Raw genomic sequence first — 113228 nt, 5'->3', positions numbered from 1 at the left:
CCGGCACGGTTTGAACAGATCCAAGGCCCCGTCATACACCTGGGTCTGCACATCCATGATGCCGAGCATGGAGTGGAACAAATTGTCGTGGGAGAAGCGCTTGCTGGCCGCCTCCTGCTGCAGACAGGTCATATCCAGCTGGCGATCGGCCTGCAACTGGGGGGAAAACCAGGTCATCAGCGGCACCCGGGTCTGATCGTCCGGCGCGAACTTGTAAGGGGTGCCGTGTAGGTAGAGCCCCATGGCCCCGAGGGATTCGCCGTGATCCGACAGATAGACCAGCCCCACGTTGTAATCCTGCTCCAGCGTCTTGAGCTTGTCGATGAGACGGGCCACCACCTTGTCGGTGTAACGGATGGTGTTGTCATAAGTGTTGACCAGCTCTTCATTGGTGCAGTTTTCGATATCGCTGCGCGGGCAGTCCGGCACGAAGGTCCGCTCACTGGCGGGATAGCGGCGATAGTAGGTCGGGCCGTGGCTGCCCATCAGGTGGAAGGCCACCAGCTTGTTGCCCTTCATCTGCGCGATCTGCCGATCCAGCCCCTCCAGCATCACCTCGTCGTAGCAGGAACCCTTCTGGCAATACTGGGGAAAATCCTTGGCCTCGATCTCGATGGTGGGCACGTTCTTGCACACCCCCTTGCAGCCGCCATCGTTCTCCTTCCACAGCACGGAGACGCCGGCGTGCTGCAGCACATCCAGCATGCCGTCACGGGACTGGGCCAGGGTGTCGTCATAGCCGCGCCGCGTCAGATTGGAGAACATGCAGGGCACCGAGACCGCGGTGGCGGTACCGCAGGAGCGCACGTTGCGAAACGAGACCATGCCCGATTCCCGCGCGGTGAAGCTGTTGGTGGCCTTGCCGTAACCGTTGAGGGAGTAGTTCTGGCTGCGCGCCGTCTCCCCCACCACCAGGAACATCAGGGTCGGCTTGCCGCCCTGCCCCACCACCCTGGCATCGGTGCCCAACGGCTGATACGGGATCGGAGTGGCAAACAGGATGTCGGTGGCGTAGCGATAGAGGCCGTGCACGTAGTTGGCGGGCACTATCTCCTTGCCGAGGGACTTGTTGTTGCGCCCGACCGAGGCGTAATCCTGGTAATAGAGCGCCGCCACCCCCACCAGAAACAGCAGGGACAGGGCGATGGAGCCGAGCCGCAGGCCCAGTCCCTTATACCAGGGACGGGGATACTCTATCTTCACCCACAGCAGGGCCAGCGCCGGCAGCAGGCCGGTCAGCACGAACCAGAGCAGGATGGAGGCATTGAAGTAGGAAGTCGCCTCCCCCGTGTTGGTCTCGACGATGTTCTGCACCATGCTCACGTCGAAGATGACGCCGTACTTGAGCATGGCGTAGCTGACCACGGATCCCATCAGGATCAGCAGCACGAAGAAGGGCTTGAGCAGATAGCGAAAGGTAAAAGGCAGGAACACCGCATTGAGCGCGGCCAGCAGCACGAAGGGGATCGAGAGGGCGAAGCCCGTCTTGACGTGTTCCAGCTTGGTGAGAATGGTGTAAAAGTGCAGGAAAATGGGCCAGTTGAATACCAGTGCAAACAACAGCACCAGCAACAGATTCACCTTCATCACACTCAGGGTGATGCGCATAACGATACTCCGACAAACCAGGCAGGACAGGGGCCACACAGGGCACCTCTTGTTGCAGTCTCACTTGCCGATCCCTCCTCCCGAGGTGACGGCGGCAAGGGGCAGCGAGGCCCGGACACGGCAGGCAGCTTAAAAAGCCAAACTTAAGGGAAAATTAAGGCGGGCAATGCCATGTCCGGCACGGCCTTCAGGCGTCAGGTCATCACAAGAAAAACGGCAGCCGAGGCTGCCGTTTCAGCGGAGGCGAACAGAGCGTCGCCACCTGAGTGTTCACGAACCGAGTTACAGGGTCGCGGCGACTTCGTCGGAGATGGAGCCGTTGTGGTACACCTCCTGCACGTCGTCCAGATCTTCCAGCATGTCGATGAGGCGCATCAGCTTGGGCGCAGTCTCGGCATCCAGCTCGGCTTCGGTGGACGGGATCATGGTCACTTCGGCGCTCTGGGGCTTGAAGCCGGCGGCTTCCAGACCATCGAGCACGGTGCCGAAATCGTTCGGGGTGGTATACACCTCGATGGAGCCATCCTCTTCGGTCACCACGTCGTCGGCACCGGCTTCCAGGGCGGCATCCATCAGGGCATCTTCATCGACGCCCACGAAGGTCAGCAGCCCTTTCTTGCTGAACAGATAGGCAACAGAGCCATCGGTGCCCAGGTTGCCACCGCACTTGCTGAAGGCGTGACGCACTTCGGCAACGGTACGGTTGCGGTTGTCGGTCAGGCACTCCACCATGACGGCAGAGCCGGCCGGGCCGTAACCTTCGTACACGATGGTCTCGAGCTGCTCGCCATCGCCACCGCCGGCGCCACGCTGGATGGCACGGTTGATGGTGTCGCGGGTCATGTTGCCGGTCAGGGCTGCCGCCACCGCCGCACGCAGGCGCGGGTTGTTGGCAGGATCGGCATCACCCAGACGCGCGGAGGTGGTGATTTCGCGGATCAGCTTGGTGAAGATCTTGCCGCGCTTGGCGTCTTGCGCCGCCTTGCGGTGTTTGATGTTGGCCCATTTACTGTGACCTGCCATAGGGACTCTCCGTTATTTTTGAATTTCAGTAACACTGGTCATGACTGATGCAAGGGAAAGGCCGCATTGCTGCGGCCTTTGCTGCCGGTAACGGCTTATTCATCACCCTTGACGGTGGTCGCAATCGCCAGCTCGCCCAGTTGGGCGGCGTTGGCAAAGCTGGGGGCGTCTGTCATCAGACAGGCGGCCGCCGTGGTTTTCGGGAAGGCAATCACGTCCCGGATGTTTTCAGTACCGGTCAGCAGCATGCTCAGACGGTCCAGGCCGAAGGCCAGGCCGGCGTGCGGCGGGGTACCGTACTTCAGGGCGTCCAGCAGGAAGCCAAACTTCAGGCGCTGCTCGGCCGGGGTAATCCCCAGGATGTCGAACACGGTGGCCTGCATCTCGCTGTTGTGGATACGGACAGAACCGCCACCCACTTCGTAGCCGTTGATCACCATGTCGTAGGCGTTGGCGTAAGCGCCTACCGGGTTGGCTTTCAGTTGCTCCGGGCTCAGGCCGCTCGGCGCGGTGAACGGGTGGTGCATGGCAGCCAGACCGCCTTCGCCATCTTCTTCGAACATCGGGAAGTCGATGACCCACAGCGGCTTCCAGACGTTCTCCAGCAGACCCAGATCGCGGCCCACTTTCAGACGCAGGGCGCCCATGGCATCGCACACCACCTTCTTGGAGTCGGCACCGAAGAAGATGATGTCGCCGTCGGCTGCGCCGGTGCGGGCCAGGATCTCGCGCACGATGGCGTCGGAGAGGAACTTGGCCACCGGGGACTGTACCCCTTCGATGCCATTGGCCGCTTCGTTGACCTTCATCCAGGCCAGGCCCTTGGCACCGTAGATGCCGACAAACTTGGTGTACTCGTCGATCTGCTTGCGAGAGAGCTCGGCGCCGCCCGGTACTTTCAGGGCAGCCACGCGGCCTTTCGGATCGTTGGCGGGGCCGGCGAACACGGCGAACTCGACGGCGGTCAGCAGATCTGCCACATCGACCAGCTCCATCGGCAGACGCAGGTCCGGCTTGTCGGAGCCGTAGCGACGCATGGCTTCATCGAAGGTCATGATCGGGAAGTCGCCCAGATCCACGTTCAGGATGTGCAGCCACAGTTTGCGGATCATCTCTTCCATGATTTCACGCACTTGCGGCGCGGTCATGAAGGAGGTTTCCACGTCGATCTGGGTGAATTCCGGCTGGCGGTCGGCACGCAGGTCTTCGTCGCGGAAGCACTTGACGATCTGGTAGTAGCGGTCGAAGCCGGACATCATCAGCAACTGCTTGAACAGCTGCGGGGATTGCGGCAGGGCGTAGAACTTGCCCTTGTGCACGCGGCTCGGCACCAGGTAGTCGCGGGCCCCTTCCGGGGTGGCCTTGGTCAGCATCGGGGTCTCGATATCGAGGAAGCCGTGCTCGTCCATGAAGCGGCGCACGAAGGCACTGGCCTTGGCGCGGGTCTTCAGGTACTTGGCCATCTCGGGGCGACGCAGGTCCAGGTAGCGATACTTGAGGCTCACCTCTTCGCTGTTGACCTGGTTGAAGTCCAGCGGCAGCGGCTCGGCACGGTTGATGATGGTCAGCTCGTGGGCAAACACCTCGATGGCACCGGTGGCCATGTCGCTGTTGCGCTGGGAGTCGGGACGGGTGCGTACCACGCCGGAGACCTGAATGCAGAATTCGCCGCGCAGTTCGGAGGCCAGGGCGAAGGCGTCCGGCTTGTCCGGATCGAAGAACACCTGCACGATCCCTTCCCGGTCGCGCATGTCGATAAAGATGAGGCCGCCCAGATCGCGACGACGATGGACCCAACCGCACAATGTAATGGTCTGCCCAGCATGGGCCTCATTGACCTGTCCGCAATAGATAGAGCGCATGGACTTCTTCCTTCGAATTTGTAGAGAGACGGTTAACCTGGGTCGCCGGGCACGACTGGCAAGCACCGTCTGTCTCACAGCTGGCCAGATCCTGTTCTTGCCCGGTTTGAAATCTGTCTCGTACCGTCCGACCGCCGGGATCGGACACCTGCCGCCGATATCGGCTCGACCAGAGGCGGCTGGCAAGCGGCCGGGTTGTCGGGCGGAGGGCATCGGCAAGCGATTGTTGTTTGGCCGCATCATGGCCGCTGCCGTCGTCACAATATGCGTACAGCGGCGTGAGTCACAACAAATTGGCAAACAAAAGGGCTGGCATTATAGAGGAAAACCCCCATTTGGGTAAAATGGCCAGCAGCCTCCTTTGCCCTGTTTTTTACATCCCGGGGCAAAAAAGGGGGATAAAACGAGATAAACCCGCAGACAGGATCCCTCATGAGCCTCTTTTTGGGCCTGCCACAATGGTCGCACCCGGCCTGGCCAGGTCACTTGCTGGGGGTGGGCGCCAAGCCCGCCGAGCACCTCGCCCACTATGCCCGGGTATTCAACACGGTGGAAGGCAATACCACCTTCTACGCCTCGCCGACCCCCGACACGGTCCGGCGCTGGGCCGATGCGGTGCCTGCCCACTTTCGGTTCAGCTTCAAGTTTCCGCAAACCATCAGCCACCAGAGCGATCTGGTAAGTGCCGACAAGCAAGTGAGCGACTTCATCCGCCTGCTGGAACCCTTGCATGACAAGCTGGGACTGCTCAAGCTGCAGCTGCCCGCCCGCTTCGGCCCACAGGGACTACCCCGTCTGGCGTCCTTTTTCGAACGGCTGCCACCGGCGTTTCGCTATGCCCTCGAGGTGCGCCACCCCGATTTCTTCGCCAAGGGCGAGGCGGAGCGGCAGTTGAACCGGCTGCTGATGGAGAGAGACATCAACCGCATCATGCTCGACAGCCGGCCGCTGTTCTCGGTGCCGGCCACCACGGCAGCCATGACCGATGCCCAGGGCAAGAAGCCGAGGCTGCCGGTGCACCTGCTGGCCACCGCCAATGCCCCCGTGGTGCGGCTCATCGGCCTGCCGGATCGGCCGCCAACCACCCCTTCCTGCCAGGCTGGTTGCCGCACTGGCGCCAGTGGCTGGCGGAGGGAAAAGATCTCTACCTCTTTATACATACGGCCGACAACGCCCAGTCCCCCGAGCTGGCCCGTCAGGTTGCCCGCCTGCTGGGGGAGGAGATGGCCCCCTGGCCAGGGGAAAACGATCGCGCGCAGCAGGGCGTGCTGCCCTTTTAGTCAGCCGCCTCACCCCGTCTTCCCCGCCGCGAAAAAAAGCCGTTTTTTTGTGGCTGGACGGGGCTTGGCGTCAAGACAAACGCCGACCTTTCCTCTACACTAGCGCCCCAAGTAAGGACCCGGACCGCCAGCCCAGCACAATCCGATGCAGGCAGGCATCCGGCGCCATAAACAGGGCCCAGACGCCAGTGCGCTGCAACTCGTTGCCGCAGATGGTGCCGCCCTCAGAAAGGACCAGGATGATGGTCCATTGCGAACGGAACCGGCCCGATGGATCTCAAGGCCCGCCACCCCGTTCGTGAACCGGTGACGACCCGGCCCGGACCGGTGTCACCCAACGATTCAATTGAACAAAACAGTCGGTTCGCGCACCGGCTGTCAGGTTGCGCCAGCATGCATACCAAAGATCAGATTTTTGCCGCCCCTATCGCTCGATTGGGGGATTTTTGCTTTGACGAACAGGTCGTTGATGTCTTCCCCGACATGATCCAGCGCTCGGTGCCGGGTTACAGCAACATCATCTCCGCCATCGGCATGATGGCCGCCCGTTACGCCCAGCCCCAGAGCCGGCTCTACGACCTCGGCTGTTCGCTCGGCGCCGCCACCCAGGCGATGCGTCGCCACGTCACCCAGCCCGGTTGCCACATCACGGCGGTGGATCTCTCCCACCCCATGATCGAGCGCGCCCGCGCCCACCTCTCTGGCTTCAAGTCCGAGGTGCCGGTGGAGCTGGTGGAGGCGGACATCTGCGACATCGCCATCGAGAACGCCTCTGTGGTGGTGCTCAACTTCACCCTGCAGTTCGTCGAGCCCGAGAAGCGGGCCGCCCTGATCCAGCGCATCTTTGATGGGCTGCGCCCGGGCGGGATCCTGATCTTGAGCGAAAAATTCCGTTTCGAAGATGCACCGGTCAACGAGCTGCTCATCGACCTGCACCTCGACTTCAAGCGCGCCAACGGTTACAGCGAGCTGGAGATCAGCCAGAAGCGCACCGCCCTTGAGAACGTGATGCGCACCGACAGCCTGCCGGTGCATCAGGCCCGCCTGCGGGATGCCGGCTTCGCCCATCAGGATCTCTGGTTCCAGTGCTTCAACTTCGGCTCCATGATTGCCATCAAATCGAGCGAGCCTGCCCAGCCATGATCGACTTTGCCAACTTCTACCAGCTGATCGCCAAGAATCGGCTGAGCCACTGGCTGCATACCCTGCCCGCCCAGCTGCACGCCTGGCAGCACGACAACCAGCACGGCGATCTGCCGCGCTGGAACCGCGCCCTCAACAAGCTGCCGCAGGTGGCCCCCGGCCACATCGAGCTGCACAGCCGGGTCGAAATCGGCTCGGCCGAGAGCCTCGGCGAAGGGGAACGCAAGAAGGTGGAGAGCCTGCTGCGCCACTTCATGCCCTGGCGCAAGGGGCCGTTCACCGTGCACGGCATCCACATCGACACCGAGTGGCGCTCCGACTGGAAGTGGGATCGAGTGCTGCCCCACATCAGCCCGCTTGCCGGTCGCTACGTGCTGGACGTGGGCTGCGGCAGTGGCTACCACCTCTGGCGCATGGTGGGTGAAGGAGCCAAGCTGGCGGTCGGCATCGACCCGAGCCCGCTGTTCCTCTGCCAGTTCGAGGCCATCCGCCACTTCACGGGCAACGACCAGCGTGCCCACCTGCTGCCGCTCGGCATTCAGGAGCTGCCGGAGCTGCGGGCGTTCGACACCGTCTTCTCCATGGGGGTGCTCTATCACCGCAAGTCCCCCATCGAGCACATCGAGCAACTGCGCAACCAGTTGAAAGATGACGGCGAGCTGGTGCTGGAGACGCTGGTGATCGACGGCGGCGTCAACGACGTGCTGGTGCCCACCGATCGCTACGGCAAGATGCGCAACGTCTGGTTCATCCCCTCCAGCGCGGCCCTCAAGCTGTGGGTCGAGCGCTGCGGATTTACCGATGTGCGGATTGTCGACGAGAATATGACCAGCACCGACGAACAGCGTCGTACCGACTGGATGATTAATGAATCCCTGAGTGATTATCTGGATCCAACCAATCCCGCACTCACGGTAGAAGGACACCCGGCACCGAAACGTGCCGTACTGATTGCCAGAAAGGCCAAAGACTAGCCGATGGCGGCTGTGGAAGTTACACTGACCCAATTCCAGGAAGCACAGTTAAATGAATGACATGAAAAGCAAATTAAAAGGAATGACCCTGCTCTCCCTGCTCAGTCTCGGCGGGTGTGTCAGTATGGAGAAAGCGCCCCCGGTACCTACCTTGACGCTGGCCGAGCTTCGCAACGAGATCAATCTGAGCGAGCAGCGCCTGCAAACATCCATGGAACAGCAACAGAAGCAGTATGTGCAGCAACAGCACCTGCTGGTTCAGCTCAACACTGATGTCAACAACATGAAAGAGTCTGTGAACAAAGTCGGCAGCAAGCTCGAATCCCTGCCGCCCGAGCCGCCCAAGCCCATGGCGATCCCGACCGAGAAGTGCCAGGCCCCGAGCCAGGGTCACACCGTCGACGGCAAGCTGCTGGTCGGCGAGGCGGAGTGGATCTGGGTTGACGCGGCCAACGACGCCTTCCAGGCGCGGGTCGATACCGGTGCCACCACCTCCTCCATCAGCGCCCAGGACATCACCATCTTCGAGCGCAACGGCAAGAACTGGGTGCGCTTCTTCCTGAGCCATCAGGAGATGGACGACAAGATCCAGATTGAAGCGCCGCTGGTGCGCCACGTGCGGGTGCGTCAGGCCTCCGCCGACGATCTCGACCGCCGTCCGGTGGTACGCCTCGCGGTACGCATCGGCGACATGACCGAGAAGGCCGAATTTACCCTGAAGGACCGCAGCGACATGGCCTTCCCCGTGCTGCTCGGCCGTGAGTTTTTGAAAGACATCGCCGTGGTTGATGTGGCCCGCGAATATATCCAACCCAAACCCAAGCTCAAGGATGTGAAATAATCCATGGTTTCCCGTAAGCCGTTCTATTTGCTGGTAGCCCTGCTGTACATTGTCGGCCTGGGGATGACGTTCTATCACCACATCGCGCTGGACGTACCGCTCACGCCGGGTGAAAAACGCCAGATCTGGTCCATCGAAGCCAAGCTGGAATTCGAGGCCACCGGCGAGCCGGTGATCGCCTCTCTGGCCATTCCGGGCACCCAGCCCGGTTTCACCCTGATGAACGAGAACGCCGCGAGCCCGGGCTACGGCCTCTCCTTCGTCGAGAAGGATGGCGATGCCCGCGCCGAGTGGTCCATCCGCAGCGCCTCCGGTCGTCAGGAGCTCTACTACCGCGTCGACATGATGGCCGATGCCCATGCCAAACCGGCCGCCAACCCGCTGCCGCCGGCCATCGAGAAGCAGATTGAGAGCGAGCCCTACGCCACCGCCATGAAGCAGATCCTGGAACGTGCCCAGGAGCGCTCCGCCGACGGCTACACCCTGACTCGCGAGATCATCAAGGAGATCGAGAAGCAGGAGCAGAACGCCGAACTGCTGAAGAAGCACAAGAGCCGCGCCAACCTGATCGCCGAGCTGCTCAACAACGCCGACGTGCCGACCCGTGTCGTTCACGCCCTGAGCCTGGAAGATGGCCGCCGTCGTCAGGAGCTGGTGGATTACCTGCAGGTGTTCAACAGCCCGACCGACTACAAGCTGTTCAACCCGCAGACTGGTGAGCAGGGCCGCCCTGCCAACCTGCTGCTGTGGGAATACAACTCCGGCGCCCTGCTGGACGTGACCGGTGGTCACAACTCCCGCGTCAGCTTCTCGATGATCGAGCAGGAACAGCCGGTCAGCGTGGCCCTGGCCCAGAAGTTTGAAAAATCGGAGATGATGAACTTCTCCATCCACAGCCTGCCGCTGGAAGAGCAGACCCTGTTCAAGGGCTTGCTGCTGATCCCCATCGGCGTGCTGATGGTGGTGTTCCTGCGGGTACTGGTGGGGATCAAGACCTCGGGCACCTTCATGCCGGTGCTGATCGCGGTCGCCTTCATCCAGACCTCCCTGGTCACCGGTCTCATCGGTTTCCTGCTGATCGTCGGCACCGGTCTGGTGATCCGCTCCTACCTGTCGCGGCTCAACCTGCTGCTGGTCGCCCGAATATCGGCCATCATCATCATGGTGATCTCGATGATCGGCATCTTCTCCGCGTTCGCCTTCAAGCTGGGGCTGACCGACGGCATGAAGATCACCTTCTTCCCGATGATCATCCTCTCCTGGACCATCGAGCGGATGTCCATCCTGTGGGAAGAAGAGGGTCCGAAAGAGGTGTTCCGCCAGGGTGGCGGCTCCCTGCTGGTGGCCGTCATCGCCTATCTGGCCATGGATAACGAACTGATCCGTCACCTCACCTTCAACTTCCTCGGCCTGCAGCTGGTGCTGATGGCAACCGTGCTGTTGATGGGTAACTACACCGGCTACAAGCTGAGCGAGCTCAAGCGCTTCAAGCCGCTGGTGGACGAGATCAAATCGGGTGCCACTCCGGGTAAGGACAAGTAACAGATGTGGTTCTGGGAAAAGTACACCACCCCGTGGAGCCTGTCCCAATCAGGCATCCTCGGCATGAACAAGCGCAACCACTCCTACATCAGCCGCTACAATCCGCGCAGCCTCTATCCGCTGGTGGATGACAAGCTGCAGACCAAGCGCATCGCGCTGGATGCCGGCGTCACGGTACCGGAACTGATCGGTACCATTCGTGCCCAGCACGACGTGAGCCGCATCACCGAGCTGGTGAAGGATTGGCCGGGCTTCTGCATCAAGCCGGCACGCGGCTCCGGCGGCAAGGGGATCCTGGTGATCCTGCGCCAGGAAGAGGGCCTGTTCTACAAGCCCAATGGCAGCGCCTCCAACGGGCAGGACCTGGAACGCCATGTCTCCAACATCCTGGCCGGGCTCTATTCGCTGGGCGGCAAGCCCGACGTTGCGCTGGTGGAAGGCCTCATCAACTTCGATGACGTGTTCGACGGCTACTCGTTCGAAGGGGTCCCCGATGCCCGGGTGATCATCTTCAAGGGCTTCCCGGTGATGGCCATGATGCGCCTCTCCACCGCTGCGTCCGACGGCAAGGCGAACCTGCACCAGGGCGCCGTGGGGGTGGGTCTGTGCCTGCGTACCGGCCGTGCGCTGCGGGCGGTACAGTTCGGCAATCCGCTGCGCCACCACCCGGACACCGGCCTCGACCTCTATGAGCTCAAGGTGCCCCACTGGGACACCCTGCTGACCCTGGCTGCCTCCTGCTACGAGATGTCGGGCCTGGGCTACATCGGCACCGATATGGTGCTGGACAAGTTCCGCGGCCCCATGCTGCTGGAGCTCAACGCCCGCCCGGGCCTCGCCATCCAGATCGCCAACGGCCGCGGTCTGGTGCCCAACCTCAAGACCATCGAGAAGCTGGGCCAGGTGAAGATGAACGTGGAGCAGCGGGTCAACTTCGCCAAGGATCACTTCGGTATCTTTGACGAGTAGTCCGGCCATCCATGACAAAAGCGCGCCAAAGGGCGCGCTTTTTTATGCCTGCCGTTTATCGGCAATCTGCCGGCAACTGCAGTCCTGCTGAGCAAGGGTTTCTGGACAAGAGTTGCTGAACAAGGGTTGCTGGACACCGTTGCGAAACGAGAGTGCCGAATAACGGCCATAAAAAAACCGATGCCTGGGCATCGGTTTTTCACTATCCGGTTTGCTGGCCCGATTACAGGGAAGCAGCGTTCTCGGACAGGTACTTGGCAACGCCGTCCGGAGAGGCGGTCATGCCTTTTTTGCCTTTCTCCCACTGAGCCGGGCACACTTCGCCGTGCTCTTCGTGGAACTGCAGGGCGTCGACCATGCGCAGCATCTCGTCGATGTTGCGGCCCAGCGGCAGATCGTTGACAACCTGGTGACGAACGACACCGTTTTTGTCGATCAGGAAGGAGCCACGGAATGCAACACCGGCTTCCGGGTGCTCGACGTCATAGGCTTTGCAGATCTCGTGCTTGATGTCGGCAACCAGCGGGTACTTGACCGGGCCGATGCCGCCGTCTTCGATCTTGGTGTTGCGCCAGGCGTTGTGGGAGAACTCGGAGTCGATGGAGACACCGATCACTTCCACGCCACGCTTGTTGAACTCTTCCAGACGGTGATCGAAGGCAATCAGCTCGGACGGGCAGACGAAGGTGAAATCGAGCGGATAGAAGAACAGGACGGCTGCCTTGCCCTTGATGTGGGATGCCAGGTTGAAGGAGTCAACGATCTGGCCATTGCCCAGAACGGCAGCAGCGGTGAAATCGGGTGCGGGACGGCCTACCAATACCATATTCAATTCCTCTTTATGTGGAGTGAACAATCCTGTCAGGATCAGGCTACCTAGAGCCAAGTCCGTCTAATTAAAGCGACAAACTATAGCCCCGATGGTAGATTAGTTAAATCAAATTAAATAGATAGCATTAATCGGGTTTTCCTATGCAACGTTGGCCCAGCCTGAAACAGCTGCAATATCTGGTTGCTCTCGACGAGCACAAGAACTTCAACCGCGCCGCCAAGGCCTGTCATGTCAGCCAGTCGACCCTGAGTACCGGGATCCAGACGCTGGAGGACATGATGAACCTGCAACTGGTGGAACGGGACCACAAGAGCTTCATTATGACCCCGGTCGGCATGGAAATCGTCGAGCGAGCTCGCAATTTGCTCTCCGATGCACGGGATCTGATGGAACTCGGCCAGCATCAAGGGGGGGTCATGCACGGCACGGTGCGCCTGGGCTGCATTCCCACCATCGCCCCCTTCCTGCTCAGCAAGCTGCTGCAGGTGTGCGGCAAGACCTATCCTGAGCTGGAATTGTTGCTGCGTGAAGACACCACCACCAACCTGCTCAAGCAGCTGGAGCAGGGTCAGCTCGACCTGCTGATCCTGGCGCTGCCGGTGGAGATCGGCGGCTTTCACTGCAAGACGGTCGGCCAGGATCCCTTCCACATGGTGATGCCCGCCAGCATGGCGGCCAGCCTGCACACCCCGTTCGACTACAAGGAGCTGCCCAACCAGAGCATCTTCCTGCTGGAGCGGGAGCACTGCCTCACCGAACACGCTGTGAGCGCCTGCCGGCTGCGGGACAAGAGCAAGATCAACCCGTTTGCCGCCACCAGCCTGCACACTCTGGTGCAGATGGTCGGCGCCGGGCTCGGCACCACCTTCCTGCCGCAGATGGCCATCGATGCCGGCATCCTCGACAACACGGATCTGGTGGCCATTCCGCTGCCGGGAGAGCACCCCTACCGTGAGATAGGGCTGGTGTGGCGCCCCAGCACCACCCGGGTACAGACCTTCTACAAGCTGGCGGAGCTGCTCGCCCCGCTCATCGAGAACAAGGCCTGATCCACCATCCATAAAAAACGCCGGCACTTGCCGGCGTTGTTGTCTTGGGCGCAAGGCCCTGCTCTGTCAGTGGCTGGCCGGTGGCCCGAAGATGCGGGTGTAGGAGGTCAGGGTCCGTACGCTCACATTCTGCGGGTTGCCGTTCTCGTCGTAGAGCCCCAGCGCACCGCTCTGCTTGTCATGACCCAGCAGTTGGTGGGCACTCAGGTTGCTGAGCGCATCGCTGTCCGCTTTCCACTCCCAGCGCTGACCCAGGCTCAGGCTGCAGCTCTGCAACTGGCCAAGGTTGTTGCCGTCCAGGCAGCGGCGGGTATCCTGCGCGCTGACATAGCGGCCGTACTGGTCATAGATGAAGGACTGGGCGGCCGAGGTCTCGTCACAGGTCACCGCGCTCAGACCATGGTTGGCATCCGCGCTCAGGCAACGGTTGTCAAAGCCCCCCAGCTGCAGGTTGACCGGGCGGCCACCGGTAAACACCGGGTGGTTCCAGTCCACCTTGAAGCTGGTGGACGCCGTCACCCGTCTGCGCTTGTCGGTATCTTCAAAGCCCTGGAAGGAGACATGGGCCCCCACCACGTAGTAGTGCTTGTAGATGCCGGTGTAGATGGGGCGGATGTTGACCGAGGAGTCGATCTTGAACTCGGTACTGTCCGTCTCGTCCGGTGCCGCCTTGTAGATGACGTCCAGATTCGGCACGAATCCCTTGTAGCTCAGCGGCTGGATGCGGTTGTGATCCACGTCGTACCCCATGCCCCAGACGGTGGCCGTCTTGGAAGAGAGCAGGGACTCTGCGGTCGCGTATTGATCGCGCACCCAGCTGAAACTCACCTTCTGGGCGCTCGGCGCCGAGCGTTCGACCCGGTAATCCTGGGTGTTGTAGGCGAGCTGACGCTGCTGGCTGAACTTGGCCGACGCCTCCAGCTTGGCCTTGGGCCCATCCTTGTTCACCTCGACCCCGCCGGTAACCCCTACCTCGAAGCCCGAGATCTCGCGATGCTCGTACTTGCTGTTGAGGTTGGTCGGCAGGCTCTTGAGCACCGCCGCCTTGGTGTTGGACGCCTCGATGCTGAAGCGGTAATCCTGGGCGATGGCATCGGTGGCATAGTCGCGGGCCCAGCCATCCAGCAGCAGGTAGTCCGCGATGTTCTCGCTCCAGCTCAGATCCTCGTTGAGCTGGATGCCAGCACCGGCCGACTCTTCGTCCAGCGAGATCCGCACTATCTTGGCATCCGGCGTGGCGGAGCCGGTGTTGCCAAATTGCAGGGAGCGCTCCAGGTTGACCCGGTAGACCAGCGAGATGTTCGGCGAATCGCAGAACAGCCGGTCGCCCCGGCTCCAGGTGCGCGAACGCGGGAAGGTACACTCGGCATCGCTGATCTTGCGGTTGACGTTGAGGTAGAAGGCCACGTGAGGCAGGCCGGCCTCGGCGGCGGGCGGCTGGGTCAGGGAGCGCTTGTGGCGCTTGCCCTGCCCTTCCAGGCTCTCGACCCGCTCCATCACCTGATAGAAGGCCGGGTCATCGACACCCCCCAGCGGGGTGAACAGCAGCTCCCCCTTGTAGCCGGACACCAGCACCCAGTCTGCATCAAAAGAGATGCCGGCCAGCTGCTCCATGGCCTTTCTGGCCTGTTGCCGCTCAATCTTGTCGGTGACGGCGCTGAAATCGATGAACAGACGCTTGCCCCGTGCCAGCACCCGCTCGCGCAGCTGATCCCGGGTCATGAGCGGCGTCGCCCCCTGCCCCTTCAGCCAGACGTCGGCATTGAGGTAAATCAGACCCTGTTCGGATTGCAGGCTGGCCAGCATGGCGGTGCCCTGGTCGGTACGCTCGCCAATATCTTCGGCTTGCACGCTGCCTGCCAACAAGGCCAGCGCGAGCAGACTGAGAGTGGGGGCTTGCGTGATGAATTTGCGTGGTTTTTTGTTTTTCATTGTTATCTCCTTGTCGAATAACGCCAAGCTATTTAAACAATGAACGAATACGGCATAACCATATTATTCACGGTTATATTTCGGGGCGTTATTCTGCTTGCCTGTCATGACATTCATTATTTTCGCCGTGAATTAAAAGCGTGGCGGCGAATGCATTTATTGTTGACAGAACAAGGATCGCGATGCGATCTAAGGTGGATGATTCGGCATGCGCCGATGCTATTACACGGGAGTCGTGCTCTGATGGCAATCTTCCCTCAAGGTCGCCTGACTGCGCCTTGCATCTCGCACAGTGTCCGTTGGCTTGGCGGTAGCGCCCATCGGCCTGAACGATGGTGCGACAGCCTGATACCGCTGGCTCTCTGGTGCGAGGGAACACTCACTGCTATGGACCGGATATCATGGGATGGCCCTCCTCTGTCTGGTGATATTGTCAGCCGACGCCAGTCATTGGCCGAATATTATTATGTGAACCAGTTGCGGGAATATACCCAGAGATATCTTGTGGTGCTGCCATCATATTGGCGGTGAAAATGGCGGGGTCCCTTGCCATTTATTTGATGGCGCCATCATAACGAATTAACCCTGATACAGAACGTGACACAGATCACGGGGCGGCGTCAACAAGGTTAATTATCATTTCATGACAGGGCTGATTGGAATAACTACTTTAATATTGAAATACTCATTCAAGATAATCACCAAATATTATTCAAATGAATACAAACAATATTATAACCCTCTGCATTTTCGCCTCTTTTGAGGTAGCCAGAGGCTGTTTCTTGCAAGCAAGGCTATGTTCGAGCCCCGAACCCCGTTTATGATGGAGACGTTGTCGTCTCGAAGGAGCCCCCATGGATTGCAAATGGCTGCTACCCCTGCTGGCCCTGTTGCTGGCCGCCTGTTCCAGCACACCCGAGCCTGCCCCGCCACGCCAGCAGAGCAGCGCCTTTGAAGGCTTCTATCAGCAGTGGCGCGGCGTGCCCTATCGCATGGGCGGCTCGGATCGGGCCGGCCTCGACTGCTCCGCCTTCACCCAGCTCGCCTACCAGCAGGTGATGGGCTTCAACCTGCCCAGAACCACCGAATCCCAGGCCAACCTGGGCCGGCCGGTCGATCGCTACCGGCTGCAGCACGGCGATCTGGTCTTCTTCAAAACCGGCTGGCAGCAATACCACGTCGGCGTCTACACCGGCGGTGGGGAGTTCATCCACGCCTCCACCAGCAAGGGGGTGATCCGCTCGCGCCTCGACAACGTCTACTGGAACAGCCGCTACTGGCAGGCGCGCCGCCTCACCCAGTGACCACCACAAAACAACAGGGCCCGCGACGGGCCCTGTTGTTGTTGATTCAACGGATGGCTCAGTGCTTGCGATGCCAGCGCGGCGAGGTGGCCCGCTCACCCCAGGGGGTCATGCAGGGCAACAGCGCCCCTTCGATCACCTTGTCACTGCCGGCCAGGGCCTCGGCAATCTTCTCGTGCAGCACCCGCAGCAGGCGCCCCTCCTGTTCGGCCAGGGAGTGACCCGCGGCAAAAAACTCGCGCTGATGCTGCAGCGCCAGCTTCTGGGCAAATTCATAGGTGTTGAAGCAATCCGGCATCCGCTCGACCACATCTTCCAGGCGGGCCAACAAGCTGTTCAGTTCCCTGGTCATCACACTCTCTCCTTGTCGGTTGATAGCCAAAAACTACCCCTTATTGGATAATTCACCAACCCCAAATCCACGAAAGTGTGGAGGCCAGCACAGTCGCCGGGTGAGTCATCCGCGCCCCATCCTAAGCCAACGGGCAAAACTTTACAGCCAGTTAACAAGACGCTAGATTTAGACCGACCAATCAGTCGGTCCCTAACCAGCGGGGTATGCCATGGAAGCGATGCAGTTGCAGGAGGCCATCGACAAGCTGTCGCTCCCGGCCAGACTGGCCAGACTCAGAGAAGCCTGTCAGCAACATCCCATGCCGAGCCTGAGCGAGCGCAGAGCCCACCTCAGCCAGCTCAAGCGGGCCCTGATCGCCCACAAGCAGCCGCTGTGCGATGCCTTGGCCAAAGACTATGGCCAGCGCAGCGACTACGACAGCATGATTGCCGACATCCTCCCCTGCGTCATGCAGATCAACTACACCCAGAAACGGATCAAGCGCTGGATGCGCCCGCACCGCCGCCACACCGGCCTGCTGCTGGCACCGGCCCGGGTGGAGGTGTTCTATCAGCCGCTCGGGGTGGTCGGCATCATAGTGCCATGGAACTTCCCGGTGATGCTGAGCCTGGGCCCCCTCATCAGCGCCATCGCCGCCGGCAACCGCGCCATGCTGAAGCTCTCCGAATTCACCCCGCACACCAACCGGGTGCTGCGCGAACTGCTGGACGGCGTCTTCGACGAGCGCGAGGTGATGGTGATTGAAGGCGACGCCCAGGTGGCGGCCGCCTTCAGCGCCCTGCCCTTCGATCACCTGCTGTTTACCGGCTCCACCGCCGTGGGCCGGCTGGTGATGGCTGCGGCGGCCCCCCAGCTCACCCCGCTCACTCTGGAGCTCGGCGGCAAGAGCCCCTGTCTCATCGCCCCCGACATGCCGCTGGCGCTGGCGGTGGAGCGGATGATCTTCGGCAAGAGCCTCAACGCCGGCCAGATCTGCGTCGCCCCCGACTATGTGCTGCTGCCGCGCGGTCAGGAGCAGGCCTTTGTCGAGGCCTATCGCGATCACTTCGCCCGCCTCTATCCCCAGGGGCTGGCCAGCGCAGATTACGGCTCCATCATCAATGGCCGCCAGTATGAACGGCTCACCAGCTGGCTGGCCGAAGCCGAGCGGGCTGGCGCCCAGATACACCCCTGTGGCAGCCCGGCCCGGGACGATGGCGCCCACCGCCTGCTGCCCCATCTGCTGACCGAGGTACCAAACCACTGCCAGCTGATGCAACAGGAGATTTTCGGCCCGCTGCTGCCGATCGTGCCCTATGACTCGCTGGACGAGGCACTCGCCTACATAGCCGCGCGGCCCCGCCCACTCGCCTTCTACCTGATGAGCCTGGATCCCGCCCTGCAGCACAAGGTGATCCGGGAGACCCACTCCGGCGGCATGGCCATCAACGACAGCTTGTTCCAGGTGGCGGCCGACGATGTGCCCTTTGGCGGCATCGGTGCCTCCGGCATGGGCCACTACCACGGCCACGAGGGGTTTCTCACCTTCTCTAAGGCCAAGACCGTGCTGAGCCGGGGGCGCTTCAGCACCGGCACCATGGTGCACCCTCCCTATCGGCGCTGGCACCAGCGGCTGATGATGGCCCTGTTTTTGCGCTGACGAGACCAGCATGAACACACCCGTGACCGACAAGCGCCGCCAGATCCTGGATGCCGCCCTTGCCCTCTGTGCCGAAGATGGCTTGCAGGGCGCCGCCACCGCCCGCATCGCCAAGGCGGCCGGGGTGGCCAACGGCACCCTGTTTCACCACTTTCCCAGCAAGGAGGTGCTGATCCAGAGCCTCTACCAGGACATCAAGCTGCGCCTTGGCGCCGCCATCACCGAGGCCGACGCCGCCCTGCCCCTCCAGGAGCAGGCGCGCCACTACTGGAGCCAGGCGATGGCCTGGATGCAGGCCCACCCCCACGAGCTCAAGTTCGTGCTGGGCTTCTTTCACTCCCCCCTGCTGGCTCGCCCGCTGCGCAGCCAGATCCTGAGCGACACCCTGCGTTTTCTACCCCGCCTGCTGGCCCAGGGCCAGGCCAGCGGCGAATTGATGCAAGCTCCACCGGCCCTGATGCTGGAGGTGTGCCAGGGCCAGTTCCTGGCCTGCGCCTCGCTGTTTGTCGACCAACCTGAACTGGGACGGGACGGCCACTGGCAAGCCAGCGCCTTCGACCTGTTCTGGTCCGCCATCTCGGAAGTTCACGCTTATGCACAACCGACACCTTGATTCCCTGGCGGCGCTGGGTCGCCGGCTCTGGATCAGCTGCCTGCTCTGGATCATCGGCCGCACCCTGTGCCGCGCCGCCCGCATCGACGAGGCGGTACGCCAGGAGCTCGCCCCCCTGCCGGACGGGCTCACCATCCGGCTGGAGGTGAGCGGCATGACCCACGGCCTGACCATCCACAAGGCGGCCGGCCGCTGGCAGAGCGGCCCCGCGCCCGATACCGGCGGGCTGCATACGCTGCGGGTGCGCTTCAAGCATCCCGCCATCGCCTTTCGCGCCCTCAGCTTTCGGCTCGGGGTCAATCAGGCGTTCAGCGAAAACCGTCTGCTGGTGGAGGGGGATCTCACCGTCGCCATGCACCTGGTGCGGGCGCTGGAACAGCTGCAGGCGCTGATCCTGCCCGCCTTCATCGCGCGGCCACTGCTGCGCCACTATCCTGACCCGCGCCACAAGCTGAGCCGCGCCTGCCACATCTACCTGGGTCTGTTGACCGGCTGAACGAGAGGATGAGCACCATGAGTCGCTATTACGATTTTTTCTGCCCGGTCAAACTGATGGCGGGCGAGCAGGCGCTGGAGCAACTGGCCGGCGAACTGGCGGGATTGGGGGCGCGCAGGCCGCTGCTGCTCACCGACAAGGGGGTCAGCGGCACTGGCCTCGCCACCCTGCTGGCCGGGGTGCTGGCTGAAGGGGAACTGCCGGTGGCCGCCATCTGGGACGAGATCCCGGCCGACTCTTCCACCGCCGTGGTGGAACGGATTGCGGCCCGTCACCGGGAGCTTGGCTGTGACAGCCTGGTGGCGCTGGGCGGCGGCTCCGTCATCGACACCGCCAAGGCGGTCAACATTCTCGCCTCCATGGGGGGGACGCGGTTGCTCGATTACGCCGGCGCCGGCTGCCTGACTCGGCCGCTGCAACCGCTGGCGGTGGTACCCACCACGGCGGGCACCGGCTCGGAGGTAACCCTGGTAGCGGTGATCAAGGACGAGGCGAGCGGGCGCAAGGTGCCCTTTACCTCCCCCTTCCTGCTGCCCCAGCTGGCGGTGCTGGATCCGCGCCTCACCCAGGGGCTGCCGCTCAACATCACGGCGGCCACCGCCATGGATGCCATGACCCACGCCATCGAGGCCTTCATCGGCAATGCCAAGAACCCGGTGAGCGACGCCCTGGCCCTGATGGCGGTGGAGAAGATCGCCAGCGCCTTGCCACAGGTACTGAGCAACCCGCAGGACAAGCGGCTGCGGCTGCAGCTGGCGGAAGGCTCCACCCTGGCGGGCATGGCCTTCTCCAACTCCATGGTGGGGCTGGTGCACGCCCTCGGCCACAGCCTGGGGGCCCGCTGCCACCTGCCTCACGGCCTGTGCATGAACCTCTTCCTGCCCACCGTGCTCGACTACAACCGGCCGGGCATCGATCCCGAGCTGGCCCGCCTGTTGCTGCCGCTGGTGGGGGCCGAGCGCTTTGCCGCGACCCCGGCCGCCGCGCGGGCCCAGGCCGCCATCGAGGCGCTGCAGGCGCTGCGCGATACCCTGTGGCAGGCGGTGAAGCTGCCGCGCACCCTGCGCGAGGCCGGCGTCACCGACAAGGCGCTGCTGCCCGAGATCCGCGATCTCGCCATCAACGACGGCGCCCTGCTCTACAACCGCAAGGATGCCGACCGCACCCAGCTGCTCGGCCTACTCGAGCTGGCCTGGGAATAATCGGACAGAGGCCCCGCATCGCGGGGCCTTCTGTTACCAGCTGATGGTGGCGCCGGCGCCGTAGTTGCCGCGCTCCTCGGGCGCTTTTTCGCGCCAGATGGACTCCTTGTTGCGGCGCACGGCCTCTTCCCGCTCCTGCTTGCGCTCCCAGACGGGCTTCACCTCGTCCAGCGGCCGCTGGTGTTTCTGCCCCTGGTGATCAATCACCGAGCACTGCTTGTCGCCGCACTGATAGGCATAGGGCTCGACGGTACAACCCGCCGTGGCCAGACACAGGCCAAACAGAGAAAAACGAAGAGAGGAAGGCAAGATCATGGGACGCTCCTGTTTGCATCGGTCAACCAAGGGCGCCGAGTGTCAAACAGGAGGCAAATGGAATCAACCCTGCCAACGGTGTTGATTGTTACAAGGGGTACACAGTGCAATGTATCAGCAAGATGTTGATACATATCACGTTAATCATCGCGCTGACGCAAGCACTCAGCCTTGCTCGTCGCTGAACACCCCGGTGGAGAGGTAGCGATCCCCCCGATCGCAGATGATGGCCACCACCACCCCCTGTTTGATCTCTGCCGCCACCCGCAAGGCGCCGGCCACGGCGCCCCCCGAGCTGACCCCGCAGCAGATCCCCTCTTCCCGCGCCAGCCGGCGCATCATGACAAGCGCCTCCTGCTGGGTCACGTCCAGCACCCGATCGACCCGGGCAGGCTCGAAAATGGCCGGCAGATAGGCCGCAGGCCAGCGCCGGATCCCCGGGATCTGGCTCCCCTCGGCCGGTTGCAGGCCGATCACCTGCACCGCCGGATTCTGCTCCTTGAGGTAGCGGGAGACCCCCATGATGGTGCCCGTGGTGCCCATGGCCGAGACGAAGTGAGTGACCGCCCCCTCGCTCTGGCGCCAGATCTCGGGGCCGGTGGAGAGGTAATGGGCATCCGGGTTGGCCGGGTTGTTGAACTGATCGAGCACCAGCCCCTCGCCCCGCGCCTGCATCGCCAGGGCGAGGTCGCGCGCGGCCTCCATGCCGCCCTCCACCAGCACCAGCTCGGCGCCGTAGGCCTGCATGGCATCGCGCCGCTCCTGGCTCATGGTATTTGGCATGATGAGCCGCATCCGGTAGCCCCGCGCCGCCGCCACCATGGCCAGCGCGATGCCGGTGTTGCCGGAGGTGGCCTCGATGAGGCGGGCCCCAGGCGCTAAGTGACCGCTCGCCTCCGCGCACTTGATGAGGTTCAGCGCCGGCCTGTCCTTGACCGAGCCGGCCGGGTTGTTGCCCTCCAGCTTGACCAGCAGGGTGACACCGGGGTGGGGATTGATGCGACGCAGCGCCAGCAGGGGGGTATTGCCGATCAACTCTTCCAGCGTGGCAAAAGCCATAATGGGATCCATCCTTCGTGAACTGTTCTATACCTTGGCTAGCGGGTATGTACCCGGCCGGGCTCGCAGTGTAAGCGACCCCGAACAGTTGGCAAAGGGGCGCCAACATGGTCAGATAACCCCATCCCCCGTACCGAGGAGCAAGCATGAGCGAGATCATTCATCAGGCCAACCAGCAGCAATTCATCTGTGTGGTGGATGGCAAGGAGTCCAGGCTGCGTTACCGGCGGCTCGACGCCAAGACCATCGACGCCTACAGCACCTTCGTCCCGCCCGAGCTCAGGGTACAGGGGATCGCCGATCAGCTGGCGCGCACCTTCTACAGCTGGACCCAGGCGGAAGGGCTCACCATAGTGCCGAGCTGCAGCTACATCGACGTCTGGTTGCGCCGCAATGCCGGCTGACACCCAGACGCGTCACAGCACGCCAGCTTCGCATACTCGCCAGAGCGCCCAGGAAGCCAACCTGCAGGCACAGACCGAAGCCCTGCTGCGGGCAGATGATCAGCGCATGGATTGCCTGCGGGCAGCCCGTGAACTGGCACTGCCCGACTGGGCGCTGGGGGCCGGTTTTATCCGCAACCTCATCTGGGATCACCTGCACCGCAAAGCGGTGCCGACCGCCCTCAACGACATCGACCTTATCTATCTGGATAGCGCCGACCCGGATGGGTTGGCGGAGGCCGAACACGAAGCCTGGCTCGCCACCAGAATGCCGGGCCAGCAGTGGGAGGTGCGCAACCAGGCCCGCATGCATGTGCGCCAGCTGGTGCCCCCCTTCACCAGCTCGCTCTCGGCCCTCAGCCACTGGGTGGAGGTGCCCACCTGCATCGGAGTCCGGCTGCTGGCTGACGATTCATTCGAGTGGCTGGCCCCCTACGGCTTTGCCCCCAACTGGTCCTTGCAGGTGGATCCCAACCCGCGCTGCCGCCAGGAGCGCCAGGTCTTTACCGAGCGGGTCAAGGCCAAGGAGTGGCAACGGCTGTGGCCTGACCTGGTAGTGAACTGGCCATAACCTGATTGCAATGTTTCGATAACCTTGGGCACACTAAGGAAAAGCTGTTTGTAACTCAATGGGTTAAATAATGCGCGACTTCTTCTCACTCGAACGCTGGCTACCGGGCCTCGCCGCCCTGCTGCAATACCAGCGGGCCTGGCTGATGCCGGATATGCGCGCTGGATTGTCGGTGGCCGCCGTGGCCCTGCCCGTGGCCATCGCCTATGCGGAGCTGGCCGGGGTGGGGCCGCTGGTCGGCCTCTACTCCTGTATCCTGCCCATGCTGGTGTACGCCCTGTTCGGCACCTCCCGCCAGCTCATCGTCGGCCCGGACGCCGCCACCTGCGCGGTGATCGCCGCCGTGGTGACCCCCCTCGCCGCCGGGGACGCCACCCGCCACTGGCAGCTGGTGATGACCATGACCGCCATGACCGGCTTCTGGTGCCTCATCGCCAGCCGCTTCAAGCTGGGGGTGCTGGCGGACTTTCTCTCCCGCCCGATCCTGATGGGGCTGCTCAACGGGGTGGCCATCACTATCATGGTGGGCCAGCTCTCCAAGATCTTCGGCTTCACCTTCAGCGAGCGCTACCTCATCGAGCGGATCGCCGGCGGTGCCAGCTACATCACCCAGACCCATCTGCCCACCCTGGCCATGAGCCTGACCGCCCTGCTCACCCTGCTGCTAGCCAAGCGCTTCAAACCGGCCTGGCCCTCCTCCATGGTGGCCATGGTGGTGACGGCGGGACTGGTGTGGGCGCTCGATCTCGGCCAGTTCGGCATCGCCACCCTGGGCGCCATCGGCTCGGGCCTGCCCGCCTTCCAGCTGCCGGAGTTTCCCCCCGGCCTGATGCGGGAACTGGTGCTGCCGGCGCTCAACTTGGCCATGGTGAGCTTCGTCTCCATGATGCTGACCGCCCGCAGCTTCGCCGCCAAGAACGGCTACGAGATCGATGCGGACAAGGAGTTTCGGGCCCTCGGCATGGCCAACCTGGCGGCGGCAGCCTCCCAGGGCTTTGCCATCAGCGGCGCGGATTCGCGCACCGCGGTCAACGACGCCAACGGCGGCAAGAGCCAGCTGGTTTCCATCATAGCCGCCGCCGTCATCGCCCTGGTCACCTTCTACCTGACGGCGCCGCTGCAATACATCCCCACCGCCGCCCTCGGCGTGGTGCTGGTGATGGCGTCTTTGTCCCTCACCGACTTTCGCGGCCTGTGGGCATTGCGCCACTCCGATCGCTCCGCCTTCTGGCTGGCGCTCATCACCTTCATCAGCGTGCTGGCCATGGGGGTTATTCCGGGCATCACCCTCGCGGTGCTGCTGGGGTTGTTCCAGTTCCTGCGCAACGTGATGCGCCCCACCGATCAGTTGCTCGGCATGGACGACGAAGGGGTCGTACGCACCCTGGGTGACAACGAGCAGGCCAAGGCCATTCCCGGCATCCTGGTCTATCGCTTCAACTCGCCGCTCACCTACTTCAACGCCCCCTACTTCAAGCGGCGGGTGCTGGCGCTGCTGGTGCAGGATCCCCACAGCCCCAAATGCCTGGTGGTGGATGCGGTGGCCTGCTTCACCCATCAGGACATCAGCGTGATGAGCATGCTGGGGGAGCTGCACAAGGATCTGAAACGGCGCGGCATCCACATGGTGATGGCCGGCCGCCACGGCCAGATGAGCCTGTGGCTCAAGCAGGCCGGGATCCGGGTCGGCGACGAGGGGATCATCCTCTGCCCCGACATGTATCAGGCACTGCGCATGACCCGCTGCTACCGCGAGCCGGTGTTCAAGGATGACGAGGTGGTGGAAAGCACCACCGAGGCCATCCTCTCGCGCTGGCCCCAGGATGACGCCCTGCCCGATTCGGCGCGCCTCACCCTGCCAAGCGAGCAGGAGGCGGGCGCCACCCCGGCCTGATCCAGTGCAGGCCCTGCCCATGGAGGCAGGGCTCGCGCGCTCTTCCCCTGCTTGGTCACCGCCACGATTGCGCCTCGCCCCCGCTTGGTGTTAAATGCCCGTCCAGATGGCGCTGACGAGGGCCATCCCCAGTATTTGGACACCCCATGCAAACTCAATCCCACGCAGGTCCGGGCACCCTCTTCTCCCTGACCTGGCCACTGTTTATCGATCTCGCCCTGCACTTTCTGACCGGGGCCCTCAACACCTTCATGGTGGGTCACGTCTCCTATCAGGGAGTGGCGGCGCTCGCGGTCGGCAACCAGGTGTTCGATCTCGCCATCACCTTGTTCAGCTTCGTCAGCATCGGCACCAGCGTGGTGATCACCCAGTATCTGGGGGCCGGTGACAAGGAGAAGGCGCGCGTCGTCATCCACACCGCCATCGGTTTCAACCTGCTGGTGGGGCTGGTGGCCGCCGTCGGCGTCATCGCCGGGGCCAGTACCATGCTGGCGCTGATGAATCTGCCCGCCAACCTGATGAGCGATGCCACCCTCTACCTGCAGATCATCGGCCTGTGCCTGCTGCCGGAAGCGGCGGCCCTCTGCCTGGCTGCCACCCTGCGCGCCCACGGCCACACCCGTCAGGCGATGTACGTGACCCTCATCGTCAACCTCATCACCTTCGTCGGCAACCTGCTGCTGCTCTACGGCTGGTTCGGCCTGCCCCAGCTCGGGGTGGCCGGGGTCGCCATCAGCACGGTGGCGGGCCGCATCGTCGGAGTGGTGCTGCTGGTGTGGCTGGTTGCGCGCAAGACCGGCATCCGGCTGCGCCTGCCCGAGATCGTCAAACCCAGCCGATTGATGCTGGGCAAGGTGCTGCACATCGGCCTGCCGGCCGCCGGCGAGAACCTCTCCTGGATGCTGCAGTTCATGGTGGTGACCGCCTTCGTCGGCCTGCTCGGCGACAAGGCACTGGCGACCCAGTCCTACTTCTTCCAGATCTGCCTGTTCATCCTGCTGTTCGGCCTCTCCATCGGCCTTGGCAACGAGATCATCATCGGCCACCTGGCAGGGGCTCGCCGCTTCGAGCAGGCCTACCGCCAATTGCTCAAAAGCCTGAAGCTGGGGCTCATCGTCACCGCCTTCATCGCCTTGCTGGCGGCCCTCAACGGCCGCACCATCATCAGCCTGTTCACCGATGACGCCGACATCATCACCCAGGTGGCGCAGCTGTTCTTGATAAGCCTCATCCTGGAACCCGGCCGTACCTTCAATCTGGTGGTGATCAACGCCCTGCGCGCCACCGGGGACGCCCGTTTCCCGCTCTACATGGCGCTCGTCTCCATGTGGGGGATTGCCGTTCCACTGGCCTATTTCCTTGGTATCATGCAGGGTTATGGACTGGTCGGTATCTGGTTGGCGCTCGCCTGCGACGAGTGGGTGCGCGGTCTGGCCATGTTCTGGCGCTGGCGCAGTCGTCGCTGGCAAAACAAAATTCTTGTTGAAACATAAGCGGAATCACAATGAAGAAGATAGGACTCTTGTTGGCGGCCATCCTGCTCAGCCCGCTCGCCATGGCGCAAACCGCCCCCGCCGCCCCCAAGGCTCAGGCGGCCCAGACCTGGTACGTGGCCCCCATCGCCATCGATGAAACCAGCGAAGCGCAAAAAGCGCTGACCAAGGACTTCATGGCCCAGATGATCAAGACCATCAAGATCAACGAGTATCAGACCGGCAAGGCGGTGGGCAAGACCAAATCGCCCAAGTGGCTGATCCGCACCAAGCTGATGCCCGCCAGCACCGAGCCGCTGGTCGGCAAGAAGCACCCGCAGGGCCTCACCTACGGCAAGGGCATCCCCACCCAGGAGATCGTCGGCGAGCTCATCATGAACGGCACCCTGGTGGCCCATGTGGGTCAAGGCTGGCGCGAGCCCATCGTCCCGGGTACCCCGGTGGCCGAGAAGATCACCATCGCCAACTACCAGTACGCCATCGGCAACGAAGCCAAGGCAGCGGATCTGGAAGAGCTGGCGGCGCAGATCGGCTTCGAGGTGGGCAAGGTGATCGCCCGCGATGGCAAGCCGCTGCCCGAGAAGAAAAAGAAAAAAGAGTAAACGCTGCACCTGTTACCAAGAAGGGGCCCTGCGCCCCTTTTTGCTGCCCGCCTGGCGGCCACAAGCTGTCATCCGGCCGTCACAATTGTGATCCATCCGGCACTTTTCAGACTCTCTGCTTACCGATAAAAGCCTTATCAGCTTGTGATTCAAACAGTTAAAAATCGCCCCTCCCATGCAGCAAATCATTGGTCCCGAATTGGAGCCGGATCACATTTATCTCGCGGGGGACGCGGTAGTTTGGTCTTGCAAGCACAATCAAACGAAACCAAGGAGGCCGCATTACATGTTCCCAGAGTACAGAGAGCTCATCTCGCAACTGAAGAGCAGTGATGTCCATTTCCAAAAGAAGTTTGACTTGCACAACGACCTGGATGTGGAGATTAGAAAGTTGGAAAAGCATCACGCCAGCGACTACAGCTCCGAGGTGAAGGATCTGAAAAAACAGAAACTTAAACTGAAAGAGGAGATCTACGACATCCTCAAACAACATCCACAATAGACGCCTCGACGAATACCTGGATAAGCAACTTATCCTGCCAGCCCGGCCCGACGCCGGGCTTTTTGTTGGCCAACAATACTAGATAGTTGGTCTACACCAATCGTAATTAACATATACGGAACACTCAGGTCACAGTAGTATCCTATGTTGTGCAGCTCTCATATGGAGAACCACATTCATCCTGAAACCTTCTGATATCACCCCAACCAAGCGCCTCACCTAGAGATATCCAAACGAACCACAACCTTAATTGTGGAAGTAATTCATGAGTTCTCTTTTCATTCTATTAAACTTTAACCACTACTCTTAATTTTCTGTTTTTTTGATCAAACTCAGAACCATAATGAGCGATAATAATGTTTCCATCGGTGTCAACCTCATCATATATATCAATACTTCCAATTGTCCCATCAGACATAATAAGGCTTGTATATACCGATGGATAAGTACCCTTTTTATGGGTAGATTTTTTTATGACATGAGTAAAATAATCATCAACTGGCAAAAAATCTTTATCTGTCAAAATAACTTCGAATGGTTTTAATCTCAAAAACTTGAAAATAGCAAATGCAATACTTAAAACTGCAGATAGAATCTTCAAGGCAAGAACAAAGTAGGTAAGTGCCTCAGAACCAATTATTATTTCAATTTGGCCAATAACGGAGCCAATAGCACCACATACTACTGCTACAACAAAAATCCAATCGATTTCATCTAATCGCATCCTTCACTCCGATATTTGGCATTGATTCCAAACTGAAAAAATAAGATAACTGTAGCAGTTTACTCGGTCCCTAGTACGTAGTTCAATGCCAATTTACTCTAAGAATGAAGGGTTATTGTTTTTCAGAAAAAAACCTTTGTAGGTTTCATCCAGAAATATTTCCTAGTTAATATATCAACAGCATTTTCCCATCCCATAAAAAAGCGGGCCAGTGGCCCGCTTCGTTTTATGTAGAGTTAACCCAATCATCACACCGGCGGATGGAAATGGCTGGCCTCGCGGGTGGCCATCTCCTCGTAGGTGGCCCACTTCTGCCACGCCACTTGTTGCGCCACCTGCATCAACCGCTCAGCCTCCTGTGGATGGCTCTGGGCCAGCACCCGATAACGGGTCTCCTCCTGCCGATATTCCGCAAGGGGGATGGAGGGGCGCAGGCTGTCAAGGCTGAAGGGGTTCTGCCCCGCACTGCGCAGTACCGGGTTGTAGCGCATCAGCGGCCAGTGACCGGAGGCCACGGCGCGTTTTTGCTGGGTCAGGCCAAATTCCATGTCGATGCCGTGGGCGATGCAGTGGCTGTAAGCGATGATGAGCGACGGGCCCGGATAGGCCTCCGCCTCCCGCAGGGCCTGCAGCGCCTGCTGCGGATTGGCACCGAAGGCGATACGGGCAACATAGACGTTGCCATAGGAGATGGCCTGCAAAGCTACATCCTTCTTGGCCAGCGTCTTGCCCCCCGCAGCGAACTTGGCGACGGCACCGAGCGGGGTCGATTTCGACATCTGGCCGCCGGTGTTGGAGTAGACCTCGGTATCCATCACCAGCACGTTCACATCGCGCCCGGAAGCGAGCACGTGATCGAGCCCCGCCGAGCCGATGTCATAGGCCCAGCCATCGCCACCGATGATCCAGACCGAGCGGCGCACCAGCTGATCGATGAGTGACAGCAGCTCGCGGGCCTTGCCGGATTTCACCTCCTCCAGCCGCTCGCGCACTTGCGCCACCCGGGTGCGCTGGGCGCGGATCTCCGACTCCAGCCGCTGCGGGGCGCTGACCAGCGTCTCCACCAGCTCGATCCCGATCTCCCCCTTCATCGCCTGCAAGGCTGCCACCGCCTGACCGTGGTGCTGATCGGCGGTGAGGCGAAAACCAAAGCCAAACTCGGCGTTGTCCTCGAACAGGGAATTCGACCAGGCCGGCCCCTTCCCTTCGCCGTTCTTGGCCCAGGGGGTGGTCGGCAGGTTGCCGCCGTAGATGGAGGAGCAACCGGTGGCGTTGGCCACCAGCATGCGGTCACCAAACAGCTGGGTCAGCAGCTTGAGATAGGGGGTCTCGCCACAGCCGGCGCAGGCGCCGGAGAACTCGAACAGGGGTTCGAGGAACTGGGTGCCGCGCACGGTGGAGAAATCCACCCGCTCGCGGGCCGGCCATGGCAGGCTCTCGAACCAGCGCAGCGCCTGTTTCTGGCCGGCGAGGTGCGGCGCCTTGTCCATCATGGCGATGGCCCGCTCGCCCTCACCGTTTTCATCCGCTCCGACCCGCACCGGACAGGCCTGCACGCACTGGCCGCAGCCGGTGCAATCCTCCGGATAGAGCTGCAGGGTGTAGCGACTGTCGGGGAAGCCCTTGGCGGTGACGGGCACCGACTGGGCGGCCTCGGGGGCGCTCGCCAGCCAGTCCTGATGGTAGAACTTGGCTCGCAGCGCCGCATGGGGGCAGACGAAGACGCAGTTGCCGCACTGGATGCAGATATCGGAGTGCCAGGTGGGGATCTCGCGGGCGATATCCCGCTTCTCGAAGCGGCTGGTGGCGGTGGGGTAAGTGCCATCTACCGGCAGCATGGAGACCGGGATGCGATCGCCGCGCCCCGCCAGCATCTCGCCGGTGACGCGCTGGACAAACTCGCTGCCGCCGGGTGCCAGCGGCAGCGGATAGTCGCTGAGCTGCTCCTCACCGGCTGGAATGACCACCCGGTGTAGATGGGCCAGGGTGTCATCCACCGCCGCGAAGTTGCGCGCCACCACCTCGGGCCCCTTGCGGGCATAGCTCTTCTCGATGCTCTCCTTGATAAGGGCGATCGCCTCGTCCCGCGGCAAGATGCCGGCCAGGGCGAAGAAGCAGGTCTGCATGATGGTGTTGATGCGATTGCCCATGCCGTTGCGCTCGGCGACCCGATCGCCGTCGATGCAGTAGAGCTGGATGTCGAGGGCGCGGATGCGGGCGCGCAGCCGCTCGGGCAGCTCGGCCCAGACCCGGTCAGGCTCATGGGGAGCATTGAGCAGCAGGGTCGCCCCTTCGGCGGCGAACTCCAGCAGATCCACAGATTCGACAAAGCCCCACTGGTGGCAACCGATAAAGCTCGCCTGCTCGATAAGCCAGGGGGCGTCGATGGGCTCGGGGCCGAAGCGCAGGTGGGAGACGGTGCGCGAGCCCGACTTCTTGGAGTCGTAGACGAAGTAGCCCTGGGCGTGGAAGCCCTCCAGCTCGCCGATGATCTTGATGCTGTTCTTGTTGGCACCGACTGTGCCGTCGGCGCCGAGGCCGAAGAACAGCGCCCGCACCCGGCTGGCAGGCTCCAGATCGCCGATGGGGTGCCAGGCCAGACTGAGGCCCGACACATCGTCCACTATCCCCACGGTAAAGCGCGGGCGCGGCGCATCGGATGCCAGCTCCTCGAATACCGCCGCACACATGGCGGGGGTGAACTCTTTGGAAGAGAGGCCGTAGCGACCACCACTGAGCCACGGCAACCGCTTGATAAGGCCGCGCTGCAAGCCATCGATGAGGGCGCTCTGCACATCCAGCAGCAGCGGCTCGCCACCGGCGCCCGGCTCCTTGGTGCGATCCAGCACCGCCATGCGCCGCACGCTGGCGGGCAGCGCATCGAGCAGCGCCTGTACCGGGAAGGGGCGATAGAGGCGAATGACCAGCACCCCGGTCTTGCGATCCTGCTGGTTGAGCCAATCCACCGTAGTACGGGCGGTGGCCGCCCCCGAGCCCATCAGCACGATGACATCGGTGGCATCGGGGGCGCCGTGATACTCCACCAACCGGTAGTGGCGGCCGGTCAGCTCGCCGAGGCTCTCCATGCACTGCTGCACCCGCGCCGGTACCGCTTCATAGAAGGGGTTGACGCTCTCGCGGGACTGGAAATAGGTGTCGGGGTTCTGGGCGGTGCCGCGCATCACCGGATGATCGGGGTTGAGCGCCCGCGCACGGTGGGCGCGTACCCAGTCGTTGTCGATAAGGGCGCGGATCTCATCTTTGTGCAGCGCAGTGATCTTGTTCACCTCGTGGGAGGTGCGGAACCCGTCGAAGAAGTGAATGAAAGGCACCCGGCACTGCAGGGTGACGCTGTGGGCGACCAGGGCCAGGTCCTGCGCCTCCTGCACCGAGCCGGAGGCAAGCATGGCAAAACCGGTGCTGCGCGCCGCCATCACGTCCTGATGGTCGCCAAAAATCGACAGCCCCTGCGCCGCCAAGGATCGGGCCGCCACATGGAACACCGCCGAGGTCAATTCGCCGGCGATCTTGTACATGTTGGGCAGCATCAGCATCAGCCCCTGGCTGGCGGTGAAGGTGGTGGCCAGCGCCCCCGCCTGCAGGGCGCCGTGCACCGTGCCGGCCGCTCCCCCTTCACTCTGCATCTCCACCACCGTGGGGATGTTGCCCCACAGGTTGGTCTGCCCCTCCGCCGCCCAGGCGTCGGCCAGTTCGGCCATGGTCGAGCTCGGAGTGATGGGGTAGATGGCACACACTTCGCTCAGCTGATACGCCACCTGGGCCGCGGCTTCGTTGCCGTCGACCATGATCAATTCATGTTTCATTGGGACTCCTCCGGTTGGCGCAACTCGATGGCATGGCAGGGGCACTGGTCATGGCAGGCACCGCAACCGGTGCAGAGTTCGGCATCCACCTGATACCCCAGACCCGGCCCCAGCTTGGCGATGGCCTGCTCGGGGCAGCTGCCATAACAGCCGTCGCACTCGAAGCAGTTGCCACAGGAGTAGCAGCGCGCCGCCTCGTAGCGGGCCGCCGTCTCGTCCAGTCCGCCGATGATCTCGCCAAAGTCGTCCCGCGCCGAGGGCGGTTTGACCGGCTGGCTGCTGGCGGGAGCATGGGTCTGGAACCAGAGCTGCAACTGCTCGGGCCCCACCAGCGGGTAGGAGAGCGGCTTGTGATAGAGGCGACCGCGCAGCCAGGCATCCATGTGGCGCGCCGCCTTCTTGCCATGGCCGGTGGCGATGGTGACGGTGCGTTCGGAGGGCACCATGTCACCGCCGGCAAACAGACCCGGCACGTCCGTCATCAGGTTCTCGCCAACCTGCACCACCCCCTCCTTGTTGACCCGCACGCCAGGGATGCTCTCCAGCACGCTCAAGTCCACCTCCTGACCCAGCGCCAGAATGAGGGAGTCCGCTTCGAGGGTTTCAAACTGGCCGGTGGGCACCGGCTTGCCCTCGGCATCCAGCGCCATCACCTCCACTTCGATATTGGTGCTGTCGAGCTGGCGGATGGTGCGCAGCCAGTTGATCTTGATCCCCTCCTCCTCGGCCTCATCGGCTTCGAAGGCGTGGGCCGGCATATGATCCCGGTCACGGCGGTAGATGATCATCGCCTCCTCGACCCCGAGGCGGCGGGCGGTGCGGGCCGCGTCCATGGCGGTGTTGCCGCCGCCGTAGATGGCTACCCGTCGTCCCAGCTTGGGTGGCGGCAAGCCTTTCTCCTCCGCCAGGCTGGCCTGCTCGAGGAAGCTCACCGCATCGAGGATCTTGCCCGCCTCGCGGGCAGGAATGTCGACCCGCTTGGCCAGATGGGCGCCGATGGCCATGAAGACGGCGTCAAAGCCCCCCTCGTCGCGCGCCTTGAGCACGTCTTCCACCTTGTGGTTGAGGGTCAGGGTCACCCCGGCGGCGACGATGCGGGCCACCTCCCTGTCCAGCATGTCACGGGGCAGGCGGTAGGCGGGAATGCCGAAGCGCAGCATGCCGCCGGCGAGCGGGCCCGCCTCGCGGATCTCTACCTGATGGCCAAGCCGGTTGAGGTGCCAGGCACAAGAAAGGCCGGAGGGACCGGCACCGATCACCAGCACCTTCTTGCCGCTGGCGGGCGCGGGCGGCGCAGGCTGCCAGCCACGGGCCAGCGCCTCGTCGCCGAGGAAGCGCTCGATGGCGTGAATGGAGACGGCATCATCCACCTGAGCGCGGTTGCAGGCCGTTTCGCAGGGGTGATAACAGACCCGCCCGTGGACTGCAGGCAGGGGATTTTCTTCGATCAGTCGTTGCCAGGCCGCCTCAAAGCGGCCCGCTTCGGCCAGGGCAAGCCAGGCCTGGATGTTCTCGCCAGCCGGGCAGGCATGGTTGCAAGGTGGCAGGGCAGGCCGCCAAACGGGTAGCCGGGTACGCACCGGGCCTGTTCCCGTTTTCTGGGAGAGATCCGGCTGTGGGGTCATATCCAGTTGTTTGCTCATACATTGCTTTCTTCTTTTTGTGTGACAGGCCCCATCCGATGGCGCTTGATACCGTTTTGCCTGGGCAGACGGTGGCCGGAGAGGGAAGAAGCGAAAGCGTTAGAAACTGGAAGCTGACTCGATAATGGACTGATTTGTGTACCGAATGACGGATCAGGATCAAAAAATGTTGCACTTTATGAGGTATGGAGTGCACAACGTGACCCGTGTAACATCTTGCCCTTCTGCAGGAGTCACCGCTCGGGCTCGCGCCCCGCAAGCAACGCCACGCCGTTCTCGGGCCCCGTGAGCCGGGCGCATCAGGCCGCCCCGCTGCAACGATTGCTGCACGGAACAGCTCCCGTTATCTTGTCTCCTGCACTGGAACCACCACAGCACAAGGACCCGGCCATGCCCAAGCTCGCCAGCATTCATCTCTATCCCATCAAGTCGACGGCAGGCATGCCACTGACCCGCGCCCTGGTCACCGAAGAGGGGCTGCAGGGGGATCGCCGCTACATGGTGGTCAAACCGGACGGCAGCTTCATCACCGCCCGCACCCATCCCCAGTTGCAGCAGGTGGTCGCCACCCCCATCGAGGGCGGTCTGCAGCTGCGCTATCCGGGCCTTGACCCCCTCATCCTGCAAGAGCGGGAGTTTTCCCGCACTCCTAGGGCTACCGGGGTCTGGAGCGACAGCTTCAGCGCCCTGCAGACCCAGCCCCGGGCCGATCAGTGGCTGAGCCAGGTGGCGGGGGAGCCGGTTCAGCTGCTCTGGCTCGGTGAAGAGTCCGCCCGCTTTCGGGAGAAGACCGGCACCCGGGTCAGTTTTGCCGACGGCTATCCGCTGCTGCTGATAAGCCAAGCCTCTTTGGAGGATCTCAACCTGAGATCCGACGCGCTGCACCAGATGAGCCAGTTTCGTACCAACCTGGTGGCGAGCGGCACCCTCCCCTTCGAGGAGGACGGCTGGAAGCGGATCCGCATCGGCGAGGTGGAGTTTCGGGTCGCCAAGCCCTGCAGCCGCTGCATCATGACCACGGTGGAGCCGGGCACGGATCGCTTCAATGCCCTCAAGGAGCCGCTGGCCACCCTCACCCGCTACCGGCGCGGCGAGGATGGCGAGGTCTACTTCGGCCAGAACCTGGTGGCCCTCAACGAGGGCTGGATTGAGGCGGGCAGCGAGATTGAGGTGCTGGAGCGCGCCCGCGCACCCGTCTACCCCAACGCGGCCCCGAAAAAACGGGAGCTGGTGTGCGTGGCTCGCGAGCCGCTGGCGCGGGATCTGGAGACTTTCTGGTTCGAAACGGCCGATGGCGAGCCCCTGCCCGACTACCTGCCGGGCCAGCATCTGCCCATCAGCCTGGACATTGGCCTCGGTCTGCGGCGCGAGCGTCTGCAGCGCCGCTATACCCTGAGCTCCACACCTGAGCGGCCCGAGCGTTACAGCATCAGCGTCAAGAAGGTGGGGGGCGGTCGCATCTCCCACTGGCTGCACCAGCAGTTGCAACCCGGTGACAAGTTGCTGGCCGCAGCGCCGGCCGGTGAGTTTCACTTAGGCTCCGGGCGCTCCCTGCTGCTGCTCTCGGCAGGCTCGGGGGTGACTCCCATGCTCTCCATTGCCCGCACTCTGGCCTTGCGCGGGGAGCTCGGCGATGTGCACTTTATGCACCTGTGCCGCAGCGAGGCGGACATTCCCGCCGCCAGCGAACTGCACGCCCTGGCGCAGCAGGGGATGACCCTCACCCTGATCCTGAGCCAGCCCGATACGCACTGGCAGGGGCTCACAGGGCGACTCGGCGATGAGCACCTCAAACAGGTCAAGCAGCTCGCCGAACGGGAGGTGTTTATCTGCGGCCCTCACGGCTTTATGGCCGATGCGGCCGCCAGACTGGCCGCCCTGGGCGTGCCTGCCGAGCGGATCCGTCAGGAGAGCTTTGGCGGCGCCATCCTCTCGGTGGCCCGCCCCCACCAGGCGGTGCAACTGCGCATCGGCAAGCAGAGTTTTGCCGGCAACAATCAGGGTACCGTGCTGGATCAGGCCCACAAGCAAGGGGTGGATCTGCCCTGGAGCTGCCGCGCCGGCATCTGCGGCAGCTGCAAGCAGACCCTGCTCGCGGGCGAGGTGGATCACCCCGATGCCCCGGCCATCACCGCCGCCGAACGGGCCGAGGGCAAGATCCTCACCTGCTGCGCCGTGCCGCTCACCGACCTTGTCATCAAATAAGGTGATCGAGCAGCGATAACCCCACCGGCCGGGTGCCCGCTCCCGGCCGTTTTCTCCCTGTTTCGGTACGCTCTCCCTCGCCTCCACCTTTTCTCCAACCCCCCGCAACCTTGCCGGGCCCCGCTCCTATACTCACAGCAACAACAACAAAACCCCTCCGACGTAGCGGCCTTTGCCGTCTGACCAAGGGGGTTATCCGGTGAGAATAAGGACGCTCAAACCATGGAACAGAACAGACCCGCCTTTCAGCTCAACCTGCTGCTCTCCGTCGTCACCCTGATCCTGCTGTCGCTGGTATTTTTTGCCTACAGCTGGTCAGGAACGCAACTCGAGCAGAGCTATCAGCAACGCTATCAATCCTATCTGCTGGCCGATGAACTGCGGCAATCCTCCGACGACCTGACCCGCCTCGGCCGCACCTACGTGATCACCAAGGATCCGGCCTACGAACAGCAGTACATGCGGATCCTGGCCATTCGCAACGGGGAGCAGAACCGGCCGCAGGGCTACAACCGCATCTACTGGGACTTCGTCGCCGCCAACGGCCAGAACCCGCGGCCCGACAGCCAGGTGCGCCGTGGCCTCATCGACCTGATGAAGGACACCGGCTTTACCGAGGAGGAGCTGGCCAAGCTCAACGAGGCCAAGAACAACTCGGATGCCCTGGTCAACACCGAGGTGGCCGCCTTCAAGCTGGTGCAGCAGACAGACGGCGATCTGGTCGCCAACCAGCAAAAGGCCATCGCCATGATGCATGACAAGGCCTATCACCAGAACAAGGGACGCATCATGTCCCCCATCGACGACTTCTACGTCCTGATGGAACACCGCACCCAGCAGGCGGTGGACGATGCCGCCAGCCAGTCCGCCATGCTGCGCTACCTGTTCATCGCGCTGGGTCTGGTGTTGATGTTCTTCCTCTGGCGCACCTACAAGGCGCTGCTCGACCTGGTCGGCACCTCGGTCGACCAGCTCAGAAGCGATCTCAACCACCTGGCCGAGGGGGACTTCTCCCAGCCGATCAAGGTGCCGGCCGGTGCCAAGGAGAGTCTGATCGGCCTGCTCGCCACCATGCAGGGTACCCTCAAGGGGATCATCGCCCAGGTCTCCCACTCCAGCGAGGAGCTCTCCGGTTCGGCCGACAGCATCGCCCAGATAGCGGAGCAGACCGCCCAGTTCGCCACCTCCCAGCAGACCAGCACCCAGACCATGGCAGCCGCCATCGAGGAGCTGGTGGTAAGCATCAGCCATCTCTCTGACAACGCCACCCACGCCGACGAGCTGAGCAAGGTCTCCGCCAACACCCTGGCGGAAGGCTCCGGGGTCATCAAGCAGACCCTCGACAGCATCCAGAGCATCTCGGATACCGTCTCCAATGCCGCCAGCAGCATCGCGGATCTCAACAGCCATACCCAGCAGATCTCGGAGATCATCGAGGTGATCCGTGGCATCGCCGATCAGACCAACCTGCTGGCCCTCAACGCCGCCATCGAGGCGGCCCGGGCCGGCGAGCAGGGGCGCGGCTTTGCGGTGGTGGCCGACGAGGTGCGCAACCTCGCCAGCCGCTCGGCCGCCTCCACCCAGCAGATCACCGGCATGATCGGCAAGATCCAGAGCGGGGCGGATGCCTCCATCCGCAGCATGGAGAACACGGTCAACAATGTCTCCCGCGGGGTGAGCCTGGCCAGCCAGACCGGCGAGGCCATCGCCAGCATCCAGAACCACGCCGCCAACCTGACCGGCCTGATGGGGGAGATCAGCCACACCCTGCGCGAGCAGTCCACCGCAGCCAACGAGGTGGTCTCCACCGTCGGCAACATCACCTCCCTCTCCGAGCAGTCGGGGGACGCAGCCCGCCACGTCTCGCAGGAGGCGGCCAAGCTCAAGCAGCTGTCACGGCTGCTGCGCCAGGAGATGGCCCACTTCAAGCTGTAGCTGCGTGCACAAAGCAAAACGGCTGCCCGAGGGCAGCCGTTTTCATTGGTACGGTACGCTTAACCGCGCAGGGCGGCGATGCGCTGCTCGATGGGCGGGTGGCTCATGAACAGCTCGCTCATGGAGCGTTTGCCGTTGATGCCGAACGCCATCATGGAGCCTTCCAGCTGCGGCTCGGCACCGCGGGAGAGGCGCTGAAGGGCGGCGATCATCTTGTCGCGGCCGGCCAGCTTGGCGGCACCGGCGTCGGCGCGGAATTCACGCTGACGGCTGAACCACATCACGATGATGGAGGCCAGCACGCCGAACAGCATCTCCAGCACGAACACGGTGATCATGTAGGCAAAACCGCCGGTGCTGCTGCTCTCTTCGTCGTTGTTGGAGCTGAAGAAGTTGCTGATGACGCCGGCCACGATGCGGGCGAAGAACATCACGAAGGTGTTCACCACCCCCTGGATCAGGGTCAGGGTCACCATGTCGCCGTTGGCCACGTGGCTCACCTCGTGGGCCAGCACGGCTTCCGCCTCGTCACGGCTCATGCTGTAGAGCAGACCGGACGACACGGCGACCAGCGAGTCGTCACGGCGGGCGCCGGTGGCGAAGGCGTTCATCTCGGGGGAGTCGTAGATCCCCACTTCCGGCATCTTGATGCCCGCTTCACGGGCCTGACGGGCCACGGTACTGACCAGCCAGTGCTCGGTCTCGTTACGGGGTTGCTCGATGACCTGGACGCCATAGCTGCGCTTGGCCATCCACTTGGACATCAGCAAGGAGATAAAGGAACCCCCAAAACCGAACACGGCGCAGAACACCAACAGACCGGAAATGCTGGACTTGTTGATCCCCAGAACCGAGAACAGGATATTGAGTACCACCCCCAGCACCAGCATGACGGCCAGGTTGGTCACCAGGAATAGCATAATTCGCTTCATATTGACTCCTTGTGAGATATGGACGCGTGGCCCGTCACCAGTTCGCTGCCGGTCGGGCCACACCTGTCACGCATAATAGACAGTTTCTATGAATGTTCGCTGAATGTCGGATTCAGAGCAGGGGCGAAATGTCGAGTCGCCCGCGCAGATCAGCCTCGAGCGGATTGTTTACAAAGGGTATTTCACCCAAAAACGGGGCCGGCAGCAAGCTCCGCAGGGTGTCCAGGTTTTCCTGATAGTGGCTCATGGAGCCGTGCAGCCGGTTGATGACCCAGCCCGCGACCGGCAGGTTGTTGTTGCGAATGGCGGCGAAGGTGAGCAGGGCATGGTTGAGACAGCCCAGTTTGGCCCCCACCACCATGATCACCGGCATGTTCTCCTGCTTGACCCAGTCCGACAGCAGATGTTTGCGATCCAGCGGCAGGAACCAGCCCCCCGCCCCCTCCACCACCACCAGCTCGGCCCCCGCCTGTTCAATCTGGCGCAGCCCGTCCGACAGCCCCTTCAGGGTAATGGCATCGCGCGCTTCGCTGGCGGCGATATGGGGCGCGATGGGCGGCTCGTAGGCGTAGGGATTGACCAGATCGTAGGGCAGCGGCAGGCTCGCCGCCTCCTGCAGCAGCACGGCATCAAGATTGCGCAGCCCGTCCGGGGTGCGGGCACAGCCGGCTGAGATGGGCTTGTAACCGGCGCAGCGAATACCGTGTGCGGCGAATTCCAGCAACAGGGTGCGGGCGACCAGCGTCTTGCCCACATCGGTATCGGTGCCGGTGACGAAGAAGGATTTAACCATGATGACTCCTCAATACGGGGCCGCTGCCCAGGCTCGCGATGGCGGGCAGCTGCTTCTCAATTCTCTCGGCCCATGAGACCGGTTAACGGCGGATCAGCTGGCCGAGGCACACCTGATAACTGGCGGCCAGCAGGCCGTCCGGTTGGCGATGGGCTTCATAGGCCTGGCTCAGGCGCTGCAGACGCTGGCGACTGCTCAGTCCGGTATGACGCTCGTCATTGACCTGGCTGGCGCCGATCCCCTTGAGATCGCGCAGCAAGCCGTTGAGTTCGGGGTAGCCGAGCGACCAGGTCAGGCTCTCCAGCACCGGGGCGGCAAAACCACCGGCGGCAATGGCATGCTGCAATTGTGGCAGGCTGAGGAAGCGATTGACATGATCACACTCGTCAACCGTGCGCCAGGCCTCACGCAATTGCCAGAGCGACTCGGCCAGCAGGGTGGAGAACAGCAGCCGGCCGCCGGGTTTGAGCACCCGGTGCAGCTCGGCAAAGGCCTGGACCGGGCGCTCGCACCACTGCAGCGCCAGGCTGGAGAAGACCCAGTCAAATGTCTCGTCGGCAAAGGGGAGCTGCTCGGCATCGCCGCACAGCAGACGGGCGCCGCTGCCGCGAAGGGCGGCCTGCGCCAGCATGCCGGGAGCCAGATCCAGCCCGGTCAGCTCGTTGCAACGCCCGGCCAACGCCGGCAGAAAGAAGCCGGTACCGCAGCCCAGATCGAGCCCGCGACCTTCCAGCCCCTCATGCATACCCGCCGCACTCATCCGTACCAGCAGCGCCTGTCCCACCTCCTGCTGGAAGCGGGCGTGGGCGTCGTAGTGACGGGCGGCGGCGCCGAAACGGCGGGCAAGCTGGGCCTTGTCGACCGCCTGAAAACGCTCATGCAGCATGACTGCCCCCTCTCTCGTCGTCCGCCGGGCAGGGGCCGAGGGCATCGAGCAGCCGATCCACATCCTGTTCGCGGTGAGCGGCGCTCAGAGTGATACGCAGCCGCGCCGTACCGACCGGTACCGTGGGCGGGCGGATGGCGCCAGCCCAGATGCCGCGTTCGCGCAGCCGCTCGGCCAGTTGCAGGGCTGCACCGCTCTCCCCTACCAGCAGCGGCTGGATGGGGGTAGCGCTGGCCCCGAGTTGCCAGCCCAGCGCCTGTGCCCCTTGCCGAAAACGGGCGATCAGCTGGCCAAGCTGGGCACGTTCCTCATCGGCGGCGCGCACCAGTTCGATGCTCTGGCGCACCGCGCAGGCCTGGGCAGCCGGCATATGGGTGCTGTAGACATAGTGGCGGGCGAAGTTGACCAGATACGCCACCAGCTCGCGGCTGCCGCCCACAAAGGCGCCAGCCACCCCGAGCGCCTTGCCGAGGGTGCCCATCTGGATGTGCACGCAGGCCGGGTTCACCCCCTGCGCCGCCAAGGTGCCGCGCCCTTGTGGCCCCAATACACCGAGACCGTGGGCATCGTCGATCATCAGCCAGTTGCCGCTTTGGGCTGCCAATGTCGCAAGTTCAGGCCAGGGGGCCTGATCCCCGTCCATGCTGAACACCCCCTCCGAGACGATCAAGCCTCGACTTGGCTCAAGCTGACGCTCAAGGGCCGCCATGTCGTTGTGGCCGAAGCGCTTCATCTTGCAGGGGAGCTGGCTGCCCATCTCCTGCAGGGAGGCGTGGTTGAGTTTGTCCTGCCACAGCAGGTGATCCTTGCCAAGCAGGGCCTTGAGCACCGCCTGATTGGCGGAAAAACCGCAGTTGAAGAGCAGCACCGCCTCCACCCCGAGCCACTCGGCCAGGGTCTCCTCAAGTTCTTGGTGGGCACAGCTGTAACCGGTCACCAGCGGCGAGGCGCCGGCGCCTGCACCATAGCGATCAATCCCCTCCTGGAAGGCAGTCTTGATGGCGGGGTGACCGGCAAGCCCCAGATAGTCGTTGGCGGAAAAGTTGAGGTAATCGCACCCGGCCACCCTGAGCAGTCCGCCACTCGCCCCGTCGGTCGCGATGCGGCTGCGCAGCAGGCCTGCCTGCTCGCGTTCGGAGAGCGCCGCGCTCAACCCAAAGGGGCCCGTTACTGCAGGGCCGTTCATGACCGCGCGGCCCCTGCACGGGGGCGGGTGGCATCATAAAACATCTCGGCGGGCTCGCTCTGGCGACTCACCTCTGCCAGCAGCTCCTCCTCTTGAACCTGATCCGGCTTCTGGGCCCGCTGGGCGGGGCGAATGCCGAGCCGCTTGAACAGCTGCATGTCGCTGTTCTCGTCCGGGTTGGGGGTGGTCAGCAGCTTGCAGCCGTAGAAGATGGAGTTGGCCCCCGCCATAAAGCACATGGCCTGCATCTGCTCGTTCATCTTCTCCCGCCCGGCGGAGAGGCGCACGTGGGAAGCCGGCATCATGATGCGCGCCACGGCGATGGTGCGGATGAATTCGAATGGATCGAGGTTCTCCTGGTTCTCCAGCGGCGTTCCCTTCACCTTGACCAGCATGTTGATGGGCACGCTCTCCGGGTGGCGCGGCAGGTTGGCGAGCGCCATCAAGAGGCCTGCCCGATCTTTTGCCTGCTCGCCCATGCCGACGATACCGCCGGAGCAGACCTTCATGCCGGCGCCGCGCACATGCTCCAGGGTATCGAGCCGATCCTGATAGGTGCGGGTGGTGATGATGTCGCCGTAAAACTCCGGCGAGGTGTCGAGGTTGTGGTTGTAGTAGTCAAGGCCGGCGGCACCGAGGCGCGCCGCCTGATCGGCGGTGAGCATCCCGAGCGTCATGCAGGTCTCCATGCCGAGCCCGCGTACCTCTTCGATCATCCGCAGGATATAGGGCATGTCCTTCTCTTTGGGGTTGCGCCAGGCGGCCCCCATGCAGAAACGGGACGAGCCGTTGGCCTTGGCTTCGCGGGCCCGCTCCAGCACTTTCTCCACCTCCATCAGCCGCTCGGCCTCAAGGCCAGTGTGATAACGGGCGCTCTGGGGGCAGTACTTGCAATCCTCCGGGCAGGCACCGGTCTTGATGGAGAGCAAGGTGCTCACCTGTACTTCGTTCGGGTCGAAATGGGCGCGGTGGACGGTCTGGGCCCGGAACAGCAGATCGTTGAATGGCAGGGCAAACAGGGCCTGAACCTCGGCGAGGGTCCAGTCGTGACGAAGGGCTTGAGCGCCCGCGGTGACAGCATTCATACATGGCTTCCAATTGTTATAAGTGGGATCCTGCGCCGCCAGCTTGCATGGGCAAACACAGAAGCCGCCACCCGGCCTGCACCCAAGTCGGGTTGCACGCAGCCAAGTGGCTGAAATTGTTGGCTAGTGTAGAGAGCGCGCGTAGACTGTCAACACCGACCAGATCAAACCAATTGACAACAGAACACAAAATGACCAATCAAGAATTCGACCTGCACCACGTCTGGCACCCCTATACCTCCCTCACCCATCCCCTGCCCTGCTATGAAGTGGCCAGTGCCAAGGGAGTGACCCTCACCCTCAGCGACGGCCGCGAGCTGGTGGACGGCATGAGCTCCTGGTGGGCTTGCGTGCACGGCTATCAGGTGCCGGAGCTCGATGCGGCCGCCACTGCCCAGCTTGGCAAGATGTCCCACGTGATGTTTGGCGGCCTCACCCACGCCCCCGCCGTCGATCTGTGCCGCAAGCTGGTGGAGATCACCCCGGCTGGGCTGGATCGGGTGTTTCTGGCGGACTCGGGCTCGGTGGCGGTAGAGGTGGCGCTCAAGATGGCGCAGCAGTACTGGCACGCCAAGGGGACGCCCAGGGCCAAATTTGTCGCCCTGCGCGGCGGCTATCACGGCGATACCTTCGGCGCCATGAGCGTCTGCGATCCGGATGGCGGCATGCACGAGCTCTACAAGGGCTTCCTGCCCGAGCACCATTTTGTCGAAGCGCCCAGCTGCCGCTTCCACGCCGAGTGGGACGAGCAGTGCGTGGTGGAGCTCGCCACCCTGGTGGCGGACCATCATGAGGAAATCGCCGCCATCGTGCTCGAGCCTATCGTGCAGGGCGCCGGCGGTATGCGCTTCTACCATCCCCGCTACCTGCAGTGGGTACGCGCCCTGTGCGACGAGTTCGACCTGCTGCTGATTGCCGACGAGATCGCCACCGGCTTTGGCCGTACCGGCCAGCTGTTTGCCTGCGACTGGGCCGGCATCAGCCCCGACATCATGTGTCTAGGCAAGGCGCTCACCGGCGGCTACCTGACGCTGTCGGCCACGCTCACTACCGAGCATGTGGCTCGCACCGTGTGTGACGGGAAGGCGGGTGTCTTCATGCATGGACCGACCTTCATGGGCAACCCCTTGGCCTGCGCCGTGGCCAACGCCTCCATCGATCTGCTGCTGGCCTCGCCGTGGCAGGAACGGGTCCGCGCCATCGAGCATCAGCTGCGAACAGAACTGGTAGAGCTGACCCTGCACCCGGCGGTGGCGGATGTGCGGGTGCTCGGCGCCATCGGGGTGGTGGAGATGAAGGAGCGGGTGGACGTGGCGCGCATCCAGCGCAAGTTCGTCGAACTGGGCGCCTGGATCCGCCCGTTTGGCAAGCTGGTCTATCTGATGCCCCCCTTCGTCATCAGCCCGGCACAATTAACCGTGCTGACCAACGCCATCACCGCCGCCATCCACAGTGGCGAGTTCTGAGTCAGACGTGGCAGGCCCTGCCCGACCAGGCAGGGTCTTTTGACTCTTTTTCATCAGAATGTGAGCGAGACACCAGACCCGGGCGGCCAAGACGCGTAGACTGCGCGGGTTTTACCCAACAGATGTACCGTTCCCATGCGCCTCTCCATTGCTGCCAAAATCAACTTCTTCCTGCTGTTCATCTTCTCCATGGTGCTGGTGTTCTCCGCCGCCTACCAGGCGGTGCGCGAACGCGACCTGATCCTGACCCTCATCAAGGAGCAGAGCCGCGAGCAGACCGAGGCCTACTTCGACGGCCTCAACATGCTGATGCTGACCGGCAAGATGGATGCCCGCGACACCCTGCGCCGCAAGTTTCTCGAGCACGCCCACGTGGAGGATGCCCGCATCGTGCGCAGCGAGGCGGTGAGCAAGCAGTACGGAGCAGGCCACCAGAGCGAGCAGCCCAAAGACAGGTTCGATGAGCTGGCACTGGCCGGCAAGGGCAGCCTGGAGGTGGTGCACGACGGCATGCACAGCAAGCTGGTGGTGACCCGCCCGCTGCTGGCCAAGAAGGATTTTCGCGGCACCGACTGCACCAGTTGCCACCTGGTGCCGGAGAATACCGTGCTGGGGGCGGTGCGCTTTGACTACTCCCTCGACACCCTGTTTACCCGGGTCGAGCAGAACATCCTCACCTCGGCGCTGAGCCTCACCGTCATCTTCGGTCTGGGGCTGCTGCTGACCCTCTGGGTCATCCGCACCTGGATCGTCCGCCCCCTCAACCAGCTGACCCGCTCCATGGAGGAGGCCACCGACCTGCACGACTTCGGCCACCGGCTGGAAGGGGATGAAGGGGACGAGATTGGCCGGGTGGCGCTGGCCTACAACCAGATGCTCGACAGCGTGGAGCGTCAGCTCGGCAAACGGCCCGCCGCGCCGGTGGAGGGGAGCGAGCAGAAGGCGACAGAGAGAAGAAAAGAGGGCTAGCCCAGGTAGTAGAACAGCAGACTGGCGATCAGGATCAGCAGCAAGATGGTCAGGTGCACCCGCCCCGTGTCCTCCTGCCGCCGGCAGCGTCGGCGCTCCGCCAGCAGCACCGCCAGGGTCAGCAGGCAGCAACCCCAGAGCCCGTGCAGCAGCCAGGGGGTGAGCAGGGGATCCCAGCTCTGGCGTACCCTGATCCCGCCATAGACCAGAAAACCGTAGGCCGTCTGCGGTCTGGCGAAGTGGTAGAGGGAGAGCAGGCCGATGAAGCCGCCCCAGCAGAGCATCACCAGCCCCTGCAACACCCGTGTCAGCCGGTCCGGCCCCCGTCGCCGCTCTTTCACGTCCATCCCCCGTCCAACTGGCCCGCCAATCCGCCGATAGGCGCCGAAATCCCCCCCAGAGTCCGACATTTTTGCTTGTTTATCAAACCTGCGCGGGTAAGATTGACGGCTTAGTCTGCCATGATGGGCCAAGATTGCCCGGGCCAGACCCCAAGTGTTGCAAATAGCGCTGCAAGAACAAGCTGGAGACAATATTTCGATGACGCACGCATCCGTAGTAGATGTGCTGACCGGTAAGTATGCGGTCGGCACCACCCAGACAGTGAAAGGGTGGATCCGGACCCGCCGCGATTCCAAGGCGGGGATCTCATTTTTGGCCATCTCCGATGGCTCCTGTTTCCATCCGGTACAGGCAGTCGTCCCCAATACCCTGGCCAATTACGAGAATGAAGTGCTGCGTCTGACCACGGCTTGCTCGGTGGAAGTGACCGGCCTGGTGGTCGAGTCCCAGGGCAGCGGCCAGGCGTTCGAACTGCAGGCCACCGACGTCAAGGTAGTGGGCTGGGTCGAAGATCCGGACACCTACCCCATGTCTGCCAAGCGTCACAGCATCGAATACCTGCGCGAGCAGGGCCACCTGCGCGCTCGCACCAACGTGGTCGGCGCCGTGACCCGGGTACGCAACTGCCTCTCCCAGGCCATCCACCGCTTCTTCCACGAGCAGGGCTATCTGTGGATCGCCGCGCCGCTCATCACCGCCTCCGACACCGAAGGCGCCGGCGAGATGTTCCGCGTCTCCACCCTGGACATGGAAAACCTGCCGCGCACCCCGCAAGGCAAGGTGGACTATGACAAGGACTTCTTCGGCAAAGAGACCTTCCTGACCGTATCCGGCCAGCTCAACGTCGAAACCTACGCCTGTGCGCTGTCCAAGGTCTACACCTTCGGGCCCACCTTCCGCGCCGAAAACTCCAACACCAGCCGCCACCTGGCGGAGTTCTGGATGGTTGAGCCGGAAGTGGCCTTCGCCGATCTGGAAGACAACGCAGCCCTGGCCGAAGCCATGCTGAAGTATGTCTTCAACGCCGTGCTGGCCGAGCGCCGCGACGATCTGGAGTTCTTCGCCCAGCACGTGGACAAGGACGCCATCGGTCGTCTGGAGCGCTTCGTCGCCTCCGACTTCGCCCAGATTGACTACACCGACGCCATCGAAGTGCTGAAAAACTGCGGCAAGAAGTTCGAGTTCCCGGTCTCCTGGGGTATCGACCTCTCCTCCGAGCACGAGCGCTACCTGGCCGAAGAGCACTTCAAGTCCCCGGTGGTGGTGAAGAACTACCCGAAAGACATCAAGGCCTTCTACATGCGCCTCAACGACGACGGCAAGACCGTCGCCGCCATGGACGTACTGGCCCCGGGCATCGGCGAGATCATCGGCGGCTCCCAGCGTGAAGAGCGTCTGGACGTGCTGGATGCCCGTCTGGCCGAAATGGGTCTGAACAAGGAAGACTACTGGTGGTATCGCGACCTGCGCCGCTACGGTACCGTGCCGCACTCCGGCTTCGGTCTGGGCTTCGAGCGCCTGGTGGTTTACGTGACCGGCATGGGCAACGTCCGCGACGTGATCCCCTTCCCGCGCACCCCCCGCACCGCCGAGTTCTGATTACAGGACTTTGCCTTAAAAGCCGACCTCAGGGTCGGCTTTTTGTTGCCCGTCCGGCGGCCGGACGGCCTTGCCAGCACCACAATTAATCACTCTTGCCGCCCTCCGTCATGCCCCCTTGCTGACACACCCGCCCCACGCCAGCCGTTGAGCCCCATACGCTGCCACTTATTGCCCACAAAATAACAAAAACGTTAATACGTGGTTTTTATGACGTTAAATCAAAAAGCGATGAGTTATTGAAGTACCTCAAATTTTTGCCCTTTTTTGGCAGGCACAATAACCACTAACCCTTTAGGGCTAAATAAAAAACAGACAATCCCGGTCCATGAGCCCAACACAGCACAGACATGGATTAAATAACGCGAGGTAATGGAATGATCTTGATGGAATTTTTGGTGGTACTCGGCTGCTTGCTGCTGGGTACCCGGTTTGGGGGCATGGGGCTGGGTCTCATCAGCGGCATCGGTCTGTTCCTGCTGACCTTCGTGTTCGGTCTCACCCCGGGTGAACCGCCGGTGCAGGTGATGCTGACCATACTGGCGGTGATCGGCTGCGCCGCCACCCTGCAGACCGCCGGCGGTCTCAACCTGATGATGCAGGTGGCCGAGCGCCTGCTGCGCCGCCACCCCCAGTACATCACCCTGCTGGCGCCACTCACCACCTGGACCCTCACCTTCCTGTGCGGTACCGGCCACGTGGTCTACACCATGTTCCCCATCATCGCCGACATCGCGCTGCAGAAGAACATCCGCCCGGAACGTCCGATGGCGGTGGCTTCCGTCGCCTCCCAGATGGCGATCTGCGCCTCGCCGGTGTCGGTGGCCGTGGTCTCCATGGTCTCCATCCTGGCGGCCGGTCACGGCATCGGTCAGGCCTACAGCCTGCTCGACATTCTGATGGTAGCCATCCCCTCCTCGCTGACCGGGGTCATAGTCGCGGCCCTCTGGAGCCTGCGTCGCGGCAAGGATCTGGACAAGGACGAAGAGTTCCAGGCCAAGATCAAGGATCCTGAGCAGCGTGCCTTCGTCTACGGCGGCGGTGAGACCCTGCTCAACACCAAGTTCCCGAAAGAGGCCTACTGGTCGACCTGGATCTTCTTCGCCGCCATCGCCGCCGTGGTGGTGCTGGGGGCCGACGCCTCCCTGCGCCCGGTGTTCGAGATGGGTGGCAAGACAGGCCCGCTCTCCATGAACCTGGTGATCCAGATGATGATGCTGATCGCCGGCGCCATCATCCTGATGCGCTGCAAGGTCAAGCCGGGTGACATCTCCAACGGTGCCGTGTTCAAGGCCGGCATGGTGGCGATCTTCTCGGTATTCGGGGTCGCCTGGATGAGCGAAACCTTCTTCCAGGCCCACATGCCGCTGCTGAAAGAAACCCTGGCCCACGTGGTGCAGGCCCAACCCTGGACCTACGCCCTGGTGCTGTTCCTCATCTCCAAGCTGGTGAACAGCCAGGCTGCAGCCCTGACCGCCATCGCCCCCATGGGGCTGGCTCTGGGTGTGGAGCCGAAACTGCTGATCGCCTTCCTGCCGGCGAGCTACGGCTACTTCGTGCTGCCGACCTACCCGAGCGATCTGGCCTGTATCGGCTTCGACCGCTCCGGCACCACCCGCATCGGCAAGTTCATCATCAACCACAGCTTCATCATTCCGGGTCTGATCGGGGTCGCCACCTCCTGTACCCTGGGTTATCTGCTGACCAGCATACTGCTCTAAGCAACAGGCACCATTCAGCCAGTCCAGCAGGCCCCCCCGGGGGCCTGCTGTTTTGTGCCCTGCCCCATCCCGCTTTGCCAACCACCCGCACTCTGGGTAGCATGACCCCTCTTTTCTTTGCGGAATCTCCCCCATGTCTCGCGTCATCGTGCTCTGGAGCGGCGGCAAGGATGCCATGCAGGCCCTCTGCCATGCCCGCGAGGCGGGTCATCAGGTGGTGGCACTGACCACCTTTGCCCCGCCCGAACCCCGCTTTCTGGCCCATCCCCTGTCGCAGGTGCGTCGGCAGGCGGCGACCCTCGGTTTGCCCCATCTGCTGATCACCATCGAAGCGCCGTTCGATCTCGGTTATGAACGGGCGCTGGCACGGCTAAAAGATGAGTGGCGCCTGGATGGGGTGGTCACCGGCGACATCGACAGCGTGGGGGGCGCGCCGAACTGGATCCGCGAGCGCTGCCGCCCGCTCGATCTGGCCGTTCACACCCCGCTCTGGCAGCAACCCCGCGAGGCGCTGCTGGCGGATCTGCTGACCCGCGGCATCGTCGCCCACCTCTCCTGCGTCGACACCCGGGTGCTGGCCCCCGAGTGGGTGGGACGCACGCTCGATGCGACCACCCTGGCCGAGTTGCAGCAGCTGGCGGCAAGCCAGGGCTTCGATGCCTGCGGCGAGCAGGGGGAGTACCACACCATGGTGACCGACGGTCCGGGCTTTGCGGCGCCGCTGGTGCTCGGTCACTGGCAGGTTGCCCATCAGGAACAGCTTGCCTATCTGCTGGAGGATGAGGGGTAGCGACGCAGCACCGTTCGATGTCTCTGCACCGGCACGGCTGATAAAAAACGGGAGGCGATGGCCTCCCGTTTTGCTTGTCCTTAACGCCGACCTATTTGGCCAGCTTGCCCAGCACCCGCTGCAGCAGGCGGATGCGTGGCGCTATGCTGCCCAGCAGCAGGAATTCCGCCTCCGAGTGGAAACCGCCGCCCATGGGGCCGAAGCCATCCAGCGACGGCACTCCCGCGGCGGCGGTAAAGTTGGCATCCGAGCCGCCACCGGCCTCCAGCCAGTTGAAGGTGATCCCCTCCTCTTTCGCTGCCCCCTCCACCAGTGCCATCAATGCCTCGGTGTCGCCACTCGGGCGCATCGCCGGCTTGAAGCTCTGGCGATCCACCTCGACCCGGCAACCGGCGAGGAAGGGGTTGTTGGCCATGAAGGTGAGTCGCTCGTGCACCGCTGCCGCTTCGTCATTGCTCCAGAAGCGCAAGTCGACGATCGCCTCGGCAAAATCCGGAACCACGTTGACGCCGGTCCCCCCCTGCACTACCCCCACGTTCATGGTGGTACCGGTATCGAGGTTGACCTGCTCGTTGATGGCGAGCACCCAGTGGGCCAGCTCCGTGATGGCTGAAACCCCTTCGGTGAGGGCCGAGCCGGCGTGGGAGGCCTTGCCGTGGAAGGTGATGCGGTACTTGGCATTGCCCTTGCGAGCGCTGATGAGATCGCCGTTGGGGCGCGCCGCCTCGGCCACCAGCACACAACCGCTCTGTTTGGCCTTCTCCACCAGCCAATCTTTGGACCAGGGGGAGCCAATCTCCTCGTCGCAGTTGCAGCAGACCAGCACCTTGAGCTTGGCCAGCACGGCCGGGTCCATCTCTTTGAGGGCATACCAGGTGGAGAGCAGACCGCTCTTCATGTCCGACACACCGGGGCCAAAGGCCTGATTGCCTTCGATTTTCAATGGGCGCTTGGCGGCTGTTCCCTCCGGGAAGACGGTGTCCATGTGGCCCACCAGCATCACGTCGTAGTGGCTGGCGCCGGGGACATTGGTTGCCTCGAGGCAGGGGCCGCACTCGGCGGCAAACTGGTGGCGGGTCACCTGCCAGCCGATGGCCTCATATTTCTCGGTCATGATGTCGGCCACTTTGGCCACCCCGGCCGGGGTGCGGGTGCCGCAATCGAGATTGATGAGCGGGGCCAGATCCGCCAGGTAGGCGTCCAGAGAAAAAGCGTTGCGAGATTCTGTCATTGTCATCTCCTGGGACGGAAGGACACACCTCCCTCCCGACGGCCGAATGAAAGGGGCAGACAGCTCGTGCCGTCCGCCGCCCGGTTACATAAACAGCAGATAGTTGAGGGTGAGCGCGGTCACCAGGGCGCCGGCCATGGGCACGCAGGTGCGCTTGACCACCACGAAGGGGGAGACCTTGGCGATGCCCGCGCAGGCGATCAGCACCGCCGCGATGGGGGAGACGGTGCGACCGATGCTGGAGGCGAGCTGCATCGGCAGCAGCATGGTCACCGCCGGTACGCCGAACTTGGCCGCCACGGCGGGCGCCAGGGTGGAGAAGCTCAAGAATGCCGCGTTGCCCGAGCCCATGATGACCGCCGCCACCATGATGAGACCTACCATCACCAGGGTCATCAGACCGCTGCCGATACCGGCATTGCTGGCCGAGTGCAGCAGGGTATCGATGGCGCCGATGGCTTTGAGGGATTCGGCAAACAGCTCGGCACAGACGATGAGCGCCACCACAGGGCCGAACACCTTGCCCATGCCGTCGAGGAAGCTGGAGAGCCCGGCGAAGGCGGTGCGCACCGAGCGGGTGCGCAGCAGCTCGCACAGCATGCCGATAAAGACCGACAGCAGCATGGCCACCTCCACGCTGACGCTGATGGTGGTCACCAGCAGCTTGGAGAAGGTCATCATCAGCACAAAGGGGATGATGGGCAACAGGGCGTACCAGGTGGGCGCCGCGACCGCCTCGGTGCCCTGCTCGTCCAGCTCGGCGTGCTCGCCGCGATGCAGGGCCGGATCCCAGCCATCCTGACGGTCACAGTACCGCTGCCAGAAGAAATGCAGCACCATGGTCACCAGCAGCATGGGGGCCACCAGCCAGATCTGGTAGTCGACGAAATAGCTGGTGGGATCCATGCCGGACTGGCCGGCGGAGAAGATGGCGTTGGTCTGGGTCGGGCCGATTTCGAACGCCTGGGAGGTGGCGATGACGCCGCAGGCGGAAGCCGGGCTGATGCCGAGGTTGCGCATCACCGGGTACATGGTGACCATCAACAGCAGGCCAAGGCCGGTGGCGGAGGTGACGAACAGGGAGACGAAGACCGCCACCAGGTAGCAGATGGCCAGCATCAGGTAGCTGGACTGGATGCCCGCCACCGGTTTGACCGCCACCCGCACCAGCGCCTGGGAGGCACCGATATGGGACATGTAGGTGGCAAAGCCGGCCACCGCCATGATGGTGAGGCCGAGGCCCGCCGCACGGTAGGAGAAGATCCCCTTGAACACCTCGAACAGATCGAACAGGGCGAAGCCGGTGCTCTTGTCGGCGGGCAGAATGGGGTGCAATCCCAGCCAGTAGGCGACGGTGAAGATGGCCATGCCGGCCAGTGCCAGCACCGCCTGCGGGTTGTAATCCTTGACGATGCCGTAGACCACGGCCAGCAGTACGAGCAAGACGAAGACGAGTTCCAAATATTCACTCCTGATAAAGTTATCGAGGAGCGAAATCTAGTGGTCTGACCGCGCTTTCCCATTGATCCCCGTCAAGAAAGATGGCTTGACCGCATCCCAATGAAATAAAATGCTACACACTTAACAAAAAACAGCAATTTAAACTAAAGGCAAACCTTTAGAATCCCTTTGCCACGCGTTCTGGCGAATAACCTCAGGCTTTTTTGCTTTGGATCAACGTCAGGGGCCAGTGAACTGGCCAAGATGCGCATCGACACACAGCGACCATTCGCGCCGGAGAGAGTTATGACAGACCGAGCCAACGCAGGCATGACGACCTGCGACTACAAGCTATGGGACATCCTCGTCGAGTCTGCAAAGGAACGCACCACCATTCGTTACTCCAAGCTGGCCAGGCAGGCCGGACTGGAGAATTGCCAGGATGAGCTGCGCACGCTGCTGCAACGCATCCGCATGTACTGCACCGAGCACCAGTTGCCGATCCTCTCCGCCATCGTGGTGGACGATGTGGGCAAATATACCGGCCTCTCCTCCAGTCTGCCGGACGCCCCCTGGGAACGTGCCAAGGTGTTTGACTACCAGTGGCCGGTTGCGCCCTGAGTCATCCACCCCTCACAATAACGCGCCCGCCGGCGCGTTTTGTACTTCTTTGGGCCCCCTTTTCCTGAACCGCAGGCAAAAAAAACCCGCCGAGACGGCGGGTACTAAGCAAGCAACGCTCTGGATGACCAGAGTAAAGAGTTCAGGCTGTCGAATCTTGCCACCTCCGGCACCACGCGAAAGAGGTAACAGGACAACATGGGTTTGCATAAATCGCTGATTTATCCAAGCTTCATGCTGACCATCGACGGGAAATGAGACTAAAGTGAAGGCCCTGCTTAAGGAAATGATTTATTAGTATTCCATTATGCACAGAATGAATTTACGAGGCGTCGACCTCAACCTGCTGGTGGTGCTCAAGGCACTGCTGGAGGAGCGCAACACCACCAAGGCCGCCGAACGGCTCGCCATGAGCCAGCCGGCCGTCAGCCGGGCACTGGCCCGCTTGCGTCTGCTCTATGACGATCCCCTGCTGATCCGCACTCCCCAGGGCATGGAACCCACCGCCCGGGCGGAGGCCTTGCTGCTGCCGCTGCGGGAGATCCTGCACGACATCGAGCAGACCTTCAGCCCCCCCGAGCAGCTCGACCCCGCCCAGTTCGAGGGAGTGCTGCGCATCGGGGCCCACACCTATGTGGAGTATGTGATGATGCCGAGCCTGCTGGCCCGGCTGCAACAGCAGGCGCCCAACCTGCGCATCCACATGGTGCCGCTCAATGCGGACTACGAGAGCCAGCTCGACGAAGGGGTCATCAGCATGGTGATCAGCAAACAGGACGAGGTACCCGGCCGTTTTCGCCGCATCCCGCTGTTCGAAGACAAGCTGATCTGCGCCGCCCACCGCAGCCACCCGCTGCAGGGCCAGGTGCTGTGCATCGAATCCTTCGCCCAAGCCCAGCACCTGCTGGTCGCTCCCCGCGGCAGCGAAGGGGGCATCGTCGATGATCTGCTGGCCGCCCACGGCATGACCCGGCACACCCCCTTGATCGTGCAAAGCTTTCTGGCTGCCCCCTTCATCCTGCCGTGCGCGCCTCTGCTGCTCACCTCCCCGGCTCGGGTGCTGCGCCCGCTGATGCCGCTGCTGGATCTGGTGGAGTACGAGACCCGCTTCGCCCTGCCCACCTTTGAAGTGAGCCTCATTCGCCATCGTCGCGACGACAACAACGCCATGCTCAACTGGTTCGAATCCGAACTGCACCTCTGGTGTCGCACCCAGAGCGAACTCTGATGCCCGCCGGCGCGTCCCGCGCCGGGCACTTTTCCCCTCCCCCCAGGCCCGACCAGCGCCTCGCCCCACCTCCCCCATGCGCATCGGCGTTGCCTTGAGATCGCCACAATGCCAGAATCGGGCCTCTTCTTGATTTCCCGTTTCAGGACTCAAGTTTCGGCTTTCCGGGCCCATGCCCGCAGACAAGGACTCCCCATGGCCACCACCCTCTATGGCATCAAGAACTGTGAGAGGTTAATTATGGAAGAACCACAAAAAAGCCTGAGGTAACCACAGGCTTACTGATTTACTTAAAGCTTGGAAAATCAATTAGAAAGCACCATTCTGGCGTAACGCAGTTGTGAACCCGCTAAACGCTTTTGCATGTGTAGATGAGTTGGATACATCTTTGCTACCTACAGGTGAGAAGCTAGCTACCATGTACTTCGTGTAGGTTGAGACTTTCATCTTCACAAGCTTAGACTGAGCGATCTTTTCGTATTCCTTCGTAGAAATACAGAACCGACGGAGTGAAAAGCTAGGGACAGATACATACATCAAACCAGAGTAGACGGTTGCTCCGAAGTCTGTATGTGCACTACAAACCCGCCCATCAATCATCTGACCATCAGCATTGATTTTCAGTGCTACCACATTCTCTATCTGAGGGTAAATCGCGTCCAGATACACATCCTTACTACCCGAATGCCACTCCAGATTGATAAACAAATTGTACTGTTCACCCATTCCCAGAATGCTATCTACGGATACTATTGTCTTTTCCGCCTCGAAAGAGTCTTTTTTAACAACCACATCTCCGGATGGTTGCTCACTCAGTGACGCACACCCACTTATTAATCCAACTGCCAGCATGGCAGCCCCAAAAACAGCTTTCATCTTCATCCCTAAATTATTGTTTTGATTAGCTAAAAGTGAGGTTTCCCTCACCAAATAATAGCAGTATGGTTATGTATGCAGTATCCGGTGAACACTTGACACACTGATACCCAACCGCTTTGCCACTGATGCCTTAGCGATGCCCTGCGATAGAAGACGCAGCACCTCGTCCCGCTTTTCCATCGCGGTCGGCTTTCGGCCCTTGTAGACCCCTTTTGCCTTAGCCAAGGCAATCCCTTCCGCCTGACGCTCCAGCATGATTTCCCGCTCGAACGTGGCGATAGCTCCGATCATGGTCAACATCAGCTTACCTGTCGGGGTAGCCGTATCGATGCCCAAATTCTGGATCTGCAATGTTACCCCTTTGGCGTGTAGCTGGTCTGTGATCTCCAGCAAGTGCCTAGTGTTTCGAGCGAGTCGATCTAACTTGGTGACTTTTAGCACGTCCCCAGACCGGGCGAACTCGAGCATCGCCTGTAGTTGCGGCCTATCCGTCTTGCTACCGCTGACCTGCTCATGAAAAACTTTTTCACACTCCGCCAGAGCTATCAGTTGCTGCTCCAGCGATTGCCCCGTGGTCGAGACACGGGCATACCCGATGATTGCCATGATGGCCTCCCAATAGGCTCAAGACCCTGCAAGAAAAACGTGTCAAAACTCGAAAACCAACCCGTGTGACAGGGGTTGCCGGGGGTGCTTCCGGTCTGTCACACGGGCATGGTCTATTGAGCGTCCGGCTCCTTCGGCGGGGGCGGCGGTGTCTGCATCGAGTTGACGGCCTCCTTAATGAGGACGCCCAAGGCTGCCAGCAGTGCCGCCTCCAACGCTTTCAGTAACGGGTTTCCTTGCTGCTCATTCATACGCCTTCTCCTTGCTGGATGGCTCCCGACAAGGGGCCAGATGTGATGTATTCCATGGGATTCTCCTATGGTGTTGGTCTCATCTGGCTTATACCGGCGTTTGGTCTGAATGTTGCCTGCTCGTTTTCCTTGTGCTGGTGGGGTTTGGGATTGTTTTTGCCGGGCAATCAACCGGGCAAGATCGTTGCAATCTTCTCGGAATCTCTCCTTCGGGTGGCTGGTAAGCTCCCCCCTCGGTGCAGTAAATAGATAAGAGTCAGTGTAACTAAACGGGTATATATATCGGGCTGGAACAGCTGGAACACCAGACACATACCGCCGAAAAGCCCATGAACACGCTGTCGGATGTGTCGATGAGACTCAAATCGACCAGACACATCACCCCGAAATGTGTCGATTGGCAGTCACTCGCGGCGGGGTCAGACGGTGATAGGCCAGATTACCGCTATGCCTCTGACTCAACCGCCAGCCAAGCCGCTCTGCTATCGCTTTAAGGTCTCGTCCCGGCTGAGCTGGATATCGTAGATACCCGGCTGGATCGCAGGTATAAGCACTCTGGGCAGAATCTCGCGTGATATCAAGATGTCGGCCATCACCCGGCTCTGCCATAGCCATCAACAGCCCTTGCAGGTACTCCTCCACGCTTAGGATGCGTCCCTGAGCACGACAGATGGTGGCCCACAGCTCTTGTTCCTCGTGCCGTATCCTGAGCGGTCTGAGGCCCGTCTGCTGCTCGATGTAGGCATCACGCTGGTGGTCTGCTTGGCGGTTCGCTGGCTCCAGATGATAGGCTTCATCAAACTCCAGCAAGTACACCTCCTGCCGGATCGGTTTGTCAAAATACTTCCCGTTTGGGTCGAACCACTGCAAATCTACCCGAAAATCCACCCGGTAAGGGTCGCAATCGAACTGCGGGATCACCTCCATTCGCAAACCCGGTTGCTGCATTTGAAAGTAAGTAACCAGCGGGGCCAAGTATTCCACATAAAATGCAGCCTCATGGCGGCTTTGCCTTTCATCATGTGGTAACTCCAGCCCGGTAAGCTGCTCGATCTCCGCTATTAGCCTCAGGTTTAAGTGAGAGCTGGGGCCATAGGTCAACACAGCCAAGGCTTGTAAGGGAGTCCACGTCCCCAATCCATTATCCGGTTCGGGAACCTCCGGAAGGTCGAGTCCCTGCACCTGCTGGATGTTGGCGATTGCCCGCTTGACGTACTGACTGAATCGTCGAGTGCTTCGCTGACTGAATCCAGGAATCTGCGAGAGCAATGCTTTTGGGTCGATGCCCCTCTGTGAGTGGTGCCCAACAAAGATGCCTACCACGTCCAACTCCCCTTGTAATGCCTTCACTTTGACTCTTGTAAACTCAAGTCCTCAAACTCATCATCCAGACCGCTGGACGCATCTTTCCGATGTGACTCATACTCATCGGTCTCACCCTTCACCCACGCAGCATCAATATAGGGAGCCTCTGAGGTTGTCCTTAACAACTCCTCACCACTGAGATCTCTAACGCTACTACCTGCCAGCTTGGGTTTGAAAGCTTGCTCTAGCATGAATTTATCATCTAGCCCCTTAAATACTGCGGCCAGATCATAACCATCGTAGCTAAATTTGATCTCTTTCAGCACTGCTTTCAATTGGCTATTAAATAGTTGACGCTGCTCAGTGCTGATCAGTTCTTCTGGTTTCAGTAGATTGAGAATAGTTTTTTCTGACAGCTCTAGGCTCATGAGCTCGCTCTCAATTTCGTGTATTTTTTCCTCTAAGGCTTCGCAGTTAGCTTTAATCTTTACAAATTCTTTTCGAAAAGTAGCATCATCATCAAAATCTAATATGGATTGAGCTGCTTTACTCTTCTTTCTACTCTCAACATCGAGCTGAGCAGTCAATGTGGCCAACTGTTCTTTTAGAGATAAAACCTTCTCATTCTCCCCCACCCGTCTTTGCATTACTTCTGATAGAATGCAGACTGCTTGTAATAACTGAGGCTCAACTTTGTTATAGAGCATGTTTGGCAGATTGCACCCTGTGATATTCTGCTTAGGACAAACAAGATAGTTGCGAGGGCTCCCTACTCGTCCTTTATTTTGGTAGCGTAACGCCTCCCCACACTGACAACGAAGTATACCGCTAAAGAGGTTGTTATAAGTGCCTTTCCGATAGGAACCACTATGATTACTTCTCTGGCTGATAATATGCTGCACTTCGTTGAATAATATTGGCTCGACTATTGCCGGATAATATCCCCAGATAGGGCTACCCTCCGGAATTCGCTTGCCATCCTTTATTTGATGTGGCTGAAATACCCCAATCACAGATTCGCTCTTAATAACCGCTTGAATGCCTGCTGGACGCCAGTCAGTTTCTTTTCCAAAAGTCTTATAACCCTTATCCAGAAAGATCTTGGCTATTTGCTCATAGCCACAGCCGGATTTGGCCAACTCAAACATCTCGTTCACAACGGCTGTTCGTTCGGGGATTGGCATGATCTTACCCTCCTCCCATTTCAGCCATGAGGGAAGACGAGAGTTTTTCATTACTTGATTGTTGTCTCTGGCCTGTTTGCGGCCTTTGTCCCAAGCTTTGCGACTACGGTCACTCTTAGTTTCTGACTCGTTATTAGCACGCACCATGAACATAATAGAAAGCAATAGATTTTGAGTCTCAACCTGCCCTGAGCGATACACCGCATTATCATCAAGGGTAACGATCACTATGCCTGCACTAATGATGGCAAGGAATTGACTTAGAGCTGCCTCAACAGCTTGTCGACTTAGGCGGTCTACTGACTCGACCAATAAATAAGAACCTTGCTCAATTTTTCCACTCTTCACTGCATCAAAGAAGCGACCCAAGGCTCCTTCCGTCATGTTAGCCCCACGAAATGCACTCGTACCAAGGTCATCAATCGTCTTCTCTACAAGCTGGAGATTGTGCTTGGCACAGTAGTCGGTAGCCTTCTGAAGCTGACGGTGATAACTGTCTCCCTGTGCCTGCTTTGGGGTACTGAATCGAATGTAGGAATACGCCTTCGGGGGACGGCTCATGACAACTCCTTTTACATTGGCCCACATTCAGGAAGTAGTGAACAAGGCTGAGAACTAAGATGAGGTGAGCCTACCAGAATGACGGCACTTCTAACAATATTCATTGTGTTTTTTTTTGCCAAACATCGATCATATCGACCAATGCAAGCCTTCTACCATGGTGGCTAACCCAAAGCGGCCTCGTTTCCATGCGTGGAGATCGTCTGTATGCTACAGCCCATCAAACGGAACACGGTGAACCCCATGGAAAACAAGAGCGAATGTAAAGTCGTACTTTACGGCATTTCCCCCAAGAACTGCGACACCATCAAGAAAGCCCGCAAGTGGCTGGAGCAGGCCGGCATCGACTACCGCTTTCACGACCACCGTGCCGACGGCTTGAACCCGGACGATCTCGACCGCTGGCTGAACCAGCTCGGCTGGGAAGCGCTGCTCAACAGCCGAGGCACCACCTTCCGCGCCCTGCCGGACGAGGCCAAACAGGGGCTCGACACCGCCAAGGCGCGCGCCCTGTTGCTGGAGCACCCGGCCATGATCAAGCGCCCGCTGCTGGATCGTGACGGCGAGCTGACCCTGGGCTTCAAGGCCGATCACTACCAATCCCTCTTCTCTCGTTAAACTTTTTTGCTAAGGAACGCTGATGTCGGATGTCATCGCACTGGCCAAGGATCTGATCCGCCGCCCCTCCGTTACCCCGCTGGATGAAGGGTGCCAGACCCTGATGGCGGAGCGCCTCGCCAAGCTCGGCTTCGTCATCGAGCCCATGGTGTTCGAAGACACCACCAACCTCTGGGCCCGCCGCGGCAGCGAGGGGCCGCTGTTCTGCTTCGCCGGTCACACCGACGTGGTGCCCGCCGGCCCGCTGGACAAATGGCACACCCCGCCGTTCGAGCCGACCATCCAGGATGGCGTGCTCTATGGCCGTGGCGCCGCTGACATGAAGGGCTCGCTGGCCGCCATGGTAGTGGCGGTCGAGCGCTTCGTCGCCGAGCATCCGGATCACTCCGGTTCCATCGCCTTCCTGATCACCTCCGATGAAGAGGGGCCCTTCATCAACGGCACCACCCGGGTGATCGACACCCTGGAAGCGCGCCACGAGAAGATCACCTGGTGCATCGTTGGCGAGCCCTCCTCCACCGCCGTGGTGGGGGATGTGGTGAAGAATGGCCGACGCGGCTCCATCACCGGCGATCTGCTGGTGCGCGGGGTGCAGGGCCACGTCGCCTACCCCCATCTGGCGGACAATCCCATTCACAAAGCCGCGCCGGCGCTGGCCGAGCTCGCCGCCACCGTGTGGGATGAGGGCAACGCCTACTTCCCCCCCACCAGCTTCCAGATCGCCAACATCTCGGCGGGCACCGGTGCCTCCAACGTCATTCCCGGCGAATTGCACGTCCAGTTCAACTTCCGCTTTAGCACCGAACTGACCGACCAGGATATCCGCGAGCGGGTCGAAGCCCTGCTGGACAGGCATGGTCTGGATTACCAGATCGACTGGACCCTCTCCGGCCAGCCCTTTCTCACCGACACCGGCAAGCTGCTGGCGGCGGCGGTCTCTGCCATCGAGGCGGTGAACGGCCAGCAGCCGGCCCTGCTCACCACAGGCGGCACCTCGGACGGGCGCTTTATCGCCCCCACCGGCGCCGAAGTGATCGAGCTGGGCCCGGTCAACGCCACCATCCACAAGGTGAACGAGTGCGTGAAGGCGGACGACCTGGATCTGCTGGCCGACATGTACCAAGGGGTGCTCGCGAGGTTGCTGGCATGACCCAGGAGCAACTGCTGGGGTTGGATGAAGGTCACCTCATTCTGATGGGGCAAGGCCCGCACCGGCTGACAGCCGCCACCGCGGCGGCCTTCAACGACATGCAGGTGGCCGCCGCCCACGCCGGTTTCAACCTGCAGCCCGCCTCCAGCTGGCGGGGCTTTGATCGCCAGCTCGCCATCTGGAACGGCAAGTGGCGCGGCGAGCGGCCGCTGCTCGATGCCCACAGCCAGCCCATCGACGCCCTGCCACTGAGCGACGAGGAGCGCCTCCACGCCATCCTGCGCTGGAGCGCCCTGCCTGGCACCAGTCGCCACCACTGGGGCACCGACCTCGACATCTACGACCCGGACTGCCTGCCCGCTGGCACCAGGCTGGCGCTGGAGCCCTGGGAGTATGAAGCCGGGGGCTGGTTCGCCGACCTGAGCGAGTGGCTTGAGGATCGCATGAACGACTTTGGCTTCTTCCTGCCTTACGCCAAACCGGTCGGTGCCGGTAGCGGTGTCGCCTACGAGCCCTGGCACATCAGCTTTGCGCCTGAGTCCCGTGAGCAGCGGCTCGACCCGGCGGCGCTGGCACTTTGCCTGCAACAGGCGGATATTGAAGGCAAGGCGACCATACTGGCCAACCTCGACGAGATCCTGGCCCGCTATGTCACCCTGGCCACCGACGAAAGGAGTAGCACATGAACCTCTGGCTCTGGATAGGCTTGCCACTGCTCTTCCTGCTCGGCCTGTTTCTCAACGCCATCAAGGACATGAAGCGACTGGAGAAAGAGCTGCCCCGCTACAAGGACAAGATCCGGGAAGTGAAGGACGACGAGGACGACTGACTCGAGTCCGCCAGACAGGGGCACCCACGGGTGCCCCTGTCGCTATCTGTCCACTTTGTGAACATGGTCACGTTGCTCATCGCGCTGGCGACGCCGGCGCCCCCCTTTTGATGGCCAGAACCCTTCGCAGCAATGACACCAAAAATGTAAAAAACTGCAAATAAATGCACAATTAAGCCACACCGAGCCTAACAAACTGCATATAATGTGCCTGATTTGCATTTTGACAGAAGGAGTTCGCCATTGGATGCCGTCACCATCAACAGTTTTTTCCTCGTCGCGGCCTTGTTGGTGGGCGCCAGTGTCCTGTTGAGCGCGCTCTCCTCCCGTCTCGGTATCCCCATCCTGGTGATCTTCCTCGCCGTCGGCATGCTGGCCGGTGAAGATGGCCCCGGCGGCATCCACTTCGCCGACTACTCCATCGCCTATCTGGTGGGCAACCTGGCGCTCGCCATCATCCTGCTCGACGGCGGCATGCGCACCCGGGTCTCCTCGTTTCGGGTGGCGCTCTGGCCCGCACTGTCGCTGGCCACGGTCGGGGTGGCCATCACCACCGGCCTCACGGGCCTGGCCGCCGCCTGGCTGTTTGATCTCAACCTGATGCAGGGGATGCTGATCGGCGCCATCGTCGGCTCCACCGATGCGGCGGCGGTGTTCTCCCTGCTCGGCGGGCGCAGCCTCAACGAGCGGGTCAGCGCCACCCTGGAGATAGAGTCGGGCAGCAACGACCCCATGGCGGTGTTTCTCACCGTCACCCTGATCGAGGTGCTGGCCAGCGCCCAGCAGGACCTCAACGCCGGCTTTCTGCTGCTGCAGCTGCTCAAGCAGTTCGGGCTGGGCGCCGGCATCGGCCTTGGCGGCGGCTGGCTGCTGTGGAAACTCATCAATAGCGCCAAGCTGGCCCCCGGCCTCTACCCGCTGCTCACCGTCAGCGGCGGCCTGCTCATCTTCGCCCTCACCACGGCGGTGGGCGGCAGCGGCATCCTCGCCATCTATCTCACCGGCCTCTTGCTCGGCAACCTCTCCCTGCGCAGCCGCAGCACCACCTTGTCGGTGCTGGACGGCCTGACCTGGCTCAGCCAGATCGGCATGTTTCTGGTGCTGGGACTGCTCGCCTCCCCCCACAAGCTGCTGCCCATCGCCCTGCCGGCGCTGGCGCTGGCGATGTGGATGATCCTGTTCGCCCGCCCCATCTCAGTCTGGATCGGGCTGCTGCCGTTCAAGAACTTCGCCCCCCGCGAGCGCTGGTTCATCTCCTGGGTCGGCCTGCGCGGCGCGGTCCCGATCATCTTGGCGGTGTTCCCCATGATGGCGGGGCTGCCCAACGCCCAGCTCTACTTCAATGTCGCCTTCTTCGTGGTGCTGGTCTCGCTCATCTTGCAGGGCAGCTCGCTGCCGCTGGCCTCCAGGCTGGCGCGGGTGGAAGTGCCGGCGCCTCCCTCGCCCATCAACCGCTCCGGGCTCGAGATCGATCTCGACAGCCAGTGGGAGACCTTCGTCTATCGCCTGAGCGACGAGAAGTGGTGCATCGGCTCGCCGCTGCGGGATCTTCGCATGCCCAAGGGCACCCGCATCTGCGCCCTGTTCCGGGATCAGGAGCTGCTGCACCCCTCGGGCAGTACCTGTCTGCAATCCGATGACATCCTCTGCGTCATCGGCCACGAGCGCGACCTGCCCGCCCTCGGCCAGCTGTTCAGCCAGGCGCCAGAGCAGGATCTGGGCCCGCGCTTCTTCGGCGACTTCCTGCTGGAGGCGGCCGCCAACCTGGTGGATCTCGCCCCCCTGTACGGGCTGGATGTGAGCGAGGTGGCGGATCAGACCCTCGGCCATTTCATTGCCCACCAGTTGGGCGATAATCTGGTGGTCGGCGACCACGTCGAATGGCAGGGACTGATCTGGACCGTGGCCGAAATGGACGAGGGTGAACCCCGCAAGATCGGGGTGCGCTTTCTGGAAGAAGATCCGGTCTGATCGTCGTTGTCTGCCTCGTCCTCTGCGAGAAGGGAGTTACCTATGCCTTACCAAACCCTGTTGTCCGGCTTGCAACCCCCTTCGCCCCAGCTGGGGGTGATCGAGGGCTTCTTTGGCAAGGGCTGGAGCTGGGAAGCCCGCGCCCGCTACGCCCAGTGGCTGCCCCGCCACGGTTACGGCTTCTATCTCTATGCCCCCAAGGAAGATGGCTACCTGCGCAAGCACTGGGCCAAGCCTTGGCCTGCCGCCCAGCTCGAGGCGCTGCGCCAGCTCGCCCGCCAGTCCCGCGACAACGGCCTCGCCTTCGGGGTGGGCCTGAGCCCCATGGGCGCGCACCACGACTATGCCCGCCAGCGGCCGGCCCTGCTGGAAAAGGTGCGGCTCATCGAGGAGGAGCTCAAACCCGACATCCTGGCCGTGCTGTTTGACGACATGAAGGGGGATACCCCGGATCTCGCCCACTGGCAGCTCACCATCGCCCACGACATCGCGGCCCACACCCGCGCAGGCCGCTTGCTCTTCTGCCCCAGCTACTACAGCACGGATCCCGTGCTGGAGAAGGTGTTCGGCGCCATGCCGCCCCACTATCTACAGGATCTGGGGCAGGGGCTGGACAAGCGCTTCGAGATCTTCTGGACCGGCCCCAAAGTCTGCTCCAGCGACTATCCGGCAGCCCACCTCAAGCAGGTGGCCGAGTGGCTGCATCGCAAGCCGTTCCTGTGGGACAACTACCCGGTCAACGACGGCAGCAAGGCCAGCAGCTTCCTGCACCTGCGCGCCTTCGAGAACCGTCCGGCGGAACTCGCCGAGCTGACCTCGGGCCACGCGGTCAACCCCATGAAGCAGGCGGCGCTGTCGGTGCTGCCGCTGGCCACCCTGCCCATGAGCTACAAGCTCGGCAAGCAGTACGATCCGGACAAGGCGCTGCACGCCTCCCTCAATGCCACCTGCGGCCCGCAGATCTCCGCCATGATCCAGGCCGATCTGCCGCTGTTTCAGGACATAGGGCTGGCCCAGCTGACCCCTGAGCAGGTGGCCCACCTCAAGGCCCGCTACCTGCCGTTTCGCGACCAAGCCTGCGTCGGCGAGATCCTGCGCTGGCTGGATGGCGAATACGTGTTCGACCCGGACTGTTTGACCGACTGACCCCACCACAGAGACCCTGCCACAGGAGGCTGCATGGATGCGTCCCTGATTTACCAGAACCTGGCGGTGATCGCCGCCTTTCTGCTGGTCTACAGCCTGATCGCCGGGCGCTTTGAATCGCGCCTCGTCAACGGCCCCCTGCTGTTTCTGCTGATGGGCTGGCTGCTGGGACCGGGCGGCATCGAGCTGCTCTCCCTCTCCATCGACAGCGACGGCATCAAGCTGTTGGCGGAGCTGACCCTGGTCATCGTGCTGTTCAGCGACGCGGCCAACACCAACTGGCAGGTGCTGCTGGCCAACCGTGCCCTGCCCATCCGGCTGCTGCTGATCGGCCTGCCGCTTACCCTGGCGGCCGGCGCCCTGTTCGGTCACTGGCTCTTCCCCGACTTGCCGCTGCTGGAGATGGCGATCCTCTCCACCATACTCGCCCCCACCGATGCGGCGCTCGGCAAGGCAGTGGTGAGCAACCCGGCGGTGCCCGCCCCCATCCGGGAGGGGCTCAACCAGGAGAGCGGCCTCAACGACGGCATCTGCGTGCCTGTGCTGCTCCTGCTGCTGGCCCTCATCGCCCCTACCGAACAGCACAGCGGCACCGGCCTGCTGGCACTCACCTTGCTGCTGGAGGAGATCGGTATCGGCCTGCTGGTGGCCTGGGGGCTGACCAGCCTCACTCTGCGCCTGCTCAAGACCTCCTACCTCAACGGCTGGCAGTTGCCGCTCTGGCGCCAGCTCACCATGCCGGGGCTGGCCCTGCTCTGCTTCGCGCTGGCCCAGACCCTGGGCGGCAGCGGCTTCATCGCCGCCTTCGTCGGCGGCCTGCTGATGGGCCGCAAACTGGGGGAGCACAAGCACGCCTATCTGGACAGCTGCGAGGGGTACGGCGATCTGCTCTCGGTGGTGATCTGGATGGTGTTCGGCGCCACCCTGATGCCCATGCTGACGGAGCTGCTGCACTGGCAATACTGGCTCTATGCCGCCGCCAGCCTCACCCTGCTGCGCATGCTGCCGGTCTGGCTGAGCCTGCTCGGCACCGGCCTCAAGCCAGAGCTCAAGCTCTTTATCGGCTGGTTCGGCCCACGGGGGCTGGCCAGCATCGTCTTTGCGGTGATGGTGTTGCAGCACGAGCCGGCCCTTCTCGGCCAGCGCCCCATCATCGCCACCGTGCTCTGCACCATCATCCTGAGCGTCATCCTGCATGGCCTGACCGCCAACCCCTGGGTCGCCCGCTTCAAGCCCCAGTGACCCATTGAAGGGATGTGCCGCCAATGAAAAAGCCCCGGGATCACCTCGGGGCTTTTCTTTATGAGGCTATCAGGCACCAGGCGCGCCCGTGCCGGCCATAGCCAAGCCTGCCCTAGGAGCTCTCCCCCTTTGCCTCGGCCCGGTAGACCAGGATCCCCGGCTTGTTCTGCACGTACTCCAGGAAGGGGGAGTCCACCACCTGCATGTTGCTCGAGAGAGAAGAAGCATTGCGCAGCACGGGGCCGTTCTCGCCACGGATGAAGATGCCGGTGTGGGTGACGTCTAGCCCGGCAAGATCGGTATAGATGCCGATGTAGTCGCCCTCTTCCAGCAGGCTCAGGGTGTTCTCGTCGATGCTGGCGGAGGGAATGTAGGTGATGTCCCGCGCCGTCACCCCCAGCCCCGGAATGTAGTGGCCGCCGTCCGCCTTCTGGTTGAGCTGCTTGGCCGTGGTCACCACGGCGCCGCCCACCAGATGGGTCACGTCGCTCACCCGGTTGTCGCCATGCACCCAGTCAGAGAAGAAGTGCTTTCTGGTCAGGTAGTTGACCTCGCCGTTCACGTAACGAGTGTGTATCAGGTTCTCGATGAAGTGATGCACACTCGTTGCGCGACGCAGTGACTCGACGTAATCCAGATAGGTGAAGCAATCGAGCCCGCCAAAATCCACCACCAGCTGCTCCTGGGTATCGCTCGAGCCGACCAGCCGGTTGGCGACGTAGGGATTGCCAAGAAAAAGCCCGGAGAAATCCCTGATCGACTGACCCGGCGAGCCCTGCGGCCGGGCAAACAACTCGATAAGCTGCGGCTCCTCGATGTTGTAAAAATCGAGGTTCCTCTCTTTGTCGGCGACTGCCGCGCCGGCAAACAGCAGCAATGCGATGCTGGTTAGCCTCATCATCCTTAATTCTCCTTGCTCAGAATGTTAAAAACGGACCGTTCGCACCCTCTTGCGGCCGCAAGCGAATGCCATTCGAGACTGACGATATTGCGACCATTTGCAAACCGGATAAATGTAAGCAAATGTGGCCAGCCTTCCCCATCCCGTCCCGGCGACCGCATCCATGGTCGCTCCTTGTAGCCGCAGGCATCACGAAAAAGCCCCGCAGGGCGGGGCTTTTTGGCAGGTTCAAGTCGGCTGACAAGCGAATCAACCCAGCGCCAGCCAGACCCCTACGCCAAACATCAGGGAGCCGGCGATCCGGTTCATCAGGGTGACGTTGCCGCTCTTGGCGAGGAAGTGGCGCAAGGTGCGGCCACCACTGGCGTAGAGCAGCAGGCAGGAGAACTCGATGACCAGGATCAGGGCCACCAGGGCGCTGATCTGCGGCGCCATCGGCTTGGCCGCGTTGATGAAAGGGGGCAGCAGGGAGACCATGAAAGCCCACCCCTTGGGGTTGGCGATGGCGGTGACGAAACCCTGCATGGCCAGCGCCAGGGGACGGGTCTCCTGGGCCGCCGACAGATCCGCCGGGATAGCCAGCTTGCCTTTGGCCTGCCACATCTGGATGCCGAGCCAGATGAGATAGGCGCCGCCCACGTATTTGAAGGCGGCAAACAGCGCCGGGTAGTTGAGCATGACGGCCGCCACCCCGATCACCGACAGTACCGACACCAGGCCGACCCCGATGAGCTCGCCCCACATCATGTGCAGGGTGCGGCGCACCCCCAGACTCATGCCGAGGGTCATCGCCAGGGTCATGCACATGCCGGGGGTCACGGAGACAAAAAAGAACGTGGGAATAAACAGCGCCAGAATGGCGGGATCGATCCAGTCGGACACACTACACCTCCATGGTAACAGACCGACGATCTTGCCTATCACATTCATTTAACACAAGAAAAAACCTTTTCGTTCAGCATGATTTCAGCCATAAAAACCTGTGACAAGGTTTGTCGCGCCTGTGTAAGATGCCGCCTTGTTCCTCTTCTGGGTCAGGATCTTTCATGTCATTGAATAATCTCTCTATCCGTCTGCAAGTACTCATTCCTCTCCTGCTCGCCAGCCTGCTGATGATCCTGATGATCGGGATCGGCAAGCAGGACATCGACAGCGCCATCGGCGACATGAACGACACCACCGTCAGCGTGACCCGTCACAAGGACGACATCGCCACCCTGATCCACGCCACCTACCGGCTGCGCACCACCGCCATCTATGGCCTCTACGACCCCGAACGCTTTGCCACGCTGCCCGGTGACCTAACCGCCGCCGAGCAGGAAATCGGTACCATCCTGGCCAGACTGGTCATCACCGGCGCCGAGCAGGACAACAGCCGGGTGGCGGCTGCCCTGCAGGCCTACCTCGGCCATACCCGCAACAACATGCTGCCGCTGCTGGCCGCCAAGCACCAGGGCAGCGGCGATCCCGCCGCCTATGAGCAGGCCCGCCTGCGCTTTCGCGAGCTGGGGGAAGATCTCATCAAGCAGATCGATGCCATGTCCGCCCACATCAACCAGCTGATCCAGGATGAGATCGCCCAGGAGCAGGCCCACTACCACGCCACCCTGCTGCGCACCCTGCTGCTGATGGGGGCAGCCCTGCTGGCCGCCCTGTTTGGCGGCTGGTGGCTCTCCGGCCGGATAGTGCGCCCCATCGGCCAGCTGCAGCAGGTGATGCACGCCGTGGCCGAGGGCCGCTTCAACGTGCGCGCCGCCGCCGACGGCGACAACGAGCTGAGCCAGCTGGCCGCCGACATCAACCAGACCCTGACCCAGCTTGGCAATACCATCCAGACCCTGACCGGCATCAGCGGCAACGTGGCCTCCGCCGCCACCGAGCTCGCCGCCGTGATGACCCAGTCCGAAGCCAACGCCCAGCAGCAGCGCAGCGAGACCGAGCAGGTCGCCTCCGCCGTCACCGAGCTGGCCAGCACCGCCGACAACGTCAACCACAACGCCGCTCTGGCCGATGAACTGGCGCGCGATGCCAACGACAGGGTCGAGCAGGGGCTGACGCTGTTTGCCGAGAGCATCCAGGCCAACAGCCGCATGGCGGGCAGCCTCGAGAGCGCCGCCGCGCAGGTGGCCCAACTCAAGTCCCAGTCCGAGCAGATCGGCAAGGTGATCGAGGTCATTCAGGGGATTTCGGAGCAGACCAACCTGCTGGCGCTCAACGCCGCCATCGAGGCCGCCCGCGCCGGCGAAACCGGCCGCGGCTTTGCGGTGGTGGCCGACGAGGTACGCATGCTGGCGGCCCGCACCCAGGACTCCACCAAGGAGATCCAGGCCATCATCGAGCAGTTGCAGAGCCAGTCCCAGTCGGCCAACAGCGGTGTGCAGGAGACCCTCGCCATTCTGGCCCACAACCAGCAGCTCTCCGGCGAGGTGCAGGCGCTGCTGGGTGGCATCACCGAAGCGGTCAACCAGATCAACGGCGCCAACGCCCAGGTGGCTACCGCCGCCGAGGAGCAGTCCTGCGTCACCGCCGACATCAACCGCAACATCACCAACATCCACGAGATCGTCAACCAGAACGCGGCCGGCATCAGCCAGAGTGCTGCCGCCAGTCACGAACTGTCACAGCTCGCCGAGCAGCAGCGCAAGCAGCTGGCCCAGTTCCAGCTGTAACCACGTCCTCATGAGCGCAGCAAGGCCCCGGATCCGGGGCCTTGCTGTTAATGAAGCTGACGGCTTGTTGTTGTTTTAAACGCTCTTTTTTATAACATGGCTTCATTGGGGGCTGGGCTACCTCACCAAATATGGGTATGGTAGAGGCACGTCACTCCCCCCTCATGCGAGATCATCATGAAGCTGTCCTTCAAGAAACCGGCCTTCATCGGCCTCGGGCTCATCGCCCTCGTCTCCGCCATCTGGCTCGATTTCTATCTGCCGGAGCACACCATCGCCACCATCACCGGGGTCGAGGTGAAACGCACCGACAAGGATGGCCCCATCAGCCAGAAGAACCCGGCCGACGGCCCCACCACCGACGTCTACTACATCTACACCGAGCGGCCCGGCGAGAAGATTCGCGTGTTCCGCAACGAAGATACCGAGTGGGGCTGGCCCTTCTACTTCAAGTTCAACGCCGCCGACGTGCAGGCCAAGGCCAAGTCGATGGAGTTCGAAAAACGGCTGGCCATCATTACCTCCTACGGCTGGCGCATCAACATGTTCTCCATGTTCCCCAACGTCACCAAGATTGAGAGCACCGAGCCCGACGCCTCCACCTGGAGCTTCTTCCGCTGGTTCTGGTTCGGCATCTGGGCCCTGGTGATGGGCAAGGCTGCCATCGCCACCTGGCGCTACTTCGATCGGCTCGAGGATGAGATATGAGCGACGCCGCTTGCCGGAGGAACGGACAATGAGTGAGCCGAGCAAGACGCGCACCAGCTTCTATCGCCGGCTCTACGTGGCCTGGCTCATCAGCCAGGGCACGGATACGGTGCCGGCCATCATGGAGGCGACCGGCATGCCGCGCCGCACCGCGCAGGATACGCTCAGCGCCCTGGCCGAGCTGGACATCAGCTGTGGCTTCGAGCAGACCGAGGGGGCTCGTCATCTGCAGGGGCACTATCGCATCAGTGACTGGGGGCCCATCAATCCGGCGTGGATCGCGGCGCAGCTGCCTGCCATCAAGGAGACATTGGGTTATCCCTAAGGTCGTCTGTGACTGGGGGACAATCCGAGCAATCCTGTCAGGATAAAGGCCCAGCTGCCGACCATCAAGGAAACGCTGGGGTATCCCTAATCAGGTCTCTGCCCACCAAAATAAAAGAGGGTCAGCCTTGTAGGCTGGCCCTCTTTTATTTATCTGTGCCAAGGCTTCGGCCTTGCACCTATTCGGGGAAAGGCTCCTCCGGCAGCGGATCCTGGGTCTCCCCCTTGGTGCAGTCGATGATGGAGCGCTTGGGGTTGTTGGGATCGCGCAATAGCAGGGGAGCCAGCCCGGCGTCGTGCTGCTGCTCGTCAGAAAACTCGCTGCCATAGGCGTTGTGGGTCAGACGCCGCGCATTGGCGATGGGGGTATCCACGAACAGGGCGTGCACCTCGAAGGTAGACGAGGGGATGAGAAAGCCGCTGATGGGCAGACCGTGCAGATCCTGGCGGGTCTTGTACCAGGCAAAGCCGTCCATCACCTTGTAGGGGGTGAAATGTTTGAGCTGCGGGTGCACCGGCTGGCCGGTCTCGCTGTCGAGATAGAGATCGTCCAGTTCGCAGGTCGCCAGCCCCTGCCACATCGATTCGAACGGCGTGGCACACCCCGTCAGTTGCAACCCGGCCAGCAGTGCCAGCCCTGTCTTCCACATCGCTTCGCCCCTTCTTGCAAGAGTGGAACTGCGTTCAGTCAAAGGCCCGCAGCCGCGTGACCAGCAGATCGATAAAACCGGCCCGATCCAGCCCCAGCAACACCAGCGCATTGGCCGCTTTGCCGGTCAGACCGTAACGATCCACCACCGTCATGCCGCTAGTATGGGTGCCGCCGGTCTCGATATCGACCCGGCACTCGACCCCGTGAAACAGCGCGGGGGCCAGCAACCAGGCAATGGTACAGGGGTCGTGCAGCGGTGCGCCAGCAAATCCCCACTTGGGATCCCGGTGGTAGATCATGAAAAAGTCGAGCAGGCCGGCCACGCACTGGGCCACCGGATTGGTGATGGCGCGTACCCGTTCGATATCCTCGTCCATCACCTGCGCCTCATGGGTCACGTCCAGCCCGCACATGGTGATGGGGAGCCCCGACTTGAACACCATATCGGCCGCTTCCGGGTCCACATAAATGTTGAATTCCGCCGCCGGGGTCCAGTTGCCTGCTCCCGCCGCGCCGCCCATCAGCACGATGCGGGCGATCTTGGATTTCAGCTCGCGGTGAGCCGCCAGCAGCAGGGCGATGTTGGTGAGCGGGCCGGTCGGCACCAGGGTCACGGGCTCCGGGCTCTCGCGCAGGCACTTGGCCATCAGCTCAAGGGCAGTCATGGCCACGGGGGCAAAGCCCGGATCCGGCAGTTTGGGGCCATCGAGACCCGATTCGCCGTGGACGTTGTCGGCAATGATAAGCTCCCGGGCCAGCGGCTTGTTGGCCCCTGCCGCCACCGGGATGTCGTCACGCCCCAGCAGGGTCAGGATGCGCAGGGCATTGTTGAGGGTCTTGTCCGGCGTCTGGTTGCCGGCGCTGGTGGTGACCGCCAGCACCTTGAGTTCGGGGCTGGCCAGCGCCAGGATGAGGGCGATGGCATCATCGTGGCCGGGATCGCAATCGAGAATAACGGGCAACGCCATGGACGGACTCCTTACAACATGACAGGGAGCCATACCTTAGCAAGCGGCGGCAGGATTAACTCTGGAGGGAGTCACAAAACGCCTTGGCCAAACAGATCAATCACTTGCCAACTAGACTCAAGTCAGTTCGCCGCGCTTCGCCGGTTCGGGTATGATCCCCCTCCCTTTTCTAACCGTGCGCCCCATGTCCGTCATCGTCGACACCTTCATCGCCCCGCCCTGTGCGGCCACCATCGAGATCCTGTTCGAGGATGAGCACCTGCTGCTGATCAACAAGCCGAGCGGCCTGCTGAGCCTGTCGGGCAAGAACCCGCAGAACCTCGACTCGGTGCACCATCGGCTGGTGCAGGCTTACCCCGGCTGCGCCCTGGTCCATCGCCTCGATTTTGGCACCTCAGGCATCATGCTGGTGGCCAGGAACAAGGCCATCAACGCCCTGCTCTGCCGCCAGTTCAGCCAGCGGGCGGTGAGCAAGGCCTACAGCGCCCTGCTGTGCGGCCACCTGGCCGAAGACGAAGGGGTGATCGATGCCCCTATCGCCAAGGATCCGGCGCTGTTTCCGCTGATGAGCATCTGCACCGTCAACGGCAAACCCGCCCGCTCCCGCTATCAAGTGATTGAGCGGCTAGAGCAGCAGATTCAGAGGCAAACAGTGCAGCTGACCCGGGTGCGACTGGTGCCGGAGACCGGCCGCACCCATCAGCTGCGCATCCACAGCCAGCAGCTGGGCCACCCCATCCTCGGCTGCGATCTCTATGGCGGCCTGCTGCCACCCGGCTGCGAGCAGGCGCCGCGGCTGATGCTGCACGCCAGTGAACTCGATTTTATCCACCCGGTCGGCGGCGAGTCGATGCAGATCCGCTGTGAGGCGCCCTTTGCGCAGGCGCTGGCCGCCATGACGGGGCAACCGGGGTAACCCGAAGCAGGGAAACAAGGGGCAGACAAACAGAAGAGGGACAAAGCGGTAAACGGCGGATAAAGATAGGGGCCGTGCTTTCGCAACGGCCCCCACCCCCCACTCGGTACTCTTTGTTACAAAGAGGGCTATCAGATCAGCTTGCGGGCGGCGCCCAGTACGATCTTGATGGCATCAGATTCGGTTTTCGCCATGGTTTCGGCGTTCGGGATTTCCTGCTGGGTACGGTTGACGATGACGCCAGCCACCATACCGGCGCGCAGGCCCTGGCTGGTGCACATGGTCAGCAGGGTGGCAGATTCCATCTCGTAGTTCAGCACGCCCATGGCTTGCCACTCTTTCATGGAACCCTGGAAACGGCTCACGACGCGGCCGGATACGGTGTCGTAACGCTCCTGACCCGGGTAGAAGGTATCGGAGGAGGCAGTCACACCGATGTGCAGCTTGGAACCCAGCTCTTTGGCGGTGTTGACCAGCGCGGTGGTGCAGTCGAAGTCGGCCACGGCCGGGAACTCCATAGGCGCGAAGTGCAGGCTGGCACCGTCGAGGCGCACGGAACCGGTAGTGACGATCACGTCGCCCACGTTCAGGTGCGGCTGGATGGCGCCGGTGGTGCCGATGCGCAGGAAGGTACGGATGCCCAGCTGAGCCAGCTCTTCCACCGCGATGGAAGTGGACGGGCCGCCGATACCGGTGGAGCAGATGATCACGGCCTTGCCGTCCATCTCGCCGCGCCAGGTAGTGAACTCACGATGGCTGGCCAGGTGCACCGGGTTATCCAACAGCTCTGCGATGCGCTTCACGCGCTCGGGATCACCAGGGACGATCGCCAGGGTGGCGCCTTGCAGATCCGCTTTCTTCAAACCCAAGTGAAATACATCAGACATAGTGGACTCCTGGTTGCTCCCCACCAGCATGGTCAGGGCGCAAGTTAAGATGATTCTTTATGGTACTTTCAAGCCTTCACTCCCCTCGTCGGGGAGGCGCCAACTATGGTCGAAAGCGCTTTCCAATTCCTTGAAGCATCTCACACTTCCTTGCATTGACAGTGACAAATTCGGCGCAAAACGTTTGCTAACCTGATGAATTAATTGAAAAACGTTTTTCTGCCCGCGAACGGGCAAGGGCCCTTGTCAATCCCTGTCGCGCCCCATGTTTCCGGTACGTGATCGAGTCCATAAAGTTGCAAAGCAGATACCATTGACCCCTTTTCATCCCCTCTGACGATGTTATGTTGGCGCCCGCATACCACTTAATGGCTAATAAAACGGAGTCCATCATGGCGACATTCAAGTTCTACATTCCCGCAATCAACCTGATGGGAGCAGGCTGTCTGCAAGAGGCGGCAGCTGATATCAAGGGTTATGGCCATCGCAAGGCGCTGATCGTCACCGACAAGATCCTCAACCAGATCGGCGTGGTCGCCAAGGTCGCCGGCCTGCTGGCAGAACATGGCATTGAAAGCGCAGTTTTCGACGAGACCAAGCCCAACCCGACCATGACCAACGTGGAAGCGGGCCTGGCCATGCTCAAGGCCAATGGCTGCGACTGCGTCATCTCATTGGGCGGCGGCTCCCCCCACGACTGCGCCAAGGGCATCGCCCTGGTGGCCGCCAACGGTGGCAGCATCAAGGATTACGAAGGGGTGGATCGCTCCGCCAAGCCGCAGCTGCCGCTCATCGCCATCAACACTACCGCCGGCACCGCCTCCGAGATGACCCGCTTTTGCATCATCACCGACGAGGCCCGCCACGTGAAGATGGCCATCGTCGACAAGCACGTCACCCCGCTGATGTCGGTCAACGACCCCGAGCTGATGCTGGCCAAGCCGGCCGGCCTCACCGCCGCCACCGGCATGGATGCGCTGACCCACGCCATCGAGGCCTATGTCTCCATCATCGCCACCCCGGTGACCGATGCCAGCGCCATCATGGCCATCCAGCTCATCGCCAAGCACCTGCGCACCGCCGTCAACCATGGCGATGACTTGCACGCCCGCGAGCAGATGGCCTACGCCCAGTTCCTGGCCGGCATGGCTTTCAACAACGCAAGCCTTGGCTACGTGCACGCCATGGCCCACCAGCTGGGCGGCTTCTACGACCTGCCGCACGGGGTGTGCAACGCCGTGCTGCTGCCCCACGTGCAGGCCTATAACGCCCAGGTGTGCGCCGGCCGGCTCAAGGATGTAGCCCGTCATATGGGGGTGGACGTGAGCGCCATGAACGATGAGCAAGGGGCCGCCGCCGCCATTGCCGCCATCCAGCAGCTGGCTCGCGACGTCAAGATCCCGGCCGGGCTGGAGCAGCTCGGCGTCAAGGCCGACGACTTCAACCTGCTGGCCGAGAACGCCCTGAAAGACGCCTGTGGCTTCACCAACCCGAAACAGGCGAGCCACGAAGAGATCGTCGCCATCTTCCGCGCCGCCATGTAAGGGGGCAATCGGCAGAAAGGGTCGCATGGCGGCCCTTTTTATTGGCTGATGGATCAATGGCTTTTTACTTCCGTAGAGGGAGCCGGTATGATTTGCCGAGCTTAAAAAGACTTGAATGGATGATCTGAACTCGATATGCGGATGAAACACCTGATTGCCGCGGCCCTGACCGCCCTCACCCTGTCTGGTTGCAGCCTGGTCTATCGCATCGATATTCCTCAGGGCAACTATGTGGAACAAAAACAGGTCGACAAACTGCGCCAGGGCATGACCCGCGAGCAGGTCGAGTTCGTGCTGGGCTCCGCCATGCTGCGCGATGGCTTTGACCCGAACACCTGGTATTACCTCTATGAATTCCAGCCGGGGCGCGGCGAGAAAGAGCGCAAGGAACTCACCCTGACCTTTGCCAACGACAGATTGGCCACGGTCACCGGCGACTTCCCGCTGCCAGCGGCCTTCCATACCCCGCTCTGATCCCACCCACAAAACCGGCCTCGCGCCGGTTTTGTTTTAGCGCCGCCAGCCACGGACGACCCGCTGGCAGAGGGCAGCCCCTCAGCGGATGCGGGCGTCACTTTCATCACACAGGGAGAGCAGCATGAGCCGGATCCTGATCGCCGGAGCCAGCGGCCTCATCGGCCGCGAGCTGGTGCGACAACTACCCGCAGAGCACCAACTGACCCTGCTCTGTCGTAGGCCCGGGCCACCGCACCCCGCCCGCCACTGGCTGCCGGTCAATTTCGATATGCTGGCCGAAGTGAATCTGCCCGAACCGGTGGATCTCGCCTTCTGCTGCCTTGGCACCACCCGCAAGGAAGCCGGCTCAGCCGAGGCCTTTCGCCGGGTCGATCTTGACTATGTGCTGGCCTTTGCCGAGCTGGCCCGCCGCCACGGCTGCCAGCGGCTGGTGGTGGTCTCGAGCCTGGGGGCCAACCCGCACTCCCCTGCCCTTTATCCGCGCACCAAGGGGGAGATGGAGCAGGCGCTGCTGGCCCAGTCCTGGCCGCGACTCGCCATCGTGCGCCCCGCCATGTTGCTGGGGGATCGCCAGCCGCCGCGCCGCTCGGAGCAGTTTTTCCAGGCCATCTACCCGTTGCTGAAGCCGCTCCTGGTCGGCAGGTTGCGCCGCTGGCGCGCCATCGAGGCCGGCCAGGTGGCCCGCGCCATGATCGCCCTCTCCCGCCAGCCCACCGGCTGCGAAGTGGTCGAAAACGAGCGGCTGCTCCAGCTGTAGCTAAGCGCTTCGACTTGGCGGGTAGATGACGGTATCAAAAAAGGCGCCAGGGCGCCTTTTTTATATGGGGTGTCGTGCCAGTGCTGGCACCTTTTATACGAAGTATCATGCCTGCCAATGCAGGCATTTAGTCGGACTGTTTGCGATTGGCATTGGGACGGCCACCCGTGACAACGTCGGCACGTCCCTCTTCCTTGGCCTTTTCCGCGCGCTTCTTGCGCATCTCCTTGGGATCGGCGATGAGCGGACGGTAGATCTCGATGCGATCGCCATCTTGCAGCAACTCGGAGCCCTTGACCGGTCGGCTGTAGATGCCGAACTTGTTGACCGCCAGATCGATCTCGGGGTGTTTTTGCACTATGCCGGATTGCTCGAGGGCCGCCAGCACCGAGGTCTGTGCAGGCACCCGCAGCCGCAGCACCGTCTGCCGTTCGGGCAGGGCGTAGACCACTTCAATGTTGAGTTGATCAGGCACCGTACACCACCTTGGCGCGGTTGGAGAAGGCGAGCACCATGGAGCTCACCAGATCGCGGAAGATCTGGCCGAAGGCCAGCTCGATGAGTTTGGAAGTGAACTCGAAGTCGAGATCGAATTCCACCTTGCAGGCATCCACGTCCAGTGGCGTGAAGGTCCACCAGCCCGCCAGCTTGCTGAAGGGCCCCTCTACCAGCTCCATCTTGATCTGCCGGTTGGCATCGAGCAGATTGCGGGTGGTAAAGGTCTTGGCAATCCCGGCCTTGGCCACATCGACCGAGGCAGTCATATAGTCATCGCCGGCTTCGTGGACACGGCTGCCGACACAACCGGGCAGGAACTCCGGATAAGCGTGAACATCATTGACCAGCCTGAACATCTGTTCGGCGCTGAACATCACCAGGGCACTGCGAGTAATACGGGGCATGGCTTTTCCTCATCCAATCGCCGCGATTTTATCATCATGTTTCATCTTGTGGAGGTAAAACCTCGGTCAAACTGCTCATAAAGCCATCAGTTGACCCGCTGCGCGTTTTACAGCCGCCCTTGCCCACGTATAATGCCCTCCTCCCAGTCATTGCCGGAAATCGCCCGTCATGAGCAAAAAAAACAGTAAAAACAAAGCCGGGTCCAACACCATTGCACTCAACAGAAGCGCGCGCCACGAATACTTCATCGAAGAGAAGATCGAGGCGGGCCTGTCCCTGCAAGGGTGGGAAGTCAAATCTCTGCGGGCGGGCAAGGCCAACATCAGCGAAGCCTATGTAATCTTCCGCGATGGTGAGGCTTACCTGTTCGGATCCAGCTTCCTGCCACTGCAAGCGGCCTCCAGCCATGTGGTGTGCGACCCGACCCGGACCCGCAAACTGCTGTTGAGCCGTCGTGAACTCGACAAGCTCGAGAGCCTGATTGCCCGCCAGGGCTACACCGTCGTTCCCCTCGCCCTCTACTGGAAACAGTGCTGGGTCAAGGTCGAGATCGGCCTGGTGAAGGGCAAGAAAGAGCACGACAAGCGCGAAGACACCAAGGCCCGCGAATGGGATCGGGAAAAAGCGCGCATCATGAAGAACAAGCACCGCGGTTGATGGAACGCCGCCTGCCGGGCGCCGCCCAATAAACCAGCAATCGACCGGCCAAGGCCGGTCGATTGCCATCAACGCCTTGCCATGACAGGATTTTTGCGTACAATCGCTCTTAACAACTTGGGGCTGATTCTGGATTCGACAAGATTCACGAAACCCAAGGTGCATGCCGAGGTGCGGTAGGCCTCGTTAATAAACCGCAAAAAAATAGTCGCAAACGACGAAAACTACGCACTCGCAGCTTAATAACCTGCGCTGAGCCCTTCTACCCTAGCTTGCCTGTGTCCTAGGGAATCGGAAGGTCATCCTTCACAGGATCGTGTGGAAGTCCTGCTCGGGGCGGAAGCATTAAAACCAATCGAGCTAGTCAATTCGTGGCGTGTCTCTCCGCAGCGGGTTGGCGAATGTAAAGAGTGACTAAGCATGTAGTGCCAAGGATGTAGTAATTTTGGACGGGGGTTCAAATCCCCCCAGCTCCACCAAACGTTTGGAAAGGGCCACCTCGCAAGAGGTGGCCCTTTTTATATCCGGCATCCTGACATTTAGAAAAGATTCACGCCTACCAAGAAGGCAGGGAGATATCCAACCCAGGCACTGTAACGTCAACAAACTCGTCAATGCCCCGCCACAACCGAGCCTGCTCGCGAACGGCCTGCTGATAGGCCCAGGTCACTATAGCGGTAGAACGTTCAGCATCCACCCCCACCAAAAGCCCGAGCTCGTCGGTGAGGAGTGTTCCGTGCGTCACAATATTCTGCTCATACCAGGTATCCCTGTGTTCTGGCGCTGCCAGGAAGTCACGCTTGCTGCGATTGCAGTTAGCATGTGCCAGCACGAAGTTGTGACCCAGATCGAGAGGATAACGGCGCCAAGGGATGAAGTGATCCACCTCGCCAGCCCCCTGTATCGCCTTGCGGCAGTAAAAGCAGGTTCCCCCCTGCAACTCTCTCAGTACTTTCCCCACCCGTCCCAGCCCCTGCCGGCGTGAACCAAAGAGAAAATCTTCCAGCCCAACACTGGGGCCAATCAGCCCCTGATTGCCCTTTATGTCGCAGATAAGCTGCAGCCAATGCTGTCGGGAAAGGGAGACAACCAGATCGTAAAAGCGATGAAGACAGTAGAGAATGCCGGGGTTAAGGCAAATGTGATCCACCCCCTTGTGATGAGGATAGAGGTGGCACACCTCCTGCCCTCCCAGGATCTGCAAACGCCATAACGGGCCTTCAATCAGGATACGCCGCACTCGGGCAATGAGAGGTCGCCAGGCAGAATGGCCCCGCAAAGCGGTCACCGAGCTCACACCCTCTTCACGCAGCCGAGACAACTCCGTCAGCATGATTGCCTGACGTCCGCTGCTCTGCTTGAGCAAGGCAGCACTTTCTTCCGTTGCCGAGTAAGGTAGAGAGTGCTGCCAGTAGAGCTCAACAAATTTGGCTGCAAGCTCATCCAACGTGATGGTACGGGCCGCTGCCAGTTCATGGCTATCGGCATTGCGCCCGATGGCGATATCTGCAATCCCGTGAAGCAAGGCGCACTTGTAAGTAGCCACAAAGTCGCCTTCGGTGAAAATACGCTGCAGATAAGCGATGAAAGCAAGTTGTTGCTCAGGGGAGGCGTGCATGTGTTCCCCCCAGGATCAGGCTCTGCCAACTTAACTCACCACGAGCCATGACATCCTGTTGTAGGGCCGAGGCATGGAGAATCGTCAGCCCCTCCTTCCGTGCCAGACACTCAACTTCCTCGAGGCTCACCGGGAACATAGCCCGCTCCCGCATCTCCTGCTCCGATGCGGAGAAGCGAAGACTCAACACCAGATAACCCTGTGGCGAGAGCAGCTCACCAAGACGAGCCAAGGCCAGCGGGCGATCCGCCAAAGACAAATGCATCCAGACCGCACTGAGCAGGATCAGATCAAAAGGGCCAATGACATGAGAGAGTGCTGGCATGGAATCATTGACCCACGTCACAGCTAGCGTGCGAGTATGGTGTTGACCCAACGCACTCAAGGCATGGCAAGGCTCGACCGCCACAACATTGTTGCCGGAGTTAAGGCCAGCCAGAAAGGCTGCATCCCGTCCACTGCCCGCCCCTACGTCAAGTAATCTGCGTGGAGCAACCTCCAGCCAGGGCTCCAGCAATGTGAGCCAGTCACCATGAACGGCACGGGCCGGGATTTGCTGATAACGGACCGCCAGCTCGTGGGCATGGTACTGGTAGTAAGCAAGTGACACGATGCGTTCCAATCGGGAGAGGAAGAAAAATAATCTCACAGGATCAGTGAGTTGGCCATTCTTTCATATACAGCAAGGGGGCTCAATCCCTCGCCCCCGCCTGCTGGCAGGCCCAGTCGATAAAAGCTTGCGCCTTGGGGTTCTGGCAATTGGGCAGGGTGGCGATGTAGTAACGCTGGGCGCAGCGCACCGCCATGTCCGGGAAGGGGGCCACCAGCTCGTTCTGTGCCAGCCGCTTGCTCACCAGGTTCTGCCGTCCCATGGCGATCCCGGCGTGGTTCATGGCGGCGATGATGGCGAGATCGGAGCGATCAAACCCCATGCTGGCCCTACATGCCGAAAGCGACACGCCGGACTGCTCGGCCCAGCTGGACCACTCGTCGCCGTCGGAGTCATGGCCCCAGGCTTGCCGATCGTGCAGCAGGCGGCAGTGCGCCAGGTTGGCCGGGTTGCCGAGCAGCCCGTGCTGTTCGGCATACTCCGGGCTGCACACCGGCACCATGTACTCGTCCATCAGCGGGTGGATGGCGAGCCGCGCAGGCGTCTGGTCATCGAAATAGAGGGTGAGATCGATGCCGTAACCATGCAGATTGATGTTCTCGTTGCCGGTCATGATGTTGAGCTCGATCTGGGGATGCAGGCGGGAAAAATCTGCTAGCCGAGGCACCAGCCAGCACTGGGCGATGGAGGGGCGCGAGTAGACGGTCAGAGTGCCCGACAGCTCCTGATGGCGGATCTCCAGGATCTCCTGATTGATGAACTCCAGCGATGACTTGAGCGCCCAGAACACCCGCAGCCCGTCTGCCGTCAGCGCCACCTTGCGGTGAAAGCGCTGGAACAGCTTGAAGCCGAGATCCTCCTCCAGCGCGCTTATCCGGTGGCTCACCGCACTCGGGCTGAGCGCCAGCTCGTCGGCCGCCAGCGCAAAGGATCCGTGCCTGGCCGCCGCTTCGAAGGTGTGCAGCCTGGCCAGCTGATAGCCGTTGAGCAGTTTGTTTCCCGCGATGCGGCTTCTGGCCACCTGATGATCCTGTTGATACATGACGTCCCCATTGCCCCCCTTCAACACGTGCGCCGATGATACCGAAAAAGCGGCCCGCTGAATCAGCTCATATCACCCAATATCGCCATCAGGTCAACAATATGATGAATGGGGTGCTCTTGCATCAATCCAGCTCATCCAAGACGCTCATTTCATCATTTGTCACGGCCACCTCATTAGCATTGAATAACGCCAAGCTTATTCCCATGCCGGGGCGCGCCGCGGCTATCCCAGCCTTGAGACGGCATCGGCCGTGACTGGCCGGCACGCCCGAATTCCATGACGAGGCCGAGAACACCATGAAAAACATCGACGTATCACAACTCACCCACCAGTTTCCGCTGCTGCAATCCCTGATCGCGCTGGAACCGGTGACCTGGTTCAACCCCAAGGCCACCACCCTGATGGAAGGTCTGCCCCACGTGGGGCTCGATGGCCGCGATGTGGCGGATGCCTCCGCCCGACTCGCCCGCTTCGCCCCCTACCTGTGTGAAGCCTTCCCCGAGACCCGCGCCAGCAAGGGCATTCTCGAATCCGACATCGCCGCCATCCCGACCATGCAGCGCGCCCTGAATGCCCGTTACGGGGTCGAGGTGAGCGGCCGGCTGCTGCTCAAAAAAGACAGCCATCTGCCCATCTCCGGCTCCATCAAGGCGCGCGGCGGCATCTACGAGGTGCTGGCCCACGCCGAGCAACTGGCGATCAAGGCCGGTCTGCTCTGCGAAGAGGACGACTATCGCAAGCTGTTCACGGACGAGTTCCGCCACTTCTTCGGCCAGTACAGCATCGCGGTGGGCTCCACCGGCAACCTTGGCATGTCCATCGGCATCATGAGCGCCCGCCTCGGCTTTCGCGTCACCGTCCACATGTCGGCCGATGCGCGGGAGTGGAAGAAGCGCAAGTTGCGCGAACATGGCGCCATCGTGGTGGAATACGCCGAGGATTACGGGGTAGCGGTGGAGCAGGGACGCAAGGAGGCCGAACGCGACCCCAACTGTTTCTTCATCGACGACGAGAACTCCCGCACCCTGTTCCTCGGCTACGCGGTGGCCGGTGAGCGGGTGAAAAAGCAGTTTGATGACATGGGGATTGTGGTGGACGCCGACCATCCGTTGTTTGTCTACCTGCCTTGCGGTGTCGGTGGCGGCCCCGGCGGAGTGGCTTTTGGCCTCAAGCTCGCGTTCGGGGAGCACGTTCATTGCCTGTTTGCCGAGCCGACCCACTCCCCCTGCATGCTGCTCGGGGTGCACACCGGCTTGCACGATGCCATTGCGGTGCAAGACCTTGGCATCGACAACCTCACTGCGGCCGATGGCCTGGCGGTGGGGCGCGCTTCCGGCTTTGTCGGCCGCGCCATGGAGCGGCTGCTGGCCGGTTTCTACACCCTGAGCGATCAGGAGATGTACGACCTGCTGGGACTCTTGGCACGCACTGAGCAGATCAAGCTCGAACCTTCTGCCCTGGCCGGCATGGCAGGCCCGTGGCGCGTCGCGGCCAACCTTGCGTGGCAGGCCGGTCAGGGGCTGGATGCCGCTAGAATGGCCCGAGCCACCCACCTGGTATGGGCCACCGGCGGTGGTATGGTGCCCGCCGAGGAGATGGAAAAGTACCTGGCCAGCGCCCGCCTCTGATCTTTTTTTCAGCCATAAAACCCGCCAGATTGGCGGGTTTTTCTCGTGTGGGATCAGCAAGATGGCGCCCCTGCTCACCATCCCACACATCAGACGGCCAGACAGCTGGACATCTTGAATTGCCGACAATCCCCCCAAGCTGGTTATTTTGTGATACGATAGTGGCCGTTTTTTGACATCTGCACCCACGTTGGCGCCCTGATCCGGCGAGATCGCGACCCAATCCGTCGATCACAACCATCACGGGCATGCAGAAAAACCGTGGCCTGATGGCCCCGTCCGGCACAAAGCCTGGCGGCGGTCAGCAAGACACACGAGATAAGGAGATCGGGCAATGAAACAATATCAAAGCTGGCTGGGACAATATCTGATGAGTCGCCGCGATGGGGATCACGCCATGGCATCCGAACTCGCCAGCTCCATCTGCGAGTTCTGGCAGGCCCAGGGAGACGAGGCCGAGCTCAGCAAGTGGCAGCAGATCTACCAGCAGCACGTGGAAAAGACCACCTGACCCATTGGGTGCCCCCATCGGCACCCGCCCATCACCCATAAAAAAACCGGCGCTCATGGCGCCGGTTTTGCATTTCAGGGACCAAATTACATCTGGTCGACCATGTCCTGGGCGAACTGGGAGCAGGAGCGCAGGGTGGCACCTTCCATCAGACGCTCGAAGTCATAGGTGACGGTCTTGTTGCGGATCGCCGCTTCCATCCCCTTGATGATGAGGTCGGCCGCTTCGGTCCAGCCCATGTGACGCAGCATCATCTCGGCAGAGAGGATGAGGGAGCCCGGGTTGACCTTGTCCTGACCAGCGTATTTCGGCGCGGTGCCGTGGGTCGCTTCGAACAGGGCCACGCCGTCGCCGATGTTGGCACCCGGTGCGATGCCGATGCCGCCCACCTGGGCCGCCAGCGCGTCGGAGATGTAGTCGCCGTTCAAGTTCATGCAGGCGATGACGTCATACTCGGCCGGGCGCAGCAGGATCTGTTGCAGGAAGGCATCGGCGATGACGTCCTTGACCACGATGGTCTTGCCGGTTTTCGGGTTCTTGAAGGAGCACCAGGGGCCGCCGTCGATGAGCTGGGCATCGTACTCTTTCTGGGCCAGGGCGTAGCCCCAATCCTTGAAGGCACCTTCGGTGAACTTCATGATGTTGCCCTTGTGCACCAGGGTCACGGAGTCGCGATCGTTGTCGATGGCATACTCGATGGCGGCACGGACCAGACGCTCGGTACCGGCCTTGGACATGGGCTTGATGCCGATGCCGCAGGTCTCGGGGAAGCGAATTTTCTTCACGCCCATCTCGTTTTGCAGGAAGGCGATCACCTTCTTGGCTTCGTCGCTGTCGGCTTTCCACTCGATGCCGGCGTAGATGTCTTCGGCGTTCTCGCGGAAGATCACCATGTCGGTCAGATCAGGACGCTTGACCGGGCTCGGGGTGCCCTCGTAGTAACGGACCGGACGCAGGCAGATGTAGAGATCCAGCTCCTGACGCAGGGCCACGTTGAGGGAGCGAATACCGCCACCGACCGGGGTGGTCAGCGGGCCCTTGATGGCCACGCAGTATTCACGAATGAAATCCAGGGTTTCGGCCGGCAGCCAGGCACCTTCGCCATAGACATGAGTCGATTTCTCGCCGGTGTAGATCTCCATCCAGGCGATCTTGCGCTCGCCTTTGTAGGCTTTCTCGACCGCGGCATTCACCACATTCAACATGGCCGGGGTCACGTCCACACCGATGCCATCCCCTTCGATAAACGGAATGATCGGATGGTTGGGAACCTGCAGCTTGCCGTTGGCATCGACTGTGATTTTCTGGCCCTGGGTCGGGATAACTACTTTGCTTTCCATCGGCATCTCCTAACTTCCGTTTGTTATCAATCTGTAAGTTGCGCGCGGCCATCTTAAGCCCATCCATTTGCAGAATCAAATGGCGAGCACGCATGTCAGACCATAGTCGCGCACTGGATCACAATGCGTCCCTTCTGCCTGCTCCGGATCCGAAGCAGCCCCGCCGGCGCCTGACTCGGACAGGCTCCAGCAGCATCCCTGCTTATCCTGCCAGCCCCTCGGCCTGCCCCTGCGGCTGGCTGAGTGCCCGGTACTGGGAGGGGGTCAGCCCGGTCTTCTGCTTGAACACCCGGCAAAAATAGTTCACATCGCTGTAACCACAGCGGCTGGCCACCTCTTCGAGGCGAAAGCGGTATTTCTTGAGCATGAACTTGGCCCGATCGATGCGCACCCAGCTGATGTAATCGGCCAGGCGCATGTGCCCCTGCTCGCGAAACAGGTGCGACAGGTGGCTGGCCGAGACGTTGAAGCGATGGGCGATCGAATCCCGGCTGATGGGGCGGTGAAAGTTCTCCTGGATATAGATGCAGATCCCGTGAAACAGCTCGGCCCCCCGCGGCCGCTCGAAGGTGGACTCGGCCAGCAGCTGGCGCACGCTGGTGAGCAGCGCCTGCAGCAGGTGATTGTCGGTGGGGGAGCGAGCGGGGTCCTCGGTCAGCACGTTGAGCGCCGCCAGTATGTGTTCGTTCACATGGCCGGCCCGGGCCATGATGCTGTGCTTTTGCACGTCAAAGAAATCGGGGTCTTCCCGCCGCTTGCTCACCAGACTGAAGCCCAGCTGGCGCTTGCCGAACAGCAGGCTCAGCACCGAGCAGTCGGTGGTCCAGAGCGGCTTGTTCCAGCCGTTGGGGGGGATGTAGAGCGCCTGCCCGGGGGCGATGCAGATCTCCTGGCAGCCCTGCTCTCTGTCCCAGATCTGGTTGCGATACTCGCCGCTGAACACCAGCTCGAGGCGGGGAAAGTTGACCTGATAGCTGAAACCGGGCGGCACCCCCTGATCCTGGGCAAACCAGATCTGGTCGAAGGGGGCCTGCTCGTGGAGGGCGCCATCAAGCAACTGGCTGAAGACAAGAGACATGCTGATCCTGATCAAGAGAGAGGCAAGCGGTTGCGGTGCCCGCGACCGCCCATGTTATAGTCCGGTCCACGGCAGCAATGCCACCCTTTTCTGCACCCGATTTTCTGCACACCAAATGAGGCATCCCTTATGAGCAGTCGCGATCTGCCCTCTTTTTTGTCAATGCAAAATCCGATTCAAGGCTACGACTGGGGCAGCCATGACGCCCTCACCACCCTGTTCGGCATCCCCAATCCGGCGGGCAAGCCCCAGGCCGAACTCTGGATGGGTGCCCACCCCAATGGCTGCTCCGAGGTAGTGCTGGCCGGGCAGGCGCAAAAGCTCTCGACCCTGATAGAGAACGCCCCCGCCGCCGTGCTGGGCGAGGCCACCCAGGCCCGTTTTGGCAGCCTGCCGTTCCTGTTCAAGGTGCTGTGCGCCGAGAAGGCCCTCTCCATTCAGGTGCACCCGAGCAAGGCGCAGGCCGAAGCGGGCTTTGCCAAGGAAGAGGCCGCCGGCATCTCGCCCAAGGCCGCCAATCGCAACTACAAGGATCCCAACCACAAGCCCGAGCTGGTGTTTGCCCTCACCCCCTATCAGGCGATGAACGGCTTTCGCGCCATCCCGGCCATCCTGGCGCTGTTCGAGCGGGTCAAGCTGCCCGCCCTTGCCGAGCTGGTCGCCGCCCTCGCCGCCAGCCAGAACGAAGCGGGTCTGCAGCACTTCTTCCACCAGCTGCTGGTGCTGGAAGGGGCGCACAAGGAGGAGGCACTGGCGGGCCTGCTGGCCTTTGCCGCCGCCCATCAGGATGAAGAGACCTTTGCGCTGATCACCAGCCTGGCCGCCCAGTACCCGGGGGATGTGGGGCTGTTCTCGCCGCTGCTGCTGAACGTGGTGACCCTGCAGCCCGGTCAGGCAATGTATCTGGACGCCTGCACCCCACACGCCTATGTGCGCGGCACTGGCCTCGAGATCATGGCCAACTCCGACAACGTGCTGCGCGCCGGGCTCACCCCCAAGTACATAGACGTGGCCGAGCTGTTGGCCTGTACCCGCTGCTTGCCCAAGCCGGACGACCAGATCCTGCTTGCTCCCCGCATGGAAGGGGCGGTGCAGCACTTCGAGGTGCCGGTGCCGGACTTCACCTTCAGCGTCTACCCGGCGGGCGAGCACCAGCTTACCACCGCCAGCGCCGAGATCCTGTTTGCCATCGACGAGGCCGTGATCCTCAAGCGCGGTGACGACACCCTGCGTCTCGAAAAGGGTCAGTCCGCCTTTATCCCGGCCGCCACCGGCCGCTACCAGCTGCTGGCCGAGGGCCGGGTCGCCCGCGCCGGCAACCGCTGCTAAACCGGTCTGCATCGACCCACGACCACAAGGGCCATCCAGGATGGCCCTTGTTTTTTAGCGGTCTCAGCCACCGCGCCCCCCTGCCTTCTGCCGATAAATTTCTTGATGTGCGGCATAAATTCATCAGATCCTGCTGTCGTCCTCTGCCGGGTTGGCTATCATGCCCGTCTGGCTATCACTGCGCCTTGACCCTCGCCGGGGCCACCACAGTCATCCGGCACCAGTTCAGGAAGAACATCATGAAAGGCTACTGCGGACTATCCGTTTTACTGCTGGCGCTGCTGGGCAGCCCGGTGCATGCCGCCTGTGACAAGGGGGTGGCGCTCAGGCTGGCCAAGGCGTTCTGGAGCGAGCACAAGGATTTCTATTACGCCGACCCGGCGCCGCTCAAGGCGCTGCTCACTCCCGACTTCTTCGCCGTGCTGAGCAGCGAGGCCGCCTGCAACGCCGACGGCGAGGTGTGTGCCATCGATGCCGATCCCTGGATCAACGCCCAGGATGGCGAGGTGAGCGAACCCGTCAGCTTCACCCTGGCCAACGAGCAAGAGCAAGGGGTAACGGTCAGGATGCAGTATCTGTTCGCCCTCTCCGACACCCAGAAAGAGCCGCAGACGGTCAGCCTCCACTTTCAAAAGAGCGGCGACGACCGCTGCTACCTGATGGATGACTTCATCCCGCCCGGCGATGGCTCGCTCAAGCAGCGCCTGCGCCAGTGGCAGAGCCACAACGCCATCGAGCCGCAATAAAAAACCCCCGCCATGCTGGCGGGGGTTTTGCATTCTGCCGGGCCGCGTGCGCCTTAGCGCCGGGCTGGCCACGGGTCACTCCTCCACGGCCTCCGGCTGAGGCTCTTCAGCGCGGATCTGCTGCAGCTCTTCGACCCTGGCCTGCCATTTGTCGTGGGCCTGTTTGCGCTCCTGTTGCTTGAACTCTTCGCGCATGGTGTCGATCTCTTGGACCAGTTTTTCCATCGGGATGTCTCCTTACATCTGGGTGAACATGACAAGTAAAACGGGTTGACGGCACACTCCGCATCAAGGGCGTTGGCCTGTCGGTTCATCAGGTTTGACTTCCGGTTTGCCAAAACTGTCCAACTAAATAAACGATTGGATATGCAAAAAGCAATCTAAAAAATGATTAAACGTCTCCCGGAAGGCCATCAAAAGGAGGTCAAAACCGCCTCTTTCCACTCCGACCAATAAAACACAACACATTAATTATCAAACAGTTAAGTGCAAACCACTACAAATTCGCACACCCTTTTCAATCGGCCAATTATGCACTGATTTTTCATCCCCTCATTCTTGCGTTTCCTGCCACCCCGCCACCATGAGCATCCCCCAAAGCCAGGCCGCCGATTTTGCCGACCGGCTCACAATTTTCTCGCCTGCTCGAGCGCACAAATCTCCATCCCGTCGTCTGCCGACAGCATTCAGGCTCACCACTTATTGGTCATCAGTCGTACTCGGATTAAAAATAACCTTATGTTTTAAAATGTATTTCTATAGAAACGAGCTCGTTCATTCAGGCAGGACAAAATGCGAGCAGGGTCACAGGCAGGCAGCATCGGCACAAAAATCCAGTAAAGGGCACATATCTCCGATTTCGGCCGAGGCACTTGGGAGAAACAATAGGCAGGTCAACCAGTTGCACCACCGTTTTCAACAGAACCACTTCCATTCGGACGGCACCAGCCAGGAGAGAACCATGCTCACCACCCTGATAGATGAAGGATTGATCTGCCTCGATATAGCGGCCCGCGACAAGCAGGCGCTGTTCGTCGAACTGGCCGAGAGGCTCAAGGCCAGCGGCAAGATAGCCAGTCAGGATCAGTTTGTCCGCGACCTCTGGGCACGAGAGGAGCTCGACAACACCGGCTTCGAGCAGGGGGTCGCCCTGCCCCACGCCAAGAGCGAGGCGGTGCGAGAGCCCGCCATCGTGGTCGGCATCAGCCGCCAGGGCATCGACTACGGCGCCGAAGATGGCGAGTCTTCCAGGCTGTTCTTCATGATTGCCTCCCCGGCGGGCGGCGCCAACCACCATATCGAGGTGCTGGCCGAGCTCTCCACCAAGCTGCTGGAACCCGGTTTCATCGCCAGCATGCAGGCAGCCACCAGCCGCGCCGAGGTACTCGCCTTGCTGGCCGCACCAGGGCCGTCCGCAGCCCCTGCCTCCCCCCGGGCGCAACCTTCCCTGCCGGCGGAGCCGCAGGAGCGCGGCATCAAGGCCCAGCTCAACACCCTCAAGCAGCATTTGCTGTTCGGCACCTCCCACATGATCCCCTTCATCGTCGCGGGGGGCGTGCTGCTGTCGCTGTCGGTGATGATCAGCGGCAAGGGCGCCGTGCCCGAGGCTGGCGTGCTCAAGGACATGGCCGATATGGGGATTGCCGGGCTCACCCTGTTTACCGCCGTGCTGGGCGGCTACATCGCCTACTCCATGGCAGACAAACCGGGCCTGGCCCCCGGCATGATCGGCTCCTGGATTGCAGTGCAGCAGTTTCACACCGGTTTTCTCGGCGCCATCCTGGTGGGCTTTATCGCCGGCCTCATCGTCAACCAGCTCAAACGCATAAAACTACCGGACTCCATGAGTTCGCTCGGCTCCATCTTCATCTACCCGCTCATCGGCACCTTCCTGGTGTGCGGTATCGTGATGTGGGTGATAGGCGCCCCCATCGCCGCCATGATGGAAGGGATGAACCACTGGCTCTCCAGCATGGCGGGCTCCGGCAAGGTGATGCTGGGCGCCATCCTCGGTGGCATGACCGCCTTTGACATGGGCGGCCCCATCAACAAGGTGGCCACCCTGTTCGCCCAGACCCAGGTCAACACCCAGCCCTGGCTGATGGGCGGGGTCGGCATCGCCATCTGCGTGCCACCGCTCGGCATGGCGCTGGCGACCCTGCTCTCACCGCGTCGCTACAAGAAGGAAGAACGTGAAGCGGGCAAGGCGGCCGCCATCATGGGCATGATCGGCATCAGCGAGGGGGCCATCCCGTTCGCCGCCGCCGATCCTGTGCGGGTCATCCCGGCCATCGTCGCAGGCGGCATCGTCGGCAACATCACCGGTTTCATGATGCACAGCATCAACCACGCCCCCTGGGGCGGCTGGATCGTGTTGCCGGTGGTGGAGGGCAAGATGGGCTATATCCTCGGCACCCTCCTTGGCGCCCTCACCACGGCCCTTATCGTCAACCTGCTGAAAAAGCCGGTCAGCGACACCGATGAGAGCAACGAGCGCCAGGAGGAGTACCAGATCATCGAGGCGGAAGGGGAAGCCGAAGTGCTGGCCATCACCGCCTGCCCCTCCGGCGTGGCCCACACCTTCCTGGCCGCCAAGAGCCTGCAAAAAGCGGCCGCCAAGGCCGGCATCAAGCTGAAAGTGGAAACCCAGGGCGCCAACGGCATCATCAACCGCATTACGCCCAAAGACGTGGCCAACGCCCGCTGCGTCATCCTGGCCCACGATGTGGCCATCAAGAACAAGGAGCGCTTCGCCCATATCGAGGTCATCGACGTCAAGACCCGGGAGGCCATCCACAACCCGGAAGGGCTGCTGGCCCGCACCCAGCCGGGGCGCCAGGTGGCCTGATAACGGGCTTGAGAGTACCTACGAGAGAAGGGGCCAAGGGCCCCTTCTTTTATCCCGGTATCAGGCAACAGCAAACCCCGTTCGTCAGCCGCCCGAACGGGGATAGCGCCCTCCCCCTCTGGATCGATAAGATAGGAGCCATATTGTGCCTTCGCCTGCCAGCCGGCCTCGCGACCGCACCTGGACGGAGCCTTGCAAAACATGGAATTGACGGACGTACTGCTCACCCTGGCGGGTCTGGTGACCGCCGGCATCATTCTCAAGAATCGCGCGGTAACCCAGCCCGACTGGGACAAACTACCTACCCTGCCCGAGTACCTCGCCCGTCATCCCGAATGCGCCACCGACGATAGTGAAAACGCCAGTTGCTGTGCCTGCGGTTCGCACAAGGTGCTGTTCAGCCCGCTGACCGGCGCCGGCGATTACCGTTTGCGCCACACCTGCCTGGCCTGTGGCAAGGTGCTGTTTCGCAGCCGCGCCATTCTCTGACTCAAGGTAAGTACCGACAACTTACCGCCTCGAAATAGCAACCGCCGCCCGAGGGCGGCGGTGTTCTATCCAGCCAGCAGCTCTTGCAGTGCGCTGATCAGGGCGTCGAGGCCTTTATCTACTTTTGAGCGCGGGCAGCCAACGTTGAGGCGAAGATAGCCTTTGCCTTCTGGGCCATAGGTGTCGCCGCGCATGATGGCGACCCGGTATTTTTCCACCAGCAAGGTTTGCAGCGCATCCATCCGCTCGGTGGAGTCGATACCAAGACCGTTCAAGTCAATCCAGGCGAGATAAGTTCCCTCGGGCACCCGATAGTCAATGGCGGGGAAGGCGGCGTTGAGCCGCGCCGCCACATGGGCGAGGTTGCCGTGCAGGTAGGATTTGAGCGCATCGAGCCAGGTAGCGCCGTCCCGATAGGCGCTGATATGGGCCAGCACCCCGAGAATGGGCGGCGATGAAAGGCCATGGGCCGCCTTGAGCCGTTGCAGATAGGCGCCCCGCGCCCCGGCGTTGGCGATAAAGGCGTAGGCGCCGCCAAGGGCCGGAATATTGAAGGATTTGGAGCCCGAGCTCACCAGCGCCCAGCCATCGTCCGGTGCCACCTCACTCCACGGCAGATAGCGGGCAAAGCTCACATCCATATGGATGTCGTCCGAAATCACCTTGACCCCGTGGCGCTGGCAGATGGCGGCCATCCGGCCCAGTTCATCCCGCGTCCAGACCCGGCCAGTGGGGTTGTGGGGGCTGCAGAGCAGCAAAATCCGGCAATCGGGGCGGGCCGCCTGTTGCTCGAAACAGGCCCAGTCGATCTGATAACTCCCCCCCTCTTTTTTAAGCGGACAGGGCAGCAGCCCCCTGTCGTTGGCAGCCAGCATATTGCCGAAGGCATCGTAGGCAGGGGTATGCACCAGCACACCTTCGCCCGGCGCCGACCAGAGGCTCACCAGCTGGGCAATCACATAGATGACCGAGGGGCCGTAGACCAAGGTCTCGGGGTCGAGGCTCGCCCCGTAGCGGTGGGCAAACCAGTTGCTCACCGCCCCCTTGAAGTCATCGTGATTCCAGCGGCTGTAGCCAAATACCCCGTGCTCAAGGCGGGTTGCCATCGTCTGGCGAATGCAGGGGGCGGTCTCGAAATCCATGTCGGAGATGGTAAAGGGGAGCAGGTCGGCATGGCCAAAACGGTCGGCTACATAGTCCCACTGGGTGCAGTAGGTGCCGTGGCGGTCGACCACATGGTCGAAATCATAAATATCGTGCATGAAGTTTCTCCACCCATAAACAGGAGACATATTGGGAGAGGCAAACAAGGGGGGCTTGCGCCCCCCGTTCGGATTTTATTGGCCGGTTCAGGCCCCCATCAGGCTCTGCAGCTGGTTTTTCACCAGATGCACCTGCGGGCCGATCACCACCTGCAGGTTGTGCTCGTCGAGCTTGATCACCCCGATGGCGCCGTTCGCTTTCAATACCTTGTCATCGACCCGGCTCATGTCCTGCACCGACATCCGCAGGCGGGTGATGCAGTTATCGAGCGCCAGAATGTTATCGGCGCCGCCCAGGGCGTTGAGGATGATTTCACCGTTGTAACCGCTGTTGCCGGCCTTCTTGCCTGCGGGCTGGGCAGTCTCGCTGGTTTCGATTTCACGGCCAGGGGTTTTCAGGTTAAAGCGCACGATGGCGAAGCGGAACACCCCGTAGTAGATGGCAAACCAGATGGCAGCCGCGACCGGCACCAGATACCACTTGGTGGCGGTGCCTTGCAGCACACCGAACACCAGAAAATCGATGAGGTTACCGTCGGTGTTGCCGATGGTGACACCAAGCAGCCCCATGGTCATAAAGCCCAGACCGGTCAGGATGGCGTGAATAACGTAGAGCACCGGCGCCACGAACAGGAACAGGAACTCGAGCGGCTCGGTGATACCGCCGATGACGCAGGCCACCACGCCGGAGACCAGCAGCGCCTTGATCTTGCCGCGATTTTCCAGGCGAGCGCAGTGATACATGGCGAGCGCCGCACCCGGCAGGCCGCCGAGGAAGGCAGGCATCTTGCCCTGAGAGAGGAAGGAGGTGGCAGAGACCGAGAAGCCGGAAGTGTCGGCGCAGGAGAGCTCGGCGTAGAAGATGTTGAGTGCGCCGCTCACCTCGTTGCCGCACACCAGCGACGTGCCGCCCGCCTCGGTAAAGCGGATGAGCGCCACCAGAATGTGGTGCAGGCCGAGCGGCAGCAGCAGCCGCTCGCCAGTACCGAACAGGAAGGGACCGAAGGGACCGGCGTGGGAGATGAGCGTCCCGATGCCGTTGATGCCGGCGGCAAACCAGGGCCAGACCAGAGGCACCACCAGACCGACCACCCCCAGCACGATGGCGGTGATGATGGGCACGAAGCGGGCGCCGCCGAAGAAGGCGAGCGCATCGGGCATCTGGTAGGTGTAGAAACGGGCGTGCAGCTTCGCGACGATCACCCCGACGATGATGGCCCCCAGAATGCCGGTGTCGATGGAGCTGATGCCGAGGATCGATTTCACCCCGTAGGCCTTCTCCGCTGCCGCGTCACCAATGACGTTGGCCACCGTGAGGTAGAAGTTGATGGAGAGGTTGAGCGCCGCATAGCCGACGAAACCGGCAAAGGCCGCCACCCCCTTCTCTTCGCGCGCCAGCCCCAGCGGAATAGCCACCGCGAACATCACCGGCAGGTAGATAAAGGCCACCAGCCCGACCTTGGTCATCCAGAGGAACAGCAGTTGCAGCACGGTATTGTCGAGGAAGGGCATGCTCTGCTTGACCGCATCGCTGGTGAGCGAGCTGCCGACACCGAGCAGAATGCCCGAGAAGGCCAGCAGGGCGACCGGCAGCATAAAGGTCTTGCCGAGGCTCTGCAGGAACTCCCAGACGGTGGATTTGGCGGGGGACTTGGCCATGTGTCAGATCCTTGTGAGGTGAGGGTCATTCGATACGCCTGCCCGGTACCGTTCCTGACAGATGGCGACGGTGAGCCGTATCTGGTTTTTTTGGATGATAAAACGTTTTATCAACTCACAAGTGCCGACAGGATCACAGTTCAACCGCCCTGCTGGACGCTGTTCCTCAAATTTGTGAGACAGATCCATGGGCGCGGGATGTAACGTTTCACTCGGCAACCCAAGCGAGTATGCTGTGCACCTCGTCTCTTCGCCTTGATCGCCACCGCCTGCCTATGTCGCCCAAACCGCTGCTCGCCAACAACCCCAAGATCACCGACGTGGCCCGGCTGGCCGGGGTCTCGGTCACCACCGTCTCCATGGTGCTGCGCGGCAAGGGGCGCATCTCGCCGGCCACCGCCGAGCGGGTGCAGCAGGCGATAAAAGAGCTCGACTACGTGCCCAACAGCGCCGCCGCCAACCTGCGCAGCCAGCAATCCAACCTGGTGGGTCTGATCCTGCGCGACATCACCGACCCCTTCTATACCGAGGTGACCGCCGGGGTGAGCGAGGTGCTGGAGCAACAGGGCTATCTGCTGTTTCTGACCCAGTGCGGCCACAGCCCAGAGCGGTTGCAGCAGAGCATCCAGTCCCTGTCGCGCCAGGGGGTGGCGGGCATCATCTTCAACCCGGTGCGCGGCGCCGCCGCCAAGCCGCTGGAACACCTGCTCGGCTCGGCGCTGCCGCTGGTGTGCGCCGCCCGCTCCTACTATCGAGACGACGTGGACTTTATCGGCCCCGACAACACCCACGCCGCCCAGCAGGCCACCACCTATCTCATCGAGCAGGGTCACCGCCATATCGCCTACGTTGGCGGGCGGGCCGACTCCCTCACCCGCGCCGAGCGCATCGGTGGCTACTGTGCCAGCCTGCTGCAATACGGCCTCCCCTTCAAACCGGAGTGGGTACTGGAGTGCGATCGCACCCAGCGCAGCGCCGCCGACACCATCGCCCAGCTGCTGCACCGGCACCCCAAGGTGACCGCCGTGCTCTGCCACTACCCCGAGGTAGCCCTCGGCGCCATCTACGGCGTCGAGGCGAGCGGGCGCAGCGTAGGCAAGGACAACTACGTCGGCCAGCAGGTGGCCCTGCTCGGCTTTGACGACGTGGCGGAGGCCGAACTCACCTTCCCCGCCCTCACCTTCGTCAGCTCGCCGGCCCGCGACATCGGCCGCCAGGCGGCCCTGCGCCTGCTGACCCGATTGCAGCAACCCGAGCTCGCCCCCAACCGCCATCTCATCATCCCCAGCCTGCAAAAGCGGGCATCGGCCTAAGCTGGCTGGGTGGCAAGCCCCCCCTTCACTTTTCCTGCGCCTTGATCCAGCGTCTATAGCGGGCGTTGCCAAGCAGGGTCTGCCACTGCTGGCAGGCCAGCGCCAGGGCGGGCGCGATCTTGGGGCGGCTCGGCTGCCCGCGCCCCAGCCGCCGCAACTGGTATTTCACCATCGCCATGTAACCTACCGAGGCCAGCACCTTGTTGCGCCAGGGGATGGGCCTGAGCTCGGCACTTGCCGCCTGCTCACGGTGCCATCTTGCGGGCAGATCCGGGGCGATGGCCAGCGCAGTGGCCATGCCGGCGACCGCCACCCCGCTGCCAAGCACCTGCTCCACCACCGGGTAGCGGCGAATTCCCCCGGTCACCATCACGGGCATATGGGCAACAGAGACGATCTCCCGAGCGAACTCCAGAAAATAGGCCTCCCGCGCCAGAGTCCGACCATCGCGGGCCTGGCCGTGCATGGCGGGCGCCTCGTAACTGCCGCCGGATAGCTCCACCAGATCCACCCCGATCGGGTTGAGCATCTCCACCACCGCCTTTGCATCCTCGGTGCTGAAGCCGCCACGCTGAAAGTCGGCGGAGTTGAGCTTGACCGACAGTGCGAAGCCGCTGCCCGCCTGCTGGCGGATCCCTTCAACTATCTCCAGCAGCAAGCGGGCGCGATTCTCAAGGCTGCCGCCCCAACGATCGCGGCGCTGGTTGGTAAGTGGCGAGAGGAACTGGCTCAGCAGATAGCCGTGCGCAGCATGGATCTGTACCCCGTCAAAACCGACACGCTGTGCCAGCAGCGCCGTGTTGATGAAGCGCGCCTTCACCTCGGCAATGTCGGCCTCGCTCATGGCTCTGGGCGGAGAGAACTGCCTCGAGAAACTGCCGAGCGCCATGGGTACGGCGGAAGGGGCCAGGGTGGGCTGCCCCAGCGCCGCCGGCATCTGGCGACCGGGGTGGTTGATCTGCATCCAGATCTGGGCGCCACCGCTCTTGGCCGCCTCGGCCCAGGCACTGAAACGCCCGGCCAGCGCTGGGGAGAGATCGTGGGAATCGAGTACCACGCCCCCCGGCCCCGTCATGGCGTGGCCGTCCACCATTACATTGCCGGTGATGAGCAGGCCGGCGCCACCCTCTGCCCAGGTACGATAGAGCTGGATCAGCGCCTCTGAGGGGGCATGGTCATAGTCGGCCATGTTCTCTTCCATGGCGGCCTTGGCGAGGCGGTTGATAAGCTGGCTGCCATTGGGCAGGGTCAGGGGAGTAAATGGGTTCATGGCGATCTCCTCGGTAGTGAGGACCCCACCATAAGTTTGAAGCTGACTTGAAGGTCAAGCCCCTTTATCGGGATGCCATCGCGATGGGAGAAATGGTCTCCACCCGCACAGCCCATAGGACCGTTGACATTCAAGCGGGCTTTCACCCTAGAATTCCCCTTGATCCCCCCTTTCGGCGGGCAGACCCGCCAACCCGCAGCCCAGGAGGCAAGATGAAGATCGGTGAACTGGCCAAACAGACCGGCATGGCGGCCTCCACCATCCGCTTCTACGAAGCCAGAGGCCTACTCAGCAAGGTACGGCGGGGTACCAACGGCTATCGCGACTACCCGCCCGAGACGGTACCCTTGCTGACCATCATCGGCCAGGCGCAGCAGGCAGGCTTCTCCCTCGACGAGATCAAGCAGTTGGTGCCCGCAGATATCAGTTCTTGGCAACACGCCCCGCTACTGGCGGCGCTCGAGGCCAAGGTGAGCGACATAGAAGCGCTGGAGACAAGACTTGCCCACAGCAAGCAGCAATTGCAGGCCCTGATCAGGCTGGTGGAGTCCAAACCCGACGAGATGCCGTGTGAAGAGAACGCCGCCCGGGTATTGGCTAGCATGGGTATTCCCTCCCCCGAGGGCATCGCAACAAACACCATCGCAGCCAAGCCCGCTACGCGCCCCAAAAAGTGATCCCGCTCGCAACCAGCACACGCCCCCAGCATGGGGGATTGAGAGCCAACTGAAGAAGACTATGATGGGCGCGCCATCCATAACAGGTCATCATCATGACAACAGAGCGCACCGCCCACTCCCAAAGCGAGCCACCGAGTGAAATCCATCGCTGTGACAAATGCCGGGAGCGCACCCGCCATATCGTGGTGCTGGTCGCCCGCGATCACACTCAAGACATCATGCCCAAGGATCCGCGCAAAGCCTTCTGGCAAGCCTTTACTTCCAGCAGCATCACCAACTGGGCGTTTGGTGAAACGTTGGCTTACCAGGCCACCCATGTAAAGCACCTGATCTGCGAGCGCTGTGGCGAGAAGTTTCTGGAGTATTGAGGCCCAGAGAACGGCACACCCCGGACCGTCACAGCGAGATAAAAGAGAAATAAAGATGAAGTTTGTCGAGATGGACCCCAGTCAACTGCCGTTGGCACTGCTGCTGGAGGCCGATCCCGCAGAGCAGCGCATTGCCGCCTATCTGCCCGGCGCCTGGGGCTTTGCCGCCCTGGCGGGCGACGAGGTAGTGGGCGCCTGCGTGGTCGGTCTGGTGGGGGAGCAAACGGCCGAGATCTTCAATATCGCCGTTGCCCCCAACCGCCAGCAGCAAGGCATCGGCTCCGGCCTGCTGCACTTCGTACTGACCAGCCTGGCCGGGAAAGGGGTATGCCGCGTCGAGCTCGGTACCGGCAGCTTCGGCCACCAGCTCACCTACTACCAGCGCCACGGCTTTCGCGTCGATGCCGTCGTAAAGGATCACTTCCTTATCCACTACCCGGAGCCCATCATGGAGTACGGCATCCAGCACAAAGACATGCTGCGACTCTACCTTGAACTGGGCTAGGCTATCCCCACCCTCAGCAGCCTGTAGCGCCCTGGGGATAAATGGTGGGGGGATCAATTCAGCGTCGCCACATCTCATCGAAAGCAACGAGAGCCATATCGATCGCCATGACACTGGTAAAGGAATGAATGTAGGATGCAGACAAGAAAAGCCAGCCCAGATGAACTGAATGCCATCTTCTGGATGGGCTTTGATGCTTGGGGCAAAGGACTATCACCGACTGAATATCTGGCGAGCTGCCACGCCAGTCAAAAATACCGCTCCGGTGTGTGGTATGTCCTTGTTGTGGGCAATCAGCCTGTCTCTTCCCTTATCGTCTATCGGGACCGATTTGGCCTTGGTCAAGGCTGTTTTGGCATAGGTTCACTGGCAACGATACCTGCGATGAGGGAGCAAGGATTTGGCACCCATCTGCTGCGTGGGGTGACAGGCATGCTGCTGGATAGTCCCGATGCCGTCGCCACCTTCCTCCATGCAGATATCGACCATCACTTCTACGAGAGGCTGGGGTATAGGCGCATTCCGGGGGGTAATTGCATGTATTTCTCTCAGAGGCGGCCACGCTATGTCGGCGAACCGCCAACCTACTTTTAATCCACTCTCAGCGTCATCACCTCTACTTTCCAGCCTCCAGATATCTGTTCCAGAAAAGAGCACTCAAAGATGAAACGAATTCTGATTATTGGCAACTCGGGATCGAGCAAGAGCTGGTTGGCGGCTAGATTGGCTGAGGGGCTAACTATCCACGAGGTCAATCTGGACACTATTGTCTGGCAGCCGGGCGGGTTTAACCAAAAACGGCCCCAGCATGAGATTGACCAAGCCATTCAAACACTTTTTCAAGAGCCCTCATGGGTGGTAGAAGGGATATTTGGTGCCCTGGCCGAGCAACTGCTTGATGCCGCCGATACCCTGCTCTTTCTGGATCTCGACTGGTCTGTATGCCGTGATTCGCTACTATCGCGCGGATCACAAAGTGCCAGGCAACGGGATGCAGTGGCAACCGAAAAGAACTTTCAACAACTGCTGGTGTGGGCATCGGAATATGGGCAGCGAGCCGGCAAAAGCTCCCGCCGATTCCATCGCGAGCTGTTTGATCGATTCCCAAACGCCAAGCACCGTTTCACGACTCGGACAGAAGTAAATAGCTATCTCACTCAACTGACCACTCATAGCTAACGGGGTAGAGGATGACGCAACAAGAGCTGGCAAAGATGGGGAGTGCCTCCGTAAATATCCAGTTGCTGGATGGCAAGCCCTGCATCAGAAAAAGCGGTGCATCAGCGGTCGAGCGTCATTTCTACCAATGCGCCGCCCCGCATTTGAGCGGGCTCAACACACCTGCCCTTCTCAGGGTCGAGGGGGAGATCCTGTTCCTTGAGCAGATCCCTCATCCGGTCACGCTCACGCAACTGCACCACAACGAACAGACCTTTGCTCAGCTGGCCAGCCTGCACAACACCAACTATCAGCCCGACTTTGCGGTGAAAAATCACGGCTGGTCACTCACCGACATCGACGAGGCGCTCTCTGTACTCTGCCTACCGGAAGCGGCCAACGAGAAGATCCGCCATATCCAGCAAGTTGGCCACGAACTATTCGAGGAACAGTGCCTGATCTCGGGGGATAGTAATGAGGGCAACTGGGGTACCCGCGACAATGGTGAGCTGGTGTTGTTTGACTGGGAGCGATTTGGTTATGGCAGCCCGGCCATCGATTTAGCTCCGCTGGTGCCGCGGATGGGTTCACTGGCGGAGTATGAAGCCATCATTGAACGCTATCTTTGCCACAGTTCGCTTCTCTCAGGTAACCGGTTGCTGCGCCATCTCGTCATGGCCAAGTGCTGGCTGATTATTGAGGTCACCAATCTGCTGACCAGAAGGGAGAAGCCGCAGGCACAGCAATATCTGGAGTGGTATCGGCAACAAGTTCCCCACTGGCTGGAATCGGTTGCACATATTGTGTAATTCGTAGGTTCAAGTAGCGGAGCGTATTTGGACATTCGCGTAATCAACATCAACTCAGTAGGGTGCAATAAGCGCAGCGCATTGCACCTCTATCTTTCCTGCAATCCCCTCTCCTACCTCCACCCTGCCTACCCAAACAAGCGGTGCAATTCACTTCGTTCATTGCACCCTACGGGGCCAATGCCTGTGGTTTCACCCGTGCGTTATGGTGGGCTGTCTGGCTCCCATGGCTCAACCCACTTCTCCACCTTTCCCCTCGCCTGTCTCCCCTTATCAAGCGCCCCGTCACCGCCATTTATGTGCGACAGCTCACACCCCGCCCGCTCTTTTCACCTCACAAATTTACAGTTTTGCACCGATTCTTGGCCGGATAATATCACTCTCCATCATAAAAGCATGTTGAAAGAATCATCACCAAGATACTGATTTTAAAAAATAAAAAATAACTTATCGATTCAATCCAGACCCATTTTGTCAGCTGGTCTGCTGTGCGATCGGGGTCACACTCGAGGTGGTTGAGCACAAAAATCCAGTATTTCGCAGTTTTGTCCGATAGGTGCGCGGCCTAGCGGGCGGGATAATAGTGGGGTCACTTTTGTCTGCATCTCCTGGGCGCTAGCCCAGGAAAAGATGCCAACAGGCTCCGGCCAGGAGCAGGGAGAACGCCATGATCACCACCCTTATCAACGAGCAGCTGATCGCACTCGATTTAAAGGCCACGCGCAAGGAGGAGGTCTTCACCGAGATGACCCGCCTGCTCGCGGCGCAAGGCAAGGTCAGCGACGAGCAGCAGTTCATCAAGGACCTGTGGGCCCGGGAAGAGCTGGACAACACCGGCTTTGAAGAGGGCGTCGCCCTGCCCCATGCCAAGAGTGCGGCAGTAAGCACCCCGGCGGTAGCCATCGGCATCAGCCGCGCCGGTATCGAGTACGGCGCTGAGGATGGCAAGCCGTCCCGGCTGTTCTTCATGATCGCCTCCCCGGCCGGTGGCGCCAACCACCATATCGAGGTGCTGGCCGAGCTCTCCGCCAAGCTGATTGAAGAGGGCTTTATCGATGCCCTGCTGGCAGCCAAGACGTCTACCGATGCGCTGGCGCTGCTGCTCGAGAAGAAAGAGCCGCAAGTGGCCGCCCCGGCCGCCGACAAGGGGCTGATCATCGGCGTCACCGGCTGCCCGGCCGGCATCGCCCACACCTATCTGGCGGCAGAATCCCTGGAGCGCGCCGCCAAGGAGCTGGGCTTTGAGGTGAAGGTGGAGACCAACGGCTCCATCGGCGTCAAGAACAGCCCGACTGCGGCCGAGATCGCCCGCGCCAGCGCCATCGTGGTGGCCTGCGACAAGCAGGTGGACATGGCCCGCTTCAACGGCAAGCCGCTCATCAAAACCGGCGTGAAGGCCCCCATCAAGGATGGCAAGGGTCTGATCGAGCAGGCGCTGAAGGCCCCCGCCTATGTGGCGGACAAGGATGAGCGCAAGAGCGAGGAGAAGAGCTCAGGCGGCAGCTCGGATCTCTACCGTTATCTGATGAACGGCGTCTCCCACATGATCCCGTTTGTGGTCACGGGGGGTCTGCTGATCGCCCTGGCTCTGGCCATCGGCGGTGATCCAACCCCGAGCGGCATGCAGATCCCGGCAGGGAGCATGTGGAACCAGATCCTCAACGTGGGCGTCGCCGCCTTCACCCTGATGATCCCCATTCTGGCGGGCTACATCGCCTACGCCATCGGTGACAGACCGGCACTGGCACCGGGCTTCATCGGCGGCTGGATCGCCAACAACGGCAGCTTCTACGGCGCCGACGCCGGTACTGGCTTTATCGGTGCCATCATCGCGGGTCTGTTGGTCGGTTATCTGGTGCGCTGGATTGCGACCCGCCACTACCACAAGATGGTGCAGCCGCTGGTGCCGATCCTGATCGCCCCCATCGTCGGGTCGCTCTTTATCGCTGCGGTCTTCATCTTCATCATCGGCGCCCCCATTGCCGACATGATGACGGGTCTGAACGCCATGCTGCTCTCCATGAGCGGCGGTAGCCTGGTGCTGCTGGGGATCGTGCTGGGGGGCATGGCCGGCTTTGACATGGGTGGCCCGGTCAACAAGGTGGCCTTCCTCTTCTCGGTAGGCATGATCGCCTCCGGCCAGACCCAGTTCATGGGTGCCATGGCCTGCGCCATCCCGGCCGCGCCGCTCGGCATGTCACTGGCTACCGTGCTCGGTCGCAAGCTCGGCATCTTCGACGCCACCGAAATTGAAGCGGGCAAAGCCGCCGGTGCCATGGGTCTGGTGGGGATCTCCGAGGGTGCCATTCCGTTTGCCGCCCGTGATCCGCTCGCAGTCATCCCGGCCAACGTGCTGGGCAGCATGACCGCCGCCGTGATGGCCTTCCTGTTTGGCATCACCAACAGCGTCGCCCACGGTGGCCCCATCGTGGCCCTGCTTGGCGCCGTCAACAAGCCGCTGCTGGCCCTGCTCTGCATGATCTGCGGCGCCATCGTCACCGGCGTGGTGGCGGTTGCCCTGAAAAAACTGCGGGTCAAGAAGAGTGACGAGGTGACGCTGGCCAAGGCCGCCTGATCCCTGCCCAACCAAGCCATCCCCCGCGGGGTGGTGACCAAACCGGACGAGGCCACCTGCGGGTGGCCTCGTCTTTTGTCGGGTTCGAGAGAGCCCATTCACCTCTGCTGTACGACGCCGGCTTGTGATCCTCTTCACGCTTCGCGGCCGGATCCCGCCAAACTAGGAAATTTTCCTACCCCCCCTAGGGATGGCTCTCACGCCATTTGCAGCGCGCCTCATTAAAGTCACGCTACCTGATGTCGTTACCCGACCCGCGCCATGGCGCAAGGGACGGGCATGGGTTCAATCGACAGGGGCTCGCCGTGCACCGCGCCCGCTTCCTGTTGTTCTTTCCGTGGCGTGACCTCCAACTCCAATCAAAAAGTGAGGAACGCGGCGGAAACAGCGTCTATCTCGCAGAGGATGAACGAAGATGTTTAAACTGCTCGAACAGGTTCGGGTCCCCACCCTGAACCTGCCGGTCGAAGCCCGGCGCAAGCTCTGGTTCAAACCGTTTATGCAATCCTATCTGGTTGTGTTCATCGGTTACCTGACCATGTATCTGATCCGCAAGAACTTCAACATTGCGCAGAACGACATGATCCAGGAGTACGGTCTCTCCATGACCGAGCTCGGCATGATCGGCCTTGGCTTCTCCATCACCTACGGGGTGGGCAAGACCATCGTCTCCTACTATGCCGATGGCAAGAACACCAAGCAGTTCCTGCCGCTGATGCTGATCCTCTCCTCCCTCTGCATGCTGGGCTTCAGTGCCAGCATGGGTGGCACCGGTTTCAGCCTCTACCTGATGATCTTCTTCTACGCGGCCAGCGGTTTCTTCCAGAGCTGTGGCGGCTCCTGCAGCTACTCCACCATCACCAAGTGGACGCCCCGCAACAAGCGCGGCACCTACCTGGGCATGTGGAACCTCTCCCACAACGTGGGCGGGGCCGGTGCGGCCGGGGTGGCGCTGTTCGGTGCCAACTACCTGTTCGATGGCAACGTGCTCGGCATGTTCATCTTCCCCTCCATCATCGCGCTGATCGTCGGCTTTATCGGCCTGCGCTTTGGTAGCGATTCGCCGGAAGCCTATGGTCTGGGCAAGGTGGAAGAGCTGTTTGACGAAGTGGCCAGCGAAGAAGATATCGCCACCGAAGAGCAGCAACTGACCAAGTGGCAGATCTTCGTCAAGTACGTGCTGATGAACAAGGTGATCTGGCTGCTCTGCTTTGCCAACATCTTCCTCTACGTGGTGCGTATCGGTATCGACCAGTGGTCCACCGTCTATGCCCACCAGGAGCTCGGCTTCTCCAAGGAAATCGCCATCCAGGGCTTTACCTTCTTCGAAGTGGGCGCTCTGGTCGGTACCCTGATGTGGGGTTACCTCTCTGACCTGGCCAACGGTCGCCGTGGTCTGGTGGCCTGCGTGGCGCTGGCGCTGATCATCGCCACCCTGGGGCTCTACCAACACGCCACCACCCAGTTCATGTTCCTGGGCTCCCTGTTCCTGCTGGGCTTCCTGGTGTTCGGTCCGCAGCTGCTGATCGGCGTGGCCGCCGTGGGCTTCGTACCCAAGCAGGGCATCAGCGTGGCCGATGGCGTCAAGGGCACTTTCGCCTACCTCATCGGTGACAGCTTCGCCAAACTGGGTCTGGGCATGATTGCCGACGGCACCCCCATCTTCGGCCTGACCGGCTGGACCGGCACCTTCGCGGCACTGGACATGGCCGCCGCCGCCTGTCTGGTGCTGATGGCCTGCGTCGCGGTCGCCGAAGAGCGCAAAATCCGCCGCATCAAACGTGAACTGAAAGCAGCCACCCTGGCGACCCAGTCCGTCTGAGCCCAGGCATCAGCCCAAGCAGACCGGGCAGTCACTGCCCGGCAGTACGGTTTCACTCCGTAGCGTGCATTCGGCCCGCCCTCTGGCGGGCCGTTTTTTATCCCCTCTTTTCCCCACTTGTCCCTTTTGGGGCCACAAAAGCGCTCACCTCTTGCCCATCCCTTCAGCAGAGCGCAGTCGGGATCCCATTTTTGCCTCCGCCCCTTTGGCAAGGCCGCCCCTTGGCGCTATCTTGTTGCCCCACCCGAATTTGCCGTGAGAGCCCATGAAGATCCTCGCCGTCACTGCCTGCCCCACCGGCATCGCCCACACCTACATGGCCGCCGAGGCGCTGCAAAAAGCCGCCGACAAGCTGGGGCTCAAGATCAAGGTCGAGACCCAGGGGGCCATGGGGCTGGAGAACATCCTCACCGCCCGCGACATCGCCGGTGCCGATCTGGTGCTGATCGCCTCCGATATCGAGATTGAGCAGAAGGATCGCTTCCTCGGCTGCCCCATTCACCAGGTGGCGCTGGAGGCGGTGCTGCTCGATGCGGTGGCCGTGCTCAAAACCGCCGCCCCCGGCGTCTGAATGCTGATCCGCGAGATCTCCTTTCACTGCCGGCTGGGGCTCACCATCACCCAGGCCAAGCAGTTGAGTCGGCTGGCCGGGCTGTTCAAGTCCCATATCCAGTTCATCAACGTCACCCGCCGTCAGGCGGTGGAGGCGACCAACCAGCTCTCCCTGCTCACCCTGGCCACCCAGCCCGGCGATCTCTGTCTGCTGCTGATCGAGGGGCTGGATGCCGAGCTCGCCCACATGGCCTTCACCTGCTGGTGCGTGGAGCTGGGCCAGCCGCTGGGGCGCCCCGGCAGCGCCGCCCTGGCCGAGCTGCGCCTGGGCCAGGCGCTGCCCGACTATTGCTTCACCCTGGCTCAACTTGGCTATGCCACGGCACCCCTCGACAAGGCCCAGGCACTGGCGGTGCTGGTGGATCTGCTGCCCGCCGCGCTGATAAGCGACAGGCCAGCGCTGGAGCAGGCCATCGCCGCGCGCGAACAGCTGGCCGCCACCATCATCCGGCCCGGGCTCGCCATGCCCCACGTCATCTGCCCCGCCATCCGCCGACCCGCGCTCTCGCTGCTCAGCAGCAGCGAGCCCATCGAGTGGGGCTCCGCACTCGGGCCGGTGCAGACCCTGATTTTACTGGCAGTGCCCACCGGCCTGGCTCCCGAGCAGTTGCGCCCCCTCACCCGGCTGGCCCGCGCACTGATGGACGAGCAGGTGGGCACCGCATTGCTGCACGCGAGCTCCGCCCCCGCCCGTCAGGCTATCGTCATCGACGGCCTGCTCGGCTGAGCGGCTGGCCTCCCGTCCCCGTCGTTCATGCCCGCGACAGCCCCCTGTGGTACACTCGCCCTTCCCCTGTTTTTGGTATGCATGCGATGAAATCAACCCGCCCCCGTCTCTCCCTCTCCGCCCGTCCTGACGCCGAACGTTCGGCCAGCAGACCCGCCGCCACGGCGCGCCCATCCCAACGCCGGGAGGCGCAGCACGCCACGAGAGACAAGGAAGGCGAGCGCAAACCGGCCCCCGCCCCGGCCGATCGCAAGCTGCTGCTCTTGAACAAGCCCTACATGGTGCTCTGTCAGTTCACCGACGAGGCAGGCCGCGAGACCCTCAAGGATTACATCACCGAGCCCGGCATCTATGCCGCGGGCCGGCTCGACCGCGACAGCGAGGGGCTCTTGCTGCTCACCAACGACGGCAAGCTGCAGGCGCGCCTCACCCAGCCGGGAGAGAAGACCCCCAAGACTTACTGGGTGCAGGTGGAAGGCATCCCGAGCGAGGAGAAACTGGCTGCCCTGCGCGCCGGGGTGGAGCTCAACGACGGCATGACCCTGCCCGCCGGGGCGCGCATCATGGATGAGCCTGCGGTGTGGCCGCGTAATCCGCCCATTCGCGAGCGCAAGGAGATCCCCACCTGCTGGCTGGAGATCAAGATAGTGGAGGGGCGCAACCGCCAGGTGCGGCGGATGACCGCCCACATAGGTCACCCCACCTTGCGCCTTATCCGCTACGCCATCGGGGAGTGGACCCTCGACGCGCTGGCACCGGGGGAGAGCCGCGCCCTGCCCGCTCCCGAACTGGCCCCGGCGCCACGGCAATCTGCCACGCAAGGGAAAGCGCGGACATCCGCCAAGCCGCAAGGGACAGGCAGCCACAGCGCACCACGAGCGGCCCGCTCGGTTCGCAGCCCCCAGCATCAGGGCCAAGGGCGGGGCAGCCGTGAGGCCGAGCCGCGCCCCGGCCATCGCAGTGGCGGGCGCGGCACCGCCCGTCGCCCGGCCCGCAGCAAGCCGTCGGAATAACACGCGTAAGCCATTTGGCCAGCGTGCCGTCATCTGAACAGCACTGTTGAAACAAGCGCCCCGCCGGGGCACCGCCAACCAGACAAGGAGTCCCTATGAGCGATCACCCACCGCTGCCCACCCGCCTCACCGTGGCCGCCCTGGTCCACTGGCAGGGCCGCTTCCTGCTGGTGGAAGAGGAGATCAAGGGCCAGCGCCGCTTCAACCAGCCTGCCGGCCATGTGGAGCCGGGGGAAGATCTCATCCAGGCAGCCTGCCGCGAGCTGAAGGAAGAGACCGGGCTCACCGCCGCCCCCACCGGCTGGCTCGGGGTCTATCTCTACAAGCCGGCGGACAGTGAGGCTACCTTTGTGCGCACCGCCGTCATCTTCGACCTTGAAAAGGCGCCGGGTCAGCACCATCCAGAGGATCCTGACGGCGACGTGCTGGCCTGCCACTGGCTCACCCTGGCGGAGATCGCCGAGTGCAAACCGGCCCTGCGCAGCCCCCTGGTGTGGCAGTGCATTCAGGACTATCTGGCTGGCATCAGGCTGCCGCTGTCGGCCCTCAAGGCCTTCATTTAAGAGCCGTTGGAAGCTCTTTTTGACGCGATCGGGCCGAGACAAGAAAAACGATTTCCTGCTGCCGGGTTCCTGATGGGAACGGTGGCATGGATATGTGACCGGGGGCGCGAAATTCTGGTAGAATACGCCCCGTTTAAACGAACTGGTAACTTCGACTAATGACAGACAACAGCCAAATCAAGGTGATCGTCGGCATGTCCGGCGGCGTGGATTCTTCCGTCTCGGCCTACCTGCTCCAGCAGCAGGGCTATCAGGTCGAAGGCTTGTTCATGAAGAACTGGGAAGAAGACGACACGGACGAGTACTGCTCTGCCGCCCAGGATTTGGCTGATGCCAAGGCCGTCTGCGACAAGCTGGGGATGAAACTCCACACCATCAACTTCGCCGCCGAGTACTGGGACAACGTGTTCGAGCACTTCCTCGAAGAGTACAAGGCCGGCCGTACGCCGAACCCCGATATCCTGTGCAACAAGGAGATCAAGTTCAAGGCGTTCCTGGAGTTTGCCGCCGAGGAGCTGGGGGCCACCTACATCGCCACCGGCCACTATGTGCGCCGTGACGACAGCACCGGCCGCCCGCGCCTGCTGCGCGGTCTGGATACCAACAAGGATCAGAGCTACTTCCTCTACACCTTGAGCGAAGCTCAGGTGGGTCAGAGCCTGTTCCCGGTCGGCGACCTGGAAAAGCCGGAGGTGCGCCGCATCGCCGAGCAGCTGGATCTCATCACCGCCAAGAAGAAAGACTCCACCGGCATCTGCTTTATCGGTGAGCGCAAATTCAAGGACTTCCTGGCCAAGTTCCTGCCCGCCCAGCCCGGCCCCATCGAAACCGTCTATGGCAAGGTGATCGGCGAGCATCAGGGGCTGATGTACCACACCCTGGGCCAGCGCAAGGGGCTTGGCATCGGTGGCCGCAAAGATGCCACCGAAGAAGCCTGGTACGTGGTCGACAAAGAGGTGGAGCGCAACACCCTGGTGGTGGCGCAGGGCGAGCATCCCCGTCTCTACTCCGATGGTTTGATTGCCAGCCAGCTGCACTGGGTGGATCGCACCCCGATCCGCGAGCCGCGTCGCTGCAACGTCAAGACCCGCTATCGGCAGGAAGATATCCCCTGCCTGATCCAGCCCATCGACGATGAAACCATCCGGGTCATCTTCGACGAGAAACAGGCTGCGGTCACCCCGGGTCAGTCCGCCGTCTTCTACGACGGGGAAGTGTGTCTGGGCGGCGGCATCATCGAACAACGTTTCAGCCATCCGGTCTAAGGGCTGGGCGCTCACGAGCGTCCGCGCTGTACTCCCTTCTCCCCTCGCGGGAGAAGGGTTGGGGATGAGGGGGTAACCACCCTCACCCTGACCCTCTCCCTGAGGGAGAGGGGACAAAGACAAAACAGCACAAGGCAGCGATACATGATTGGCAACGTCCAGGCCGGCTCATGGCATCGGCCAGTGAATGAACAGAACAGGGCTGTGAAGATATGAGCGACAAATTCCAAGACAGAACCATGGCCTTTGCCGGCATCTGCCAGGCCGCCTATCTGGTGCAGAAGGTGGCCCGTGACGGCAACTGCGACGAGGCAGCCCTGCGCGAGAGCCTCTCCAGCATTCTGGTGACCAACCCGAGCCAGCCGCTCGAGGTGTTCAACAACACCCATCTGGCCATTCGCGACGGCTACCGCGCGCTGGTCGAGCAGCTGGGCGCCGACGGCAGCCAGAAGAATGCCGAGCTGACCCGCTACGTGGTGAGCCTGATCGCGCTGGAGCGCAAGCTGGCCAAGCGCAAGGACATCCTCAACATGCTGGGTGAGCGGATCAGCCAGATTGGCCGCCAGCAACAGCACTTCGATCTGCTCGACGAGCAGATCCTGGCCAACATGGCGAGCATCTACAGCGATCTCATCAGCCCGATCGGCCCCAGAATCCAGGTGGCGGGTACCCCGCTGTTCCTGCAGCAGCCGCTGGTGCAGCACAAGGTGCGCGCCCTGCTGCTGGCCGGCATCCGGGCCTGCGTGCTGTGGCGTCAGCTCGGCGGCAGCCGCACCCAGATCATCTTCGCTCGCAAGAAGATGGTGGAGCTGGCCAAACGTTACTAATCATCGGCTCGCGCGCGGGCCGAGGGACGACAGCAAGGCAAGCAGCCGCACATCCCCCTTGCTGACGACCCGGACTCACGCGCGAGTGGATACGGATCCCCCACACCAATCATCAGGAGTTCACCCCATGGAGCTGTCCGCGCTGACTGCTGTTTCCCCGATTGACGGTCGTTATGGCGACAAGGCCGATGCCCTGCGCCCTATCTTCTCCGAATTCGGCCTGCTGCGTTTTCGCGTCGAAGTCGAGGTGCGCTGGTTGCAAAAACTGGCCAGCCACGCCGGGATCCCGGAAGTCCCTGCCCTGAGCGCGGCCGCCAGTGCCCTGCTCGACGGCATAGTCCAGAGCTTCAACGAGCAGGATGCCGCCCGCATCAAACAGATCGAGCGCACCACCAACCATGATGTGAAAGCGGTGGAGTACTTCCTGAAAGAAAAAGTCGAAGTGAACCCGGAGCTGGCCGCCATCAGCGAGTTCATCCACTTCGCCTGCACCTCGGAAGACATCAACAACAACTCCCACGGCCTGATGCTGAAAACCGCCCGCGAAGAGGTGATCAAGCCTTACTGCGAGAAGCTGATTTCCGAGCTCAAGCGCCTGGCCGTTGAGTACCGCGACATGCCGCTGCTCTCCCGTACCCACGGTCAGCCGGCGACCCCGAGCACCATGGGCAAGGAGATGGCCAACGTCGCCTACCGGCTGGAGCGCCAGTACAAGCAGATCATGGCGGTGGAGATCCTCGGCAAGATCAACGGCGCGGTCGGCAACTACAACGCCCACATCAGCGCCTACCCGGATGTGGACTGGCACCAGTTCTCCGAGGAGTTCGTCACTTCCTTGGGCCTTTCCTGGAACCCCTACACCACCCAGATCGAGCCGCACGACTACATCGCCGAGCTGTTCGACGCCATGGCGCGCTTCAACACCATCCTGATCGACTTCGACCGCGACGTGTGGGGCTACATCTCCCTGGGCCACTTCAAGCAGCGCACCATCGCCGGCGAAATCGGCTCCTCCACCATGCCGCACAAGGTCAACCCCATCGACTTCGAGAACTCCGAAGGCAATCTGGGTCTGGCCAACGCCGTGTTCCAGCATCTGGCCTCCAAGCTCCCCATCTCCCGCTGGCAGCGTGATCTCACCGACTCGACCGTGCTGCGCAACCTGGGGGTGGCGGTGGGCTACTCCCTGATTGCCTATCAGGCGACCCTCAAGGGTATCTCTAAGCTGGAAGCCAACGACGCCGCCATGGCTGCCGATCTGGATGCCAACTGGGAAGTGCTGGCCGAGCCGATCCAGACCGTGATGCGCCGCTACGGCATCGAGAAGCCCTACGAGAAGCTCAAAGAGCTGACCCGTGGCCGCCGCGTCGATGCCGAAGGGATGCGTACCTTTATCGACACCCTGGAGTTGCCGGAAGCGGTCAAAGTCGAGCTGAAGAAGCTGACCCCGGCCAACTACATCGGCGACGCCCAGCGTCTGGTCGATCTGCTGAAATAAGCGGATAAGTAACACCACCGGGGCCCTGTGCATGATCTGCAACAGGGCCCCGGTTATTTTATGTGGCACCCTATACACCCTTTGCAAGAGGTCTTGCCCGAGGCCAGCCACCGCCTCCGGCAAGACCTCTCTTGACCTTTGTCGAACCCTTTGACGAGAAGACCTATGTACCAACTCAATCTGGATATCGCTCACTTCCTCGAGCACTACTGGCAGAAGCGCCCGCTGCTCATCAAGGGCGGCTTCACCGACTTTCAGGATCCCATCAGCCCGGACGAGCTGGCGGGTCTGGCCATGGAAGAGGTGATTGAATCGCGCCTCGTCACCCGCTTCAACAACAAGTGGGAGGCAGCTCACGGCCCCTTCGAATCCTACGATCACCTGGGTGAAGAGAACTGGACCGTGCTGGTGCAGGCCTGCAACCACTGGGCCCCCGAGGTCAACGAGCTGGCGCTGCCGTTCCAGTTCATCCCGGGCTGGCGTTTTGACGACGTGATGGTGAGCTTCTCCACCCCTCACGGCGGGGTCGGTCCCCACATCGACAACTACGACGTGTTCATCACCCAGGGCCAGGGCAAACGCCACTGGCGCGTCGGCGATGCCAAGCCCTTGAACGAGTTCGCAGCCCACGCCGCCCTGCTGCACTGCGAGCCGTTCGAAGCGATCATCGATGTCATCATGGAGCCGGGCGATATCCTCTACATCCCGCCTGGATTCCCCCACGAGGGCTACGCCATCGAGCCCTCCCTGAACTTCTCGGTGGGCTTCCGCGCACCGGATGCCAAGGCGCTTATCTCCTCCTTTGCCGATCACCTGATCGACAACGAGGTGCGCACCGAGCGTTACGGCGATGCCGATCTCAAGCCCCGCGCTCGCCACGGCGAGATCCAGCCCCACGAGCTGCACCGTCTGCGCGAGCTGATGCAGCAAGCCCTCGATGACGAGAGCCTGTTCAAGGAGTGGTTCGGCACCATGATCTCCGAGGCCAAGCACGATCTGGACGTCAATCCGGTCGAGCCAGACTACAGCGCCGAGGAAGTGGCCGACCTGCTGACCCAGGGCGAGCCCGCCATCAAGGTGCCGGGTCTGCGCACCGTCTGGTTCAGCGGCGAGAGCCAGCAGTGCTATATCGATGGCGAAGCCTGGACCCTGCCAAGCGAAGATGCGGCAGCAATTTCGCTCTTATGCGACAAGGACATGGTCACCCAGGCCGACATGGTGGAGCTTGCCGATCAGGCCGGCTTCCTGCAGCTACTCACCCGGCTGGTCAACCGCGGCTACTGGTTCTTCAGCTGAGCTGACGGACAGAGATAAAAAAGGCGCCCGAGGGCGCTTTTTTGTTATTTGCAGCCGATGTGGATGCACCTGGTTTTCGTACATGGCCGGTTCAATAATGACGACTCATGGCCAAGCGATGGACAAGGGAGTCACCTCCGCTATTTCGGAATAAACGCATTCTTGTAGAAGGATCGGAATCCATTGTCCGGTACCTGAAACTCAACCCCGTTGTACAATGACAATGAGGCATCATCAGTCTTACTCATAATTGCGCCATAGCGGGCATAACCACTTTTGCCATCGTGATACATAAAGTCCATCCGCGAAACCAGATCGCTGGTTTTCTTGAACAACCTGCCAACAATCGGCGAGTCTGAGGACAGGGGGTTATTGATGGTCCGCAGTAACTTCATACGGGTATAGTCACCATTGTCATCCCGGGTCAGCAGATAATGGTAGCGGGTCTCGGGAGCCTGCAGACCATTTAACCGATAGATCAAATTCACGTTGGTAC

General features: G+C 61.8%; 105 protein-coding genes, 1 other RNA gene and 1 pseudogene (2 of these 107 cut by a window edge). 66 read left to right on the top strand and 41 right to left on the bottom strand.

What is annotated here, in order from left to right; translation table 11 throughout:
• The 3 genes from OKC29_RS06755 to aspS all read right to left on the bottom strand — a co-directional run.
• Window positions 1-1608, bottom strand: partial view of a phosphoethanolamine transferase gene (locus tag OKC29_RS06755; protein ID WP_073349596.1) — the 5' portion only. It extends 9 nt beyond the left edge of the window; 1608 of the gene's 1617 nt are visible here — the first part of the coding sequence; its start codon is at window positions 1606-1608; its stop codon lies off the left edge, out of view.
• A gap of 282 nt (window positions 1609-1890) precedes the next feature.
• Window positions 1891-2631 carry a YebC/PmpR family DNA-binding transcriptional regulator gene (locus OKC29_RS06750; RefSeq protein ID WP_011705419.1) on the bottom strand — a complete coding sequence of 247 codons (741 nt, stop codon included), beginning with the start codon at window positions 2629-2631 and terminating at the stop codon, window positions 1891-1893.
• Between the two features lie 95 nt (window positions 2632-2726).
• Window positions 2727-4493, bottom strand: coding sequence for an aspartate--tRNA ligase (gene aspS / locus OKC29_RS06745; RefSeq protein WP_145980026.1), 1767 nt, complete (start codon window positions 4491-4493; stop codon window positions 2727-2729).
• A gap of 432 nt (window positions 4494-4925) precedes the next feature.
• Here aspS and OKC29_RS06740 point away from each other — a divergent pair.
• The 6 genes and pseudogenes from OKC29_RS06740 (at window position 4926) to OKC29_RS06715 (ending at window position 11242) form a co-directional block, all read left to right on the top strand.
• Window positions 4926-5773 (top strand): annotated as a pseudogene (locus tag OKC29_RS06740) (DUF72 domain-containing protein).
• Between the two features lie 393 nt (window positions 5774-6166).
• On the top strand, window positions 6167-6916 hold the full coding sequence (gene cmoA / locus OKC29_RS06735; RefSeq protein WP_011705416.1) for a carboxy-S-adenosyl-L-methionine synthase CmoA: 750 nt from the start codon (window positions 6167-6169) through the stop codon (window positions 6914-6916).
• Window positions 6913-7890 carry a tRNA 5-methoxyuridine(34)/uridine 5-oxyacetic acid(34) synthase CmoB gene (cmoB, locus tag OKC29_RS06730; RefSeq protein ID WP_024943816.1) on the top strand — a complete coding sequence of 326 codons (978 nt, stop codon included), beginning with the start codon at window positions 6913-6915 and terminating at the stop codon, window positions 7888-7890. The genes cmoA and cmoB overlap by 4 nt, the downstream gene beginning before the upstream one ends.
• Before the next feature lie 52 nt (window positions 7891-7942).
• Entirely contained in the window at window positions 7943-8731 is a 789-nt protein-coding gene (locus OKC29_RS06725; RefSeq protein ID WP_039213166.1) for an ATP-dependent zinc protease family protein, read from the top strand.
• A 3-nt stretch (window positions 8732-8734) separates the two neighbouring features.
• Window positions 8735-10273, top strand: a complete 1539-nt coding sequence (locus OKC29_RS06720; RefSeq protein ID WP_011705413.1) for an inactive transglutaminase family protein — start codon at window positions 8735-8737, stop codon at window positions 10271-10273.
• Between the two features lie 3 nt (window positions 10274-10276).
• A complete protein-coding gene (locus OKC29_RS06715; protein ID WP_011705412.1) occupies window positions 10277-11242 on the top strand; it encodes an alpha-L-glutamate ligase-like protein in 966 nt (321 codons plus the stop codon).
• Between the two features lie 223 nt (window positions 11243-11465).
• Here the strand turns inward: OKC29_RS06715 and OKC29_RS06710 are convergent, their stop codons facing one another.
• Window positions 11466-12068, bottom strand: coding sequence for a peroxiredoxin C (locus tag OKC29_RS06710; protein ID WP_005299113.1), 603 nt, complete (start codon window positions 12066-12068; stop codon window positions 11466-11468).
• Between the two features lie 146 nt (window positions 12069-12214).
• Between OKC29_RS06710 and OKC29_RS06705 the strand changes: the two genes are divergently transcribed.
• Window positions 12215-13123 (top strand): hydrogen peroxide-inducible genes activator, encoded by a 909-nt coding sequence (locus OKC29_RS06705; protein ID WP_011705410.1) that lies wholly within the window; start codon window positions 12215-12217, stop codon window positions 13121-13123.
• Window positions 13124-13189: 66 nt separating this feature from the next.
• Here OKC29_RS06705 and ahh1 read toward each other — a convergent pair whose 3' ends face one another.
• A complete protein-coding gene (gene ahh1, locus OKC29_RS06700; protein WP_073349595.1) occupies window positions 13190-15055 on the bottom strand; it encodes a hemolysin Ahh1 in 1866 nt (621 codons plus the stop codon).
• A gap of 854 nt (window positions 15056-15909) precedes the next feature.
• Here ahh1 and OKC29_RS06695 point away from each other — a divergent pair.
• Window positions 15910-16359: a C40 family peptidase gene (locus tag OKC29_RS06695; protein WP_011705408.1), complete on the top strand. Its 450-nt coding sequence runs from the start codon at window positions 15910-15912 to the stop codon at window positions 16357-16359.
• A gap of 58 nt (window positions 16360-16417) precedes the next feature.
• Here OKC29_RS06695 and OKC29_RS06690 read toward each other — a convergent pair whose 3' ends face one another.
• Complete coding sequence (locus OKC29_RS06690; protein WP_073349594.1) at window positions 16418-16711, bottom strand: hypothetical protein; 294 nt, start codon at window positions 16709-16711, stop codon at window positions 16418-16420.
• A 211-nt stretch (window positions 16712-16922) separates the two neighbouring features.
• On the opposite strand from OKC29_RS06690, the gene OKC29_RS06685 reads away from it, so the two are divergent.
• Genes OKC29_RS06685 through OKC29_RS06670 form a run of 4 tightly spaced genes read left to right on the top strand, consistent with a single transcriptional unit; the run spans window position 16923 to window position 20664 of the window.
• Window positions 16923-18353: a coniferyl aldehyde dehydrogenase gene (locus OKC29_RS06685; RefSeq protein WP_073349593.1), complete on the top strand. Its 1431-nt coding sequence runs from the start codon at window positions 16923-16925 to the stop codon at window positions 18351-18353.
• Between the two features lie 10 nt (window positions 18354-18363).
• Window positions 18364-18966 carry a TetR/AcrR family transcriptional regulator gene (locus OKC29_RS06680; RefSeq protein WP_073349592.1) on the top strand — a complete coding sequence of 201 codons (603 nt, stop codon included), beginning with the start codon at window positions 18364-18366 and terminating at the stop codon, window positions 18964-18966.
• Window positions 18947-19462, top strand: a complete 516-nt coding sequence (locus OKC29_RS06675; protein WP_073349591.1) for an SCP2 sterol-binding domain-containing protein — start codon at window positions 18947-18949, stop codon at window positions 19460-19462. Before OKC29_RS06680 ends, OKC29_RS06675 begins: the two co-directional genes overlap by 20 nt.
• 17 nt (window positions 19463-19479) lie before the next feature.
• A complete protein-coding gene (locus OKC29_RS06670) occupies window positions 19480-20664 on the top strand; it encodes an iron-containing alcohol dehydrogenase (protein ID WP_041216626.1) in 1185 nt (394 codons plus the stop codon).
• Between the two features lie 33 nt (window positions 20665-20697).
• Here the strand turns inward: OKC29_RS06670 and OKC29_RS06665 are convergent, their stop codons facing one another.
• The gene (locus OKC29_RS06665; RefSeq protein WP_073349590.1) at window positions 20698-20979 is read right to left on the bottom strand and encodes a hypothetical protein; all 282 of its coding nucleotides are present in this window, start codon (window positions 20977-20979) and stop codon (window positions 20698-20700) included.
• Window positions 20980-21144: 165 nt separating this feature from the next.
• Window positions 21145-22050 (bottom strand): cysteine synthase CysM, encoded by a 906-nt coding sequence (cysM, locus tag OKC29_RS06660; protein ID WP_073349589.1) that lies wholly within the window; start codon window positions 22048-22050, stop codon window positions 21145-21147.
• Between the two features lie 134 nt (window positions 22051-22184).
• Here cysM and OKC29_RS06655 point away from each other — a divergent pair, with 134 nt between their 5' ends.
• The 6 genes from OKC29_RS06655 (at window position 22185) to OKC29_RS06630 (ending at window position 27543) form a co-directional block, all read left to right on the top strand.
• Window positions 22185-22442, top strand: coding sequence for a GNAT family N-acetyltransferase (locus OKC29_RS06655; RefSeq protein WP_011705401.1), 258 nt, complete (start codon window positions 22185-22187; stop codon window positions 22440-22442).
• Complete coding sequence (locus OKC29_RS06650; protein WP_073349588.1) at window positions 22432-23052, top strand: nucleotidyltransferase family protein; 621 nt, start codon at window positions 22432-22434, stop codon at window positions 23050-23052. Before OKC29_RS06655 ends, OKC29_RS06650 begins: the two co-directional genes overlap by 11 nt.
• Before the next feature lie 70 nt (window positions 23053-23122).
• Window positions 23123-24946, top strand: a complete 1824-nt coding sequence (locus OKC29_RS06645) for a SulP family inorganic anion transporter (protein WP_011705399.1) — start codon at window positions 23123-23125, stop codon at window positions 24944-24946.
• Window positions 24947-25092: 146 nt separating this feature from the next.
• Window positions 25093-26439, top strand: a complete 1347-nt coding sequence (locus OKC29_RS06640; protein WP_011705398.1) for an MATE family efflux transporter — start codon at window positions 25093-25095, stop codon at window positions 26437-26439.
• An 11-nt stretch (window positions 26440-26450) separates the two neighbouring features.
• Entirely contained in the window at window positions 26451-27041 is a 591-nt protein-coding gene (locus tag OKC29_RS06635; RefSeq protein WP_011705397.1) for a hypothetical protein, read from the top strand.
• 286 nt (window positions 27042-27327) lie between these two features.
• A complete protein-coding gene (locus tag OKC29_RS06630) occupies window positions 27328-27543 on the top strand; it encodes a YdcH family protein (protein WP_011705396.1) in 216 nt (71 codons plus the stop codon).
• 286 nt (window positions 27544-27829) lie between these two features.
• Here the strand turns inward: OKC29_RS06630 and OKC29_RS06625 are convergent, their stop codons facing one another.
• From OKC29_RS06625 to OKC29_RS06615, 3 genes are all read right to left on the bottom strand, one after another.
• Window positions 27830-28267, bottom strand: coding sequence for a hypothetical protein (locus OKC29_RS06625; protein ID WP_073349587.1), 438 nt, complete (start codon window positions 28265-28267; stop codon window positions 27830-27832).
• A gap of 248 nt (window positions 28268-28515) precedes the next feature.
• Complete coding sequence (nifJ, locus tag OKC29_RS06620) at window positions 28516-32091, bottom strand: pyruvate:ferredoxin (flavodoxin) oxidoreductase (RefSeq protein ID WP_073349586.1); 3576 nt, start codon at window positions 32089-32091, stop codon at window positions 28516-28518.
• Window positions 32088-33734: an NAD(P)-binding protein gene (locus OKC29_RS06615; protein ID WP_073349585.1), complete on the bottom strand. Its 1647-nt coding sequence runs from the start codon at window positions 33732-33734 to the stop codon at window positions 32088-32090. Before OKC29_RS06615 ends, nifJ begins: the two co-directional genes overlap by 4 nt.
• Before the next feature lie 390 nt (window positions 33735-34124).
• On the opposite strand from OKC29_RS06615, the gene OKC29_RS06610 reads away from it, so the two are divergent.
• Together OKC29_RS06610 and OKC29_RS06605 are read left to right on the top strand one after the other, a co-directional pair.
• Window positions 34125-35939: an MOSC N-terminal beta barrel domain-containing protein gene (locus OKC29_RS06610; RefSeq protein ID WP_162275648.1), complete on the top strand. Its 1815-nt coding sequence runs from the start codon at window positions 34125-34127 to the stop codon at window positions 35937-35939.
• A 222-nt stretch (window positions 35940-36161) separates the two neighbouring features.
• Window positions 36162-37874: a methyl-accepting chemotaxis protein gene (locus OKC29_RS06605; RefSeq protein WP_073349583.1), complete on the top strand. Its 1713-nt coding sequence runs from the start codon at window positions 36162-36164 to the stop codon at window positions 37872-37874.
• 59 nt (window positions 37875-37933) lie between these two features.
• Here the strand turns inward: OKC29_RS06605 and htpX are convergent, their stop codons facing one another.
• The 5 genes from htpX to bioB all read right to left on the bottom strand — a co-directional run bounded on the left by htpX (window position 37934) and on the right by bioB (window position 42756).
• Window positions 37934-38806 (bottom strand): protease HtpX, encoded by an 873-nt coding sequence (gene htpX / locus OKC29_RS06600; protein ID WP_011705391.1) that lies wholly within the window; start codon window positions 38804-38806, stop codon window positions 37934-37936.
• Window positions 38807-38918: 112 nt separating this feature from the next.
• Window positions 38919-39599 (bottom strand): dethiobiotin synthase, encoded by a 681-nt coding sequence (bioD, locus tag OKC29_RS06595; protein ID WP_073349582.1) that lies wholly within the window; start codon window positions 39597-39599, stop codon window positions 38919-38921.
• An 82-nt stretch (window positions 39600-39681) separates the two neighbouring features.
• Complete coding sequence (gene bioC, locus OKC29_RS06590) at window positions 39682-40485, bottom strand: malonyl-ACP O-methyltransferase BioC (protein WP_073349581.1); 804 nt, start codon at window positions 40483-40485, stop codon at window positions 39682-39684.
• A complete protein-coding gene (gene bioF, locus OKC29_RS06585) occupies window positions 40475-41671 on the bottom strand; it encodes an 8-amino-7-oxononanoate synthase (RefSeq protein WP_073349580.1) in 1197 nt (398 codons plus the stop codon). The genes bioC and bioF overlap by 11 nt, the downstream gene beginning before the upstream one ends.
• The gene (gene bioB / locus OKC29_RS06580) at window positions 41668-42756 is read right to left on the bottom strand and encodes a biotin synthase BioB (RefSeq protein WP_045790256.1); all 1089 of its coding nucleotides are present in this window, start codon (window positions 42754-42756) and stop codon (window positions 41668-41670) included. Before bioB ends, bioF begins: the two co-directional genes overlap by 4 nt.
• Window positions 42757-42947: 191 nt before the next feature.
• Here bioB and bioA point away from each other — a divergent pair, with 191 nt between their 5' ends.
• Window positions 42948-44222, top strand: coding sequence for an adenosylmethionine--8-amino-7-oxononanoate transaminase (gene bioA, locus OKC29_RS06575; protein ID WP_162275647.1), 1275 nt, complete (start codon window positions 42948-42950; stop codon window positions 44220-44222).
• A 135-nt stretch (window positions 44223-44357) separates the two neighbouring features.
• Window positions 44358-45191, top strand: a complete 834-nt coding sequence (locus OKC29_RS06570) for a HAMP domain-containing protein (RefSeq protein WP_073349577.1) — start codon at window positions 44358-44360, stop codon at window positions 45189-45191.
• Here the strand turns inward: OKC29_RS06570 and OKC29_RS06565 are convergent.
• Complete coding sequence (locus OKC29_RS06565; protein ID WP_043124166.1) at window positions 45188-45538, bottom strand: hypothetical protein; 351 nt, start codon at window positions 45536-45538, stop codon at window positions 45188-45190. The two genes, OKC29_RS06570 and OKC29_RS06565, sit on opposite strands and share 4 nt — an antisense overlap.
• Before the next feature lie 193 nt (window positions 45539-45731).
• On the opposite strand from OKC29_RS06565, the gene asnS reads away from it, so the two are divergent.
• The 3 genes from asnS to OKC29_RS06550 all read left to right on the top strand — a co-directional run bounded on the left by asnS (window position 45732) and on the right by OKC29_RS06550 (window position 49643).
• Window positions 45732-47132, top strand: coding sequence for an asparagine--tRNA ligase (gene asnS / locus OKC29_RS06560; protein ID WP_073349576.1), 1401 nt, complete (start codon window positions 45732-45734; stop codon window positions 47130-47132).
• Window positions 47133-47509: 377 nt separating this feature from the next.
• The gene (locus tag OKC29_RS06555; protein WP_017410023.1) at window positions 47510-48853 is read left to right on the top strand and encodes an anaerobic C4-dicarboxylate transporter; all 1344 of its coding nucleotides are present in this window, start codon (window positions 47510-47512) and stop codon (window positions 48851-48853) included.
• 133 nt (window positions 48854-48986) lie between these two features.
• Entirely contained in the window at window positions 48987-49643 is a 657-nt protein-coding gene (locus tag OKC29_RS06550; RefSeq protein ID WP_073349574.1) for a hypothetical protein, read from the top strand.
• Window positions 49644-49734: 91 nt separating this feature from the next.
• On the opposite strand, the gene OKC29_RS06545 is transcribed toward OKC29_RS06550, so the two are convergent.
• Together OKC29_RS06545 and dcuC are read right to left on the bottom strand one after the other, a co-directional pair.
• Window positions 49735-50874: a M20 family metallopeptidase gene (locus OKC29_RS06545; protein WP_073349572.1), complete on the bottom strand. Its 1140-nt coding sequence runs from the start codon at window positions 50872-50874 to the stop codon at window positions 49735-49737.
• A gap of 84 nt (window positions 50875-50958) precedes the next feature.
• Window positions 50959-52335, bottom strand: a complete 1377-nt coding sequence (gene dcuC, locus OKC29_RS06540; RefSeq protein ID WP_073349570.1) for a C4-dicarboxylate transporter DcuC — start codon at window positions 52333-52335, stop codon at window positions 50959-50961.
• A gap of 285 nt (window positions 52336-52620) precedes the next feature.
• Between dcuC and OKC29_RS06535 the strand changes: the two genes are divergently transcribed.
• Complete coding sequence (locus OKC29_RS06535) at window positions 52621-52935, top strand: hypothetical protein (protein ID WP_024943845.1); 315 nt, start codon at window positions 52621-52623, stop codon at window positions 52933-52935.
• 316 nt (window positions 52936-53251) lie between these two features.
• Complete coding sequence (locus tag OKC29_RS06530; protein WP_005298997.1) at window positions 53252-54163, top strand: LysR family transcriptional regulator; 912 nt, start codon at window positions 53252-53254, stop codon at window positions 54161-54163.
• Between the two features lie 309 nt (window positions 54164-54472).
• Here the strand turns inward: OKC29_RS06530 and OKC29_RS06525 are convergent, their stop codons facing one another.
• From OKC29_RS06525 to OKC29_RS06505, 5 genes are all read right to left on the bottom strand, one after another.
• A complete protein-coding gene (locus OKC29_RS06525; protein WP_043851305.1) occupies window positions 54473-55039 on the bottom strand; it encodes a hypothetical protein in 567 nt (188 codons plus the stop codon).
• 69 nt (window positions 55040-55108) lie between these two features.
• Window positions 55109-55648 carry a recombinase family protein gene (locus OKC29_RS06520; RefSeq protein WP_043851304.1) on the bottom strand — a complete coding sequence of 180 codons (540 nt, stop codon included), beginning with the start codon at window positions 55646-55648 and terminating at the stop codon, window positions 55109-55111.
• Window positions 55649-55761: 113 nt separating this feature from the next.
• Entirely contained in the window at window positions 55762-55899 is a 138-nt protein-coding gene (locus OKC29_RS06515; protein ID WP_010674054.1) for a hypothetical protein, read from the bottom strand.
• Window positions 55900-56277: 378 nt separating this feature from the next.
• Window positions 56278-57249, bottom strand: coding sequence for a hypothetical protein (locus tag OKC29_RS06510; protein WP_043851303.1), 972 nt, complete (start codon window positions 57247-57249; stop codon window positions 56278-56280).
• Window positions 57246-58949, bottom strand: coding sequence for a recombinase family protein (locus tag OKC29_RS06505; protein WP_171280323.1), 1704 nt, complete (start codon window positions 58947-58949; stop codon window positions 57246-57248). Before OKC29_RS06505 ends, OKC29_RS06510 begins: the two co-directional genes overlap by 4 nt.
• A 243-nt stretch (window positions 58950-59192) precedes the next feature.
• Between OKC29_RS06505 and OKC29_RS06500 the strand changes: the two genes are divergently transcribed.
• From OKC29_RS06500 to OKC29_RS06470, 7 genes are all read left to right on the top strand, one after another.
• Complete coding sequence (locus OKC29_RS06500; protein ID WP_270669160.1) at window positions 59193-59567, top strand: ArsC family reductase; 375 nt, start codon at window positions 59193-59195, stop codon at window positions 59565-59567.
• A 22-nt stretch (window positions 59568-59589) separates the two neighbouring features.
• On the top strand, window positions 59590-60717 hold the full coding sequence (gene dapE, locus OKC29_RS06495; protein ID WP_073349566.1) for a succinyl-diaminopimelate desuccinylase: 1128 nt from the start codon (window positions 59590-59592) through the stop codon (window positions 60715-60717).
• On the top strand, window positions 60714-61403 hold the full coding sequence (locus OKC29_RS06490) for a M15 family metallopeptidase (RefSeq protein ID WP_073349565.1): 690 nt from the start codon (window positions 60714-60716) through the stop codon (window positions 61401-61403). Before dapE ends, OKC29_RS06490 begins: the two co-directional genes overlap by 4 nt.
• On the top strand, window positions 61400-61546 hold the full coding sequence (locus OKC29_RS06485; RefSeq protein ID WP_005298986.1) for a hypothetical protein: 147 nt from the start codon (window positions 61400-61402) through the stop codon (window positions 61544-61546). The genes OKC29_RS06490 and OKC29_RS06485 overlap by 4 nt, the downstream gene beginning before the upstream one ends.
• A 243-nt stretch (window positions 61547-61789) precedes the next feature.
• A complete protein-coding gene (locus OKC29_RS06480) occupies window positions 61790-63517 on the top strand; it encodes a potassium/proton antiporter (protein WP_011705375.1) in 1728 nt (575 codons plus the stop codon).
• Between the two features lie 42 nt (window positions 63518-63559).
• On the top strand, window positions 63560-64663 hold the full coding sequence (locus OKC29_RS06475; RefSeq protein WP_073349563.1) for a beta-N-acetylglucosaminidase domain-containing protein: 1104 nt from the start codon (window positions 63560-63562) through the stop codon (window positions 64661-64663).
• 33 nt (window positions 64664-64696) lie between these two features.
• Window positions 64697-65905, top strand: a complete 1209-nt coding sequence (locus tag OKC29_RS06470; protein ID WP_073349562.1) for a cation:proton antiporter — start codon at window positions 64697-64699, stop codon at window positions 65903-65905.
• A 112-nt stretch (window positions 65906-66017) separates the two neighbouring features.
• Here the strand turns inward: OKC29_RS06470 and OKC29_RS06465 are convergent, their stop codons facing one another.
• Both OKC29_RS06465 and OKC29_RS06460 read right to left on the bottom strand, forming a co-directional pair.
• Window positions 66018-66806 carry a DUF1460 domain-containing protein gene (locus OKC29_RS06465; RefSeq protein ID WP_073349560.1) on the bottom strand — a complete coding sequence of 263 codons (789 nt, stop codon included), beginning with the start codon at window positions 66804-66806 and terminating at the stop codon, window positions 66018-66020.
• A 249-nt stretch (window positions 66807-67055) separates the two neighbouring features.
• Window positions 67056-67688, bottom strand: a complete 633-nt coding sequence (locus tag OKC29_RS06460; RefSeq protein ID WP_011705371.1) for a LysE family translocator — start codon at window positions 67686-67688, stop codon at window positions 67056-67058.
• Window positions 67689-67852: 164 nt separating this feature from the next.
• Here OKC29_RS06460 and OKC29_RS06455 point away from each other — a divergent pair, with 164 nt between their 5' ends.
• The 3 genes from OKC29_RS06455 to OKC29_RS06445 all read left to right on the top strand — a co-directional run bounded on the left by OKC29_RS06455 (window position 67853) and on the right by OKC29_RS06445 (window position 70508).
• Window positions 67853-69475 carry a methyl-accepting chemotaxis protein gene (locus tag OKC29_RS06455; protein ID WP_049049206.1) on the top strand — a complete coding sequence of 541 codons (1623 nt, stop codon included), beginning with the start codon at window positions 67853-67855 and terminating at the stop codon, window positions 69473-69475.
• A gap of 177 nt (window positions 69476-69652) precedes the next feature.
• Window positions 69653-70183: a DUF1523 family protein gene (locus OKC29_RS06450; RefSeq protein WP_016350163.1), complete on the top strand. Its 531-nt coding sequence runs from the start codon at window positions 69653-69655 to the stop codon at window positions 70181-70183.
• A 28-nt stretch (window positions 70184-70211) separates the two neighbouring features.
• Complete coding sequence (locus tag OKC29_RS06445) at window positions 70212-70508, top strand: winged helix-turn-helix domain-containing protein (protein ID WP_029303501.1); 297 nt, start codon at window positions 70212-70214, stop codon at window positions 70506-70508.
• 178 nt (window positions 70509-70686) lie between these two features.
• Here the strand turns inward: OKC29_RS06445 and OKC29_RS06440 are convergent, their stop codons facing one another.
• A complete protein-coding gene (locus OKC29_RS06440; protein ID WP_073349558.1) occupies window positions 70687-71157 on the bottom strand; it encodes a hypothetical protein in 471 nt (156 codons plus the stop codon).
• 34 nt (window positions 71158-71191) lie between these two features.
• On the bottom strand, window positions 71192-72127 hold the full coding sequence (gene rihA, locus OKC29_RS06435) for a pyrimidine-specific ribonucleoside hydrolase RihA (RefSeq protein WP_073349556.1): 936 nt from the start codon (window positions 72125-72127) through the stop codon (window positions 71192-71194).
• Window positions 72128-72278: 151 nt separating this feature from the next.
• Between rihA and OKC29_RS06430 the strand changes: the two genes are divergently transcribed.
• Entirely contained in the window at window positions 72279-73043 is a 765-nt protein-coding gene (locus tag OKC29_RS06430) for an RluA family pseudouridine synthase (protein WP_162275646.1), read from the top strand.
• Between the two features lie 131 nt (window positions 73044-73174).
• On the opposite strand, the gene udp is transcribed toward OKC29_RS06430, so the two are convergent.
• Window positions 73175-73930: a uridine phosphorylase gene (udp, locus tag OKC29_RS06425; protein ID WP_011705364.1), complete on the bottom strand. Its 756-nt coding sequence runs from the start codon at window positions 73928-73930 to the stop codon at window positions 73175-73177.
• 392 nt (window positions 73931-74322) lie between these two features.
• Between udp and yiaY the strand changes: the two genes are divergently transcribed.
• From yiaY to OKC29_RS06410, 3 genes are all read left to right on the top strand, one after another.
• Window positions 74323-75474, top strand: coding sequence for an L-threonine dehydrogenase (yiaY, locus tag OKC29_RS06420; protein ID WP_073349552.1), 1152 nt, complete (start codon window positions 74323-74325; stop codon window positions 75472-75474).
• A 135-nt stretch (window positions 75475-75609) separates the two neighbouring features.
• Window positions 75610-75948 (top strand): outer membrane protein assembly factor BamE, encoded by a 339-nt coding sequence (locus OKC29_RS06415; RefSeq protein WP_011705347.1) that lies wholly within the window; start codon window positions 75610-75612, stop codon window positions 75946-75948.
• A gap of 124 nt (window positions 75949-76072) precedes the next feature.
• Complete coding sequence (locus OKC29_RS06410) at window positions 76073-76708, top strand: NAD(P)H-binding protein (protein ID WP_073349550.1); 636 nt, start codon at window positions 76073-76075, stop codon at window positions 76706-76708.
• A gap of 127 nt (window positions 76709-76835) precedes the next feature.
• Here OKC29_RS06410 and OKC29_RS06405 read toward each other — a convergent pair whose 3' ends face one another.
• Entirely contained in the window at window positions 76836-77183 is a 348-nt protein-coding gene (locus OKC29_RS06405) for an RnfH family protein (protein WP_024943861.1), read from the bottom strand.
• A complete protein-coding gene (locus OKC29_RS06400; RefSeq protein WP_073349548.1) occupies window positions 77176-77610 on the bottom strand; it encodes an SRPBCC family protein in 435 nt (144 codons plus the stop codon). The genes OKC29_RS06405 and OKC29_RS06400 overlap by 8 nt, the downstream gene beginning before the upstream one ends.
• A gap of 169 nt (window positions 77611-77779) precedes the next feature.
• Here OKC29_RS06400 and smpB point away from each other — a divergent pair, with 169 nt between their 5' ends.
• Both smpB and ssrA read left to right on the top strand, forming a co-directional pair.
• Complete coding sequence (gene smpB, locus OKC29_RS06395) at window positions 77780-78268, top strand: SsrA-binding protein SmpB (protein ID WP_011705343.1); 489 nt, start codon at window positions 77780-77782, stop codon at window positions 78266-78268.
• Window positions 78269-78387: 119 nt separating this feature from the next.
• Window positions 78388-78747, top strand: a transfer-messenger RNA (tmRNA) gene (gene ssrA, locus OKC29_RS06390).
• 77 nt (window positions 78748-78824) lie between these two features.
• On the opposite strand, the gene OKC29_RS06385 is transcribed toward ssrA, so the two are convergent.
• The 3 genes from OKC29_RS06385 to dsdC are packed head-to-tail and all read right to left on the bottom strand — an operon-like array spanning window position 78825 to window position 81538.
• Window positions 78825-79886 (bottom strand): HNH endonuclease, encoded by a 1062-nt coding sequence (locus OKC29_RS06385; protein ID WP_073349546.1) that lies wholly within the window; start codon window positions 79884-79886, stop codon window positions 78825-78827.
• Entirely contained in the window at window positions 79870-80535 is a 666-nt protein-coding gene (locus OKC29_RS06380) for a class I SAM-dependent methyltransferase (protein WP_073349544.1), read from the bottom strand. Before OKC29_RS06380 ends, OKC29_RS06385 begins: the two co-directional genes overlap by 17 nt.
• 43 nt (window positions 80536-80578) lie before the next feature.
• Complete coding sequence (gene dsdC, locus OKC29_RS06375) at window positions 80579-81538, bottom strand: DNA-binding transcriptional regulator DsdC (protein WP_073349542.1); 960 nt, start codon at window positions 81536-81538, stop codon at window positions 80579-80581.
• A gap of 299 nt (window positions 81539-81837) precedes the next feature.
• On the opposite strand from dsdC, the gene OKC29_RS06370 reads away from it, so the two are divergent.
• Window positions 81838-83169 carry a D-serine ammonia-lyase gene (locus OKC29_RS06370; RefSeq protein WP_073349540.1) on the top strand — a complete coding sequence of 444 codons (1332 nt, stop codon included), beginning with the start codon at window positions 81838-81840 and terminating at the stop codon, window positions 83167-83169.
• A gap of 334 nt (window positions 83170-83503) precedes the next feature.
• On the top strand, window positions 83504-83680 hold the full coding sequence (locus tag OKC29_RS06365) for a hypothetical protein (protein WP_073349538.1): 177 nt from the start codon (window positions 83504-83506) through the stop codon (window positions 83678-83680).
• Between the two features lie 86 nt (window positions 83681-83766).
• Here OKC29_RS06365 and icd read toward each other — a convergent pair whose 3' ends face one another.
• Window positions 83767-85020 carry an NADP-dependent isocitrate dehydrogenase gene (icd, locus tag OKC29_RS06360; protein ID WP_011705337.1) on the bottom strand — a complete coding sequence of 418 codons (1254 nt, stop codon included), beginning with the start codon at window positions 85018-85020 and terminating at the stop codon, window positions 83767-83769.
• A 202-nt stretch (window positions 85021-85222) separates the two neighbouring features.
• Window positions 85223-86098 (bottom strand): helix-turn-helix transcriptional regulator, encoded by an 876-nt coding sequence (locus tag OKC29_RS06355; RefSeq protein WP_005298937.1) that lies wholly within the window; start codon window positions 86096-86098, stop codon window positions 85223-85225.
• Window positions 86099-86227: 129 nt separating this feature from the next.
• On the opposite strand from OKC29_RS06355, the gene manA reads away from it, so the two are divergent.
• Both manA and OKC29_RS06345 read left to right on the top strand, forming a co-directional pair.
• Window positions 86228-87427, top strand: coding sequence for a mannose-6-phosphate isomerase, class I (manA, locus tag OKC29_RS06350; protein ID WP_049048538.1), 1200 nt, complete (start codon window positions 86228-86230; stop codon window positions 87425-87427).
• A gap of 239 nt (window positions 87428-87666) precedes the next feature.
• A complete protein-coding gene (locus tag OKC29_RS06345) occupies window positions 87667-88173 on the top strand; it encodes a hypothetical protein (RefSeq protein WP_073349536.1) in 507 nt (168 codons plus the stop codon).
• Window positions 88174-88248: 75 nt separating this feature from the next.
• Here OKC29_RS06345 and OKC29_RS06340 read toward each other — a convergent pair whose 3' ends face one another.
• A complete protein-coding gene (locus tag OKC29_RS06340) occupies window positions 88249-88398 on the bottom strand; it encodes a hypothetical protein (RefSeq protein WP_011705333.1) in 150 nt (49 codons plus the stop codon).
• 736 nt (window positions 88399-89134) lie between these two features.
• Between OKC29_RS06340 and OKC29_RS06335 the strand changes: the two genes are divergently transcribed.
• Both OKC29_RS06335 and OKC29_RS06330 read left to right on the top strand, forming a co-directional pair.
• Entirely contained in the window at window positions 89135-91021 is a 1887-nt protein-coding gene (locus OKC29_RS06335) for a PTS fructose transporter subunit EIIC (protein ID WP_162275645.1), read from the top strand.
• A gap of 201 nt (window positions 91022-91222) precedes the next feature.
• A complete protein-coding gene (locus tag OKC29_RS06330; RefSeq protein ID WP_017409991.1) occupies window positions 91223-91510 on the top strand; it encodes a hypothetical protein in 288 nt (95 codons plus the stop codon).
• A 65-nt stretch (window positions 91511-91575) separates the two neighbouring features.
• Here OKC29_RS06330 and OKC29_RS06325 read toward each other — a convergent pair whose 3' ends face one another.
• Together OKC29_RS06325 and malX are read right to left on the bottom strand one after the other, a co-directional pair.
• Complete coding sequence (locus OKC29_RS06325; protein ID WP_073349532.1) at window positions 91576-92772, bottom strand: MalY/PatB family protein; 1197 nt, start codon at window positions 92770-92772, stop codon at window positions 91576-91578.
• An 87-nt stretch (window positions 92773-92859) separates the two neighbouring features.
• Window positions 92860-94431: a maltose/glucose-specific PTS transporter subunit IIBC gene (gene malX / locus OKC29_RS06320; protein ID WP_073349530.1), complete on the bottom strand. Its 1572-nt coding sequence runs from the start codon at window positions 94429-94431 to the stop codon at window positions 92860-92862.
• 275 nt (window positions 94432-94706) lie between these two features.
• Here malX and OKC29_RS06315 point away from each other — a divergent pair, with 275 nt between their 5' ends.
• Complete coding sequence (locus OKC29_RS06315) at window positions 94707-95744, top strand: Mal regulon transcriptional regulator MalI (RefSeq protein ID WP_073349528.1); 1038 nt, start codon at window positions 94707-94709, stop codon at window positions 95742-95744.
• Window positions 95745-95769: 25 nt separating this feature from the next.
• Here the strand turns inward: OKC29_RS06315 and OKC29_RS06310 are convergent, their stop codons facing one another.
• Window positions 95770-97014 (bottom strand): NADH:flavin oxidoreductase/NADH oxidase family protein, encoded by a 1245-nt coding sequence (locus OKC29_RS06310; protein WP_011705326.1) that lies wholly within the window; start codon window positions 97012-97014, stop codon window positions 95770-95772.
• Window positions 97015-97226: 212 nt separating this feature from the next.
• On the opposite strand from OKC29_RS06310, the gene OKC29_RS06305 reads away from it, so the two are divergent.
• The 16 genes from OKC29_RS06305 to OKC29_RS06230 all read left to right on the top strand — a co-directional run bounded on the left by OKC29_RS06305 (window position 97227) and on the right by OKC29_RS06230 (window position 112732).
• Entirely contained in the window at window positions 97227-97691 is a 465-nt protein-coding gene (locus OKC29_RS06305) for a MerR family transcriptional regulator (RefSeq protein ID WP_011705325.1), read from the top strand.
• Between the two features lie 95 nt (window positions 97692-97786).
• On the top strand, window positions 97787-98062 hold the full coding sequence (locus OKC29_RS06300; protein ID WP_011705324.1) for a hypothetical protein: 276 nt from the start codon (window positions 97787-97789) through the stop codon (window positions 98060-98062).
• 55 nt (window positions 98063-98117) lie between these two features.
• Window positions 98118-98567, top strand: a complete 450-nt coding sequence (locus OKC29_RS06295; RefSeq protein WP_073349526.1) for a GNAT family N-acetyltransferase — start codon at window positions 98118-98120, stop codon at window positions 98565-98567.
• A 135-nt stretch (window positions 98568-98702) separates the two neighbouring features.
• Complete coding sequence (locus tag OKC29_RS06290; RefSeq protein ID WP_073349524.1) at window positions 98703-99161, top strand: GNAT family N-acetyltransferase; 459 nt, start codon at window positions 98703-98705, stop codon at window positions 99159-99161.
• Between the two features lie 69 nt (window positions 99162-99230).
• On the top strand, window positions 99231-99746 hold the full coding sequence (locus tag OKC29_RS06285; RefSeq protein ID WP_073349522.1) for an AAA family ATPase: 516 nt from the start codon (window positions 99231-99233) through the stop codon (window positions 99744-99746).
• Between the two features lie 11 nt (window positions 99747-99757).
• A complete protein-coding gene (locus OKC29_RS06280; RefSeq protein ID WP_073349520.1) occupies window positions 99758-100534 on the top strand; it encodes a phosphotransferase family protein in 777 nt (258 codons plus the stop codon).
• Between the two features lie 667 nt (window positions 100535-101201).
• Window positions 101202-103109 carry a PTS fructose transporter subunit IIABC gene (locus tag OKC29_RS06275; protein WP_073349519.1) on the top strand — a complete coding sequence of 636 codons (1908 nt, stop codon included), beginning with the start codon at window positions 101202-101204 and terminating at the stop codon, window positions 103107-103109.
• A 415-nt stretch (window positions 103110-103524) separates the two neighbouring features.
• Complete coding sequence (gene uhpT, locus OKC29_RS06270) at window positions 103525-104931, top strand: hexose-6-phosphate:phosphate antiporter (RefSeq protein WP_043124246.1); 1407 nt, start codon at window positions 103525-103527, stop codon at window positions 104929-104931.
• Window positions 104932-105196: 265 nt separating this feature from the next.
• Window positions 105197-105502: a PTS fructose transporter subunit IIB gene (locus tag OKC29_RS06265; RefSeq protein ID WP_017409976.1), complete on the top strand. Its 306-nt coding sequence runs from the start codon at window positions 105197-105199 to the stop codon at window positions 105500-105502.
• Window positions 105503-106270 (top strand): PTS sugar transporter subunit IIA, encoded by a 768-nt coding sequence (locus OKC29_RS06260; RefSeq protein WP_073349517.1) that lies wholly within the window; start codon window positions 105503-105505, stop codon window positions 106268-106270.
• A gap of 77 nt (window positions 106271-106347) precedes the next feature.
• Window positions 106348-107283 carry a 23S rRNA pseudouridine(2457) synthase RluE gene (gene rluE / locus OKC29_RS06255; protein WP_073349515.1) on the top strand — a complete coding sequence of 312 codons (936 nt, stop codon included), beginning with the start codon at window positions 106348-106350 and terminating at the stop codon, window positions 107281-107283.
• Window positions 107284-107378: 95 nt separating this feature from the next.
• Entirely contained in the window at window positions 107379-107846 is a 468-nt protein-coding gene (locus tag OKC29_RS06250) for an NUDIX hydrolase (RefSeq protein WP_073349513.1), read from the top strand.
• Window positions 107847-108004: 158 nt separating this feature from the next.
• Window positions 108005-109111 (top strand): tRNA 2-thiouridine(34) synthase MnmA, encoded by a 1107-nt coding sequence (gene mnmA / locus OKC29_RS06245; protein WP_073349511.1) that lies wholly within the window; start codon window positions 108005-108007, stop codon window positions 109109-109111.
• A gap of 212 nt (window positions 109112-109323) precedes the next feature.
• Window positions 109324-109938 carry a high frequency lysogenization protein HflD gene (gene hflD, locus OKC29_RS06240; RefSeq protein WP_073349509.1) on the top strand — a complete coding sequence of 205 codons (615 nt, stop codon included), beginning with the start codon at window positions 109324-109326 and terminating at the stop codon, window positions 109936-109938.
• Between the two features lie 127 nt (window positions 109939-110065).
• On the top strand, window positions 110066-111436 hold the full coding sequence (gene purB, locus OKC29_RS06235) for an adenylosuccinate lyase (RefSeq protein WP_029303561.1): 1371 nt from the start codon (window positions 110066-110068) through the stop codon (window positions 111434-111436).
• A gap of 165 nt (window positions 111437-111601) precedes the next feature.
• Window positions 111602-112732 (top strand): ribosomal protein uL16 3-hydroxylase, encoded by a 1131-nt coding sequence (locus OKC29_RS06230; RefSeq protein WP_073349507.1) that lies wholly within the window; start codon window positions 111602-111604, stop codon window positions 112730-112732.
• A gap of 140 nt (window positions 112733-112872) precedes the next feature.
• Here the strand turns inward: OKC29_RS06230 and OKC29_RS06225 are convergent, their stop codons facing one another.
• Window positions 112873-113228, bottom strand: the end of a protein-coding gene (locus OKC29_RS06225) for a hypothetical protein (RefSeq protein WP_073349505.1). The gene runs 2512 nt beyond the window's last position; the window shows 356 of its 2868 coding nt (coding positions 2513-2868); its start codon lies off the right edge, out of view; it ends in the stop codon at window positions 112873-112875.

Source organism: Aeromonas sp. QDB34 (genome assembly GCF_027705405.1).
Lineage (GTDB): Bacteria > Pseudomonadota > Gammaproteobacteria > Enterobacterales > Aeromonadaceae > Aeromonas > Aeromonas hydrophila.
The sequence above is the reverse complement of the archived record's forward strand: the minus strand, read 5'-3'. Positions and strand labels throughout refer to the sequence as shown.

What these genes read in the sequence shown, in the direction of transcription:
- OKC29_RS06750 (WP_011705419.1), bottom strand. Translation starts at nt 2,631, where the DNA reads ATGGCAGGTCACAGTAAATGGGCCAACATCAAACACCGCAAGGCGGCG.
- aspS (WP_145980026.1), bottom strand. Translation starts at nt 4,493, where the DNA reads ATGCGCTCTATCTATTGCGGACAGGTCAATGAGGCCCATGCTGGGCAG.
- cmoA (WP_011705416.1), top strand. Translation starts at nt 6,167, where the DNA reads ATGCATACCAAAGATCAGATTTTTGCCGCCCCTATCGCTCGATTGGGG.
- cmoB (WP_024943816.1), top strand. Translation starts at nt 6,913, where the DNA reads ATGATCGACTTTGCCAACTTCTACCAGCTGATCGCCAAGAATCGGCTG.
- OKC29_RS06725 (WP_039213166.1), top strand. Translation starts at nt 7,943, where the DNA reads ATGAATGACATGAAAAGCAAATTAAAAGGAATGACCCTGCTCTCCCTG.
- OKC29_RS06720 (WP_011705413.1), top strand. Translation starts at nt 8,735, where the DNA reads ATGGTTTCCCGTAAGCCGTTCTATTTGCTGGTAGCCCTGCTGTACATT.
- OKC29_RS06715 (WP_011705412.1), top strand. Translation starts at nt 10,277, where the DNA reads ATGTGGTTCTGGGAAAAGTACACCACCCCGTGGAGCCTGTCCCAATCA.
- OKC29_RS06710 (WP_005299113.1), bottom strand. Translation starts at nt 12,068, where the DNA reads ATGGTATTGGTAGGCCGTCCCGCACCCGATTTCACCGCTGCTGCCGTT.
- OKC29_RS06705 (WP_011705410.1), top strand. Translation starts at nt 12,215, where the DNA reads ATGCAACGTTGGCCCAGCCTGAAACAGCTGCAATATCTGGTTGCTCTC.
- ahh1 (WP_073349595.1), bottom strand. Translation starts at nt 15,055, where the DNA reads ATGAAAAACAAAAAACCACGCAAATTCATCACGCAAGCCCCCACTCTC.
- OKC29_RS06695 (WP_011705408.1), top strand. Translation starts at nt 15,910, where the DNA reads ATGGATTGCAAATGGCTGCTACCCCTGCTGGCCCTGTTGCTGGCCGCC.
- OKC29_RS06690 (WP_073349594.1), bottom strand. Translation starts at nt 16,711, where the DNA reads ATGACCAGGGAACTGAACAGCTTGTTGGCCCGCCTGGAAGATGTGGTC.
- OKC29_RS06685 (WP_073349593.1), top strand. Translation starts at nt 16,923, where the DNA reads ATGGAAGCGATGCAGTTGCAGGAGGCCATCGACAAGCTGTCGCTCCCG.
- OKC29_RS06680 (WP_073349592.1), top strand. Translation starts at nt 18,364, where the DNA reads ATGAACACACCCGTGACCGACAAGCGCCGCCAGATCCTGGATGCCGCC.
- OKC29_RS06675 (WP_073349591.1), top strand. Translation starts at nt 18,947, where the DNA reads ATGCACAACCGACACCTTGATTCCCTGGCGGCGCTGGGTCGCCGGCTC.
- OKC29_RS06670 (WP_041216626.1), top strand. Translation starts at nt 19,480, where the DNA reads ATGAGTCGCTATTACGATTTTTTCTGCCCGGTCAAACTGATGGCGGGC.
- OKC29_RS06665 (WP_073349590.1), bottom strand. Translation starts at nt 20,979, where the DNA reads ATGATCTTGCCTTCCTCTCTTCGTTTTTCTCTGTTTGGCCTGTGTCTG.
- cysM (WP_073349589.1), bottom strand. Translation starts at nt 22,050, where the DNA reads ATGGATCCCATTATGGCTTTTGCCACGCTGGAAGAGTTGATCGGCAAT.
- OKC29_RS06655 (WP_011705401.1), top strand. Translation starts at nt 22,185, where the DNA reads ATGAGCGAGATCATTCATCAGGCCAACCAGCAGCAATTCATCTGTGTG.
- OKC29_RS06650 (WP_073349588.1), top strand. Translation starts at nt 22,432, where the DNA reads ATGCCGGCTGACACCCAGACGCGTCACAGCACGCCAGCTTCGCATACT.
- OKC29_RS06645 (WP_011705399.1), top strand. Translation starts at nt 23,123, where the DNA reads ATGCGCGACTTCTTCTCACTCGAACGCTGGCTACCGGGCCTCGCCGCC.
- OKC29_RS06640 (WP_011705398.1), top strand. Translation starts at nt 25,093, where the DNA reads ATGCAAACTCAATCCCACGCAGGTCCGGGCACCCTCTTCTCCCTGACC.
- OKC29_RS06635 (WP_011705397.1), top strand. Translation starts at nt 26,451, where the DNA reads ATGAAGAAGATAGGACTCTTGTTGGCGGCCATCCTGCTCAGCCCGCTC.
- OKC29_RS06630 (WP_011705396.1), top strand. Translation starts at nt 27,328, where the DNA reads ATGTTCCCAGAGTACAGAGAGCTCATCTCGCAACTGAAGAGCAGTGAT.
- OKC29_RS06625 (WP_073349587.1), bottom strand. Translation starts at nt 28,267, where the DNA reads ATGCGATTAGATGAAATCGATTGGATTTTTGTTGTAGCAGTAGTATGT.
- nifJ (WP_073349586.1), bottom strand. Translation starts at nt 32,091, where the DNA reads ATGAAACATGAATTGATCATGGTCGACGGCAACGAAGCCGCGGCCCAG.
- OKC29_RS06615 (WP_073349585.1), bottom strand. Translation starts at nt 33,734, where the DNA reads ATGAGCAAACAACTGGATATGACCCCACAGCCGGATCTCTCCCAGAAA.
- OKC29_RS06610 (WP_162275648.1), top strand. Translation starts at nt 34,125, where the DNA reads ATGCCCAAGCTCGCCAGCATTCATCTCTATCCCATCAAGTCGACGGCA.
- OKC29_RS06605 (WP_073349583.1), top strand. Translation starts at nt 36,162, where the DNA reads ATGGAACAGAACAGACCCGCCTTTCAGCTCAACCTGCTGCTCTCCGTC.
- htpX (WP_011705391.1), bottom strand. Translation starts at nt 38,806, where the DNA reads ATGAAGCGAATTATGCTATTCCTGGTGACCAACCTGGCCGTCATGCTG.
- bioD (WP_073349582.1), bottom strand. Translation starts at nt 39,599, where the DNA reads ATGGTTAAATCCTTCTTCGTCACCGGCACCGATACCGATGTGGGCAAG.
- bioC (WP_073349581.1), bottom strand. Translation starts at nt 40,485, where the DNA reads ATGCTGCATGAGCGTTTTCAGGCGGTCGACAAGGCCCAGCTTGCCCGC.
- bioF (WP_073349580.1), bottom strand. Translation starts at nt 41,671, where the DNA reads ATGAACGGCCCTGCAGTAACGGGCCCCTTTGGGTTGAGCGCGGCGCTC.
- bioB (WP_045790256.1), bottom strand. Translation starts at nt 42,756, where the DNA reads ATGAATGCTGTCACCGCGGGCGCTCAAGCCCTTCGTCACGACTGGACC.
- bioA (WP_162275647.1), top strand. Translation starts at nt 42,948, where the DNA reads ATGACCAATCAAGAATTCGACCTGCACCACGTCTGGCACCCCTATACC.
- OKC29_RS06570 (WP_073349577.1), top strand. Translation starts at nt 44,358, where the DNA reads ATGCGCCTCTCCATTGCTGCCAAAATCAACTTCTTCCTGCTGTTCATC.
- OKC29_RS06565 (WP_043124166.1), bottom strand. Translation starts at nt 45,538, where the DNA reads ATGGACGTGAAAGAGCGGCGACGGGGGCCGGACCGGCTGACACGGGTG.
- asnS (WP_073349576.1), top strand. Translation starts at nt 45,732, where the DNA reads ATGACGCACGCATCCGTAGTAGATGTGCTGACCGGTAAGTATGCGGTC.
- OKC29_RS06555 (WP_017410023.1), top strand. Translation starts at nt 47,510, where the DNA reads ATGATCTTGATGGAATTTTTGGTGGTACTCGGCTGCTTGCTGCTGGGT.
- OKC29_RS06550 (WP_073349574.1), top strand. Translation starts at nt 48,987, where the DNA reads ATGTCTCGCGTCATCGTGCTCTGGAGCGGCGGCAAGGATGCCATGCAG.
- OKC29_RS06545 (WP_073349572.1), bottom strand. Translation starts at nt 50,874, where the DNA reads ATGACAGAATCTCGCAACGCTTTTTCTCTGGACGCCTACCTGGCGGAT.
- OKC29_RS06535 (WP_024943845.1), top strand. Translation starts at nt 52,621, where the DNA reads ATGACAGACCGAGCCAACGCAGGCATGACGACCTGCGACTACAAGCTA.
- OKC29_RS06530 (WP_005298997.1), top strand. Translation starts at nt 53,252, where the DNA reads ATGAATTTACGAGGCGTCGACCTCAACCTGCTGGTGGTGCTCAAGGCA.
- OKC29_RS06525 (WP_043851305.1), bottom strand. Translation starts at nt 55,039, where the DNA reads ATGAAAGCTGTTTTTGGGGCTGCCATGCTGGCAGTTGGATTAATAAGT.
- OKC29_RS06520 (WP_043851304.1), bottom strand. Translation starts at nt 55,648, where the DNA reads ATGGCAATCATCGGGTATGCCCGTGTCTCGACCACGGGGCAATCGCTG.
- OKC29_RS06515 (WP_010674054.1), bottom strand. Translation starts at nt 55,899, where the DNA reads ATGAATGAGCAGCAAGGAAACCCGTTACTGAAAGCGTTGGAGGCGGCA.
- OKC29_RS06505 (WP_171280323.1), bottom strand. Translation starts at nt 58,949, where the DNA reads ATGAGCCGTCCCCCGAAGGCGTATTCCTACATTCGATTCAGTACCCCA.
- OKC29_RS06500 (WP_270669160.1), top strand. Translation starts at nt 59,193, where the DNA reads ATGGAAAACAAGAGCGAATGTAAAGTCGTACTTTACGGCATTTCCCCC.
- dapE (WP_073349566.1), top strand. Translation starts at nt 59,590, where the DNA reads ATGTCGGATGTCATCGCACTGGCCAAGGATCTGATCCGCCGCCCCTCC.
- OKC29_RS06490 (WP_073349565.1), top strand. Translation starts at nt 60,714, where the DNA reads ATGACCCAGGAGCAACTGCTGGGGTTGGATGAAGGTCACCTCATTCTG.
- OKC29_RS06485 (WP_005298986.1), top strand. Translation starts at nt 61,400, where the DNA reads ATGAACCTCTGGCTCTGGATAGGCTTGCCACTGCTCTTCCTGCTCGGC.
- OKC29_RS06475 (WP_073349563.1), top strand. Translation starts at nt 63,560, where the DNA reads ATGCCTTACCAAACCCTGTTGTCCGGCTTGCAACCCCCTTCGCCCCAG.
- OKC29_RS06470 (WP_073349562.1), top strand. Translation starts at nt 64,697, where the DNA reads ATGGATGCGTCCCTGATTTACCAGAACCTGGCGGTGATCGCCGCCTTT.
- OKC29_RS06465 (WP_073349560.1), bottom strand. Translation starts at nt 66,806, where the DNA reads ATGATGAGGCTAACCAGCATCGCATTGCTGCTGTTTGCCGGCGCGGCA.
- OKC29_RS06455 (WP_049049206.1), top strand. Translation starts at nt 67,853, where the DNA reads ATGTCATTGAATAATCTCTCTATCCGTCTGCAAGTACTCATTCCTCTC.
- OKC29_RS06450 (WP_016350163.1), top strand. Translation starts at nt 69,653, where the DNA reads ATGAAGCTGTCCTTCAAGAAACCGGCCTTCATCGGCCTCGGGCTCATC.
- OKC29_RS06445 (WP_029303501.1), top strand. Translation starts at nt 70,212, where the DNA reads ATGAGTGAGCCGAGCAAGACGCGCACCAGCTTCTATCGCCGGCTCTAC.
- OKC29_RS06440 (WP_073349558.1), bottom strand. Translation starts at nt 71,157, where the DNA reads ATGTGGAAGACAGGGCTGGCACTGCTGGCCGGGTTGCAACTGACGGGG.
- rihA (WP_073349556.1), bottom strand. Translation starts at nt 72,127, where the DNA reads ATGGCGTTGCCCGTTATTCTCGATTGCGATCCCGGCCACGATGATGCC.
- OKC29_RS06430 (WP_162275646.1), top strand. Translation starts at nt 72,279, where the DNA reads ATGATCCCCCTCCCTTTTCTAACCGTGCGCCCCATGTCCGTCATCGTC.
- udp (WP_011705364.1), bottom strand. Translation starts at nt 73,930, where the DNA reads ATGTCTGATGTATTTCACTTGGGTTTGAAGAAAGCGGATCTGCAAGGC.
- yiaY (WP_073349552.1), top strand. Translation starts at nt 74,323, where the DNA reads ATGGCGACATTCAAGTTCTACATTCCCGCAATCAACCTGATGGGAGCA.
- OKC29_RS06415 (WP_011705347.1), top strand. Translation starts at nt 75,610, where the DNA reads ATGCGGATGAAACACCTGATTGCCGCGGCCCTGACCGCCCTCACCCTG.
- OKC29_RS06410 (WP_073349550.1), top strand. Translation starts at nt 76,073, where the DNA reads ATGAGCCGGATCCTGATCGCCGGAGCCAGCGGCCTCATCGGCCGCGAG.
- OKC29_RS06400 (WP_073349548.1), bottom strand. Translation starts at nt 77,610, where the DNA reads ATGCCCCGTATTACTCGCAGTGCCCTGGTGATGTTCAGCGCCGAACAG.
- smpB (WP_011705343.1), top strand. Translation starts at nt 77,780, where the DNA reads ATGAGCAAAAAAAACAGTAAAAACAAAGCCGGGTCCAACACCATTGCA.
- OKC29_RS06385 (WP_073349546.1), bottom strand. Translation starts at nt 79,886, where the DNA reads ATGCACGCCTCCCCTGAGCAACAACTTGCTTTCATCGCTTATCTGCAG.
- dsdC (WP_073349542.1), bottom strand. Translation starts at nt 81,538, where the DNA reads ATGTATCAACAGGATCATCAGGTGGCCAGAAGCCGCATCGCGGGAAAC.
- OKC29_RS06370 (WP_073349540.1), top strand. Translation starts at nt 81,838, where the DNA reads ATGAAAAACATCGACGTATCACAACTCACCCACCAGTTTCCGCTGCTG.
- OKC29_RS06365 (WP_073349538.1), top strand. Translation starts at nt 83,504, where the DNA reads ATGAAACAATATCAAAGCTGGCTGGGACAATATCTGATGAGTCGCCGC.
- icd (WP_011705337.1), bottom strand. Translation starts at nt 85,020, where the DNA reads ATGGAAAGCAAAGTAGTTATCCCGACCCAGGGCCAGAAAATCACAGTC.
- OKC29_RS06355 (WP_005298937.1), bottom strand. Translation starts at nt 86,098, where the DNA reads ATGTCTCTTGTCTTCAGCCAGTTGCTTGATGGCGCCCTCCACGAGCAG.
- manA (WP_049048538.1), top strand. Translation starts at nt 86,228, where the DNA reads ATGAGCAGTCGCGATCTGCCCTCTTTTTTGTCAATGCAAAATCCGATT.
- OKC29_RS06345 (WP_073349536.1), top strand. Translation starts at nt 87,667, where the DNA reads ATGAAAGGCTACTGCGGACTATCCGTTTTACTGCTGGCGCTGCTGGGC.
- OKC29_RS06340 (WP_011705333.1), bottom strand. Translation starts at nt 88,398, where the DNA reads ATGGAAAAACTGGTCCAAGAGATCGACACCATGCGCGAAGAGTTCAAG.
- OKC29_RS06335 (WP_162275645.1), top strand. Translation starts at nt 89,135, where the DNA reads ATGCTCACCACCCTGATAGATGAAGGATTGATCTGCCTCGATATAGCG.
- OKC29_RS06330 (WP_017409991.1), top strand. Translation starts at nt 91,223, where the DNA reads ATGGAATTGACGGACGTACTGCTCACCCTGGCGGGTCTGGTGACCGCC.
- OKC29_RS06325 (WP_073349532.1), bottom strand. Translation starts at nt 92,772, where the DNA reads ATGCACGATATTTATGATTTCGACCATGTGGTCGACCGCCACGGCACC.
- malX (WP_073349530.1), bottom strand. Translation starts at nt 94,431, where the DNA reads ATGGCCAAGTCCCCCGCCAAATCCACCGTCTGGGAGTTCCTGCAGAGC.
- OKC29_RS06315 (WP_073349528.1), top strand. Translation starts at nt 94,707, where the DNA reads ATGTCGCCCAAACCGCTGCTCGCCAACAACCCCAAGATCACCGACGTG.
- OKC29_RS06310 (WP_011705326.1), bottom strand. Translation starts at nt 97,014, where the DNA reads ATGAACCCATTTACTCCCCTGACCCTGCCCAATGGCAGCCAGCTTATC.
- OKC29_RS06305 (WP_011705325.1), top strand. Translation starts at nt 97,227, where the DNA reads ATGAAGATCGGTGAACTGGCCAAACAGACCGGCATGGCGGCCTCCACC.
- OKC29_RS06300 (WP_011705324.1), top strand. Translation starts at nt 97,787, where the DNA reads ATGACAACAGAGCGCACCGCCCACTCCCAAAGCGAGCCACCGAGTGAA.
- OKC29_RS06295 (WP_073349526.1), top strand. Translation starts at nt 98,118, where the DNA reads ATGAAGTTTGTCGAGATGGACCCCAGTCAACTGCCGTTGGCACTGCTG.
- OKC29_RS06290 (WP_073349524.1), top strand. Translation starts at nt 98,703, where the DNA reads ATGCAGACAAGAAAAGCCAGCCCAGATGAACTGAATGCCATCTTCTGG.
- OKC29_RS06285 (WP_073349522.1), top strand. Translation starts at nt 99,231, where the DNA reads ATGAAACGAATTCTGATTATTGGCAACTCGGGATCGAGCAAGAGCTGG.
- OKC29_RS06280 (WP_073349520.1), top strand. Translation starts at nt 99,758, where the DNA reads ATGACGCAACAAGAGCTGGCAAAGATGGGGAGTGCCTCCGTAAATATC.
- OKC29_RS06275 (WP_073349519.1), top strand. Translation starts at nt 101,202, where the DNA reads ATGATCACCACCCTTATCAACGAGCAGCTGATCGCACTCGATTTAAAG.
- uhpT (WP_043124246.1), top strand. Translation starts at nt 103,525, where the DNA reads ATGTTTAAACTGCTCGAACAGGTTCGGGTCCCCACCCTGAACCTGCCG.
- OKC29_RS06265 (WP_017409976.1), top strand. Translation starts at nt 105,197, where the DNA reads ATGAAGATCCTCGCCGTCACTGCCTGCCCCACCGGCATCGCCCACACC.
- OKC29_RS06260 (WP_073349517.1), top strand. Translation starts at nt 105,503, where the DNA reads ATGCTGATCCGCGAGATCTCCTTTCACTGCCGGCTGGGGCTCACCATC.
- rluE (WP_073349515.1), top strand. Translation starts at nt 106,348, where the DNA reads ATGCATGCGATGAAATCAACCCGCCCCCGTCTCTCCCTCTCCGCCCGT.
- OKC29_RS06250 (WP_073349513.1), top strand. Translation starts at nt 107,379, where the DNA reads ATGAGCGATCACCCACCGCTGCCCACCCGCCTCACCGTGGCCGCCCTG.
- mnmA (WP_073349511.1), top strand. Translation starts at nt 108,005, where the DNA reads ATGACAGACAACAGCCAAATCAAGGTGATCGTCGGCATGTCCGGCGGC.
- hflD (WP_073349509.1), top strand. Translation starts at nt 109,324, where the DNA reads ATGAGCGACAAATTCCAAGACAGAACCATGGCCTTTGCCGGCATCTGC.
- purB (WP_029303561.1), top strand. Translation starts at nt 110,066, where the DNA reads ATGGAGCTGTCCGCGCTGACTGCTGTTTCCCCGATTGACGGTCGTTAT.
- OKC29_RS06230 (WP_073349507.1), top strand. Translation starts at nt 111,602, where the DNA reads ATGTACCAACTCAATCTGGATATCGCTCACTTCCTCGAGCACTACTGG.